Here is a 113751-nt window from a genome sequence, read left to right on the forward strand (position 1 = left end):
CGTCCCCACGGTCCTGCACCGACTGCTGGCCGTGCCAGGGAACGCGCCCCGGCTGCGGGTGGTGCTGAGCGGGTCCGCGCCGCTGCCGCCGGAACTGGCGACCGCGACCCGCGCGCGGCTGGGGGACGTGCTGTTCAATGCGTTCGGCAGTACGGAACTGGGCGTGCTGACCCTGGCGACCCCGGCTGACCTGCGCGCCGCGCCGGCGTCGGTGGGTCGGCCCCTGCCGGGCGTGTCCGTGCGGGTCGCGCCGGACGGGCGGGTGCTGGTGCGCGGGCTGCTGCGCCGGGGCTGGCACCCGACCGGTGATCTGGGCGTGCTGGACGCCTCGGGGCGATTGACGCTGCGGGGGCGGGCGGACGACCTGATGGTGATCGGTGGGGAGAACGTGTGGCCCGCTCAGCTGGAAGCGGCGCTGCTGGCCGTGCCGGGGATCGTCGCGTGCGCGGTCCTGCCGGTGCCGTGCGCCGAGTACGGGCAGCGGCCGGTGGCGTTCGTGGAGGGCAACGTGGACGAGGCGGCGCTGCACATCTTCGCGCAGTCGCGGTGGCCGCGTCGCCTGAGGCCTGTACGGTGGGTCCTGGGTCCGCTCCCGAGGACGCCTCTGGGCAAGGTGACGCGCGGTGATCTCCGTTCTCTCCACGGCTGATCCATGTTACGATGAATGCATTTATTAAGTGAATTGTTTCACGATTAATCCAACGCGTGAAGTTTTTGTCCCTTGATTTCAACTCCTGTGCGGTAAAATGCCAAAATGATCGCCTACAGCGAGGTCAGTGCCTTCACCGAGACGCCCGGACACGGCAACCGGGCGGGCGTGGTGCTGGACGCCGCGCACCTCTCCCGGCAGGACATGCAGGCGCTCGCCGAGCTGCTGGGCGCCCCCGAGACCGTGTTCATCACCCGCCGCGAGGGCAACATCGCGCGCGTCCGGTACTTCACGCCCACCCAGGAGGTGGACTTCTGCGGGCACGCCACCATAGCCCTGGGGTTCACGCTGGCGCAGGCCGGGCAGTGGCCCGACGGGCAGGACCTCCACCTCGACACGCTGGTGGGCCGCGTGCCGCTGCGCCTGCACAGCGAGGCGGGCGTACCGCGCCGCGTGTGGATGCGGCAGCCCTCCCCCACCTACCGCGCCGTGCCCGCCACGCTGCGCGCCGATCTGGCCGAGGCGCTCGGCATCGACCACCGCATGATCCACCGCGGCCTGCCGCTGGCCGCTGCCAGTACGGGCCTCTGGAGCGTGTTCGTGCCGCTGCTGGACGCCGTGATCCTGGACGGACTGGAGCCGGACCTGACGCGCGTCCACACGCTGAGCGACGCGCTGGGCGTGGGCAGCATCTACGCGTACGCGCCGATGGGCGTGAACCGCTTCGCCGCGCGGGACTTCGCGCCTGCCCTGGGCATCCCCGAGGACCCCGTGACCGGCAGCGCGGGCGGCGCCCTGATGGCGCTGCTGGCCAGTCAGGGCCGCCTGCCGGTGCGGGGCGAGCGCGCCTGCGGCCTCGTGTATCAGGGGCACGCGCTGGGCACGCCGGGCGAGGTCGAGGTCGAACTGGAACTCGACGGGCAGCGCGTCACGAAGGTGCATGTGGGCGGCTGCGCCACCGTGGAACGCGAGGGCATCTGGTCGCCCCCCACGCCCGCCACCCGCTGAAGGAAACCTGCACGACCCGGCGCCTCCCTGACAGGCGGGGCCTATCATGCCCGGATGCTTGGACTGATCTGTGTGGATGTGGACGGCACCCTGGTGGGCACCGGGAACCTCGTGCGGGACGACGTGTGGGCCGCGCTGGCGGACGCCCGCGCGCGCGGCGTGCGGATCGCGCTGTGCAGCGGCCGCCCCGCCATCGGTAACGCCCGCGCGTACGCCGAGCGGCTCGACCCGGACGGCTGGCACGTCTTCCAGAACGGCGCGAGCATCGTCAACGTGGGCAGCGGTGCCAGCCTGTCCGAAGCCATCCCCGAGGATGGATTAAAGCTGCTGATCGACCGCGCCGCGCACACGGACCGCCTTCTGGAGGTCTACACCGACCTGGAGTTCGCCATCACAAAACCCGGTGACCTAGCTGAGCGGCACGCGGCCCTGCTGGGCGTTCCCTACGAAGCGCGCACGCCGGAGAGCCTGGACGGCACGGTCGTCCGCGCGCAGTGGGTCGTGCCCCGCGCCGAGGAAGGCACGGTCGTCGCCGAACCCCACCCGGGCATGGACCTGCACCCGGCGGGCAGCCCGGTCATGCCGGACGCGATGTTCATCAGCGTCACGCGCGCCGGGGTCAGCAAGGGCACGGCCGTGCAGCGCGTCGCGGCGCAGTACGGCCTGAGCATGGACCGCGTCATGATGGTCGGCGACGGCGAAAACGACGTGACCGCCATGCGCGTCGTGGGCCACCCGGTCGCCATGGGGAACGCCGACGCGCCCGCCGTCGCCGCCAGCCGCTACCGCGTCGCGCACGTGGACGAGGGCGGCCTGCGCGAAGCGGTCGAGCTCGCCATGACCCTCTGACCGCATGACCTTCGACACGCTGGACCTGCGCTGGGACTCCTGGGAGGGCGACGAGGACACGGTGTTGGTCCTCATGAACGGAACGCCCCTCGTGGAACTCGTGCGCCGCTGGGAGGACGTGGCCGCACAGGCGACCGGTGAACGTTCCCTGGCGGGCAGTTACGCCGGACTGCCCGCCCGATTCGCAGCGGAGATTCAGACCGCGTGGCTGGGTGCCGATCAGGATGATGGCCGGCTGGGTGGCCCCGGTAAATGGGTCACCCTGCTGGGCTGCGAGTGCGGCGAACCCGGGTGCTGGCCACTGCTGGCCCGCATCGAGACGGATGGGCAGGCGGTTCGCTGGCTCGACTTCCAGCAGCCCTACCGGGCGAAGAAGGAGGCCGATCCCCTGAACCCGCAGCGCCCACCGACGCCATTCTGGTCGTATGAGGGGTTCGGGCCGTTCGTGTTCGAGCGGGCGGCGTACACGCGGGCGGTGCGGTCACTGGGGCGGGCGTCCACTGATTCTTGATCTCCCCCGCCGGGCCCGCACTGGGCGTGGCAGGCTGGGGGCATGCTGGAGCTGGTGAAGGGCTGGACGGAGATCGTGGCGACCGGGGTGGAGGTCGCGGCGGCCCTGATCATCGCGCTGGCGGCGCTGCTGGCGCTGATCCGGGCGCTGGTGGCGTTCGCGCGGCCCTCGGCGCAGCCGGACGCGCAGAAGGAGTCGCTGCGGCTGGAGTTGGGCCGCTGGCTGGCGGTGGCGCTAGAATTCACGCTGGCGGCGGACATACTGCGCACGGCAATTGCACCGTCGTGGGACGACATCGGGAAGCTGGCGGCCATCGCGGCGCTGCGGACACTGCTGAACTTCTTCCTCCAGCGCGAGATCGACGGGCACCGCGCGCGGGGGGCCGAGGCGGAAGCGGCCGCGCGGGATGGGGCGGTCAGCTCAGGAACAGCCGGGCGCTGACGAGCAGGACGATCAGGCCGTACATCCATTTCACGAAGGCGCTGCCGCGCAGCATCGCCATGCGCGCGCCGAGCGCGGCGCCCAGGGCGTTGGCGAGGCCCATGGGCAGCCCGATCCACCAGACCATCTGCCCGCCGATCAGGAAGAACAGGAACGCGCCGAGGTTCGTGGCGAAGTTCAGCGTGCGGGCATTCCCGCTGGCGCGCACGAGGTTGAAGCCCGCCAGGGCGAACAGGAACATGGCGAACGTGCCGGTGCCGGGGCCGAGGAAGCCGTCGTACATCCCGATGATGAACGTGCCGGGCAGGGTGAGCGCCAGCGTTCGGGCGGTGAGGCCGGGGTAGCGGTCCTCCAGCCCGAAGGATTTGTTGGCCAGCACGAGGGCGCCGACCCCCAAGATGACCACGCCGACCAGGGTGCGGAACGCGTCGGGGTTCACGAAGTGCACGAGGTACGCGCCGGTGGCGCTGCCCAGCAGGGCCAGGGGGATCAGGCGCACGACGAGGGCGCGGTCCACGTGGCCCTTGCGCCAGTACTGCACGGTGGCGCTGCCGGACCCGAAGATCGCCAGGAGTTTGTTCGTGGCGACGACCTGCGCGGGGCTCAGGCCCATGAAGAACAGCGTGGGGAGGGTGATGGTGCCGCCGCCCCCGGCGACCGCGTCGATGAAGCCCGCGAGGAAGGCGAGGGGGAGGCCGTACAGCAGGACTTCGGGACCGGGCACCGGCACAGCGTAGCGAACGCGCCTGTGGTTGCGTCCCCGTGCGGGGGACGTTAAGCAGGGTTCTGGGGGGGCGGGGAGGGGCGTGCTAGCCTCCGCGTCATGAGTGCCGCTTCACCGTCTGCCCCTGGCCCGCTGTTCGAGACCGCCGTGGTGGCGGGGGTGGGGCTGATCGGCGGGAGTGTTGCGCTGGGGCTGCGGCAGCGGCTGCTGGCGCGGCGCGTGATCGGCCTGGACGCCAGCCCCGAGGTGCTGCGCGAGGCCGAGGCGCTGGGCGTGGTGGACGAGGTCCGTGCTGCGCCCGGCGAGTGGCTGCGCGGCGCGGATCTGGTCGTCCTGGCCGCGCCGATGCGGGCCCTGGCGCCGCTGGCGCGCGAACTGGCGCCGTTCCTGAACCCGGCCGCGCTGGTGACGGACGTGGGCAGCGTGAAGGGCGGCATTGCCGCCGAGATGGAGAGGTTGGGCGTGCGGCACTTCGTGGCGGGGCACCCCATGGCGGGCAGTGAGCGGGGCGGCGTGACGCACGCGCGCGCGGCGCTGCTGGAGAACGCCGTGTGGGTGCTGACGCCCACCGACCATACGCCACTGACGGCCCTGAGTAAGGCCCGGACGCTGGTGGAGGAACTGGGGGCGGCGCCGGTCGTGATGCCGCCGGACGCGCACGACGCGCTGGTCGCCACGATCAGTCACCTCCCCTACCTCGCGAGTCTGGCCCTGACGCACATGGTCGCGCGGGACGAGCGGCTGAGCCTGCTCGCGGCGGGCGGCTTCCGGGACCTGACGCGCGTGGCAAGCGGCGACCCGCGCATGAGCCGCGACATGGTCGTGGAGAACAAGGGGGCCCTGCGCGAGGCCCTGACCCGCTTCCGGCGGCAGCTGGAACGCCTGGAAGCCGATCTGGACGAACCGGAGGAGCTGCTGGAGGCCGCGCGAGAGGGGAAACGCACACGCGACAGCCTGCCGATCGTGCGGCGCAGCCTGCTGCCGCAGCGGCACGATCTGGTGGTGGCCGTACCGGATAAACCGAATCAGATCGGGGCGGTGACGCAGGCGCTGGGCGAGGCGGGCGTGAACATCAAGGACATTGAGGTGCTGGCGATCCGCGAGGATGGCGGCGCGATCCGCCTGGGCCTGGAAACCCCGGAGGACGTGGCGCACGCGGCCGCCATCCTTCAGGCGGCGGGCTTCGAGGTGCGCGGGCGCGGCTGAACTGACCCGCCAGGCAGTCCGGGACGTCTGGGCCGCGTTCATCCCCGCTTTCCCCGCGCGGGGTAGGGTGAGGCGATTGTGACGGACGCTGACCCTGTTTCACCTGCCCCAGCGCCCCCGGCTGCGCCGCCGGGCAAGCTGACGGCCATCGACATGTTCCGGGGCCTGACGATTATCGAGGTGGTGGCGCACCACTCGACCGGGGTGATGCTCCGGTACCTGGATCCGGCCTCGACGGCGCACCTGTACACGCTGATCCTGAACCGCACACTGCACTTCGCGGTGCCCGCGTTCGTGTTCCTGTCGGCGGTGGTGCTGACCCGCAGCCTCCTGAAACGCTTCGAGCCGCGGCGGTACTTCTGGCGACGCCTGACGCGCGGCGGCTGGCCGTACCTGCTGTGGAGTGTCCTGTACGCCCTGTGGTACGTGTGGACGGATCAGCGTGTCCCGGAGTCCCTGACGGACCCGGCCCGCTGGCGGGACTGGCTGCTGTACGGAAAGGCCAGCTACCACCTGTATTTCCTGCTGGTCGCGCTGGAGGTGTACGTGGTGCTGCCCCTGATGCTGCCCCTAGCGCGCCGGAAGCCCAGCATCACGGGAGCGCTGCTGTTCGGGGCGGCGTTGCAGTTGGGCCTGTACCTGCTGAACCGCGAGGTGCTGCGCCTGCCGTTCCCGGCGAGCACGGTGCTGTGGTACATGCTGCCCATTACGCTGGGCGTGGCGGTCGGCGCGCGCCTGGACGAGTTCCCCGCGTGGTGGCGGCGGCGGCGCTGGGTGCTGCTGCCCGTCCTGACGCTGGCGTTCAGCCTGTACCTGCCCGAGGCGCTGGCGTACGCGCGGGGCGAGCGGGTCACGCCCATCGTGTACTCGGGGCTGTCGTGGGTGTACACCAGCCTGATGGCGCTGACGCTGCTGGGTCTGGCGTTCCGCGTGCAGCGCAGCGCGTCCACGGTGCGCCTGACCGTGGCGCTGCTGGGCACCGTGAGCCTGCAGGTGTACCTGATTCACCCGGCGCTGCTGCAGGCGCTGGAACGCTGGGACGCCCCGGACGGCCCGCCGTGGCAGGTGGCGCTGACGATGCTGGGGTACTTCCTGCTCGCGCTGGGTGTGCCTGCCCTGCTGGGCCGGGCGCTGCTGAACACGCGCCTGAGCACGCTGCTGTTCGGCCGGTGAGGGCCTTCTCAGCTGGCGCGGCGCGCGCCGCGCTACAGTGCCGCGCGGTGAAGGGGTTGATGGTGATGGCGCTGGCGGCTGGCCTGATGTGGTCTGGCGCGCAGGGGATGGTCGTGGGTCCGCAGGTGACCGGTCACGCGGGTACGCAGCCGCTGCACCGCGCGGCGGTGCCGGCTGGGGTGTGGGTGCCGGTGGGCACCGCCGAGGCGCTGTCGCTGCTGCGCGTGCCGAAGTCGTGCGCGCGGTCGTGCGCGCTGGTGGTCGTGTCCCATCCACGCGGGCAGACGGCCGAGCACCTGCGGGACAGCGCCAGCGTGGCGGTCCTGACGGCCGCACTGATTCACGCGGGGTTCGCGGTGCTGCTGTCCGGGGACGGCGGGGCGACCAGTTGGGGCAGCCCGGCGGGCCTGGCGGCGCTCGGGGCGGTGCACGCGCAGGCCACGGACCTCTTTCCCTGGTCGGGGCGGACGTACGCGCTGGGCCTGAGCATGGGCGGCCTGATGGCGCTGCGCTCGGCGCTGCCCGGCGCGCCGTACCCGGTCGAGGGCGTGGCCCTGATCGACGGCTGGGTGGACCTGCAGGTGGCGTGGGGTTCGGCCCTGTCGCGCCGCGAGGAGATCCAGGCGGCGTACGGGCTGGCCGACCCGCCCGAGGAGCTGAACCCGCTGTGGCTGGCGCGGTCCTGGGGGCCGCGGCCGCTGCTGGTGTTCGGCAGTCCCGATGACCGGACCGTCCCGTTCACGCGCAACGGGGAGACCCTGTGGGCCGAGGCGGGCGAGGCGGACGTGGGGGGCCTGGTGCACCTGAGTGGCGGTCACCTGGGTGGCAACCGGTTCACGCCGGTGGTCGCGCAGCAGCTGGTCGGGTTTTACCGCGCGCTGGAGGCGCGGCGGTGATGGCGGCGCAGGCCGGCCAGCGCGCAGAGTGTTCGCACCTGCCCATTCCAGGCGGGAGAATGTGAAAGACTTTACGCCAGTGAATGATGTGCCGGATCTGACCACCTCCAGTCCTTCTGTTGTAACGGACCGGCGACGGACCAGTGAGCGGGCCGGCGTGCGGTGCGAGTCCGCGACCTGGCAGGGGCGGCCCGTGTTTCTCAAGACGCTGGTCTTCGATGAGCCGGACACCCGCGCCCGCTTCGAGCATGAGGGGCGCGTGGCGTGTTCCGTGCAGCATGCATTAATCGTGTCACCCCTCGGGCGGCTGGATCAGACGCTGGTGTTTCCCTTCGTGCCCGGCGTGACCCTGCGCGAACGGCTGGAGGCCGGGCCCCTGGCGCCCGATGAGGCGACGCGGGTCGCAGGGGGCCTGGCGGCGGCGGTGGCGGCCCTGCACGCGTGCGGGGTCACGCACCACGACCTCAAACCCGAGAACGTGATCCTTGAAGGCAGCCGCGCCGAGTTTGACGCGGTTCGCGTCATTGATTTCGGCATGAGCCATGCCACGCGCCTGCCGCTGGACATTCACAGCGGCGCGCGCATGGGAACCCCGCACTTCATGGCCCCCGAGCAGTTCCTGGGCGTGCGGGGAGACCCACGCAGCGACGTGTACTCGGTGGGCGCCGTGCTGTTCGACTGCCTGGCGGGCGAGCCGCCCTTCCAGGACGCGCTGGGCTGGCTGTCCGGCCTGAATGACCGCCAGGTGCCGCTGCCCGGGCCGCGTGCACTGCATGGCGTGCTGGCGCGCTGCCTGTCCCGGGACCGCGCGCAGCGGCCGCCCAGCGCGGCGGCGCTCTACACGGAACTCAGCGCGGCGCGACGGGCGCTGGGCCTGACGCCCCTGCCGGACCTGAGCGACTGGAGGGGCCAGTGCCGCTGATCGCGTTCACCGGGCACCGCTTCCTGGCGGACGAGACCCTGCGCGACACCCTGACCACGCGGGGCCTGAACGCGCGGGACCTGCCCCGCGTGGCGGGTGAGGACGTGACGGCCGACGCGCTGGGCCCGCACCTGAGCCCCGGCCTGTTCGGGGACGGCGGGGTGATCGTGGACCTGGAGGGCGTGAAGCCCGACAAGGCCCTGCTGGAGCTGCTGGCCGGGGCGGCCGTGACGGTCGCGGTGCTGGACGAGGCGCCGCCCGCCACGCGCCTGAAGGTGTACGAGGGCCGGGGTGAGGTGGTCGCCTCGCCCGCGCCCAGCAAGACCGGGGACGTGGCCGGGTGGGTCACGCAGCGGGCGAAGAAGGCGAAGCTGCCGCTGGACCGGGACGCGAGTCTGTACCTTGCGGAGGTGTTCGGCGCGGACCTCGCCGGGATTGCCGGAGAGCTGAACAAACTGGCCCTGCTGGACGGGCCGTTCACGCGGGACGCCGTGCAGCGCGTCGTGGGCCGCGAGCCGCCCGGGGACAGTTTTGCCATGCTGGGTGCCGCCACGACCGGCCGCCCCGGCGAGGCCGTCACGCAGCTGCGGCGCCTGTTGGCGAGCGGCGAGGACCCCTTCAAGCTGATGGGCGCGGTCGTGTGGCAGTACTCGCTGGTGGCGCGCTGCGTGGCGCTTCAGCAGGAAGGTGGGCGCGTCACGGAGCAGGTGGCGGCGCAGCGGCTGGGCGTCAAACCATACCCGGCGAAGAAGGCGCTGGACGTCGCGCGGCGGCTGAATGAGGCGAAGATCCGCACGCACCTGGGCCGCATTCTGGACGCGGACCTGGCCATGAAGCGCGGCCTGGACGCGGGCGTAGCCCTGGAGCGCCTGATCGTGCAGCTCAGTGTGTAGCGCGCTGATCCGAGAGACCGAGTCGGGCCGCGTGCAGGGCCGGGCGCTGCGGGTGGGGCCGGACGTGGCGCTCGCGTGGCTGGGCCTGCCGTACGCGGCGCGGGCGGCAGGCCTGCTGCGCTTTGCGCCGCCCGCACCCCCGCCGACCTGGGCTGGCGTGCGGCCCGCCACGCGCTTCGCGCCGGACACGCTGCAACCCCTGGACCCGTCGGTGACCCTCCAGCCGTCCGTGGAGGGCAGCCTGGCGCTGAACGTGTGGGCGCCCAGCACGCCCGGCCCGCACCCGGTCCTGGTGTGGTTTCACGGCGGGGCGTTCCGGGCGGGCAGTGGGCGCCTGTACGATGGGCGGGTGTTCGCGGCGCGGCGGAACGTGGTGGTCGTGAGCGTCAATTCCCGGCTGGGGCCGCTGGGGTACGCGGACTTCGCGGGGCTGTTCGGCGACGAGCGGTTCGCGGTGAATGCCGGGTACCTGGATCAGCGGGCGGCGCTGGCGTGGGTGCACCGCAACGTCGCGGCGTTCGGCGGGGACCCGGGGCGGATCACGGTGGCCGGTGAGTCGGCGGGCGCAGTGACCGTAAACCTGCTCCTGCGGGACCCGGCGGCGCAGCCGCTGCTGGCGGGCGCAGCCGTGCAGAGTGGCGGCGTGAACCAGCTGTCGGACCGGGAGAACAGCGTGGACCTGGCGGCCGCCTACGCCCGGGCGCTGGGGGTCACAGCCGCCACCCGCGACCGCTTGTGGACCCTGCCGCCCGCGGCGTTCGTGCGCAGCCTGCACACGCTGGAACGCGTGCGGGCCCGGCGCCTGAACTCACGGCCCACCCTGGACGGGACGGTCCTGCCGGGCAGCGTGACCGACCTGCTGGCCCGCCCGGCGGCGGCCGTGCCGCTGCTGGTGGGCGCGAACCGGGAGGAGTACTCGCTGTTCGTGAAACTACCGGACCGCGTGTTCCCCCGGACGGACCGGGCGCTGCTGGCGGGGGTGCTGACGGACGCGGCGGGCGGCGGGCGGGCCGCTGCGGTCCTGGACGCGTACCCTGACTCGCCGGACGGGCTGGTGGCGCTGGGCACGGACCTGTTCTTTCACGCCCCGAACGACGCGCTGCTGCGCGCGCACCGCGCCGACTCGTTCCGGTACCGCTTCGACTGGGGCACGCGCCTGTTCGACCTGCGCGCGGCGCACGGCATGGAACTGCTGTTTCTGTGGCCCCGCCCGATGGGCCTGTCGTCCGGGGCGCTGCGTGGCCGCGGCCGGGCCGAGCAGGCGCACCTGGCCGAGCAGATGCAGGCGGCCTGGGCGTCGTTCGTGCGCGCGGGGCACCCTGGGGCGAACTGGGCGCCCTGGTCGGCAGCGCGGCCGCAGTTGACCCGCCTGGATCTGGACGGCCTGACCGTCACGGCGCAGGGCGAGGGCGCGCGCATGACGCGGTGGGCGGGCCTGCTGCCCCCCATGCCGTGACAGGCACCCCGGCCGCAGCGGCTAGAGTGACCGGGTGAAGCGCCGCACGCTGCTGCTCCCCGCCGCCCTGCTGACCGCCGCTGGCGTGTGGCGCTGGTCCGGCCTGGGCACCCTCAGACGGGCCCGGTCTGCCCAGCCGGGCCTGGGCCTGCTGTTCGAGGGGGGCCCGGACCCCCGGGTGACGCCCGCGCTGCTCGGGGCGCTGGAGGGCGCGGGCGTCCGCGCGACCTTCGCCCTGGACGCAGCGAGCGTCCGGGCATATCCGGACCTCGTCCGGAGGATTGCCGCTGCGGGGCATGACGTGGTGGGGTTTGTTCCGCCTGCTGCGGCGCGCTGGCCGTGGGAGGTGGCCAGCCGGGCGCGCGGCGTGGTGGCCGAACTGCGCGGGGTGCTGGAGCGCGGGCCACTGGGCGTAAGCGTGGGGGCGCGGCCGGGCTGGGCCGCGTGGCTGGGGGGGCAGGGGTCCGGTCTGACCGTCATCCGCGGGCAGGGGCAGCTGAGTGGCGCTTCAGGGTGGCGGGGCGTGCGGCCCGGTGCGGTCCTTCACGTGCCCGGCGTGGACAGCGGGGTGGCCGCCGCGCTGCCCGGGTGGCTCGGGGCGCTCCGGGACCGGGAGTTCGAGGTGCATCCGCTGAGCGGCCTGCGGGGCCTGCGGCGCGAGCGCGCGCGTGACCTGCCCGCCACGCTCCTTCAGGAGGTGGACGTCTGGTACGACCGTGTGGGGCGCATCCGGCGGGTGGGGGACCGCGCCAGCAGTCTGTTCCGGGCGGGCGTGGCCCCCTACCCGCTGGCGGATCAGCGCCTGCGGGACGGCGCTCAGGTCCGGCGGGGCGAGGCGCTGGTGGAATTTCACTTGGACAGCGCCCGCCTGACGGAACTGGCCGAGCGGCCGGTGGCGGGGCGGCGCATCGTGACGGCGTCCGTGCGGGACCTCGCGCGGGCGCTGCGGGATGACCCGGACCTGAATGGGTACCCGGCGGTGTTCAGCATCAGCATCTTCTCGGACGTGCTGGGCCTGTACGGGTTCACGGTGGTGGACCTGCCGCTCGCGCACCAGCGCCGCCTGACGTGGTGGTCCCGGGTGATCCGCCGGGCGTACGGCGTATCCGATCCGAGCAAGCAGCACGTGCCGAAACTGGCCGTCATGTCGCGCGAAGCGTTCGTTCAGCGGCACGCCCAGCCGGGCCGGGACCAGACCTGATGGGGCTTCCCGGGCTGAGCCCCAGCCGTGCGGGCGGGCTCAGTCGGGGCGGGGGGTGGCCACCTGATCCCAGCGCCACTCGCCCGCGCGGGCCATGGCGTGCAGGCGGGTCCGGAAGGCGGCGTGGGTGTGCAGGAACGCGTCGAATTCTGATTCGGGCTTCAGGACCAGACCGGCGTGACTCAGGGGCGTCAGGTCCGGGGGTGGGGGGACGTCACCGGCGCGCAGGGCCGGGTGGCGGGCCTGGGTGCGTTCGAAGGTGCGGCTCAGGCTGTCCACGCTGGCCAGGGCGCGCTTCAGGCCACGTGGCCCCTCGCCGCCCAGCGCGCCCTGGATGATCAGCAGGGCCTCTCCCAGCGCGGGGAGGTGCAGGTCCAGGGCGTCCTGCCGGTCGTGGTCGTGAAAGCGGTGCAGGTAGGGGGAGTTCAGGTGGGCCGCGTCCAGCCGGTTGAGGAGATGCTGGAGGTCGCCCGTCAGGCTCTGAAGGCCGCGTTCGTGGTCATGCACGGCATTCACGATCAGCTGCTGCGCGCCGGGACCGGCCCGGTGGAGCATCAGCGCCAGTTCACGCCGCTCGGACCGGGCCTGCGCGACGGGCACGACGAAGGTGATGGCGAAGGTCAGCAGGAAAAAGCCGTTGATGGCGGCCACGTCCGTCAGGATGCGCCAGAAGGGTTGCGGGGCGATGATCTCGCCCAGGCCGAGCGTGCTGAGGGTGTAGCCCACGAAGTACAGCGTGGCGACGAACGTGGCGGGCTGGCCGCTCTCCGCGCCGATCACCGCGCCGGGCTGCGACCAGAAGATCAGGGTCCAGCCCAGCCACGTCAGGATCGTCCACGCGGTGAGCACGCCGGTGATCAGCACCGGGGACGCCCAGGACAGCAGGGCGCGGCGCCCGGTCCAGCGGGTGAGGCGGCGCAGCAGGCTGTACAGGGGTCGGTGCACGGCGCGGCTCAGGCGGCCCTCACCGGTCTGGATGCACGTGACGATCAGGTCCAGCAGGACCGCCACGACGAGCAGCGCGCCGGGAAGCCACAGCAGGGTCCTGAGCATGCCTGGCATTCTCGCGGGCGGCGCCGGGCCCGGTCATGGCGGGCACCTAAAGGGGTCCACACGTTCAGGCGCGCGGTACAGTGACCGCGAGTTCAATTCCACTGTGTTCTGTGAGGTTCGCATGCCTGTTCACCGTTCCCTCCGCCTTGCTCTAGCCCTGTGCAGCCTCGTTGGGGGCGCGGCGGCGCAGTCCGCACCCGCCCCTGACCGCGAGCTTCTGGAAGCGTCGTCCGTCCTGTACGGCGCCGCTCAGGTGGGCGCCACCATCCGGGACTGGTGCCTGAACCGCGACCCGCAGGACCGCGCACTGATCGAGCAGGGGTTCACGGCGTGGCAGGTCGCGTTTGGCATTCCGCAGCTGGAGGCGTACCTGAAGGGCGCCGCGCCGGACCTCGTGCCGAAGCTCCGCGCGCTGGCCGAGAATCGCCGCGTGCAGACGGAGGCCGCGCTGGACGCCGGGAGCACCGACCCGCGGGCCGACTGCCGGGACATCCGCGCTCAGCTGGGCACCTATGCGAATCTCGCGCAGCTGTACCCCGCCGAGTACGCGCGGACGGCCACGGTCCGGCAGGGCACGCCAGCTGCCCCAAGTGCGAACGCGGCGCGCCCCGCACCCACCGCGCCAGCCGCGGATGGCGGGCCGTTCATTTCGGGCACGAACTTCACGCCATTCAACCGGTCGTACGTCCTGAAGCGTCTGGGGGCGGCGGCAGGTCAGGCGCCCTTCAAGGCGGGCGGGCCCCTGAAGCCCGGCGCGTACACCTGCGTGCGCGAGGACACCGATGAGGACAGCACCCTGATCTCGGAGTACCGGTACACCCTGAACCTGTACGCGGACGGGGGCGTGCGGGCGGTGAAGGCGCAGGTCAAGGGCCGCAGCGGCGGAACGACTACTCTGAAGGACCAGGAGGGACGGTTCACCTACGACCCGGCCAGCGGCACCTTCAGGGCCGACGCGGACCGCGGCAGTGACCTGCTGGAGGAACTGATCGTCGAGGCCGGCTCGTATGACAGCCTGCTCACGGACCCGACGCTGTTCAACTTCTTCCGGCTGGTCAGGGACCGCGCGGGGACACCGCTGCTGTACGGGCAGCAGTCATACGGGGCGCAGGCGGATACCACGCAGACCGTGTGTACCCTGTCTGGGCCCCCGACTGGCCTGTCCCCGGTCGAGGAGGTGCGGCGCCAGCAGGCCGAGGAGGAGCGGGTGTTCAACCTGTACCGCACCGCGCCGGGGCAGGGCCTGAAGGACACGCAGATTGAGGGCATCGTTCACCACTTCAGCAACCGGTACGAGGGCATCAACGTGATCGGCGTGGAGACGGTGGCGCTGCTCCTCAAGGACGGCCGGGCGTACTTCAACCTGCGATGGAGCCCGAACGAACTGAACTTGGCCGCGTCCGTGAAAGGCGAACCGAAGATGTGGGGGCAGTGGCAGCGGCGGGGTGCGGCGCTGGAGGTCAAGCGCGGCGCGGCCTGGGAGACGCTGCCGGGTTCACTGGCCGTGCCCGGCGCCCCGGCCGAGAAATTGAACGGAGCGTATGAGTACTTCTCGGCCTACACGTCAGGCACGTTGATGTTCGGGGCGACCGCCACGACCCGCGTGACGTACCGCTTCAAACCGGACGGGACGTATACGTTGACCGGCGGGAACATCGTGTACGGGAACTTCGACACGGGCGCCACCCAGACGATGGGCGCCGCGACGAGCAGCGACCCCACCCGCAGTGGCACCTACCGCTTCAGCGGGTACACGCTGGAACTGCGTGACCAGGCCGGGCACGTGAACCGCACCGTCGCGTTCTTCTGGGATAAGACCAGACAGCACCTGTACCTGGGGGACCGGACGTACACGCGCCAGTAAACCGTGGGGAGGGGTCAGGGCCGCGACACGTTCGGCCCCGGTCCCTCCACGGCCTCAGGTCAGCTCGTTGAACACGGCGCGGCTGATCACGAGCTGCTGGATCTCGCTGGTGCCCTCGTAGATTTCGGTGACCTTCGCGTCGCGGTACAGGCGCTCGACCGGGTACTCGCGGCTGTAGCCGTTCCCGCCGAAAATCTGGATGGCGTCACGGGTAACGTCCACGGCAGCCTCGCTGGCAAGGAGTTTGGCGATGCTGGCCTCCTTGCCGTAGGGGCGGCCCTGGTCCTTGAGCCACGCGGCTTTCAGCGCGACCAGCCGGGCGCTCTCGATGCGGGCGGCCATGCGCGCGATCTTGAAGGACACGCCCTCGAATTCCCGCAGGGGTTTGCCGAACTGCTCGCGCTCGGCGGCGTACCGCGTGGCGTGTTCCATGGCGGCGCGGGCAATGCCGAGGGCCTGCATGGCGATGCCGATGCGGCCGGCGTCTAGGCTGGCCAGCGCGATGATCAGGCCCTGGCCCTCATCGCCGACCATGTTCGCGTGCGGAACGCGTACCCCGTCGAAGGTCACGGTGGTGGTGTGGCTGGCGTGCAGGCCGAGTTTCTCCTCAGGTTTGCCGTAGCTCAGGCCCGGGGTGCCGTGCTCGACGATGAAGCAGGAGACGCCGCGCGCGCCGCTGCCGCCGGTGCGGGCCATGACAAGGTACGTGTCGGCCTGCCCGCCGCTGGTGATCCAGGCTTTCGTGCCGTTCAGGACCCAGTGGTCGCCGTCGCGGGTGGCCTGGAGGCGCAGGCTGGCGGCGTCGCTGCCCGCGCTGCTCTCGGTGAGGCAGAACGCGCCGATGTGCCGGCCCTCGGCCAGGGGGCGCAGGTACGCTTGGCGCTGCTCGTCAGTGCCGTAGCGGAGGATCATCTGCTCGGGCAGCCCGTTCTGCACGCTGACGATCACGGCGACGCTGGCGTCCGCGGCGGCAATTTCTTCCAGGCACAGGGCGTAGGTGACCGAGTCCAGGCCCGCGCCGCCCCACTGGTCGGGGACGGTGGCGCCCAGCAGGCCCAGGGTGGCCAGACCCTGAAGTTGCGTGCGGGGGTACTCGCCGCTCCGGTCATACTCGGCGGCGTGGGGGGCGATCTCGGCGCGGGCGTAGTCGCGGACGTGCTCGACGATCAGGCGCTGGTCGCTGCTGAGCGCGAAGGACATGCCCAGGTCGGTGTCAGTGGTCATGCCGTCAGGCTACCAAACGACCGTTAGGGAGCGTCCGGGCTGGTCAGCGCCTGGGCCAGTGCCTCCTCGATGCCGCGCCCCCGCCAGCCGGTCTCCACGGCCGCTGCCTCACCGTCATGCCAGCGCAGGTGCGCGCCGATCACGGCGCCCCCGGCAATGGCCAGCGCGGCGCCGGTCAGGGCGTCCAGTGGCGCCGCCGGACACAGGCGGGCCGCGGCCACCTTCAGGGCGGCGGCCAGCGGCAGGGGCGGACGGGTGACGCGGACGCGGGCGGGCAGATTCACGCCGGGCAGTGTACCCCCGCGGCGCCCTGGGTCACTTCACCGCGATCTGGCGCCGGGCCCTTACAATTCTCCGGATGTCCGCTCCTGCCACCCCGCCGCCTGCCCGTTCCGTGTCCTGGACCCGGGTTGCCCTGACGCTGCTGTGCGCGCTGCTGCTGCTGCTGGCTGTCGTTCTGGGCAGCCTCACGCTGGGCCTGTTCTCCTCGCTGGCATCGAACGGCCCGCTGTGGCTCCGGTCACTTGGGGCGGTGGCCTCCACCCTGGCCGGCGCGGCGGGCCTGGGCGGCCTAAGTGGGCTGACGCTGGCCTTCATCCTGATGGCCCTGACGAGTGGCCTCGCGGGCCTCGCCGCGTTCGTAAAACCGCGCCCCTGACCATGAGAAACCGTTTAGCTGGCCCTCATGGGCCATGCTACGATTGGGGAGTTTTGTACCGGAGGCGAGTGTGAGGCTGTCAGAAGACATCGGAATTGATCTTGGAACGGCCACGTTCCTGATTTACAGCAAGACCCGCGGCCTGGTGCTGCAGGAACCCAGCGTGATCGCCATGGCGCGCGACAGCAAGCAGGTGAAAGCGGTCGGTGAGGAAGCGTACCGCATGATCGGCCGCACCCCCGGCGGGATCGTCGCGGTCCGGCCCATCAAGGACGGCGTCATTGCGGACGAGGGCCTGACCGAAAAGATGATCAGCATGTTCCTGCAGAAGGTGCAGGGGGGCGCGGGGCGCCTGTTCGGCTTCAAGCCGCAGCTGATGGTCGGCGTGCCCAGCAACGTCAGTGACGTGGAAAAACGCGCCGTGCTGCGCGCCGCCATTGCTAGCAACGCCCGCCGCGCGTTCCTGATTGAGGAGCCGCTGGCCGCCGCGATCGGCGCGGGCCTGAAGATCGCCGAGCCGGTCGGCAGCATGGTCGTCGATATCGGCGGGGGGAGCACGGACGTGGCCGTCATCTCCCTGGGCGGCATCGTGGTCAGCGAGTCCATGCGGGTCGCCGGAAACGAATTCGACGAGAGCATCATCCGGTTCGTGCGCCGCAAGCACAACGTCCTGATCGGTGAACGCACCGCCGAGGAGATCAAGGTGAAGGTCGGCGCGGCCATGCTGCTCGACGACGCTGAGAACCTCACGGCTGAGGTGCGCGGACGCGACCTGATCAACGGCCTGCCCAAGACCATCAGCCTGGACTCCACCGACGTGGTCGAGGCGCTCTCGGAACCCGTCACGAAGATCGTGGAGGGCGTCAAGCGCGTCCTGGAGATCACGCCGCCCGAACTGGTCAGTGACATCATTGACCGCGGCATCGTGATGACCGGCGGCGGCAGCCTGCTGCGCAACTTCGACGAGTTGCTGCGCCAGACGACCGGCATTCCCGTGGCCGTGGCGGAAAACGCGATCGAGGCGGTCGCGGTCGGCACCGGCATGGCGCTGGAGATGATTCCGGTGCTGGGCGACTCGCTGGTCAGCAGCGACAACTACCTGCGCCGCTGAGCTCCGCTCACGCCGTATGGGAGGTGGCGCAGTCAGCCCCTCCCATCGCCATTTCAATCACGCTGCACCCGCGCCTCCGGAGGCCCGCCATGGAACCCATCCTGATTCAAGACGTCCTGAAGATCCTGCCCCACCGCTTCCCGTTCGTGCTGGTCGACCGCGTGCTGTCCGTGGAGGGCGGCGAGGTGCACGCCCTGAAGAACGTGACCGTGAACGAGCCGTTCTTCCCCGGTCACTTCCCGCAGGAGCCCGTCATGCCCGGCGTGCTGATCGTGGAGGCGCTGGCGCAGGCCAGCATGTTCTGCCTGCACGGCGAGATGGCGCCCGGCACGATCGGGTACCTGGCGGGCGTGGACGGCGCGCGGTTCAAGCGCAAGGTCATTCCCGGCGATCAGCTGCACCTGCATGCGAAGCTGGAATTCCTGCGCCGCGGTCTGGGCAAGACCACCTGCCGCGCCCTGGTGGACGGCGAACTGGCCGCCGAGGCCACGATCCTGTTCGCGATTGCCAAAGGGTGAATGAAGACCTGATGCCGCCCTCCCCCGGCGCGCCAGCGGGTACCCTGGCGCGGATGCCTGCCGTGGAGCCCTGTTGAGCCGCCTGACCCGCTACGTGACGCTGGAGCTGCTGCCGCCGCTGCTGGCCGGGGCGCTGCTGTTCACGGCGGTCCTCAGCTTCGGGTATTTCTTCATCTCCAGCCAGTGGCTTCAGGGCGTGCCCCTGGGGCTGGTGGCCCGCTGGATCGCGTATCAGATGCCGGACACGCTGGTGAAGGTGCTGCCCATGGCGGTCGTGCTGATGACGGTGGTGGCCTTCGGGCGCATGAGTACCGAGCGGGAACTCGTGGCCGCGCAGTCCGGCGGGATCAGCCTGGGCCGCCTGGCCCGGCCGGCCGCGGTCACGGCGCTGCTGGTCACGGCCCTGTCCGTGTGGCTGAGCCTGTGGGTGGCGCCCCGGCTGAACGTGGAGACGCGCGGCCTGTACTGGGACGTGCTGACCGGCGCGGGCCTGTCGCAGCTGAGCGGCCAGACGGTGGACCTGGGAGACGGGCTGACCCTCTTCATGCGCGGTTACGCCGCGGACCGGCGTGAGTTGCAAGGCGTGCGGCTGGAACGCTGGGAGCCGGGGAATGCCCGCTTGGGTACGCTGACCTTCGCGGAGCGCGCCACCTACGAGAACCGCGTCCTGACCCTGAAGGAGTACCGGGTGTTCCGCGTGGACTTCGGCGCGGCGGCCCGCCTGCCCGGCGCCGCGCAGAGCCCGCTGACGCTGCCGGGTACGGTCGCGCAGACCTTCCCCGCGATTCGTTCCGGGACCTCGCTGCGGGTGGACACCGGCCTGAGCCGCGCAGAGACCCTGGCGAAGTACGCGGACGCAGTGGGCGCCGACGCGCAGGGCTGGCCGCAGCTCATCACGGCACTGACCGCGCCGGGCGTGAAGGCCACCGAGCGGGCCGCTGCGCGCGTCACCCTGAACCGCAAGCTGGCGCTGCCGTTCGCGAACCTCGTGCTGGCCCTGGCAGCATTACCCTTCGCGCTGCGCTTCGGGCGTTCGCTGGGCGTGGCGCTGGGCGTGGCACTCGTGCTGGCCGTGGCGTACTACCTGCTGTTCTTCCTGGGCCTGACCCTGGCGCCGCTGCTGCCCGGCCTGCCGGAGGCCGGCGTGTGGCTGGCGAACGTGATCTTCGCGGCCCTGGGCCTGACGCTGCTGAGGCGCGCGTGACCGTGCCCAGTACGGGCGATCCGCTGCGGGCGCTGATCGTCTCGGCGTCGTTCGGCAGTGGGCACCATCAGGCGAACGGGGCGCTGGACGCCGCGCTGCGGGACCTGGGCGTGACGCTGGAGGCGCGTCACGCGGACCTCCTGAAGTACATGAGCACCCCGGAGCGGCTGATCACGGCGGGCATGTATGACCTGTGGCTGCGGCACGCGCCGGGCCTGTACAAGGCGTTCTACCAGCTGACCGACACGGACCGCGCCCCCACTGCGCAGGCATTCGGGTGGCTGGGGTATCCCGCCATGCGGCGCGACGTGCTGGACGTGCGGCCCGAGGTGGTGGTGAGCTCCTACCCCACCCCGGTCGCGCTGGCCCACAACGTCCGCCGCCGCACGGGACACAATTTCCTGAACGCGCTGGTCATCACCGATTACCGCGTGCATCAGCACTGGGCGCGGGCGGAGGCGGACCTGCTGATGGTCCCGAATGAAGAGGCCCGCGAGCAGCTGGCCCGCTGGCGCATCCCGGACGACCGGGTGGAGGTCACGGGCATCCCGATCGCGCGGGTGTACCGGGAGTTGATCGGCGCGGACCGCGCTGCGCTGCGCCTGAAGCACGGCCTGGACCCCGAACTGCCCCTGATCCTGATCTCGGGCGGGGGGACCGGCAGTTACCGCGCGCTGCCGCAGGTGCTGCGCGAACTGGGCAACCTGGGGCGGCCCGTGCAGGTGCTTGTCCTTGCAGGCGCGGACGGGCACGGCGTGGCCCGGGTGGGGGGCGCGACCCTGCACCGCCTGGGCTTCACCACGAACTTCCCGGAACTGCTGGCCGCGTCGGACCTGGTGGTGGGCAAGGCCGGGGGGCTGACGGTGTCCGAGGCCACCACGCTGGGCGTCCCCATGGTCGTGCACGCGCCCATTCCTGGTCAGGAGGAATTCAACGTGGATTACCTGGAGCGGCATGGCGCGGCCCTGTGGGCGCGGGCGCTGAGCGACGTGCGCCCCGCCGTGCTGCGCGCGCTGGACGCGGACGAACGGGCCCGGATGTCCTGCGCGGCGCACCGGGTGAGCCGCCCGGACGCGGCCGAACAGGTCGCGCGGGTGCTGCTGCGGCGCCTGGGCCGGCTGTGACATGCGCGTGGCGCTGGGCGGCCGGGCTCGCGGCGGGCCTGGCCCTGTATATCGGGCTGCCGTACCTGCTGGTGCAGCGCGGCGGCCTGGGCGTCATCCAGCGCGGGGACCCTCGGGGGAGGCAGGTGGCCCTGACCTTCGACGACGGCCCGGACCCGGAGAGTACCCCGGCCGTCCTGGACGCCCTGCGCGCGGCGGGCGTGCGGGCGTCGTTCTTCATCCTGCCCCAGCGGGCGCGGCGCCATCCGCTGCTGCTTCAGCGCCTGCTGGACGAGGGCCACGAGGTGCTGCCGCACGCACATCGACACCAGCACGCGTGGACACTGCTGCCCTGGGCCGCGTTCCGTGACCCGCTGCTGGCCACGCGGGACGTCAGCCGCCTGACCGGCACGGGCGTGCGGTTCCAGCGGCCCCCGCACGGGGCCTACACGCTGGCCACGCTGCTGGGTCAGCGCGCGGCAGGCGTGACCGGCGTGCACTGGACGGTCGAGGCGCGCGACTGGGCGGCGGACGCCACGCCGGAATCCGTCCGGGCCGAGGTGAGGCGCCAGGTGCAGCCCGGCGGGGTGATCGTGCTGCACGACGCCGGGCCCGGCGCCCGCACGACGCCGGCGGCCCTGCCCGCCATCCTGCGCGATCTGCACGACCGTGACTTTGAGGTCGTGCAGCTGCGGGACCTGCGGGGCGCGCGTCCCGGCACACTGCGGGACGTGTGGGCGAACCTCCGGGGCCGCTGAATCCCGTACCCTGGGGCGCGTGAACTACGACGAGTTTGCCGACCTGTACGACCACCAGTACGACGTGTACCGCGACGACCTGCACCACTACGCCCGCGTGGGCGAGCAGGCGCACGGGCCGGTGCTGGAGATCGGCTCCGGCACCGGCCGCGTCACCACGTTCCTCGCGCGGCGCGGCGTGGACATCACCGGTCTGGAACCCAGCGGGCGCATGATCGAACGCGCCCAGGAGCGGGCGGCGCGCGACGGCATGACCGTCAAGTACGTGCAGGGCGACGCCCGGACGTTCAAGCTTGAGGACCGCTTCGATACCGTCATCGCGCCGTTCAACGCCCTGATGCACCTCTACACGCCCAACGAGCAGCTTCAGGCCATGCAGACCATTCACGCGCACCTGAGGACCGGCGGGACCTTCACCTTCGACCTGTTCGTGCCCCGCTTCGGCAAGCCCCACACCGTACGCCATGAGGGCGAAACATTCCACGCGCCGGACGGCAGCCGCACCGACGTCTTCCTCGTACAGCGGCACGACAAGCCCCGCCAGCACATCACCACCGAGTACCACGTCGACACGACTGCGCCCGACGGCACCCTGAAACGCCGCCACTACACCCTCACGCAGCGGTACTACACCCGCTACGAAGTCGAGTGGCTGCTGCGCTTCGCGGGCTTCGAGAGCCCCCGCGTGACCGGCTCGTTCCAGGGCGGCCCGCTCGACGCTCACAGCGAGGTCATGGTCTTCAGCACCCGCGCCGTGTAACGGGTGAACGCCGAGCGGGAGAACCCTGTCTGGGCTCTCCCGGTACCGGCGGTCATGGCACAGTCCCTCTGCGGGACTGAAGTGGAGGGTCAGTCGTGTGCGGCGGCGAGTTCCTTGTGGCTGTGCCCGAACTGCTCGGCTTCGGTGCTGCCGGCCAGGGCGGTGGTGCTGCTCTGTCCGCCACCGGCGGCCTGGGCCACCAGGTCGAAGTACCCGGTGCCGACTTCACGCTGGTGCTTGACGGCGGTGAAGCCGCGGTCCTGGGCGGCGAATTCACGTTCCTGGAGTTCCACGAAGGCGCTCATCTGGTTGCGGGCGTAGCCGTAGGCGAGGTCGAACATGCTCATGTTCAGGCTGTGGAACCCGGCCAGGGTGATGAACTGGAACTTGTAGCCCATCTTGCCCAGTTCGACCTGGAACTTGGCGATGGTCTCGTCGTCGAGGTTCTTCTTCCAGTTGAAGCTGGGGGAGCAGTTGTACGCCAGCAGCTTGCCCGGGAACTGCGCGTGGACAGCTTCGGCGAACTTGCGGGCGTCTTCCAGGTTGGGCACGGAGGTCTCGCACCAGATGACGTCTGCGTACGGCGCGTAGGCCAGGGCGCGGCTGATCGCCTGGTCGATGCCGGGCTTGACGTAGTAGAAGCCTTCGGGGGTGCGTTCACCGGTGCAGAAGGGCTTGTCGTTGTCGTCGATGTCGCTGGTCAGGAGGTTCGCGGCGTCGGCGTCGGTCCGGGCGATCAGGACGGTGGGGACGCCGCTGACGTCGGCGGCGAGGCGCGCAGCGTTCAGGGTGCGGATGAACTGACTGGTGGGCACGAGCACCTTGCCGCCCAGGTGACCGCATTTCTTCTCGCTGGCCAGCTGGTCCTCGAAGTGCACGCCCGCGGCCCCCGCCTCGATCATGGCCTTCATCAGTTCGAAGGCGTTCAGGGGGCCGCCGAAGCCCGCTTCTGCGTCGGCAACGATGGGCACGAAGTAGTCGATGTCGGTCTTGCCCTCGCTGGTCTGGATCTGGTCGGCGCGGCGCAGGGTGTTGTTGATGCGCTTGACGACGTCCGGCACGCTGCTGGCGGGGTACAGGCTCTGGTCGGGGTACATCTGCCCGGCGTTGTTGGCGTCCCCGGCGACCTGCCAGCCGCTCAGGTAGATGGCTTTCAGCCCGGCCTTGACCTGCTGCATGGCCTGGTTGCCGGTCAGGGCGCCCAGGGCGTTCACGAAGGGCAGCTCCTTCATCTGACGCCAGAGTTTCTGCGAGCCGTGCTTGGCGAGGGTGTGCTCTATGGGGAGGCTGCCGCGCAGCTTGACGACCTCGTCGGCGCTGTAGTTGCGCCGGATGCCCTGCCAGCGTTCCTCGGTCTGCCAGGTTTTTTCGAGGATCTCGGCGGGCGTGCGGGGGTTGGTGGTCATGGTGGGGCCTCCGTGGGGTGTGAGGAGCGGTCCGCCGCGCCCACTGCGGGGCGAGGTGAGTCTGGGTGTGCGGTGTGCCCGGGGTGGGCGGTGCCTTTCGGTGAGGGCATTGTGCCGGGCCGCCGACCTGTGCAGAGGTGGTGTACCCATGACAGGTGGAAGTACACCACTCTTTCAGGTACACCACCTGATTGCCACCATGTAAATGAGGCGCCCGGCCTGCGCCGGACGCCCCCTCCCGATCAGCGGGACTCAGCCGCGCAGCCAGTCCGCCAGCGTCGCCTCGAACGCCCCATGCTGGTCGTGGTGGTACAGGATGCCGTGGAATCCAGCGGCATTTGCCGCGTCGATGTTCTCCTGCACGTCATCCACGAACGCCACCTGCGCGGCGGGGACGCCCATGGCCTGTTGCAGCGCCGCGAAGGATTCCGGCGAGGGCTTCTTGTGCCCCAGTTCGTTGCTGAACACCGGCTGGTGGAACCGGGCGAACCGCGGGTCGCGGCGCAGGTGATCGCTGACGACCGGGTAGTTGTTGCTCAGCAGCCCCACCCGGACCTCCGCGGGCAGCGCGGCCAGCGTGTCGTACATGGGCGCGTTGTCGTGGATGCTGCCCAGGTACAGCGGCTCGAAATCGGTGTACGGCATGGGAATCCCGGCCTCCTCCTGCATCACCGTCCAGAACTGCGGGAGCGTCCAGGCGCCCACCTCCAGCTGCCGCACATGCCGGAAGTACGACGCCCGCACGCGCTCCACCGGGACGCCGCTGCGGTCCGCGACGTTCTGGGTGCTGCGCCCGTCGAAGGTGCCCACTGTAAAGACGCCGCCCCAGTCGAACGCCACGTGCCGTTTCTGCTCACTCGTCATCCGCACGATCATGCCGCACGCACGGCTAGGACCGCCCGGCGCTGTGCAGACCAACCGGCCCTGGGGGGCGCATGTTTCACCCGGGGATGATTAGGTTCCGGCGGTCCCAGGCGGTCAGGTTCAGGGCGTGCATGGCCTGCCAGGGCCGCGTCCAGTCGCCGTCGGCGGGCAGCTTCTGTGCCCGGCCGTGCCGCAGCACGTGCCCCCGGTGGGCGCTGAGCAGGTCGGGCAGTGGGCAGTCCGGGTGCAGGTGCACGTCAATCTCTTCACTCAGGGACGGCGCGTACGGCTGGCGGGTGTTGCTGGTGAGCACGCACGCGGAGCCGCTGGCGCGGTCCCGCAGCCACGTCAGGAGTTGCACGAACGGCCAGCCGCTCCCCGCCGTTTCCGGCGTTTCACTCCAGCGCAGGCCCGCGGAGCAGTCCGGCTCAATCCGGTACGCCCGCAGGTGACGGACCTCGGACACGCCGGGCAGGTAGTACGTGCCCAGCGCCTGAGCCCCCGCCGCGAGGAGGTCCTGGTGCAGGGCGCTGATTGCCCGCGCCTGTTCGGGCGTGGCGCCCCAGGCGCGCTCGTCGAGGGCCTGCGGGGCCAGGTGGTCCGCTACGGCGGCGCCGGGCACGGTGCGCCCCTCGAGGCGCGCGAGGCTGAGGTCCGGGAGGAGGGTGACGGCGCGGTCCTGACCGACCAGCTGCTGAAGCTCGTCGTCTGTCAGTGCGGCCAGGTTCAGACGACGGGGCACGCTCCCCAGCATACGATCCCGCGTCCTACAGTTTCAGCACACGCAGTCAGTTTGAGTGTCGGCTGGCCGGACAAGGCGGGCACGCGGCCCGCAGCGGCACGCCCGGCAGCAGACCCCCTGGGGTGCGCCTGAGGCTGTGTGGCGCCCACCCAGAGCTGAACCTGCCGGGCGGCATCAGCCCCTATAGTTGCAGGCATGACTGACGCCGCCGTCCCCAATGCTGACCTTCACGCTGTCGCCCGGGCCCTGCTTGATCACGCCGGGCCCATCGTGATCCTGTCGCATGAAAATCCTGACGGGGACGCGCTGGGCAGCGTTCTGGGCCTGGCCCGCGCATTGCGGCAGCTGGGGCGGGAGGTAATCGCCCCCATGCACGTCCCGCGCTTCCTGGCCTTCATGCCGCGCGACGGAGAACTGAGCGGCCACCTGAGCGAGTGGCCCGCGGACGCCTTGGCGGCCGTGCTGGACGTGGACAACAATGACCCGGTGCGCGTGGCGGGCGCGGACCTGTCCACCTTCAGCGGGCCGGTCGTGAACGTGGATCATCACGGCACGAACGCCCGCCGGGCCGACGCGCTGGCCGTTGATCCCGCCCAGCCGGCGGCGGCTGCGATGATCGCCGAACTGGTGGACCTGCTGGGCGCCACCTGGACCGAGGAGATCGCCACGCCCCTGATGCTGGGTCTGATCACGGACACGGGATCGTTCCGGTTCGAGTCCGTGACGCCCGCCGCGTTCCAGACAGCCGCGACCCTCCGGGCGGCCGGCGCGCGGCTGGGGTGGATCAACGATCACCTGGGGCAGAATCCGCAGACGTACTACACGCTGCTGCGCGAGGTGTTGGGCACCCTACAGGTTCTGCATGACGGGCGCGTGGTGCTGGTCCGCGTGGACGGCGGGATGCTGGAGCGCACCGGAGCCGCGTGGGAGGACGTGGAGAACTACGTCGGGATGTTCCGCAACGTGGAAGGCTCGCAGCTGGCCGTGATGGTCAAGGATTTCGGGGAGCGCGTGAAGGTCTCCCTGCGGTCCCGCGCGGGCCTGAGCGCCCAGAACGTCGCGGTGGCCCTGGGCGGCGGCGGGCACGTCCCGGCGGCGGGCGCCAGCCTGAACCTCACGTGGCCAGAGGCGTTCCCGCTGCTGGACGCGGCCATTCAGGCCGAGCTGCGCCGCGTGGACGACCTGAACGGAACGCCACGGCCAAGCGGAAGCCCAGGCGCCCCCTGACCCGGCATGCCAGGGGACGATTCAGGGCGGGGTGGGCGCGCCCATGGAGGCGCGGTCACCGCCGAGCACCACCTTCAGGGCCGCATTGATCCACGCGAAGGCCCGGCGGGTGTTCGGCATGGTGTACGTCTGGTCCGCGCCGTGCTGCATGAACACGTACACGAGATGGCGCCCGTCCGTGGTCTCCACGTAGCCGCTGTAGGTCAGGAGCTGCCAGCCGTTGCCGCCCTTGGCCCCGACGTACTTCACGCGCTTCTGGTGCGTGAGGGTCAGCGCGGACCGGCCGAAGCCGGTGGCCATGACCTCGCGCTGCCAGCGGCGTGAACTGGCGGACAGGTCAGGCCGCAGGAATTCCTGCGCGACCAGCGTGCCGAACTCGTACGGTGTGCTGAGGTTGTACGCCTGAACGTCCAGGCTGTTGTCGGCGCGCTCGTCGAAGTACGCGTCAAGCCGGCGCTGCACATAATCCGCCCGGTACTGCTGGGCGTCGTGATCGATGAGGGCCGCCAGGCGGCGCTGCTCCTCGCCGCGCGCGTCGTTCCAGCGGGCCGTGCCGCTGAAGGTCGCGGACAGGCCCGACTGGGCGACCCACCAGTCCTTGGTGGGCAGGATCAGGCGCGTTCGGCACAGGCCCAGGCGGTCCGCGACGTCCTGCACGGCGCCCAGGCCGGCGCGGCGGTGCAGGATGTCGGTCGCGGTGTTGTCACTGTTGTGAATCATGCGGGCGGTCAGGGTGCGCACGTCCGAATGATCGAAGGGGTAACTGCCCAGCGACTGGTTCTGCCGGGTCACGTCGAACCGCTCGGTCGGCTGGACGCGTCCGGCGTCAATTTCGCGCAGCAGGGCCCACAGCACAGCCTGCTTGTACGTGCTCGCCAGCGGGAAGGAACTGTCAGGGTTGGTGGCGACCGCGCGAACGGGCCGCAACGTGACGGGATCCACCTCGGCTACCCACAGCCCCAGGCGGCCACTCAGGGCGTGCGGGGGCGCCGGGGCCTTCTGGACTGCGGGGGCGGCCCGCAGGCAGCCCCGCTCGTCCCGCAGTGGGTCGGCCTGCACGGCGTGCCGTTCCCGTTGCAGCGTCACGTGCCCCTCGCGCTGCGGCGCGGGCTGTGCACAGGCGATCAGAAGCGCGGGCCCGAGCAGAGCGGCCCGCCTGAGCAGCGTCACCACGTCAGACGGTGACGGGCTCCAGCGTGACGCCCACCGTGCCGGGACCGGCGTGGGTGGCGACCACGGCGCCAATCTGGTGGTCTCCCATGTCCTCGAAGGTCAGGCCCGCCAGTCCGGCGCGGACTTCCTGCACGTACGCCTCGCCGCCAGGGGTGCACATCACGGCCAGGCGGGCGCTGCCGTGCCGGGCCACGTACTTCTTCACGTGGTCCACGATGTCCGCCATGGCCTTCTTGTGCCCGCGGACGCGGCCGCCCGCCTCCACGCGGCCGTCCTTGACGACCAGGATGGGTTTGATGTTCAGCAGGCTGCCCAGTAGCGCCTGCGCGCCCCCAATGCGGCCGTTGATGCGCAGGAAATCCAGGGTGTCCACCGTGAAGCGGATGTCCGCCTGGGAACCCGCCGCTTCCAGCTTCTGCACGATCTGCGTCATGCTGAGGCCCTGGTGGGCCAGTTCAGCGGCGCGCAGCACGCGCAGGCCCAGGCCCATGCTGACCGAGCGGCTGTCCACGACCGTGACCTTCCCGGCGAATTCCTGCGCGGCCAGGCGGGCGCTGCCGACCGTGCCGGACATCTGCCCACTGATGTGAATGCTCAGCACCTCATCGGCCTGTTGCAGCGCGGCGTAGTACGCGGCGGCGAACTCGGCCGGGCTGGGCTGCGAGGTGCTGGGCGTCTTCTTCCCGGATTTCAGGCCCGTGAAGATGTCCTGCGGCGTGATCTCCAGGCCGTCTTTGTGCATCTTCCCGTCAAACAGCACGTACAGAGGCACGCTGGTCACGCCAATCTGAGCGAGCAGCTCTGGCGTCAGGTCACACGTGGAGTCCGTGACGATCGCAATGGTCATTCCCTGATACTAGCGTGACGCGGCCCACGGTGCCGACCGGGACAGGCCGACCACAACGAACAAACCGCCCCGGCTGGCCAGGGCGGTTCGTGCGGTCCGGGGTTCAGTCCGGCTTCTTCTTCGGCGGCCACTTCTTCCGGCCACCGGCGCCGGGTTCACTCGTCGCCTGCTGCCCTTCTTCGAGCAGGTTCTCCCCCACCTGATCCAGGTGCACGTGCTCTGTGATCGGGGGCGCCGCGATCGGCGCTTCGGCCTGCGCGGGCTCAGAGGTCGCCGGAGTAGTTGCCTCGGCGGCCTGCACCTTCGGAGCCCATTTCTTCCGCTCGCCGGCCGGGGCCGATGCGGTCGCCGGTTCGGAAGGTGTGATCACAGGTTCAGTGACCTGGGCAGCGGCTGCCGGGGCGGGCCCAGCAGCAGGGGCCGCGCTGACCGTTTGCGCTTTCGGGGCCCACTTCTTCCGCTCACCCTCTGAGGGTGCCGGAGCAGGGGCTGCGGCGACGGGCTCGACAGGTTCAGCTGGGGAAGGCGCCGGGGTGGTGTCGGCCTTCGCCTTAGGGGCCCAGGCCTTGCGGGCGGGCGCGTCAGCGCTGGGCGCCTCTGGGGTCGCCTCGGATGGCGCGGCCTCGGCCGCCGGGACGGGTGCGGGGTTCACGTCGTCCGTCTTGGCTTTCGGCGCCCATGCTTTGCGGGCGGGGGCCGCGGTGGGGCCCGGTTCGGTCGGAGTCGGAGTGGCCTCGCTGGCGGGCGTGGGTACGGGCGCGGCGCTCACATCATCCGCTGCTCTGGGCTTCCAGCTCTTGCGGGCCGGGGCGGCGTCCGGCGTGGATGCGGGCGCAGGGTCGGGAGCGGGCGCGGCAGCCTGCACATCATCCCCGCTTGGACCTGCCGGGCTCGCAGTTTTCGGCTTCCAGCTCTTGCGGGCGCTGGTTTCGGGGTGTGCCGCCTGCGCCTCGGGCTGGGTGCCCTGCATGGCATCGGGACTGCCGGGCTGGGCGTTGATGACGGCGGCGCTCGTCTCGCCGACCACAGCGGCGGGGGCACCGGCGCCGGGCTGCTCGCCGGTGCGGTCCATCGGGGTCTGCGCGTTGGGGGCGCTGACGACCTCAGGCTGCTCCAGCGGGGTAGCGTCCGCCACGGGACCGGTGGGAGCGGCCTGCTGCCACGTGCCGTCGGCGCGCTGCACGCTCTCAAGCATGAGTTCCGCGACGTCCTTGACGATGATGTCGTCGCGTTTCTGCTTCTCGGGCGTGGAGTTCAGCATGGCCTTGCAGAACGGGCAGCCCACGGCGACGACCTTGCCGGTCTGCACGAACTCGTCGCTGGCCGCCTTGGCGCCGTCCAGGCGGGCCTGGAGTTCACGGAAGCGGTTGTCGCTGACGCGCTCGCTGCCCTCCTCCTCTTCCTTCCAGAACTGCGCGCCGCCCGCGCCGCAGCAGAAGGAGTTCTCGCGGCTGCGTTCCAGGTCCAGCACCTCGCCCGCCATTTTCGTGATGAGGGTGCGGGGCGCGTCGTACACGCCGTTGTGGCGGCCCAGGTAGCAGGGGTCGTGGTACGTGACGTTCTCCGCGAGCCGGTCCATGGGGAGCTTCCCGGCGGCCACAAGGGTCTCGAGGTACTCGGTGTGGTGGATGGTGCGGTAGTCGCCGCCCAGCTGCCGGTACTCGTTGCCGATGGCGTTCATGCAGTGCGGGCAGGTCGCCACGATGAGTTTCGGCGCGACGGTGTTCAGGGTCTCGACGTTCTCGGCGGCGAGCTGCTGGTACAGGAATTCGTTGCCGGCGCGGCGGGCGCTGTCGCCGGTGCAGGCTTCCTTCTTGCCCAGCACGGCGTAGTTCACGCCGGCCTTGTCGAGCAGCTGCACGAAGCTGCGGGCGACCTTCTGCGCGCCTGGGTCGTAGCTGGCGGCGCAGCCCACCCAGTAGATGACGTCCGGGGTGGGGTTCTCGTCGATGGTGGGGACCTTGAGGCCCTCGGCCCATTCCATGCGCTTGTCGCGGCTGATGCCCCAGGGGTTGCTGGCGCGTTCCATGCCGCGGAAGGCGGTCTGCAGCTGCGGGGGGAACTCACCGGCGACCATGACCTGATGGCGGCGTATGTCAATAATATCGAGCATCTGCTCGTCCTGCACGGGGCAGACCTGCATGCAGGCGCCGCAGGTGGTGCAGGCCCACACGCTTTCCTCGTTGATAGCAAATTCCAGCAGAGGGTGCGCGGTGCTGGCCCCGGACTCGAAGGGCGCGGGTTTCAGCGTGAAGGGGCTGGGGTGCGCCGCGATCACGTTGAGTTCCATGCGTTTGTTGATCTCCAGCGCGGCGGGGCTCAGGGCCTTGCCGGTCGCATTGGCCGGGCAGACGTCCTGGCAGCGGTTGCACTGGATGCAGGAGTACGCGTCGAGCAGGCGCGGCCATTCCAGGTCTTCCAGCTTCTCCGCGCCCAGTTTGGGGTCCTCGGCCTCCATGGCCTCCTCCAGGCCCTTCATGGGGGGCAGGACGCCGCTACCGACGGGGCGTTTCAAGGCGTAGTTCAGGGGCGCCATGAAGATGTGGATGTGCTTGGTGAACGGGAAGTACGCCAGGAACGCCAGGACGCTGCCCAGCGCGCCCCAGTACCCGAAGATGCGCCAGCCCATCAGGGTCTGCTCGCTCAGGCCGCTGAAGAGGAGGTTACCCAGCGCGGTGCTGAACGGCTGGAAGGTGTCGCCGCCCTCCTGGGCCATCTTGGCGGCGTTGCCGAGGATGCGGCTGCCGACGTGGAAGGTGATGAAGGCGCTGACGATCAGGCTGTCACGCAGGATGTAGTTCGCCTTGAGCAGCGGGTGCAGCAGCGTCTTGTCGGTGAAGCGGAAGTCGCGTTTGCTGGGCAGGAACAGGCGGCGGATAACGAGGCTGAGGACGCCCACGAGGACGAGCAGGCTGAGGATGTCAGCCAGGACGTTGTACAGGGCCAGCAGGGGGCTGGCTTCGCTGTCGAGGTGGAAGTTCAGGTACCCTTCGAGGCCGTCGACGACGTTCACGAGCAGGTAGTACACGAAGCCGTAGAAGATGAAGGCGTGCAGGACACTGATGGCGGTGCGGCGGCGGAAGGTGCGTTCCTGGGTGAGGCTGACGCGCAGGGCGTACAGGGCGCGCGATACGGGGTTCCCGGCGCGGTCCTCGCTTGCGGGGGCGCCGCGCGCGACACGCCGGTAGAGGCGGACAAAGCCCCAGGCGCCGAAGCCGCCGGCGATCAGGGCGAAGACGAAGAACAGCAGTTTGTGAATCAGGGGCAGCAAGGGGCAACTCCTTCAGGCGGATGGGGTCTGGGGAGGGTCCGGGGACCGCAGCGAAAACTTGTACTCAGTCAAAGTATAGGGGATGGTCGGCTCGGAGCGGAACGCCCTCACCATACCCCCACCCCACCCCCTCCGGGCCCGACTGGCCGCGCGCTCACCGCGCCGGACAGCACCTTTGCGGTAGCCTCACCCCGTGAGCCTGACTGCTGCTGAACTTCAGACGTACCTGCACGCCCTCGTCCGCGGCGAACTGAAACTCGCCACGATGATCTGGGGCCCGCCCGGCGTGGGCAAGAGCAGCGTCGTGGCGCAGGTGGCCGCCGCGCACGGCCTGGACTTCGTGGACGTGCGCCTCTCCCAGCTGGCCCCCACGGACCTGCGCGGCCTGCCGGTCCCCGAGAGCGACGGGCAGGGGGGCGGCGTGAGCCGCTGGTACCCCCCGGAATTCCTGCCCAGGGACGGGCGCGGCATCCTGTTCCTGGACGAGGTGAACATGGCCCCGCCCACCATGCAGGGCATGGCGCAGCAGCTCATCCTGGACCGCCGGGTGGGCAGCTACGAACTGCCGGACGGCTGGTTCGTGTGGGCCGCCGGGAACCGCAAGGAGGACCGCGCCAGCGTGTTCGACATGCCCGCCCCCCTCGCCAACCGCTTCCTGCACCTGACGGTCCGCCCGGACTTCGACTCCTGGCGCAGCTACGCCCTGGGCCGGAGCCTCCACGAGCACGTTATCGCGTTCCTGACGTTCCGCCCGGAACTCCTGCACCGCCTCGACCCGCAGCAGCCGGCGTGGCCCAGCCCGCGCGCCTGGGAGATGGCGTCGCGTCTGCACCGCGCCGGACTGGACGCCACGCCCGCCATCGGCGAGGCCGCCGGGGCTGAATTCAGCGCGTTCGTGCGCCTGTACGAGCAGCTGCCTGACCTGGGCATCGTGCTGGAAGGCCGGGGCGCGGGCCTGCGCCTGCCCGACGAACCCAGCGTCCGCTACGCCGCCGTCGTGGGCCTCGCCGCGCGCGCCGCCACCGCCGACGAGGCCTACCACGCCTTCACGTGGCTGGCCGACAGCGCCGGACCCGAATGGCTCCAGCTGTACGTCGCCACCCTCGTCAGCAAGTTCCAGGCCATCGGGCAGCTCGCGGACCTCGCCGAACTCGTGGGCCGGGACGAACGCCTCGCGACGCTCGTGCAGACCACGCTGAGCCTCACGGAAAGCGCGTGAGGGGGGATGGTCGATGGTTGAAAGTTGCTGGAGAACACCTTTTTCCATCAACCATCCACCATCCACTTTCAACACCGGGCGCCTCATGACCCCGGTCCCGGTCACCCCTGAGTTCCAGCGCCTGATCTCCGGCTCCCGGTTGCGCCTGCGGGGGCGGTCGGCGTTCTTCGCGACGCTGCTGCTGCACGCGGAGTTCGTGCCGTCGCGGGAGGTCGCGGCGGCGGGTACGGACGGCGAGCGGGTGTACGTGAACCCGGAGGTCGCCGCGACGCTGGCGCCGGACGTGCTGGACGGTCTGCTGCTGCACGAGGTGCTGCACGCGGCGCTGTCGCACGTGGAACGCCGCGGTCCGCGTGAGAAGAAACGCTGGAACAAGGCGGCGGACCTGATCGTGAACGGCATGGTGTCGGCGGCGGGCCTGCCCACGCCGCCGCAGTCGCGGCGGGACGAGCACCTGGAACGCCTGAGTGTCGAGGAGGTGTACACGTCCATCGAGGCGGAAAGCCAGGGCGACGGCGAGGACGAGGGCGACGACCTGCTCGACGGGCCGCCCAGTGACGCGCCGCCGCGCGGGCAGAAACCGGGGCAGGCCGGGCAGACGCAGCGGCAGTGGCAGCAGGCGCTGGCTCAGGCGCGCAGCGTGGAGGCCATGAGCGGCAAGGGTGACGACCCGCTGGGCGAGCACCGCGAGTTGCAGCGCCTCGCCCCGGCGCGGCTGGACTGGCGCGCGCACCTGTGGCGCTTCCTGGCGCGCACCCCGGTGGATTTCGGGGGCTTCGACCGGCGGTTCGTGGGGCGCGGCCTGTACCTGGAGGCGCTGGACGACGAGTCCCTGACCGCACTGATCGCCGTGGACACGTCCGGCAGCGTGGACGACGACGCGGTGCGGGCCCTGGTGGGCGAGGTGCAGGGCGTGCTGGGCGCGTACCCGCACGTCCGCGCGACCCTCTACTACGCGGACACCGAGGCGTACGGCCCGCACGACCTGACGCCCGGCGGCGAGATCCCCCCACCGCAGGGGGGCGGCGGCACCGACTTCCGCCCGATCTTCAAGCTGCTGGACGAGCACGAACCGGACGTCCTGATCTACCTGACCGACGGGTACGGGGACTTCCCAGACGCCGCGCCGCGCCTGCCCACCCTCTGGGTCGTGCCGCCCGGCGGCCTGGAGGACGAGGGCTTCCCCTTCGGTGAGGTCCTGCGCCTGGAGGAACACACATGATTGCGACGAGTCGCCCTGACGGCTTTGAGGTTGCCCTGACGCTGACCCCGGATGCGGAGTCGGTGTGGTTCGTGTTCGACGGACCGAAACTCGTCCTGCGCACGGACGGCGCCCTGCCGACCGGGGAAGCCCCACTGCCCGCGGTGGACGTGACGCCGCTGGGCACCCTGGACGGCACGTCGTATCTGGCGGCGGGCCTGGACGGCGACCTGCCCGCCGGCTTCCAGGCTGTGCCGGTCCGTTCCGGCTTTGGCCGTCTGCCTGAGCACCACATGGGGCTGGCCGGGTACGCTGCGCAGGTCATCGAGTTCGCCCGCACGCACCGCTACTGCGGCCGCTGCGCCACGCCCCTCAGTGACGCCACGCATGAACGCTCGCGCCGCTGCCCGAACTGCGGCCTGACGGTGTACCCGCGCGTGGCCCCCGTCGCGATGGTGCTGATCCGGCGCGGTCAGAGCCGGGACACCGAACTGCTGCTGGCCCGCAGCCCGCACTTCCCGCCCGGCATGTACTCCGCGCTGGCGGGCTTCGTGGAACCCTCCGAGACGCTGGAAGCCGCTGCCCGGCGCGAGGTGCAGGAGGAGGTGGGCGTGCAGATCACGGACCTGCGGTACCAGTTCAGTCAGCCGTGGCCGTTCCCGCACTCGCTGATGCTGGGCTTCACCGCCGAGTACGCGGGCGGCGACATCACCCCGCAACCCGGCGAGATCGACGACGCCCGCTGGTTCCCGGTCACCGACCTGCCCACCCTGCCCGCCGCGTTCAGCATCGCTCGGGCGCTGATCGACGCGGCGGTGGCCGAGGCCCTGGCGTAACCACCGGACCCGCGTCCCCCCCTGCCCCCTCCCCTCGTGGCATCATCGCTGCGATGACTGGTGAGCTTGACCCGCGGACGCTGACGATCTTGGGTGTGGAGGGGGCGCTGGAGGCGGCGGGGGCGCCGCGCGCGACGGCGGATACGCTGTCGGGCCTGTCGGCGCATCCGGACGCGCGGGTGCGGGCGCGGGTGGCGCGGCATCCGAACACGCCGGTGGAGGTGCTGGGCGGACTGGCGGCGGCGTACCCGGCGGACGTGCTGGCGAATCCGGGGTTGCCGCTGATGCGCCTGGCGCGGCCGAACCTGCTGGGGGTGTTCCCGGCGGATGGGGTGATCGCGCTGCTGAACGCGCCGGGCGTGCCGGGCTGGGTGGTGGACTCGGCGCTGCGGCACGAGGATTACGCGGTGCGCACGGCGCTGGCGGGCCGGGCGGACCTGAGTGCCGAGCGGGTATCGGCGCTGGCGCAGGACGCCGGGTGGCAGATCCGCGAGGCAGTCGCGCGGCGAGACGCGCTGCCCGAGGGGCTGGTGCGGCAGCTGGCGGCGGACGACGATTACGACGTGCGCAAGGCCGTGGCGTCCCGCCCTGACCTGCCGGGGGACGTGCTGCGCGTACTGGTCGGGGACGCGCACGGCATGGTGCGGGCCGGGGTGGCGCGGCGGCTGGATCTGCCGCTGGACTGCATGATCCAGCTCGCGGCGGACGGCGACCCGGACGTGCTGGCGACCCTGGCGCGGCGGGTGGATCTGCCCCGGTCGGTGCGGGAGTGGCTGGCGACGAACGATCAGCCGCTGGTGCGCGCGGCGGCCCTGCAGGCGTGGACGGTTCCGGCGGAGTGGCTGGCGCGGGCCGAGGTGGACGCCGACCCGGACGTGCGCGCCGCGCTGGCCCGCCGCCCGGACGCCCCGGCGGAGGTGCTGACGCGACTGGCGGGCGACGAGTCCGAGACGGTGCGCCGCGCCGTGCTGGAGCGCAGCGACCTGCCGGAGGGCGCGGTGCTGGCGCTGGCCCACGCGCCGGAAGGCGATATCCGCCTGCACGTGGCGAGCGCGGAGGGGATTCCCGCGTCGGTGCTGGACGCCCTGCTGACCGACCCGGACGCCAGCGTGCGGACGGTGCTGGCGGTGCGACCCGACCTGGGCGCGGCGCAGCTGGAGGTGCTGGCGGGCGACCCGAACCCGGAGGTGCGCCGCGCCGTGGCGTACGCGACCGCCACCCCGGGCGGGACGCTGGCGGGGCTGGCCCGCGACCCGAATGCCGGGGTGCGCCGCGCGGCGGCCCTGCACCCGAACCTCCACCCCGAGGACCTGGGGGTCCTGTCCGGGGACCCGGACGAGGGCGTGCGGCTGGCCGTCGCCGGGCGCGCCGACCTCTCCCCCACCGTGCGGGACGCGCTGCTGGCCGATCCGGAGGCGAGCGTGCGTGAGGAGGCCGCGCGGGCCGGCGCGTGACCGACATCCGACTGCCTCTGGGGGGCGTGAAGTTCAGTGTGCGGGCCGTGCTCCTCTGCACGCGCGGGGACACGCTCCTGACGAACACCGAGCCTGGCATCAGCTTTCCCTACCTACCGGGGGGGCGCGGTCATGTCGGACGAGGATTCCGCGCAGGCCGCCGCGCGCGAATGGCACGAGGAGACCGGCCTGACCGCAGGCGAGCTGCTGCTAGTCGGGGTCGTCGAGAGCTTTTTCGGCCCGCCGGGTCGGCGCGAGCACGAGATCGGCTTCTCCTACCACCTGCCTGCCCCATCCAACCTGCCGGACGGGACGTTCACCGTGCACGACAACCCGGACGTGCAGTGCCAGTGGGTGCCCTTCGACCGGATCGAGGCGACCCCGGTGTACCCGCTGGTCGTCCGGGACCTGCTGCGCGTTCCGCCGGGCGAGGTGCGGCACATCCTCAATCGGGAAGCGTAGAACAAGCCTCCTCCACGTCTGCTGGAGGGGGCTTTCCGTGGGGCTGGGGTCAGATGGCGAGGCCCTGGGCGTGGGCGCTGACGTCCTTGCTCTCGTACTGGCCGGGCGGCAGGCCAATGCTGGGCGTGTTGGTCTCGAACTCGTCGCTCCAGCCGACTTCTTCCAGGGCTTTCTTCCACGCGCCGATGCTCTCGTTTCGGTAGATCTGGTAGGCGGCCATGCCGACCTCGGGGCCGCCGCGCGCGATGACCGATTCCACCCAGGCCCACTTGGCGGACACGTTGCGGAGTTCGGCGGTGGTGCGCAGTTCCTTCTGGATGCGTTTCATGCGCTTCTCGATGGTCTGCACGCCCGCGAAGGGGTCCGCGAAGTGCGGCGTGTGGCGTTTGGGCACGAAGGGGCTGATGCCCAGCGCGATGCGGTTGATCTTCGCGAGGTCCTTGGTGAACTCGATCAGTTCGGTGATGTCGTCGTCGTTCTCGGGGCCGAGGCCGATCATCATGTACACCTTGACGCCCTTGAAGCCCAGGTCGCGGCTGATGTGCGCGGTCTTGGTGAGGTCCTCGGTGGTGATGCCCTTTTTCAGCCAGCGGCGCAGGCGTTCGCTGGGGGCGTCGCTCGCGACGGTGAAGGTGCGCAGGCCGCCGGCCTTGAGGATCTCGGCCAGTTCGGCGTCGACGGTGTCGGCGCGGATGGAGCTGACGCCCAGCTTGATGCCGCGGTCGGTCAGGGTGCGGCCCACGTACTTGGTGTGTGGGAAGTCGCTGAGGGCCGCGCCGACCAGGCCGACCTTCTCCACCCAGTCGGGGATGGTGTCGAGCAGTTCCTGCGCCTGGTTGTTGCGGTTCGGGCCGTACATGGTCCGCGCGAGGCAGAAGGTGCAGGGGCGCGGGCAGCCGCGCTGCGCCTCGACCAGGAACATGTTGCTCAGTTCGCTGTGCGGCGTGACGATCTGGCTGTATGCGGGGAGCAGTTCCTTGGGCGCGGTGGCCCACTTGGGTTCGTGGGCGTGCCGGGCGGGCAGAAAGATGCCGGGCATCCCGTCGATCAGGTCGTAGAAGTCCTCGCGGCTCTCGGCTTCGCGCAGCGCCTCGCTGATGACGGGCACGATCTGCTCGCCGTCGCCGATCACGATGATGTCCGCAAAGGGTGTGAGCGGGTAGGGGTTGCTGCTCGTGAACGGCCCGCCGATCATGACCAGCGCGTCGCTGTCGTCGCGTTCCTCGCGCAGGGGACGCAGCCCCGCCACGTCCAGCGTGCGGATGATGTTCGTCAGGTCCAGCTCGAACGACACGCTCAGGGCGAACAGTTCGCAGTCCCCGGCGTCACGCCCGCTCTCCACGGTGGGCAGGGCCTGACCGGTGCGTTCGAAGGCGTCCACGTCGTCGGGCAGGAAGGCGCGTTCGCAGGCGACGCCCTCTTCCTGGTTGAACATGCGGTAGATGACCTGATAGCCCAGCGAGGCCATGCCCACCGAGTAGCGGTTCGGGAAGGCCAGGGTCACGCGGACGGGGGCCTGCTTGTAGATCGTGCCGGTCTCGTCGTCCAGCAGGGGTTTGATGGTCGTGCGCCAGTAGCTCAAGGGTCCTCCGGGGGCGCGCGGCTGGAGGGGGGTGTCCCTCCGGGCTCCTCACCGGGTCCGCCCGGGGGGCGGCGCGCGTCACAATCGGCGATTCTAGCGGACGCGGGGAGGTGCAAGTGGGGGGCGCGTCACGTGCCGGGGCCCACCGTGGGGGCATGAGAGACGCCCGGTGCGCGCGGGGTGCATGGCGTAGAATGCCGCGCATGAAGAGTGATCCCGTGGATCTGACCCTGTTCCTGGCGCAGAGCGTGGTGGACCAGCCGTCGCTGGTGCGCGTCTCGAAGCGCGGCCCGACCGTGATGGTCCGCGTCGGCCCCGGCGAGGAGGGCCGCCTGATCGGCCGTCAGGGCCGCGTGATCCAGGCGATCCGCACGCTGGTGCGCGCTGCCTCCGACCCGCGCGAACGGCTGAACGTCGACCTGGACGCGCCCAGAAAAGCGTGACGGGCGGGCAGGACCGGACGCGGCTCGGGTATTTCCTCGGGCCGCATGGCGTCAAGGGCGGCGTGAAGGTTTACGTACTGGGTGACCAGGAGCAGTTCCGCGCGCTGAAACGGGTGTTCGTGGAGGGCCGCGGCTGGCTGCGCGTGGCGCGGCTGGAGATGCTCGCGCCGGGCGTGGCCCTGCACCTGGCGGGCGTGACGTCGCGCGAGGCGGCCGAGGAACTGCGCGGCCTGAACGTGTTCGCGGCGGACGACGAGCTGCCCGAGCCCGAGGAGGGCGTGTACTACTACCACGAGCTGCGCGGCCTGACCCTGCACGGCGCCGGTGGCGAGGTGTTGGGTGAGGTCGTGGACGTGGAGGACGGCGGGCATCAGGACCTGCTGGTCGTGCGGCATGAGGGCGGCGAGTCGTTCGTGCCTCTTCAGGCGCCGTACGTGCTGGTGAACCTGAATGACCGCAGGCGTCCGGCGTCGCTGGCGCTCTCGGCGGATGCCCCGGCAGGGCTGCTGGAGGCGGATGCACCTGAGGTCGGCGGCGATGACGCCTGAGCCCACCCCGGACGGCCCGCTGACCTTCTCGTTCCTGACGCTGTTCCCCGAGTTGCTGGCACCATTCGCCTCCGAGGCGATCCTGGGGAAGGCCCGCGAGCGGGGGCTGGTGGACGTGCGGCTGGTGAACATGCGGGACTTCTCGCAGAACAAGCACCTGAAGGTGGACGACACGCCGTACGGGGGCGGAGCGGGCATGGTGATCCGCGTGGACGTCGCCGAGCGGGCGCTGGCCAGCCTGCCGCCCGCCGACGAGGTGATCCTGTTCAGTCCGGCCGGGCAGCCGTTCACGCAGGCGGTCGCGGAGGAACTGGCCGGGAAGGCACACCTCGTGTTCCTGTGCGGCCGCTACGAGGGCTTCGACGCCCGCGTGGAGGGGCTGGTCACGCGCGAATTGAGCGTTGGGGATTTCGTGATGATGGGCGGCGAGGCGGCGGCCGCGTGCGTGCTGGAGGCCGTGGCCCGGTTGCGGCCCGGCGTGCTGGGCGACGCGGACTCGCACCGGGCGGACTCGTTCAGTTCGGGCCTCCTGGATTATCCCGAGTACACGCGGCCCCTCGCGTGGCGGGAGCAGGCGGTGCCGGAGGTGCTGCGCGGCGGGAACCACGCGGCCATCGGGGCGTGGCGGCGCGAGCAGGCGCTGAAGCGCACGCTGGCCCGCCGCCCGGACCTGCTGGTCTCGGCCCCGCTGACGCCGCAGGACAGCGCCACGCTGCTGACCCTGGGCGCTACCCCGGACGACCTGAAGGGCTGGGGGGCGCCTCCACCACCGATACCGAGAGTGAAGCGCAAGAAGCGGCCTGCCGATCTCCCCCCTGGGACGTGAGAAAACCGCCGAAAATGGCGGTTTTCTGTGGGATGCACCCACATTGTGCGCGGCGGAACGCGCCAGCATGACAGGGTATGCGCGTTCCGCTGTTTCCCCTGCCGAACCTGGTGTTGTTTCCAGGCGTGGTGCTCCCACTGTACGTGTTCGAGCCCCGGTACCGTACGCTGCTGACTGACGTGCAGGCTGGCGGTGAGACGTTCGGGATCGTGCGCATCCTGGTGTCCTCGAAGGAGTCGGACCTGCCGTTTCAGGACCGCGTATCGCGCGTGGGCACGCTGGCGCACCTGCGGCACGCCGATCTGCACGAGGACGGCACGAGCACGATCATCATTGCGGGCGGTGAGCGGTTTCAGGTGCAGGAGTTCCACATGGATCACCCGTACCTGAGTTCGGACGTGACCCTCTGGCCCCTGGAGGCCGAGCCGGACCTGACGCCCACCGAGGCCGAGCAGGCCACGCTGGCTACGGCGCGCGAGTTGCTGGCGGCCCTGCTGCGGCTGAATCCGGACAACACCGAGGCGCTGCTGGCGGCCGCGCCTGAGGACCCCCTGCTGATTGCCAGTTTCGCTGCGAGTGTCCTGCCCCTCAGCGGGGAGGCCCGCGAGGACGCCCTGCGCGCCCGGACGGTGCTGGACCGTCTGGATGTCCTTCTGGCGCAGGTGCCCAGCGCCGCCAGGACGCTGAACTAGCCCCGCAGGAATCGGGACGTTCTCCGCTCTGGCAAAGCGGTTCAATTCTGCCTGGGACAGAATCCAGTCCGCTCTGATAGGCTGTCTGTCCGATGGCGACGGTGGCGGAATTACGGGACAAACTGCGGCGACCACTGGCAGCGGAACTGGCCTCCGGCTGCCAGAACCGCGTCGTGGCGGGCGGCGTGGAGAAACTGCTGGCCTCACCACTGGGCAACCCATTCCCGAAGGTCCGCGAGGCCTTGGCTGGGTACGCGGCGCTGGACGCAGCGGCACGGGACGCGGCCCTGCGCGCCGCCCTGGACCTGCTGACCGACACCCCCGCAAAGACCGCCGCTCCGAAGGCCGCGCCCGTCGCCAAGCGCGCCGCCGTCCCCACCGCCGCTCCGGGTGAGCGCCTGCCCCCGGACGCGCCCGTCGAGCGGCTCGACAGTGGACCCGGCGGCGCGCGCAAGCTGCACACGCTGGGCCTACACCTGCTGCGCGACGTGCTGCACGCCTACCCGCACCGTCACGAGGACCGCCGCGCCCTGCCGGACCTGTCCGAGGTCGAGGAGGGACAGAAGGTCACGGTGGAGGGCCGCGTCGTCGCCAAGTCCCGCCGCAGTCCCAAACCCGGCATGCAGATCCTGGACGTGACCCTGGAAACGCCGTCTGGCGGGCGCGTGAAAGCCACGTGGTTCAACCAGCCGTGGGTGGAAAAGCAGCTGCGCGAGGGCGCCCGGCTGGTCCTGACGGGTCGTGTGAAGCGCTTCGGGCGCAGCGTGCAGCTGGGCGTGGAGCACTTGGAGACGGTGGACGGCGCCCAGGATTCCCTTTCGACCGGGCGGATCGTGGGCGTGTACGACGCGAAGGACGGCATCTCGCAGGAGTTCCTGCGCCGCGCCGCGTTCCGCACGTTGCAGGCCGTCCCACTGGACGATTACCTACCCGCGCACTGGCGGCGGCAGTACGGTGTGACCGACCTCAGCGACGCGCTGTGGGGCATTCACTTCCCGGCCGACGAGGCTCACCTGAGCCGCGCGAACCACCGCCTGCGCTTCGACGAGTACCTGTTCCTCGAACTGCGCATGCTCCTCCAGGGTGAGGACGCCGTGCTGCAGGGCAAACGCTTCAACGCCAAGGGGGACGACATCCACACCTTCGAGGGCGCGCTGCCGTTCCGCTTCACGAACGCGCAGCGGCGCGTGCTGCTGGAGATCACGGACGACATGCGCAGCGACCGCCAGATGGCCCGCCTCGTGCAGGGGGATGTCGGGAGCGGCAAGACCGCCGTGGCCGCCTGCGCCCTGTACCTCGCCGTGCGGGACGGCTACCAGGGCGCGCTGATGGCCCCCACCGAGATCCTCGCGCGGCAGCACTACGCGAACCTCGTCGGGTACCTCGGGCAGCTCGACATCCGCGTGGGCCTCCTGATCGGCGCGATGACGCCCAAAGCGAAACTGGAGATGCAGACCCGCATCGCGGACGGGGACGTGGACGTCGTCGTGGGCACCCAGGCGCTCATTCAGGAGAACGTCCGCTTCGACAACCTCGGGCTGGCCGTCGTGGACGAGGAGCACCGCTTCGGTGTGCAGCAGCGCCGCAAACTCCTCGCGGGCCGCCCCGACGTGCTCGTCATGAGCGCCACCCCCATCCCCCGCTCGCTGGCGCTCACCGCCTACGGCGACCTGGAACTCTCGGTCATCGACGAACTCCCACCCGGCCGCACACCCATCGAAACCAAACTCATTCAGGACACCGCCCGGCAGCAGGCGTACGGGTTCGTCATGCGCCAGATCCGCGAGGGGCGGCAGGCGTTCGTCGTTACCGCCCTCATTGAGGAAAGCGAGAACCTCGAACTCCTTGCCGCCACGCAACTCGCCGACGACCTCAAGACCATCCTCCCCGAGGCGCGCATCGACCTGCTGCACGGCAAGATGAGCGCCGCCGAGAAGGACTTTGTCATGGACCGCTTCCGCGCGCACGACTTCGACATTCTCGTGTCCACCACCGTCATCGAGGTCGGCGTGGACGTCCCCAACGCCACCGTCATGGTCATCGAGAACGCCGAACGCTTCGGCCTCGCCCAGCTGCACCAGTTGCGCGGCCGCGTCGGCCGAGGCAGCGCCCAGAGCTACTGCGTCCTGATCGCCGGGGAGCACAGCAAGAAAACCCGGCAGCGCCTCAAGATCATCGAAGGCAGCACCGACGGCTTCGTCATCGCCGAAGCCGACCTGAAACTCCGCGGCCCCGGCGAGATACGAGGCACCCGCCAGAGCGGCATCCCGGACCTGCGCCTCGCCGACATTGCCAACGACACCCAGATCATCGAACAGGCCCGCGAACTCGCCAAGCACATCCTCGCGCACGACCCCAGGCTGGAACACCCCCGCCTCCAGTACCTCCGCAGCGAACTCCAGAACCGCAGCCAGAGCGTCGCCTACCGCGAGGTGATCTGATGTGGACTCCGATTGAATGGTTTGCAAAAACCGTTCAATCCGAGCGGATGCGAGAAGGAGCAAAGCGGGTTCCGGACGTGAAGCTGACGACCCGGTGCCGTTCCGGGTCGCCAACGAAACAGACGGAATCCGTATGATGACCCCTCCCCCGCTGGTCGTGTACGTGGATGTGGACGAGACGCTGGTGCGGAACGTGGGGCGGTCACGGGTGCCGATTCCGGGGGCGATCGCGCATGTGCGGGAGCTGGCGGCGCAGGGCGCGGAGCTGTACTGCTGGAGTTCCGGCGGGGCCGCCTACGCGAGGGACAGTGCGCGTGAGGTGGGCTTGGAGGCCGTGTTCACGGCGTTCCTGCCCAAGCCGCAGGTGCTGGTTGATGATCAGCGGGTGGAGTCGTGGCGGCGGCTGGTGCAGGTGCATCCGCTGTCGTGCCCGGGTGAGTCGGTGGCGTCGTACCGGGAGGCGCTGGACAGCACCCGCCGGTCAGAGCGCTAAGGCCCTGACCGGCGGGTGGGAACGGTTCTGTTGAACCGCTAGGGATTATTTGATGTTGCCGTTCAGGCCGTTGGGGTAGAAGCCGCCTTTGCTGGCGCCGGGGGCGAGGTAGACGATGTTCAGTACTTCGCGGGTGCTGCGGGGGAACGCGACGCCGTTCGTGTCGGCGGGCGCGATGACGGCCATGCCCTTGGCGTCGGTGAGGCCCTGGTCTTTCATGCCGCCGACCTTGCCGCGCAGGTTGCTGATGGCCTGCACGACCTGCCCGACGTACAGTCCGGCGGCGGCGCTGATCTGGCGCTGCTGGAAGAGCATGCTGCGGATTGCGCCACCGTGGTAGGCCTCAACGGCGAGGATGCCGGCGGCCGCCTGGAGGTAGGCGGGGTTGGTGATGAGGGTCGCGGCGCCGTTGTAGGCGGTGACGCCCACGTCCTCGAAGATGAACGCGCCGTGCAGGAAGAACAGGTCGTTCGCGTAGGGGTTGAAGCCGTCGATCTTCCCGCCGCTCGCGGCCTGTCCGGCGGCGCGGAAGGCGCCGTTCAGGTCGATGACGGGGCGGGGTGCGGCGGCCTTGCCGAGCGCGCCGTGCAGGAATTTCACGTGGGCGAGTTCGTCCTCGGCGATGTCGCGGGCGAGGGCCTGGACGTTACCGTCCTTGAACTGCATGCCGCGGTCCTGGTCGAGGCTGGCGGGCAGGCGGATGTCGGCGCCGCCGCCGATCTTGCGCAGTTCGTTCACGCGGCCCACGGCGGCCAGGTAGAAGGCCGCTTCTAGGTATTCGAGGTTCAGGGCGAAGTTCAGGACGTCGCCGTCGATGTTCTTAGCTGGGGCGGCGCTGGCGGTGCTGCCCGCGGCGAGGCCCATGGCGGCGGCGCCCAGGCCGAGCTTGCCGAGGAAGCCCATGGCGGCGCGGCGGTTCATGGCGGACTCGTTGGTGGCGCTGTCGATGATCTGCTGTTCGGTATCGTGGCTCATGGTGGTGCTCCTGGGTGTGGTCGCCCCTGGACGCCTCCTGTCGGGGGGTCCGGTGTGGGGGTGGGAAGGTTGGGGGAGTGAACCGCCGCCGGGTGGCGGGGTTCGTGCTTGACATCCAGCCATATGCGGCGGGGGATGGGGTTGGATCACCGAGGGGGTGAATGTGAACGCCACATAAAGATGCGTGGGGTCGGTAGAGTGGGCGGCATGAACGATCAGCCCACCCTGTTCGAGCGGATCATTGCGCGGGAACTCCCCAGCGACATCGTGTACGAGGATGAGCAGTACATCGCGATCTGGGATATTGCCCCGAAGGCCCCCATTCACCTTCTGGTGATCCCCAAGCGCATGACGCCCCGCGTGGACGCCATCACGGACGCTGCGGAGATGGGTGAACTGTGGCTGACGGCGGTGAAGGTGGCGCGGCAGCACGCCGACGATTACCGACTCGTGGTGAACTGCGGCACGGGCGGCGGACAGGTGGTGTTCCACACGCATATTCACGTGCTGGCCGGCTGGGAGCACGGTCCGGACAGCGACACCTGATGCCGACATTTGATGGGGTGCTGTTCGATCTGGACGGCGTGCTGATCGACAGTGAGCATCTGGCCGAGGGTGTCTGGGTACGCACCCTGGCGGAGCATGGCCTGCCGATTCCCGCGAATGAGTTCTCGCACCTGGCGGTCGGGCAGACGTTCCCGAACGTGCTGCTCAGGTTGCAGGAGTTGCACGGTTGGACGGCCACGGACGCGTTCCTGCCGGTGCTGGAGGAACGGTTCAATGAGGCGTTCGACACGGTCCCGGCCATTGAAGGGGCGCGGGAGACGCTGCTCGCGCTGCGTGCAGCGGGCGTTCCGTTTGCGGTGGCCAGCAACAGCGAGCGGGGGCGGCTGCACCTGAAGTTGCGCGCGTCGGGACTAACTGAGCTGGTGGGTGAGCACGCATACGATCCGTCCTGGGTGGGCGGGCGGGGCAAACCCAACCCGGACCTGTACGTGTTTGCGGCGGCGCAGCTGGACGTGGACGTGGCCCGCTGCGTGGTCGTGGAGGATTCCGTTCCAGGTGGGACGGCCGGCGTGCGGGCTGGCGCGACGCTGTTTGCGCTGCTCGCGGCCGGGCACATTCATCCGGACAGCGCGGCGCAGATGCAGACCATCGGGGCCGCGCGGGTCCTGTATTCGCACCGGGAGCTACAGGGGGCGCTGGGACTGACGGTCAGCAGCTGATGTGCGGGCGGGGTGATGGATCACCCCGCTTTCGCTTGACTTGAAACTCTACATATGTTGTTAATAGGACATGCCCCGATCCCCCAACAGCAGCCCCCACACCAAAGCCGTCCTGCACGCCCTCCAGCAGACCTACCCCGCCCACACCTACGGCTATGACCTCAGCAAGAGCACCGGACTGAAAAGCGGCACCCTCTATCCCATCCTCCAGCGCCTCCACGAACAGGGCCACCTGGACGCCCAGTGGGAGCAGTCCCCCCACCCTGGCAAGCCCCCCCGCCACATCTACCGCCTCACCCAGAGCGGCCTCCAACTGGCCCGCGAACGCCACGATACCCAGCCCGCCGCCGCCCACAGCAAAGGAGCCCTCACGTGAAGCCCGACGACTGGACTGATGCCCTCGACACCGAACGGCACCACGCCGACCCGCGCTGGGCTCGCGACGCCCACCACACTGTCCTGTGGCGCCGCGCCACCCGTGACCTCACCACCCTCCTCGGGGGTCGCACGCTCGCTGAACTGGTGGCCATCAGCGCCCTTCCGGCCACCGGCTTCCTGCTCGTTCAGGTGCCCATGCCCAGCCACATCTTCCGGTGGGCGCATCCTGCCGCCGAGTTCCTCTGGACCAGTGGAATCGGACTCCTGCTGACCGTCGTATGGATGACCCGCCACATCCTCCGCGGCGCCGCGCCCTGGCCCCTGGCGTTCCTGGCGGCCAGCCTCTCCACGCTGCCCACCCTTCTGCTCGTCAGTACAGGACTCCGCGAAGCGTCAGACGTGTTCACGCTGAGCACCGTCACCGCGCTCCTGCCCCTGATCGTCAAGTTGTGTCCGGGCGCCCTGTTCACATTTGGCCTTCTGCTCACCTTCGGATGGGGCCTCTCGACCCTCGTTCGACCCCACAGGAGCATTGCATCATGACCCACGACGACTGGCAGACCGGCATGCAGAACGAGGCGAACAGCGTCGATGACCCCGCCTGGGCCAGTGACGCCCGCCTCAGTCTGCGCCACCAGCAGCTGGCCCGCACCGCCCTCACCGCTCTGCTCGCCACCGCCGGCACCGTGACGACCACCGCTGCCCTGACCCTCACCACCCAGTGGAGCGTCATGACCCGCGAGGCGGCCCGCAACGGCGTGGACAGCCTGACGTTCCTGAAATGGAACCTCCTGGGCAACCCCCAGCCCGTCACCACCATCACCAGCAGCCACGACCCGCAACTGCCCCTCATAGGTCTGATCCTGACCGTCTTCATGCTCGCCGCCGTTGCCACCCACCTGCGCGTTCCCCACTGGATCACGCTGCTGTGCGCCGCGCTGGGCACCCTGACCACTGCCACCCTCAGCAACCTGATCAACGCGGACTTCGCCGGATTCCCTGCCTACCCCATGAGCGTCGCCCTGGGCGTCGCCGCCCTCGGGATCGTTCTCGGCCTCCCCTTCCGCCGCCAGCAGCACCATGCCCGGAGCCTCGCGTGACCCCCGACGAGTGGAACGACGGTATCCGCAACGAGGTAGACAGCGTTCAGGACACCGACTGGAGCCGGGAGACCCGCCGCCATCTGCGCCGGAGGGCGTGGCTGACCGCTACGGCCATCACGCTGGGGTTCACGATCATCACCCTTTCGTTGATGGCCGTGGTCAACGCCGCGCTGGTGGGCGCCCTGGCTCCCGTACCACCCGGTGCCATGAACATGATCATCAGCCCGTTCAATCCAGAATGGCTGCTGATTGCTGGTCTGGGGTACCTCCTCACCCGCAGGGGATTCACACCTCTTCAGGCGGCATCGTCACTCCTGACCGCCATGCTGCTGTACTCGATCACGGCGCGCCTCGTCACGCTGAACGTCCAGTCGAACTTCCCGGACGACGTGAGCTTCACGGTTGACATCCTGCCCGCTCCACAGGACGCCCTCAGTGGCCCAGTGCTGATGGCCCTGATCCTCAACATCGTCGCCCTCAGCGCAGGCATCGGACTCGCCCGCGTCAGACTCCACAAGACGAGAACGGCATGAACCGCAACGAGTGGACCGTCGGCATGAAGAATGAGGCGGACAGTGTCAGCGACGCCCTGTGGGCGCAGGCCACGCGCAGGGCGTACTGGGCAAGACTTCTGTTGCCTCTTCTCCTGATGATCGTGGTGGTGAGCGCGCTGGAAATGACCCGGCAGGTTGCTTTCAGTTCAGGGTCCACGAGTCGCTCTTTTGACCCTGCCCGGTTGCAACTGGACAGCATGATTTATCCGCTGAGGCACGTTCTGGCCGCGTGGTGGCTGAGTCGCCGGGGCCTCCCTGTGCTCATGATTCTGACGCTGCCTGCCCTGAGCACCCTGACTGGTCTGCTGGTGGGTCAGCTGGTCTATCTGCCGCTGGAAGTGACGCCGCCGTCGGGAGGTATTCCTGGCGCCTATTCGGACAGTTTGCCCGGCTTTGAAACACTTGGCGCCCTTTTCCGTGAACCTGTGGGGCTGCTTTCCACCTCGTTTCATACGCTGCTGGCACTTCTGGCGGGGATCGGTTTGAGTCACGTGAGCGTGGTCAGGCGAAAGCAAGTGATCGCATGACGCCCGACGAGTGGGTGGCGGGGATGCACAACGAAGCCTCTAGCGTGAACGACAGGGAGTGGGCGATGGAGACGACAATGGCAGCGGGACGGTTCGAGTGGCGTGGTGCATTTGTGGCGGCGGCCGTGTTCGCCGGGCTGGGCGTGAGCGTCGTCCTGTTGACGCAATTCTTCTGGCAGCATGACACCCCGGCTCAGTTGTGGTTGAGCGTGATGCTCCTGTCGGGCGTTGTCGGAGTTCTGCTGGGCTCGCGGCGCGTGGCAGCGCTGGAAGCCGGGGCGGGTGCACTGGCGTTCCTGCCGGGCGCGTGGCTGGCCGTGGTGACGTTACAGGCCCTGCTGGGCGACGCGGCCCCGATCACGCCCATCACCGGTATGCCGGATGAGGCTGTCGCGACGCTGGCCGTGATTGCCGCTTTCGCGGCGGGGCTGGTCCGGGTATCCGCTACGCGCCTGCCGCTGGTGCGCCTGTGACTCCGGACGAGTGGGAGAACGGCATGGTGCATGAGGCGCGGACCATCGGATCGCAGGACGGGGCCTGGGCACGGGACACCCTCGCCTCGGCACGAAGCCTCCCTCACCGACCCGTGTTGGTGGACATCCTGATGAGCATGACCGGAGTGGGAGTCGCGGCGTTCCCCTTGAGCGGTCTGGCGGAGATCATCACGAGAGCCGTCGTGACTCAGGAGCCGGGATTGAGCCTGCTGGCGGGGCTGAACCTCACCACGGTGGGCGTGCTGCTGCTGCTGGGTTTGGGAGTGGGCGCAGCCCGAGTTCGCGCGTGGATCGTCGTGGTGGCGTTCATGACCTACCCGCTTGCCTGGGTCTGGGCCCAGAGCGCCCTGGGGAACATGGTGAGCTGGGCCGCTCCGGTGGGCGGGTTGTTGGTGGCCGTGGGCGCGACTATCCTGACCGTCCTGGCAGGTGCAGTGGCTGGCCGTACGGTCAGGGCTCGTAGAGTGCGCCGGACCTGATCCGCAACGCGAGCGGGCCGACCCCGGTACATGAGGGTCGGCCCGCTCCGTTCAGTTACGCCAGGGGCAGTTCGATCATGCCGCCCGGTCCCTCGCCGTCCTTCTTTCCTTCCATGCGGGCGGTGACGGCGAGACCTGTGGGCGTCTGGGCGAGGCCACCGTCGGCGGTTTCGCGCAGGGCGGCGGGCATCATGCGGCCCACGCTGGCCATGGCGCCCAGCACCTCGTCCGGGGGGATGAAGGATTCCAGTTGCGCCAGGGCGAGTTGCGCGGCGCTGACGGCGTGCACGGCGTAGAAGGCGTTGCGGCTCACGCAGGGCACCTCGACGTACCCGCCGACGGGGTCGCACACGAGACCGATGGTGTTCATCAGGGCGAGGGACGCGGCGTGCACGGCGGCGCGGGGGGTGCCGCCCATGAGTTCCACGATGGCGGCGGCGGCCATGGCGGCGCTGGAGCCGATCTCGGCCTGACAGCCGCCCGCTGCGCCGCTGATGAACATACGCTTGCTGATGGCCTTGCCGATCCCGGCGGCGAGTATCATGGGGTTCACGAGGCGCTCGTCGGGCAGTCCGAGGTGGTCGGCCACGCCGATCAGCGCGCCGGGAATGGTGCCCGCACTGCCGGCGGTTGGTGCGGCGACGATGCGGCCCATGCGGGCGTTTTCCTCGTTCACGGCCATCGCGTACGCCTGCACGCGCTTCAGGAGGGGCGCGCCGAGGACGTCGGGGGCGTCCCAGAGGCCCTTGGCGTTCCAGCCAACCATGCCCGTGATGCTCTTTGCGTCGCTGCTGAGGCCGCGTTCGATGCTGGCGCGCATCTCGCGGATGCGGCGGAGCATCTCGGTGCGAATGTCGTCAGGGTCAAGGCCGGTCTCCTGGCAGTCCTGCGTGAGGATCCATTCGGAGGCGGGGGCGGGGGCGTTCAGGATGTCGTCGAGGGTCGTCATGGCGTCCTTGGGGCGTGCGCGGCGCACGGCATGGGAATGGGCGGGAACAGCGGAGAAAGTGGTTCCCATGGTACGCCCCGGCCTGTCTAGCTGAATCAGCGCGCGGTGAGGGCGTCCGGGGCGCATGGACACGCTACGGTGCGGGCGTGAAGCTCCTGCTGATCCGCCACGCCCAGTCCGAGAACAACGTGATTGAGGATCGACCGGACTACGCGCAGGGTCGGCAGCCCGACCCGCCCCTCAGCGGGCACGGACACGACAGAGCCCAGCGGTTCGCGCAGGACGCGGACCTGAGCGGCGTCACGCACCTGTACACCAGCCTGATGCTGCGAGCCGTGCAGACCGCCGCCCCCATCGCTGCCCGCCTGCGGCTCCCCGTGCACGGCCTGGAACTCGCGTTCGAGTACGGCGGCCTGACGACCGGTCCCGCAGGAGGCTTCACCCCTGCCATGGGGAGCGACCACGCCCGCCTGAGCGAACACTGCCCCGCGCTGATCTGGCCCGCGCACCTGCACGGCCACCCGTGGGACGGAGGCGCGGAAGCCTGGGAGGAACCCGTCTTCCACGCCCGCGCCGCCCGCCTGCTGCACAACCTCCGCACCCGGCATGCCGGTCAGGACACCGCCGCGCTGGTCACGCACCACGACTTCGCCGGAGCGATCATCCGGACCGCGCTCGGCTGGCGCGTCACGGACGCACCGCCGACCTTTCACCTCGCTCACCTCGGCACGGCGCTGCTCGACCTGCCAGACGATGGCGGCGCAGGTGGCCTGATGTGGCTCAACAGAAAGCCGAGGGGGATGGAGGTCTGAGGGCCTGGCCTCTTCTGCCCCCAGCCCCCTCGACGTTCAGACTCGCTGTCGCGCCACGTGCAGCAGTTCGCCGCTGCGGACCATCTCCACGATCTTCAGGAGGTCCGGGCGGTAGTAGCGGTCGCGGGTCATGTTCGGAATGTGCGCCCGGATGTGCTCCCAGGCGGCCTGCGCGCCACGTCCGGCGTGGAGTTTCTGGAAGTCCAGGGCCTGCGCGGCGCACAGCAGCTCAATCCCGATGACGTTCTGCACGTTCTCCAGAATCGCGCGCAGCTGCCGCGCGCCGTGGGCGCCCATGCTGACGTGATCCTCCTGGTTGGCGCTGGTGGGGATGGTGTCCACGCTGGCGGGGTGCGCGAGCACCTTGTTCTCGCTGACGAGCGCCGCCGCCGTGTACTGCGCGATCATGAAGCCGCTGTTCAGGCCACCCTGCGGCGTAAGGAAGCCCGGCAGGCCCGACAGGGACGGGTTCAGGAGCTGCTCGCAGCGGCGCTCGCTGATGCTGCCCAGTTCCGCCACGGCGACCTTCAGCGCGTCAATGGTCACCGCAAGCGGCTGCCCGTGGAAGTTCCCGCCGCTCACCACGTCCCCACTGTCGGGGAAGATCAGGGGGTTGTCCGTCACGGACGCGAACTCAACGGCCAGGACCCGCTCGGCGTGCGCCAGGGCGTCCAGGCTCGCGCCGTGCACCTGCGGCGCCGCGCGCAGCGAGTACGCGTCCTGCACCTTCCCGTCCCCCACCAAGTGCGACGGCGCGATTTCCGAGTCACGCAGGAAGAATCGCAACTCCTCCGCGACCGCCACCGCACCCGGATGGGGCCGCAGACCCACCACGTCCGGCTGGAACGGCCGGTGCGAGCCGTACATCGCCTCGACCGTCATGGCCGCCGCAAGATTCGCCGTCCCCAGCAGTGTCCGCGCGTCCGCGACCGCCAGGGCCAGCAGGCTGCCCATCAGCTGCGTGCCGTTGATCAGCGCCAGCCCCTCCTTCGCCTGCAACGTCAGCGGACTCAGGCCCAGTTCCGCCAGCACGTCCGCGCCGGGCCGTACCTCACCGCGGTACTCGATCTCGCCGTGCCCGATGAGGGCCAGCGCCAGGTGCGCCAGCGGCGCCAGGTCACCCGACGCGCCCACACTGCCCTGCGCCGGAATCACGGGGTGCGCCCCCGCGTTCAGCAATGCCAGCAGCAGCTCCACCACCTCGGGCCGCACGCCGGAATGCCCCAGCGCCAGCGACTGTGCGCGCAGCAGCAGCATGCCACGCACCACCTCGGTCGGCAGGGCCTCCCCCACCCCGATCGCGTGCGACAGGATCAGGTTCAGCTGCAACTCCTCCAGCCCCTCACGCGGCACCTGCACCGACGCGAACTTCCCGAAGCCCGTATTCACGCCGTACACGGCCGCCTGACCGTCCACGATCCGCTCGATCACCGCCCGCGCCCGCAGGATGCGCTCCCGCGCCGCCTCCGACAACTGGACGGCCTCGCCGCCACGCACGACAGACAGAAAATCAGACAGGGACAGGTGTTGATCGAGAATCACAGGGGCTCCTTCGGAGGGTTGATGGGTGGTGGGGGACAGTTGATTGAGACGACTCAGACGAGCGTGCCGCCGACGAACACAGCGCTCACTGGGCTGGCTCCGAGCGTGTAGGGCAGGTCGCGCCAGTCGGCGCTGTGCAGGGTGAGGAAGTCGGCGCGCTGGCCCGGGGCGAGAGCGCCGCGCCCTTGCAGGCCGAGGGCCGCAGCGGCATTCACGGTGCTGGCGGTCAGCGCCTCGGCGGGCGTGAGGTGGCACAGGCGCACCGCGAGCGCCAGCGCCAGCTGCGTGCTGAATACGGGTGAGGAGCCGGGGTTCAGATCGGTCCCCACGGCGACAGCGGCGCCCGCGTCGATCAGCGCGCGGCCGGGCGCGGCGGGCAGACCCAGGTGCAGGGTCACGCCCGGGAGGATGGTCGCGACGGTGTTCGATGCGGCCAGCGCGGCGATCTGCGCGGGGCCACTGGCTTCCAGGTGATCCACGCTCAGGGCACCCAGCTCGCAGGCGAGTTCCGTTCCGCCTATGGCGTGGAACTGATCAGCGTGCAGCTTGATCTGGAGGCCGTTGGCTTTCGCGGCCTGGAGGATGGCACGGGTCTCCTCGACCGTGAACGCCTCGCGCTCGGTGAAGACATCTGCGGCGGTGGCCAGTCCTTCGCGGGCCACCGTGGGGATGAGGTCGTGACACACGGCCTGCACGTACGCGGCGCGGCCCTCGGTAGGCGGCACGTGAATGAGGAGGGTCGGCGCGAGCTGGAACTCGCCCTGAAGGGCGCGTGCGGCGCGGAGCATGCGCAGTTCGGCGTGGAAGTCCAGGCCGTACCCGCTCTTGACCTCGGTGGTGGTCGCTCCAGAGGCGCGCAGGGCCTTCAGGCGGGGTCGGGCCAGCGTCACGAGGTCCTCGACGCTGGCAGCGCCGGTGGCGCGCATGCTGCTGCGGATGCCGCCGCCGCGCGCCAGGATCTCCTCGTACGGCACGCCGGAAATCCGCGCCTCGAAGTCCGCGAGGCGGTCCCCGGCCCACACGGCGTGCGTGTGCGGGTCGATCAGGCCGGGCACGACGGCCACGCCGCCCAGGTCATGCTCCTGCGCGCTGGCTGGCGCGTCGGCGCGCGGGCCGACCCAGCGGATCACGCCGCCCGACACGAGGATCGCCGCGTCGGGGATGACCGTCAGGTCGCGCATGGCCGCGCCCCGCTGCACGCCCACGCCCGGCGTGACGAGCTGGCTGATATTCGTGAACAGCGTCTCAGTCATGGCGCGTCTCCAGTCCGACCTCGCACAGCGTCTCCATGATCAGCCGCGCCATGAGAAGTTCGCTGCGGCCGGTGGGGTCGAGGTTCGGGGCGAGTTCCACCACGTCCAGGCCAACGATGGTGTTGTGGCGGGCCGTTTCGGCCAGGAGGCGCATGCCCTGCGCGTAGGTGAGGCCGTCCGGTTCGGGGCTGCTGGTGCCGGGGATGACGCTGGGGTCAAAGCCGTCCACGTCCACGCTGAGGTACACGTTCTTTCCACGCGGTAACCGCTCCAGCACGGCGGGCAGGTCGGCGGTCACGTCCGTCATGGGAATCAGGGTGTGCCCCCGCGCGCGGGCCGCGGCGACCGCTTCCGGGTCGAAACGCAGACCTCGCAGGCCGATGGTCGTGATGTGCACGAGGTTCTCCATTTCCTCGCACGCGCGGCGGAACGGACTGCTGTTGCTGTAGCGCGTGTCGTTGCGGCTGTCCGTGAAGTCCAAGTGCGCGTCGAGCTGCACCACATGCAGGTCAGGCACGGCCGCGAAGGCCCGCAGGATCGGGTACGTGACGCTATGATCCCCACCCAGAAAGACCGGGACGCTGCAACGATTCCGCACGGACTCCGCCGCCGCGCTGATCCGCTGCCGCGCCAGTTCCGGCTCCAGGCTGGGCAGAACGACATCCCCGGCGTCTGCGAAGGTCACGCCTGCCAGCCTCGTCACGCCGTCCAGTCCCATGAAGGGCGGCACGCTGCGCAGGCTCGCTTCCCGCAGCGCACGTGGGGCGAAGCGGGCGCCGGGCCGGAAGCCCAGCGCGATGTCGAAGGGAACGCCGAGCACCGCCACGTCCGCCGTCCAGTCTCCCTCCGGCTGGACCATCGGCGCGCGAGCGAAGGTGGGAATCCCGCCGTAGGGCAGGTGGGTGGGCTGGGTCACTGCCCGCCCTTGGTGTGGTCGGTGATGCCGAGGCTGGGGAGGTCGAGGCCGCGGTCGCGGGCGACGTTCAGGGCGTGGTCGTAGCCGGCGTCGGCGTGGCGGATGACGCCCATGCCGGGGTCGTTGGTGAGGGCGCGGCTGAGTTTCTGCGCGGCTTCCGGGGTGCCGTCGGCAACGATGACGAGGCCGCTGTGCTGGCTGAAGCCGAGGCCGACGCCGCCGCCGTGGTGGAAGCTCATCCAGCTGGCGCCCGACGCGATGCCGAGGCCGAAGTTCAGGAGGGGCCAGTCGCTGACGGCGTCGCTGCCGTCGAGCATGGCTTCGGTTTCGCGGTAGGGGCTGGCGACGCTGCCCGCGTCGAGGTGGTCGCGGCCGATGACGATGGGGGCTTTCAGGCGGCCGTCAGCGACCATCTCGTTGAAGAGGCGGGCGGCCTGGTCGCGTTCCTTGTAGCCGAGCCAGCAGATGCGGGCGGGGAGACCCTGGAAGGCGATCTGGTCGGCGGCGTACGTGAGCCAGCTTTGCAGGCGTTCGTCTTGGGGGAAGAGGTCGAGGAGGGCCTGGTCGGTGGCGCGGATGTCCTCGGGGTCGCCGCTGAGGGCCACCCAGCGGAAGGGGCCGCGGCCCTCGCAGAAGGAGTCGCGGATGAAGGCGGGGACGAAGCCGGGGTAGTCGAAGGCGTTGTGCACGCCGGCTTCCTGGGCGCGGTGGCGGAGGTTGTTGCCGTAGTCGAAGGCGACGGCGCCGCGGTTCTGGAGTTCAAGGATGGCGCGGACGTGGGCGGCCATGGCGTCGTAGGCGCGGCGCTTGTATTCTTCGGGGTGGTCGGCGCGCAGGCGGCTGGCGTCCTCGTCGGGCGTGACGGGTGGGATGTAGCCCCACATGGGGTCGTGGGCGCTGGTCTGGTCGGTGATGAGGTCCGGGGTCCAGTTCATCTGGACGAGTTGCGGGACGAGGTCGGCGGCGTTGCCCTGCACGCCGATGGACCGGGCGACGCCCTCGGCCTTGTATTTCTCGGCGCGGGCGATGGCGTCCTCCAGACTCGTGGCGACCTCGTCAAGGTAGCGGGTGTCGAGGCGTTTCTGGATGCGGGTGGGGTCGATCTCGATGTTGATACTGACGCCCCCGGCGAGTTTCACGGCGAGCGGTTGCGCCCCGCCCATGCCGCCCAGGCCGGCGGTAACGGTGATGGTGCCTTTCAGGCTGCCGCCGAAGTGTTTTCGGGCCGCGCCGGCGAAGGTTTCGTAGGTGCCCTGGAGGATGCCCTGCGTGCCGATGTAGATCCAGCTGCCGGCGGTCATCTGGCCGTACATCATCAGGCCCGCCTGGTCGAGCTTGTCGAAGGTCTCCCAGTTCGCCCAGTGGGGCACGAGGTTGCTGTTGGCGAGCAGCACGCGTGGCGCCCATTCGTGGGTGCGCAGCACGGCGACGGGCTTGCCGGACTGGATGAGCAGCGTCTCGTCGTTTTCCAGACGGTCGAGGGTCTCGACGATCTTGTGGAAGGCGTCCCAGGTGCGGGCGGCCTTGCCGCGGCCGCCGTAAACGACGAGGGTGTCTGGGTGCTCGGCGACCTCGGGGTCGAGGTTGTTCATGAGCATGCGTTTGGCGGCTTCCTGGATCCAGCCTTTGGCGGTTTTGTTCGGGCCGCGGGGGGCGCGGATGACGGGGGCGGGTTCGGCGGTCTGGGTCATGGTGGGTCCTCCGGGGGTGGCAGTGTGGGGCCGCCGCAGCGGGCTGGGGCGAGGGATACCTGGGTGTGTTGGCGTCATCTTCCCTCTGGTCGGTGTGGGCCGCAATCGATCTTTCCGGCCTGACCGGAAACGTTTAAAAGGACTTGCTTTCCTGCTCAATCAGATCGATTATGAATGAGTGAGCGCTCACTCGGAGAAACAACTATCTGTTCGGCGAACCTCGCCACGACCAGCGGACGACCCGGAGCGGCGCGCGACCATCCTCCAGGCCGCGCAGGTCTGCTTCGCGCAGGACGGCTTCCACCGCACCACCATGCGGGCGGTAGCGCGGCAGGCCGGGCTGGCCGAGGGCACCCTCTACCATCACTTCCGCAGCAAGGATGACCTGCTGCTGGGGCTTTTCAGCGCGCTGGGCGAGCAGGCCCAGGCGTCGCTCGACCCGGCGGACCTGGACGGCCTTAATCTGCGCGACTTCCTGAGGGCGTTCCTGGCCGCGCCGCTGGTGGCCCTGGCGCAGGACGACGCGGCGCTCCTGCGCGTGATCCTGTCCGAGGGCCTGATCCGCCGGGAGCTGGGGCAGGCGTTCGCGGCGGGCCTCGCGCAGACCGCCGGGCTGGGGGCCGCTGCCCTGGCGGCGCGGCCCGACCTGCGCGGCGTGGACACGGCTGAACTGATCCGGGTGGGCCTCGCGCTGGTGCTGGGCTTCACGCTGGAAGGCGCCCTGAATCACGCCGGGCCGCCCGACGCGGAGTCCACAGCGGCGCTCATCGCGGACGTGCTGCTCGCGCGGGTGCATGGAGGCCGCGCGTGAAGGTCACGATCATGGCGCTGGGTACGCGCGGGGACGTGCAGCCGTACGTGGCGCTGGGCGCGGGTCTGCGCGCCGCCGGTCACGCGGTGCGCCTCGCGTCGCATGACACGTTCCGGGAGCTGGTCACGGGGGCGGGACTGGACTTCGCGCCCATGCGGGGCAACGTGCAGGAGGTGGTGCACAGCTCCGAGATGCGCGCCGCCCTGGCGCGGGGCAACATGCTGGAGATCAACCGCGTGTCGGCGCGGGCCACACTGGCGGCGGCGCTGCACTGGGCGCAGGACGGCCTGAATGCCGCGCGGGACGCGGATCTGCTGCTGGCAGGCATCGGCGGGATGAACGTCGCGCAGGCGCTCTCGGAGAAGCTGCGCGTGCCGCTCATGGAGGCGCATGTGGTGCCGTTCCACCCCACGCGGGCGTTCCCGGGCGCGATCTTTCCGCCGGGCGTGGCGCGGCTGGGCGGCTGGGCGAACCGGCTGTCGCACGTCCTGACGCGGCAGGTGATGTGGCAGATGTTCCGCGCTGCCGACACCCGCGCGCGGCGTGAGGTGCTGGACCTCCCCGCGGCGCCCCTGCTGGGTCCGCGTCCGCTGCGGCGCCTGCCGACCCTGCACGGCATCAGCCCGTCCGTGCTGCCCCGCCCGGCCGACTGGGACGCGGGGCAGCACCTGACCGGGTACTGGTTCCTGCCGCAGGAGGACTGGACGCCCCTACCGGCGCTGGAGGCGTTCCTGAGCGCGGGGCCCAGACCGGTGGCCATTGGGTTTGGCAGCATGACCACGCCGGACCCGCAGGCCACCACGAGCAGCATTCTGGGCGCGCTGGAACGCAGTGGGCAGCGGGCGGTGCTGCTGAGTGGCTGGGGCGGCCTGAGTGCTCAGGACGTGCCGGACACGGTGTTCGTGACGGACAGCGTGCCGCACGACTGGCTGTTCCCACGCGTGGCGGCCGCCGTGCATCACGGTGGGGCGGGCACCACGGCGGCGGGGCTGGCGGCGGGCGTGCCGAACGTCATCGTGCCGTTCTTCGGGGATCAGCCGTTCTGGGGTGAGCGGGTGCGGCAGCTGGGGGTGGGCCCCGCGCCAGTTCCGCGCCGAGCGTTACACGCGCAGACGCTGGCCGCCGCGATCACGCGGGCCGTGACCGACCCGGGCCTTCAGGAACGGGCCGCGCACCTGGGGGCCCGCATTCGGGCCGAGAACGGCGTGGCCCGCGCGGCCGAGGTCGTCGGGACCCTGACGGACTTTCCGGCCTGACCGGAAGGGCAGGCGTGTCAGACTGCAGGCATGCCCTCCCCTTCCCTGCTGTCCGGCGCGGTGGATGTCCTGACCGCCTTTGACGCGGACCACACCGACTGGCGCCTCTCGGACCTGTCCCGGCACCTGGGCGTGCCGACCAGCACCCTGCACGAGCAGCTGCTGGCCCTGTGCGGCACGGGCCTGCTGCTGCGGGCCGGGCGGGGCCGGTACCGGCTGGGGTGGCGCCTGCTGAAGCTCTCCAGCGCGCTGTACGGCAGCCTCCCCTGGTACGGTCCGGCCCACTCGGCCATGGAGCGCGTGGCCCGCGCCGGGCACGCGCTGTCGTTCCTGAGTGTCCTGGACGCTGCGTCGGGGCGGGTGCTGTGCATTGCGCGCAGCGTGCAGGGCCGCGACGGGCCGCCCGTGGCGGGCGAACTGGATTTCGAGCTGCCCGGGCACGCGTCGGCCAGCGGGAAGCTGCTGCTGGCCCTATCCGGCGCGCCCCTCCCGGACACGCACGCCGCGCTCACCGGGAATACCGTCACGGATCCGGCCACGTGGCTGCGGCAGGCGGCCCGCATCCGCGCCCAGGACGCGGCGGTCACGCGGGATGAGTGGGCGGCGGGCACGTCCGGACTGGCGGTGCCGGTGCGCGACGGAACGGGCCAGGTGCTCGCGGCGCTCGGCGTGAGCCTACCCACTGCCCGCCTGCGCGATCAGGAGGGCCTGCTGCGGGTGCTGCGGGACGAGGCGGACGCCGTCAGCTGGAGTCTGGGCTGGCGTCCGGGATGAGCTGCGCGGCCACCTCGGGCGGCAGCGGCCGGGCGAACAGGTAGCCCTGCACGTGATCGCAGCCCAGGGCCAGCAGGCTGTCGAGCTGCGCGGGCTCCTCGACGCCCTCGACGGTCACGGTCATGTTCAGCGTGTGGGCCAGCTGGATCATGGCGGCCATCAGGGCCGTCACGCGCGGCCGGTCCGTGCCGAGGTTCCGCGTGAAGGAGCGGTCCACCTTCAACTGATCGAACGGGAGGGCCTCCAGCAGGCTCAGGCTGCTGTACCCGGTGCCGAAGTCGTCCATGGCGACCTGCACGCCCAGGTCCCGCAGTTCCCGGATGTGACTCTGCGCGCGTTCCAGGTCCCGCAGGACCAGCGTCTCGGTGATCTCCAGGATCAGGTTGCGGGGCGGGAGTCCGCTGCTGTGCAGGGCGTCCCGCACGGTCTCCAGGAACGTGGGCCGGTCGAATTGCAGCGGCGAGACGTTCACGGAAATGCATAGGCCCGACGCAGGAAATCCCCACTGCACCGCCTGACGGCAGGCCTCCGTGAGGACCCACGCGCCGATGGGCAGGATCAGTCGGGTGTCCTCGGCCAGGGGGATGAACGTGGCGGGCGGAATCAGGCCCCGCTCGGGGTGCTGCCAGCGCAGCAGCGTCTCGAATCCCACCAGCCGCTCGCGCCGCAGTTCGTAGCAGCCCTGGTAGTGCAGGATCAGTTCGCCGCGTTCCAGGGCGCCGCGCAGGTCGCGTTCCAGCAGCTGTTCCGTGCCGGGTTCACCCATGGCCGAGTCGAAGCGCAGCAGGCCGTTGCCGCCGCTGCGTTTCACGCGGTACATGGCGAGGTCCGCGTGCTGCTGGAGGGTGTCGCCCCTCAGGCCGTCCTGCGGGGCGACCGCGCAGCCCACACTGGCGGTGATGGTGATCTGGTGGCCGCCCAGGGTGAAGGGGGGACTCAGGGCGTCCACGATCTTCCGGGCGACCAGCGTCACGTCCGAACGTACCCCGATGCGGCGTAGCAGCACGATGAACTCGTCCCCGCCGATTCGGCCCACAACGTCCGTGTTGCGCACGGTCTGCTGGAGGCGCCGCGCGACCTCCTGAAGCAGCGCGTCCCCGGCGGGGTGGCCCAGGGAATCGTTGACCCACTTGAAGCGGTCCAGGTCAATGAAGACCAGGGCGGCCAGTTCGCCCGGCGTGAGGGCGTGCAGGGTGTCCTCCATGACCTGATTGAAGTGCGCGCGGTTGGCGACGCCCGTGAGGGGATCGTGCGTGGCGCGGTACAGCAGGTCGGCCTGCGTGTCGCGTAGCTGCTGGTTGGCTTCGGCCAGTTCGACGTTGCGCAGGCGCTCGATCTCGGATTCGCGGTTCAGGAGTTCCAGGCGGATCTGCGCGGTCAGGAGTTGTGAGCGGGCGTCCACCTCCTTCTGGTGCACCTCGCGTTCCAGGGCGTGGTGCTCGCGGGCGTAACGCAGCGCCTCCCGATCGTCGCCCGCCTGCTCGTGCAGCGCGGAGAGGCCACTCAGGGCCAGCACCTGGATGGGGCGGCTGCCCAGCTGCTGGCTGAGGCGCAGGCTGTCTTGCAGCAGGGTCGCGGCCGCCCCGAGCCGCCCGATGGTCATGAGGGCCTGCGCGGCGGCGCAGCCGAGCCGGCTGACGCCCTCTTCATCCTGCCGGCTGCGGGCCTGCTCGAGTTCCTCCAGGGCCACCTGCGCGGCCTCGTCAGCGCGGCCCGTCTGGAGCAGGGCGCGACTGACGCATTCCAGGACCGTGCTGACCCAGCGGGGTGGGCCGACCTCACCGATCAGGGTCAGGTGCTCGGCGGCGAGGTCCAGCACCTGCTGCGTGTCGCCTTGGCGGGAGTGAATCACGATCAGGTGGGTCATGGCGGCGGCGCGCAGGATGGGCGAGCGGGTGTCCTCCGCCAGGTGCAGGGACTGCTCGTGGAATAGCCGGGCCTGCGCGAGGTTGCCGGTATCGGCGTGCAGGCTGGCGAGGTTGTTTAGGGCGCGGAAACTGCCGGTGGTGTCGCCGCTGGCCTGCGTGTGGCGCAGGCTGTCCAGAAAGGCCTGGAGGGCGCGGTCGTACTCGCCTGCTCGGTCGTGGTACAGGCCCAGGCCGTTGAGGCTCCGGGCGATGAGGCGCTGGTCGCTGGTGCCGCGCGCCAGGTTCAGGGCCGCGTCCAGTTCGGCGTGCGCGGCTGGCAGCTGCCCGGTGTACAGGGCGCAGCCGCCGAGCATCAGGTGCGCGGTCGCCCGGGCGCGCAGGTCCCCCTGTTCTTCGGCGCGGCGCATCAGGCTGCGAATCTGATCCCCGGTCCGTTCCGGCGTGTTGTACATCGCGGCTTCAAGCGCCTGGAGTTCCAGTTCCAGGGCGCTGGGGGACGGCTGGGGGGTGGCCTGCTGCGTCAAGCGGGAACTCCTGGGGCGCGGCGCGTCGGTTGCGGTGATCGTGGTGGCGCGGGCTGCGGGCCGGGGCTCAGCCGTCCATCAGCTTGGGCAGCATGCGCAGCCAGTTCACGTCCGCCCAGCTGTCCAGGAACGCCTGCCCCTGCGCGCTGAGCGGCTGGTCGAGTTCCACCGCGAGCAGCGCCTGCCCGCCGCGGGTCTCGCGGGTGCAGGTGAGGGTGGCGATGTTCACGCCGTCCGCAGCGATGGTCGTGGCCACGCGGGCGATCATGCCGACCGCGTCGGTGTACCGCACGATCAGGGTGGGGCTGGCGCCGCTGAAGTTCACGCCGAGGCCCTGCACATGCGTGACGAGAATCACGCCGCCGCCCGTGCTGCTGCCCTGCACGGTCACGCGCCCGCCGTCGCCGCTGACGTCTAGGAAGGCCGTGTTGGGGTGCACGTCACCCAGGTCGGCGTCGTAGAACTCGAAGCTCAGGCCGCGCGCCTTCGCGACCTCAAAGGCGTCTGGGAGCTGCTGATCGTCGGGGCGCAGGCCCAGCAGGCCCGCGATTAGGGCCAGGTGCGTGCCGTGCCCGCGTCCCGTCTTCGCGAAACTGGCGTGCAGGCCAATCCGGGCCGTGCGGGGCGCGCTACCCAGCAGGTGGTGCGCGACCAGACCCAGTCGGCAGGCCCCGGCGGTGTGGCTGCTGCTGGGTCCAATCATCACGGGACCGATCATGTCAAGCAGGGACATACGCCGAGTATACCGGCGAGCCCGGCCCGTCCGGGTGCAGGCTCGCGCCTCAGGACTCGGTGAGTGGGCGCAGGTTCTCGCGCAGTTCGTCCACGCGCTCCTCAAGGTTCACGTTGGGGTCGAGGCCGTTGGCGTCGGCGGAGCCAGTGGCGCCCTGCATGCCGTCGGTGACGGGGGCGGTCTGGTCGAGGTCCTCGTGCTGGCGGACGGCGCGGTCGGTATCGGTACGGTCAGTCATGCTTCCAGCCTGAGGGACGGGTGTGCAGCGCGGATGGGCGGAGACTGTAGGGGCGTTCATGGCGGCCAGCAGGGCGCGGGCACTCACGGCCGGGTCAGCCAGGGCGGCGCGGGCCAGGGGCAGGCGAGCGCGGGTAGGCAGGTGCGCGAAGAGGCGCAGCATGGTGCGCGCCAGGGGCCCGGGCGGCGTCGAGGGGTCCAGGAAGGCGCGCCACGCGGCGGGCGGCAGGGCGAAGAACGCCTGAAAGAACGGGGCCAGCTGCTCGCCGGGCAGGTTCAGGAGGGCCCGCACGCCCAGCAGGTGCACGTCCCGCGCGGCGCGCCGTTCGGGGGGCCACAGGGCGGCCCAGGCCGCCACGTGCGGGTCCTGCCCGCAGCGGAGTGCGGCCGCCACGGCGCGCGCGACCAGGGGGGCGGCGTGCAGGGCCTGCGCCACCTGGAAGCCGCTGATGGGATGCACCAGGCCGCCCGCCGCACCGAACGCGAGCGGCCCGGCCGGGCCGGGTACGGCGACGTTCATGGGGAACGCCACCCACTCCTCGTGAAGGATGGCCGCGGCTGGCGTGCCCTGGGCGGCCAGCCGGGCGTGCAGGCGCGCGCGCAGCTGGGCGCGCGTGGGCGCCGGGCGGGCGATCAGGCTGGTCTCCTCCACGAAGTACGTGTCGCCGCCCAGGTGCATGGCGTACAGGAAGGTGGGTTCGCCCGGCCCATGCGGAGTGCGGTAGTCCATCCAGACGGCGGCGCCGGGCGGGCTGGGGGGACGATCAAACCGGGCGGTCAGGCCGTACGCGGTCTGAAGGGCAGGGCCGCCGGGGTGGTGCGAACGGGTGACGCTGCCCGCATGCCCGGCGGCGTCCACGATGAAGCGGGCGTGCAGGGTGTCGCCCCCGCGCGTGTGAACGGCCCACCCGCCGGTCACCTGTTCGGCGTGGTGGGCGGTGCCCTGGGTCCTGGGCGCGCCCCGCGTGCGGCGGTGCAGGGTGCTGGCCAGGCGCTCGTTGTCCAGCAGCGCGTAGGGCCGCAGCAGGGGCGTGGCGTGCGGGCCGGTGTACACGCGCACGTCCGTCCATACCTGCGCGGCGCAGGCCTGCGCCCAGGCGGGCAGGTCGTCCAGCCACGCGCCGTACGTGGCGGGGAACGGCTGCGGGGGGTGCGGGTCGAGCAGGCGCACGCTCAGGCCCGCCCCGACCAGTTCACCGGCCAGGGCGAGCCCGGCGGGACCAGCGCCGATTACGAGGGCGTCGAGCGGCTGGGAGCGGGCGTTCATGTCCGGGCAGGCTAGCGTGGCGGGGCGGGGGCGTCTGTGGCGATTCCTGAAGTTGAGCGGGGCGGGGGGCCGGGTCGCCGGTCCGCTTCGTCCAGTTCACTCTTGGACTGTGTCACAGCGCCCCGCCGGTCCGGGCCGCACTTCATAGTCTGGGGTCATGTCCGTCCCTCACTTCTCGAAGTCCCGCGCGGCGCGCGGCGCAGTTCTCGGGCTTGGCGCTGCGGGCCTGCTGCTCACCCTGAATGCCTGCTCGCGTGACGGCGCGCAGGGCACCCTGAACCGGGTCGTGTCCACCGCCGGCCTGAAGGTCACCCGCGACGTCCGGTACGGTCCGGACGCCCGGAACGTCATGGACGTCTACGCGCCTGAACGCGCGGCGGGCGCGCCCGTGGTGCTGTTCATTCACGGGGGATCGTGGGTGAACGGCGACAAGGACGGCCACAAGTTCGTCGGGGAGTCCCTGGCGCGCGCGGGGTACGTCACGGGCGTCATGAGTTACCGCCTCGCGCCGGCGAACGTCTATCCGTCGTACGTGCAGGACGCTGCTCAGGCGCTCAAGGTGCTGCGGGAGCAGGCGCCGGCGCTGGGGGGCAGCCCCCAGAACCTGTTCGTGATGGGCCACTCGGCCGGGGCGTTCAACGCGGTGGAACTCGTGGATAACGCCCGCTGGCTGTCCGAGGCGGGCGTGCCGGTCAGCGCGGTGCGCGGCGTGATCGGCGTGGCCGGGCCGTACTCGTACGATTTCCGGCAGTTCAGCAGCGCGAATGCCTTCCCGCCGGGCGCCACGCCCGACGAGGTCATGCCGGACCGGCACGTGCGGCGCGACGCGCCGCCCCAGCTGCTGCTGGTCGCCGCGAACGACGACACGGTCGCCCCTCAGAACGCCCTGAATATGGAAGCCGCCCTGAAGCGGGCGGGGGTACCCGTGACGCGCACGGTCCTGCCGGGGCTGAATCACATCACGATCATTGCGGCCATGGCGCGCCCCCTGACGTTCCTGGGCGGCACGCGGCAGGCCGTGATCGACTTCATCGAGGCGCACCAGCTGCGCTGAGCAGCCAGCAGGGCCTGTCCACTTCCGGACCGGGGGTGGTTCTCACCGGCGCGGGTAGCATGAGGGCATGAGGCGTTCCCTGCTGGTGCTTGCGCTGCTGTGCCCCGCCCTGGGCAGCTGCCGTTACAATTTCGTGCCGCTCATTCCCGGTCAGATTGAGCCGGACCTCCCGGCCCGCGTGACGGGCGCCGCCCTGACCCGCGACGGGGAACGCCTCGTGCTGCGCGCGCAGGTGGACGGCCGGTTCACGCCCGGCTACCTCAGCGTGGCGTGGTTCAACGGGAGTGAGCAGATCGGCACGGACAGCGTGTACCTGGACGGCGCGCAGCGGACCGCGGAGTTCACGCTGCCCGCGCCTGCCCCCGGCTCGTACCGGGCGACGCTGTCGTTCGGGGGGACGGTGCTGCGTCAGGTGGAGCTGTACGAGGTCAAGCCGTGAGGGCCTGGCGCGGCGTGATCGAGTGGACGGCCGGGCAGCGCGACCGCTTCGTGTGGCGCGGCGGTCACCTCGAGCCGCTGCGCGTGGAGTCCAGGCCCGCGCCGGTGAATTACGGCTGTCTGCCCGGCACCCTCAATCCTGCCGACGGGGCCGAGGTGGACGCCGTCTGGCTGGGTGAGCCGTGTCCGGTCGGGACGGTCCGGGAGGCGGTGCCTGCCGGACTGCTGCACCTGCTGGACGGGGATCACAAGGTGATCTTCAGTGAGACTCCCCTGACTGACGCGGCGCTGGAGGGGCTGCTGGCGTGGTTCCCGCCGGAGCGGGACGCGCAGGTGCGGGGGCCCAGCGACGCGCAGGGCTGGCTCAGTGACCTGACGTGAAGGCCGCCCGCTCCGGCGCGGGCTGGGGGTTTGTCAGGTGCGGGGCGCCGCGGGTGCGCTCTGCCACTCGCGGGTCAGGTCGCGCAGCTGCCCGGCCACCCAGTTCAGGGCGTCACTCTCCGGGTACGTGATGGCGCTGTGGTCCTCGCGGGCCGACACGAAGCGGGTGAGGCCGCGGGCGCTGCCGTCCAGCCTCACGTTGCGTTCCAGTTCAAACAGGTAGTTCACGGCGTACCCGTTGGCCGCGCCGCGCTGCGGGAGGCGTTTGCTCTGCACCTCGATGCCGCGGGCGACGTTCGGCCAGATGACGTCCTTGCTGTTCACGCGCTGCCCGGCGACGATCATGGGGTCGCAGGCGGACAGGGGCGAGAACGGGTCGTCACTGTGGATCAGGGCGGAGAAGTCGGATTTCCAGCCCAGGCAGATGCCGTCCAGATCGATCTGCGCGGCGAACGGCACGTCCGCGCGGTCGCGGGTCAGCTGGTGCAGCCACACGACGCCCTGCGAGTGCCCCAGCAGCACGATTTTCGGCGGGTGACCGGACCACGCGCGGCGCAGGTCGTCCACGTCCGAGAGGAGGGCCGCGTACCCACGCTGCTCGGTGCCGGTCCGGGTGGACGTGAACTGCGCCAGGGGGCTGCTGGCGTAACTGGCGGCCTGCACGGTCAGCCCAGCCTGCTCGAACGCCCGGGCGACGCGGTCCACGGTGCCGCGCGATCCCAGGTACGCCCAGTTGTCGCGCGGGGCGACGCAGGGCACGCCGCAGCGCCCGGCCATACTGAGGATCACCACGTCCGGCGCGGGCCCGCTGAGGGTCAGGGACGCGGTCCGGGTGGGCTGCTGAATGAGGGTGGGGGCGCAGGCAGTGATCAGCAGGGACAGGAGCAGGAGCGCGGGACGCATCGGGTGTTCAGTGTACGTGGCGCCTGTGGGCGCGGCGGTGTGAGGGTCACGTTCCAGCGGGGCGGGCCCGGTACAGTTTCACGGGCCGGCCGGCATTCCCGTACTGGTGTTCCAGGGTGGCCTGCTCGGTCCGCACGAGGTGTTCCAGGTAGCGCCACGCGGTGACGCGGCTCAGGCCGACCTGCTCGCCGATGTCCTCGGCGGTCACGGCGTGCGGCGCCTGGGTCAGCGCCTGCACCACGCGCTCCAGGGTGTTCGGGTCGATGCCGCGGGGCAGCGCGGCGGGTTGCGCCGCGCCGTGCCCGAGCAGGCGGTCCAGGCGGCCCTGATCAAGCCGGGCCGCGCCGGGGCTGGGCAGGCGCCGGGCACGGTGCCGCGCCAGCAGGTCCTGGAGGCGGGCGCCCGTGAACGGCTTGATGAGGTAATCGAACGCGCCGTGCGCGAGGGCCAGCCGGACGCTGGGTTCATCGTCGGCGGCGGTGATCAGGGCGACGTCGGTGGTCAGGCCGTGCGCGCGCCAGTGGCGCAGCAGGCCCAGGCCGCTGCCGTCGGGCAGGTGCACGTCGAGCAGGATCAGGTCGGGTTTCAGGGCCTGGGCGAGGGCGTCACCCTGCGCGCAGGTGGCGGCGCTGCCGACCACGTGCACGTCCGGGTCGCGTTCGAGCAGGTCACGGTTGATGCGGGCGACGCGCAGGTCATCCTCGACCAGCAGGACCCGGATCCGAGAGTTCATGCGTTCACCTCTGACGGGTGGAGGGCGGGGCGGTGGGGGCTGGGCTGCGGCAGGCTGAGCTGGAACACGGTGAGCGGGCCACGCCGCGTGTGACGCAGCGTACCGCCCAGGCCCTGCACGCGGGCGGCAACGCCGTGCAGGCCGTAGCCGCGCCCCTCGCCCTTGCTGCTCGCGCCGCGTTCGAACAGCGTGGCGTGCAGGGCCGCCGGTACGCCGGGGCCGCTGTCTTCCACCTCGACCTGCATGCCGTCCGGGTCCTCGCCGATGGTGACGGTCACCAGGCCAGGCTGTCCGGCCAGGGCCTCGAAGGCGTTCTCGGTGAAGTTCCCCACGGCGCTGACCAGCGTGTCCGCGTGGCGTTCCCAGTGGGGGCCCAGGTGGCTGCCCTCGGTGATCTGGAAGTCAATGCCGAGTTCCTGCGCGCGCTCCCGTTTGCCCGCCAGGAGCGCAACCAGCCGGGGCACTTGCACGTCGCGCAGTAGCTGGCGGAACTGCGCGTCGGCGTGGATCTCGGCATTCAGGACGCGCAGGGCCTCCTCGCCCCGCCCAAGTTGCAGCAGGCCGGACAGGACGTGCAGGCGATTCTGGTACTCGTGCGTCTGGGCGCGCAGGACGTCCACGAAGCCGCGCGCGTGCGTGAGTTCCTCGGCCAGCGCCAGCGCCTCGGCCCGGTCGCGGAAACCCGCGACGAAGCCGCCGCCCTCCAGAGGTTCAAGGTTCACGAGGACCGGCTGGCCCCGCATGGTCAGTTCCAGGTTCTGCGCGCGCGGGACTGGGCCACTGCCCGTTAGGAGGGCCAGTTCCGGCCACAGGGTCGCCAGGGGTGCCGGGGCGCTCTGGCCGCCCAGCAGGGTCACGGCGCGGTCGCTGCTCAGCGTGACCAGCCCGCCCCCGTCCACGGCCAGGACCCCCTCGCGCAGGGCGGCCAGCACCGCCCGCTGCTGCCGGGCCAGCGCCGCGATCTGTTCGGGTTCCAGGTTCAGGATCTCGGCCCGCAGGCGCCGCGCGGCCCACACGGCGCCCACCGTGCCCAGCGCCAGGGCCAGCACAAACCACGGCAGCAGGCTGATCAGCGCGCTGGTCACGAGGTGCCACACCTGCGGCATCAGGTACCCGGTGCTGACCACCCCGACCACGCGCGAGCCGGGCAGGCCGCCCTCCCAGATGGGGACCTTGCCGCGCACACTCAGGCCCAGGCTGCCGCGCGCGACGGACACGACCTCCTGCCCGGCCAGCGGCTGCTCGTTGTCACCGCCCTCCATGGGTTTACCCAGCCGTTCCGGAACGGGATGCGCCAGGCGGATGCCCTGGCGGTTGCCCACCACGATGAAATCAGCGCCGGCCTCCTGCCGCAGGACGTTCACCTGCGCGTTCAGGGCGGCGTTCTGGGCGCCCTGCTCGGCGCCCCCGATGACGATGGGCAGTTTGGCCACGATGCGGCTGGCCGTCAGGGCCCGCTCGCCCAGGCGCTCGCGGGCCTCGCCGTACAGCTGCGCGGTCTGCACGCCGACCAGCAGAGCGGTCATGGCGCACAGCACGAGCAGGTGCAGTCGCACCAGTCGGCCCTGGAGGTTCGGACGACGTCGGATCATGGGCGTACCGATGATTGTAGTGAACGACGCGCCCGGTCAGGCGTTGCGTGCATTGCGTTCACGCCTGTGCATTGAGTGCATGAAAATCACGCTAAGCACGCAAAAAATCCCTTGCCGGAGCTGCCCGGTGCGCGTAGTGTACAGAGGACACCACAACCCACCCCTCACCGGAGGAATCATGAAAAAAACTGCTCTTCTGGCTGCGTCGGCCCTGCTGACGCTCGCCACGCCCGCCACCGCCCAGAACGTCAGCAACCTGCGCATCATGGCCCCCGCCAGCCCCGGCGGCGGCTGGGACCAGACCAGCCGCGCCATCCAGACCGTGCTGCAGAACCAGGGCATCGCCAAGCCCGTGCAGGTGTTCAACGTGCCCGGCGCGGGCGGCACCATCGGCCTGGCGCAGCTGTACAACAGCAAGGGTGACGGCAGCCTGCTGATGACCATGGGCCTCGTGATGGTCGGCGCCATCCAGACGAACAGCTCCAAGGTGGACCTCAGCCGCGTTACCCCCATTGCCCGCCTGACCGGCGAGTACGAGGTGCTCGTGGTGCCCGCCAGCAGCCCCTACAAGAACCTGGGTGACCTGGTCACGGCCTGGAAGGCCAACCCCAGCCTGCCGTTCGCGGGCGGCAGCGCCGGCGGCACCGACCACATGCTGGTCGGACTGCTCGCCAAGGCGGGCGGCATTGACCCCAAGAAGATGAACTACGTGCCCTTCAGCGGCGGCGGCGAGACCCTCGCGGCTGTGCTGGGCAACCAGGTGACGGCCGCCGTCGCCGGGTACGGCGAGTTCGAGGCGCAGATCAAGGCTGGCAAGCTCCGCGCCCTGGGCATCAGCGCGCCCAAGGCCCAGCCGGGCATTCCGGTCCCCACCATGAAGTCCCAGGGCTTCAACGTGGACCTCGCCAACTGGCGCGGCATCGTGGCCGCCCCGGGCCTGAGCAGCAGTGAGAAGGCCGCGCTGGTGTCCGTGATGGACAAGCTGCACGCCAGCAAAGAATGGAAGGACACCATCAAGACCCGCAACTGGACGGACCTGTACATGAGCGGCAGCAAGTTCGACGTGTTCCTGAAGCTGGAAGCCAACCGGACCCGCGACATCCTCAAGGACATCGGGCTCGTCAAGTAAGTCCGTCGAGTGGACGGACAGCTCCGGGCGGCGGCGAACTTCCTTCGCGCCGCCCGGCCCCACGTTCCCGCCTTCGCCGCCCCCGGCCTTCCCTGCCCAGAGGTTCCATTCATGTCTGACCCTGCCCCCTCCTCCACCCTCCCGGCGCGGCCCGCGCTGAGCGTCCCGGACCTCCTGGTCGCGCTGGGCGTCCTGATCGTCGGGGCGCTGCTCCTGATTGGCACGCTGAAGATCCCGTTCGGCATCAACGCGTACGTGGGGCCGCGCGTATTCCCCATGATCGTCTCGGTCGGCACGCTGCTGCTGGGCACCCTGCTGCTGGTCGCCACGCTGCGCGGGTACCGCGCCGAACCGGCCGCGGAAGAAGACAGCGACCCGGACGCGCAGCCGGACCTGCGCCAGCCGGGCATCATCCTGGGCGGCTTCCTGCTGGGCGCGCTGATCCTGACGCCGCTGGGCTTCGTGCTCGGCACGGCCGTCATGTACTTCAGCGTGGCCTTCGCCTTCGGTGAGCGCCGCCTGGGCCTGATGGCCGGCGTGTCGCTGATCGTGGCGCTCGTCACGTACGTCGCGTTCACGCGTGGCCTGGGCCTGAGCCTGCCGGCCGGCATTCTGAACGGGGTGCTGTGATGGACGCCGTTCACTCCCTGTTCGCGGGCTTCGAGACGGCCCTGACCCCCCTGAATCTGCTGTGGGCGCTGATCGGCGTGACGCTGGGCACCCTGGTGGGCGTGCTGCCCGGCATCGGCCCGGCCCTGACGGTGGCGCTGCTGCTGCCCGTCACGGCGAAACTGCCGCCCGTGAGTGCGTTCATCATGTTCGCCGGGATCTACTACGGCGGGATGTTCGGCGGCAGCACGACCAGCATCCTGCTGAACACCCCGGGCGAGTCGAGCAGCATCATCACGGCGCTGGAGGGCAACAAGATGGCCCGCCGGGGCCGCGCCGCCGCCGCCCTGGCCACCGCCGCGATCGGGTCGTTCGTGGCGGGCACCATCGGCACCATGCTGCTGACGTTCGCAGCGCCCGCCATCGCGGAGGTCGCGGTGCAGATCCCGCCCAGCGCGAAGTTCGCGCTGATCATGCTGGCGTTCGTGACGATCAGCGCCACATTCGGCGGCTCACCGCTGCGCGGCCTGATCAGCTTGTTCCTGGGCCTGGCGATCGGCCTGATCGGCACGGACCTTCAGAGTGGCCAGGCGCGTTTCACGCTGGGCTATCCCGAGCTGCTGGACGGCATTGATTTCGTGACGGTCGTGATCGGCCTGTTCGCCGTCGGGGAGACGCTCTTTGTCGCCAGCCGTCTGCGTAAGGACAAGGCCAGCGTGATCAAACTGGAAGGCAACGCCAGCATGACCCGCGACGACTGGCGGCGCTCGTGGAAGCCGTGGCTGCGCGGCACGGCGCTGGGCTTCCCGTTCGGCGCGATTCCGGCGGGCGGCGCGGAAATCCCCACGTTCCTGTCCTACACGCTGGAGAAGAAACTCAGCAAGCACTCCGAGGAATTCGGCAAGGGCGCCATCGAGGGCGTGGCCGGGCCGGAAGCGGCGAACAACGCGTCGGCGGCGGGCGTGCTGGTGCCCCTGCTCACGCTGGGTCTGCCCACCAGCGCCACGGCGGCGATCCTGCTGGCCGCGTTCCAGCAGTACGGGCTGCAACCCGGGCCGCTGCTGTTCGTGACCAGCCCGGACCTCGTGTGGGGATTGATTGCCAGCCTGTACATCGGGAACGTGATGCTGCTGGCCCTGAACCTGCCACTCGCGCCGATCTGGGCGAAACTGCTGCTCATCCCGCGCCCCTTCCTGTACGCCGGGATTCTGGTGTTCAGCACGGTGGGCGTGTACTCCCTGAACAACAGCGTGTTCGACCTGATCCTGCTGGCCATCTTCGGCCTGATCGGGTACGGCATGCGCCGCTTCGACTTCCCCGTGACGCCCGCGATCATCGGCGTGATCCTGGGGCCGGTCTCGGAAAGCCAGTTCCGCACCGCCATGCAGCAGAGCGGCGGGGACGTGAGCGTGTTCGTGCGCCAGCCGCTGTCGCTGTTCATCCTGCTGATCGTGCTGGCCGCGCTGGTGGTGCCGCAGGTGCTGAAAGTGCGTGCCGCCCGGGCCGCGAAGGGCGATTCCCTGAGCGCCTGACCGTCACGGCAGAACGGAGGGAGGCCCGGCACCTGCACGCCGGGCCTCCCTCCTTCTTGTGTCTTCAGCGGAGGCCGCGGCCGTCCAGCAGCAGCCACAGGTGGCGCAGGAGTTCATCCACGTCCCGGAAGGTGCGTCGCTCGCCGGGTTGACCCTGCGGTTCGAGACTCACGGTGGGCCGGGCGCCGGGTGAGGGGTGAGGGGCGGGCAGTTCAATGCGGATCAGGTACTCAGTGGGTGGGGGGGTCACAGTCACTCCTTGGGGGCAGTGTGGCCTGGGGGGTGTTGCGCGGGCGTTGCGCGCGTACACTGGGGCATTCATGAACACCGGGTCAGTGCTGGTCCTGCGGACACTGGGCGTCCCGCGCGCCGCCGTGCACGGCGCGGCACTGGACGTGACGGGCAAGAGTCTGGCGCTGCTCATGTTCCTGGGCGTCGAGGGTGAGACGCCGCGGGAGGTGCTGGCGGACCTGCTGTGGTCCGAGCAGGGTGAGGACGCGGCGCGGCGCAACCTGCGCGTGCAGCTGCACCGCATGAAAGCGGCGGGACTGACCGAGTGGCTGGAGGTGGGCCCAGGCGCGGTGGCGCTGCGGGGGCCGGTGGAGGTGGACCTGCACCAGCTGCGCGCGGCGCTGGCGTCCGGGGACGCGCCGGGCGCGGCGGGCTTCGCGCGCGGGCGTTTTCTGGATCACCTGAGCGTGCCGGGCGCCGCCCAGTTCGAGGTGTGGCTGGACCGGGTGGCGGATCAGGCGCTGGAGGATCAGCTGCGGGCGCTGGACGCCCTGGCTGCGCACGAGGCGGCGCGGGGGGCGTGGCCGGGCGTGCTGGCCGCGCACGCGCAGGCGCTCACGCTGGACCCGCTGCGGGAGCGGAGCGTGCGGGGCCAGATGGATACGCTGGCGGTGCTGGGCCAGCGGGAGGCGGCGCTGGACGTCTACCGCGCGCTGTGCCGGAGGCTGCGCGAGGAACTGGGCGCCGAGCCCCTTCCGGCGACGCGCCTGCTGGCCGAGCAGCTGAGGGAGCAGCCGAAGGCGGCGCCCTCCCCGTCTGGTCCGCTGGTGGGCCGTGACGCGGAGGTGGCAGCGGTCCGCTCGGCCCGGACGGTGCTGCTGCTGGGCGAGGCCGGGATCGGCAAGTCGCGGCTGCTGCGCGAGGTGGCGCCGGACGCTCTGGTGCTGCGCGGCGTGCCGGAGTTGACGCCCCTGCCGTTTGGCGCGGTGCTGGACGCCCTGCGGGCCGACGATGGAGCGCTGGAGCGCTGCCCGGCGGCGTTGCGGCCCGCGCTGGCCGCGGCCCTGAGCGCGCCGGGCGGCGCCGCCGCCGCGGACCGGGGCGCGACACTGGACGTGCTGGCTGGCGCCCTGCTGGCCGCCGCGGGCGGACGGAGCGTGGTGGTGGAAGACCTGCACTGGCTGGACGCCGGGTCGCTGGAGGCGGCGTTCCTGGCGCTGCACCGCGGCGCGCGGCACCTGTGGCTGTCCGCGCGGCCAGAGGAGCTGGATGGCCGCGCGGACCTGCGGACGGTTCTGGCGCGCGTGAATCCGCCGCACCTGAAGCTCTCGGAGTTATCGCTCCCAGCGGTGCAGCAGCTGATTGCCGGGCTGGCCGGTGGTGACGCGCCCCTGTTTACGGCGCGTCTGTTCGAGGCGACTGCCGGGCACCCCCTGTTCCTGATGGAGACCCTGCGGGACCTGCGCGAGCGGGGCCTGCTGTCCGAGCGGGGTGGCCGCTGGCATACGCCCTTTGACGCCTTCACGGTGGATTACGCGGAGGTGCCGGTCCCGCCGTCCGTGACGCAGGCCATCCGGGGCCGCGTGGAACGGCTGGGCCGCGTCACCCGTCAGCTGCTTCAGGCGGGCGCGCTGTGGGGCGAGGCGTTCCCTCCCGCGCTGGTGGCCGGCTGCGTGAGCGTGCCGGTCGGGGACGCGCTGGACGAACTGGAGCGGGCGCAGGACGCGCGGCTGGTCACGCCGGACGGCGCGGGCTTCCGGTTCGGGCATGACCTTCACCGCCGCGCCCTGCTGGACGGCCTGAGCGGCGCGCGGCGCCAGCACCTGCACGCCCAGCTGGCCGCGCTTGCTCCGGCGGGGACGCCCGCGGGGACGACCGCGCAGCATTTCGAGGCGGGCGGGCAGCCGGAGCGGGCCTGGCCCCTGTGGACGCGGGCCGCGCAGGAGGCCGCGGGCCTGTTCGCGCATGCGGACGCGTTCGCGCTGTACGGGCGGGCGCTGGCGTGCCAGCCGCCCCCACGTGAGATGTTCGCGGTCCGCGTGGCCCGCAGTGAACTGTGCCGGCACCTTGATGACGAACCGTCCCGCGAGGCCGAGCTGGACGCCCTGGCGGACCTGGCGGCCGAGCTGAACGAGCCGGCCTGCTGGGCTGACCTGGCTGCCCGCCGGGCGAAGTACCACACGGAGCGGGACGAGTACACGCAGGCGGTGGCAGTGGTGCAGGCCGCGCTGGCGCGGCACCGGGCGAGCCTGGGGGCCGACGAGCACTCGGCGTTGCTGCTGGAGGGCGGCGCGGCGCTGGCGTGCCTGGAGGACTGGACCGCGTCCGAGGCTCTGCTGCGCGAGGCACTGACCCTGACCGCTGACGTGCTGCCGGTCCGCGCGTCGAACGTCCTGTACTGGCTCGGGTACGGCGCGTACCGGACCAGACAGTTCGCGCGGGCAGCCGAGGCGTACCGGCAGTCAGTGGAAGTGCTGCCGCCGGACACCCTGTCGCGCGGCCGGGTGCTGAGCCTGTGGAAGGTGGGCGCGTGCCTGCGCCGACTGGGACAGTGGTGCGACGCGGCAGCCACGCTGAGCGAGGCTGATGACAGCGCCCGCACGCTGAACGCCGGGTCCATCCGCGGCCTGATCGTGGCGGAGCAGGCGGCGCTCGCGTTCGATCAGGGCGAGCGGGCGGTAGCGGCCGCACTGGCAGCGGAAGCGCAGGCCCTCCTGACACCGGGCGGCGATGAAGGCTGGGACGTCCTGACGCCCCTGCTGCGCAGCCTGCAGATGCAGGAAGCGTCACAGGCGAAGTAGAGGCCGTCAGTCATCACTTGCTGTTCGAGGGAGCCTGAACAGTGGCCGCGCTGAGAATCCTTACCAGCGCCCCATGGCCCGAGCAGAAAAATTGAGGAGGGGCATTCTACTGGCCCCCCCGCTTGGTCCCTGGCGTCTTTAGGCCACGTCGATCTCTTCAAGCACCGTCACCTCGGGCGTGGCGGCGAACCAGTCACCGGCCTTGCCGCGGTACGCCTGGTAGTGCTCGCTGTCGCGGTGGGCCTGGGTGGCGGCGCGGTCGCGGTAGCGTTCCTGCACGTGGAAGCGGACGGTGCCGTCCTTTTCCTCGCGCAGCAGGTCGTAGCGGAGGTTGCCGGGTTCCTGGCGGCTGGCGCGGACCATGTTCAGCATCTCGGTCTGCACGTCGTTCACGTGCTCGGGTTTCGGGGTGATGATGGCGTGGACGGCGATGACGCTCATGCGGTCACCGTCTCGCCCTTCAGGGCGCCCAGCAGGGCGGTCACGAACTCCTCGTCGCTCATGGGGTTCTGCCCGGTGATGAGTTCACGGTCGCGCACGACGTGGCTCTGGTACTTGCCGCCGTTCTGCACGTCCATGCCGGCGGCGCGCAGGGCGTCGGCGGGGTAGTACTGCATGGGGGCCTCGAAGGTCTTCTCGGCGTCCTGTTCCTCGGGGGTGCTGAACACGGTGGCCTTGTAGCCGTCGTACAGGAAGCCCTGCGCGGCGGGTGTCTCGCCGTTCTGGAGGGCCGTCTGGTAGGTGGCGGCGTCCTGCTGAGCGGCGAGCAGCGCGACGGGCGCGTGGCAGATCAGCGCGGTGGGCTGGCCCTTCTCGTGGAAGTGGCGCAGCACCTTGCCCAGGTCGGCGTCGCGCATGAGTTCGATCATGGGGGCGTGCCCGCCGGGCAGGAACACCGCGTCGAACTGGTCGAGGTTCGCGGCGGTGTCGCTCAGCTTGTGGATGGGTCCGCTGAGGGTCTGCTCGACGAAGGCCTTGATCTGCTGGTGTTCGGCCTCGTCCTTGAAGAAGTCCTTGCTGTCGCTGCCGTGGTCCATGGGGGGGCGGTTCCCCTTGGGGGTGGCGATGGTCAGCGTGTAGCCTTCCTGGCTGAGGCGGTGGGCGGGCACGCCGAATTCGTTGAGGTAGAAGCCGGTGGCGTGCGTCTGGCCGCCTTTGAGGGGCAGCTGGCCTTCGCTGGACATGACGACGAGGATGTTCTTGGTCATGGGCGTCACCTTAGGCGCCGGGGCGGAGCTGGACTGTCGAACCCCTTACTTTGCTTTTCAAAGCATTCAGGTTGGATGAAGGTGAGGCGTCTCCTGCCCTGTCCATGCACCTCAGCGGTGAGCCGTCGCGGGGCGCGGTATTCTGCCGGGAACCGCGCCTGCTGGGCGTGGTCATCCAGAATCGCCGGAGGGGATTTCCTGCCCTGGGATGGCGTGGCAACCGGCCCTCATTGCGGCACCGGTGCCTTCAGGAGAGGCCCGCGTGGGTGCGCTGACGATGGCGCGAGCGGGAACGATGGCCCAGAGGCGGCGCCGCACAGCGCACACATCAGATGACCCAGGCCCACACCCGTGGGACCTGCACCCCGAGGTACACCGTGAGCATCAACGCAGACATCCGCGCCGAGGCGCGCAAGAGAATCCTGATCCTGGACGGCGCGTGGGGCACCCAGCTCCAGGGGGCCGGACTGACCGAAGCTGACTTCCGCTGGCCTGAAGCCGACCCGCTGAGGATGTACCGCGGGAACTTCGACCTGCTGCAACTGACCAGGCCGGACGTCATCCGCGCCGTGCACCGCGCGTACTTCGAGGCCGGCGCGGACATCGCCAGCACGAACACCTTCAACTCCACGACGATCAGTCAGGCGGACTACGGCACGGAAGCCCTGGCGCGCGAGATGAACGTGCAGGGCGCCCGGCTGGCCCGCGAGGTGGCCGACGAGTTCACCGCCCGTGACGGGAAACCGCGCTGGGTGGCGGGGAGTATAGGCCCGACGAACCGCACGGCGACCCTCTCGCCGGACGTGGAACGCCCGGAGTTCCGCAACGTAACGTACGACGATCTGGTGGCAGCGTACACCGAGGCCGCCGAGGGTCTGATTGAGGGCGGGGCGGACCTGCTGCTGCTGGAGACGGTGTTCGACACCCTGAACGCCAAGGCGGCGCTGTTCGCCTGCGAGGAGGCTTTCGCCCGCACCGGAAAAACGCTGCCGGTCATGCTGTCGGGCACGATCACCGACGCGTCGGGGCGCACGCTGAGCGGGCAGACGCCGGAAGCGTTTGCGATCAGCACCTCGCACGCGAACCTGTTCAGCCTGGGCCTGAACTGCGCGCTGGGCGCGGACCTCCTGCGCCCGCACCTGCGCGAGATCGCCGCGAACACAGACGCGCTGGTGTCGGTGCACCCGAATGCGGGCCTCCCGAACGCCTTCGGGGAGTACGACGAGACGCCCGATCACACCGCGAGCGTGCTGGCCGACTTCGCCCGCGAGGGCCTCGTAAATATCGTGGGCGGCTGTTGCGGCACCACACCCGAGCACATCCGCGCGATTGCCGAAGCCGTGCGCGAGATCACGCCACGCGTGGCCCCAGAGCAGCCCGCCGTGCTGCGCCTGAGCGGCCTGGAGCCGCTGAACGTCACGCCGGAACTGAACTTCGTGAACGTCGGTGAGCGCACCAACGTGACCGGCAGTCCGAAGTTCGCCAAGGCGATCCTGGCGGGCGATTTCGACGCGGGCCTGAAGATCGCGCGGCAGCAGGTGGAGAACGGCGCGCAGATCGTGGACGTGAACTTCGACGAGGGCATGCTCGACGGCGAGGCCGCCATGGTGAAGTTCCTGAACCTGCTGGCCGGGGAACCCGACATCAGCCGCGTGCCGCTGATGCTGGACAGCTCCAAGTGGGAGATCCTGGAGGCGGGCCTCAAGCGCGTGCAGGGCAAGGCGGTCGTGAACTCGATCAGCCTCAAGGACGGCGAGGCGAAGTTCCTGGAACGCGCCCGTCTCCTGCGCCGCTACGGGGCGGCGGCGGTCGTCATGGCCTTCGACGAGCAGGGGCAGGCGGACAATCTGGAGCGGCGCAAGGAGATCACGGCCCGCGCGTACCGGCTGCTGACCGAACAGGTGGGCTTCCCGGCGCAGGACATCATCTTCGACCCGAACGTGCTGACGGTCGCGACCGGCATCGAGGAGCATGACCGCTACGCCATCGATTTCATCGAGGCGACCCGCTGGATCAAGGCGAACCTGCCGGGCGCGCTCGTATCAGGCGGGATCAGCAACGTGTCGTTCTCGTTCCGGGGGAACAACCACGTGCGCGAGGCGATGCACGCCGTGTTCCTGTACCACGCGATTCGCGCGGGGCTGGACATGGGCATCGTGAACGCCGGGATGCTCGCCGTGTACGAGGACATCGAACCCGAGTTGCGCGACGCGGTGGAGGATGTGATACTGGCCCGCCGAAGTGACGCGACCGAGCGGCTGCTGGAGCTCGCCGACCGTTACAAGGGTGTAAAGCGCGAGGTCGGCGCGGGCAGCCCCTGGCGTGACCTGCCGGTGCAGGAGCGCCTCAGGCACGCGCTCGTGCAGGGCATCGCGGATTTCGTGGAGGCGGACGCCGAGGAGGCATACCGGGAACTCGGCTCGCCGCTGAAGGTCATCGAGGGGCCACTGATGGACGGCATGAACGTCGTCGGGGACCTCTTCGGCGCCGGGAAAATGTTCCTGCCGCAGGTCGTGAAGTCCGCCCGCGTGATGAAACGAGCCGTGGCGTACCTCACGCCGTACATGGAGGCCGAGAAGCAGGAGGCGGGCGGCAAGGGAAAGGTGCTGCTGGCGACCGTGAAGGGCGACGTGCACGACATCGGCAAGAACATCGTCGGGGTGGTGCTGGCCTGCAACGGCTATCAGGTCACCGACCTGGGCGTGATGGTCCCCACCGAAAAGATTCTCGACGAGGCCGAGCGGATCGGAGCGGACGTCATCGGCCTGAGCGGCCTGATCACCCCCAGCCTGGACGAGATGGTCACCGTGGCCCGCGAGATGACCCGCCGCGGCCTGAACCTGCCCCTGCTGATCGGCGGGGCGACCACCAGCCGCGCGCACACCGCCGTAAAGATCGACCCCGCGTACCCCGGCCCCGTGGTGCACGTGCTGGACGCCAGCCGCGCCGTGACGACCACCGCCGACCTGCTGGCCGACCCGGCGGGCGTGCAGGACCGGATCCGCACCGAGTACGACGCGCTGCGCGAACGGCACGGCGAGCGGCAGGTGCGCCTCATCCCCATCGATGAAGCCCGTGCCCGCGCGCCGCAGGTCTCCCCCACCCCCGCGCCCGCCCCGCGCGAACCTGGCCGACAGATAATCGAGCAGCCCATAGCGGAGCTGCTGGACTTCATCGACTGGACGCCGTTCTTCATCGCCTGGGAGATGAAGGGCATCTACCCGAACATCCTCACCGACCCCCTGCGCGGCGAGGAAGCCCGCAAGCTGTTCGCCGACGCGCAGGCCCTCCTGCGCCGGGTAATTGACGAGAAGCTCCTGACCGCACGGGGCGTGATCGGCCTGTGGCCCGCCACGCGCGACGGCGATGACATCGCCGTGCAGGTCACCCCCGACGTGACCCTCGGCGATACCCTTGACCACCACACGCACGAACTGGCCGCCGGACGCGAGGAACTGCCCGGCGTGGTGCACCTCCACACCCTGCGCCAGCAGCGCGACCAGACCACGCCGAACGCGGCGCTGGCGGACTTCATCCTGCCGGACGGCGATCACATCGGGGCGTTCGCGGTGGCGATTCACGGCGCAGAAGAACTCGCGGCGAAGTTCGAGGCGCAGCACGACGACTACAACGCCATTCTGGTCAAGGCGATCGCGGACCGGCTGGCCGAGGCCTTCGCGGAGAAACTCCACCGGGACGTCCGCGTGCGGCACTGGGGTTACGCGCCCGGGGAAACGCTCGGGAACGACGACCTGATCCGCGAGCGCTACCAGGGCATCCGCCCCGCGCCCGGCTACCCAGCGCAACCCGACCACACCGAGAAACGCACGCTGTTCACCCTGCTGAATGCCGAGGAAGTCGGCCTGCGCCTGACCGAGTCGTGCGCCATGACGCCCGCCGCCGCCGTGTCCGGGCTGTACTTCGCGCACCCGGAAGCCCGCTACCTCGCCGTGGGCCGCATCGGCCGCGACCAGATCGAGGACTACGCCCGCCGCAAGGGCCAGAGCGTCGAGGACATCGAACGCTGGCTGGGGCCGATCCTCGCATACGATCCCGCCACCGTGCCTACCCTGGCCGGGGTGCAGGCATGACCCGCATCTCTGTCGAGCTGGTGCCCCGGTCCCGTTCTGGCCTACGCGCGGAGATCGCGGAGGTCGCGGGCGCACTGAGCGGCGTGGATACCGTGAACGTGCCGGACCTGACGCGATACTCGCTGCGCTCCTGGGTGGGGTGTGGGTTTGCCCGCCCCGGTTTCGCGGCGATTCCGCACCTGCGCGCCGTGGATTTCAACCCGCGTGAGCCGCTGCCGTTCCTGCCGCTGCTGGAGGAGCACGGCCTCCGTGAGGTGCTCGTCGTGACCGGGGACGCACCGATCGACATGAGCGCGAAGGTGTACGACCAGGACGCCGTGGACCTGATCCGCCGCCTGAACCGCGACGCGCCGCACCTGCGCGTGTACGCGGGCCTGGACCCCTACCGGCAGTCGTTCGTCCGCGAACGCGACTACCTGGAGCGCAAGCTGGACGCGGGCGCAAGCGGGTTCTTCACGCAGCCGTTCTTCGACCTGCGCCTGCTGGACACCTGGGCCGACCTCCTGCCGGACGGCACGGACGTGTGGTGGGGCGCGACGAGCATCCTCACGGAGGCCAGCTTCAACTACTGGCGGGCCCGCAACCACGCGGTGTTCCCCCGCACGTTCACCCCCACCCTGGACTGCAACCGCGCGTTCGCCTATGACCTCCTGACCTTCGCCCGCGAACGGGAGCAGCACGCGTACTTCATGCCGGTGAAGGTGAACGTGCTGGAGTACCTGGGCGGCATTCTCTGAGCGAGTGAGCTATGCGCTCTGGCTATGCGCAACCACTGACCACCCCAGACTTCCGCTGAAACAAAAAGTCGATCAGCTGAGCGAAGCGTCCCACCGCACACCTGACCGCCGACGGCCACCGGCCGTCGTGCGCGCAGCGCGCGGGCCTTGCGGGGGGCGGCAGGATGGCGTCGAGGCCGGACCCGTCACCGCCCGACACCAACACGCCGCGCAAGTCGAAACTCTTGCCCAGTGCAACGCTGCTCCCCCTGCCCCCCTGGGGTAGGGGGCTGGGGGGTGGGGCGACGAACGAAATGAGCCCCCCAGGAAATCCCGAGAGGCCCACATCCGGCTGAAGCTTCAGCTGTTGTCGATCACGACGGTGAAGCTCTTGCTGACCTTGCCCTTGGCGGGCACGTCGACTTTCAGGTTCGCGGTGCCCTGGTTTTTGACGGGGGCGCTGGTGTCGATGATTATGATGCGGCCGCCGATGCGTTCGGTGATTTCGGCGCGGATGGCGCGGTCTTTGCTGCTTTCGAAGGCGTAGGTGACGCGGTAGGTGGTTTTGGTGATGTTGCCCTTGGTGTCTTTGGTCTGGGCGGTCTGCTGGACGGTGCGGGTGTAGTTCAGGTCGGGGTCTTCGCCGAGGTTGAAGTCGACGGTGCCGCCCTGGCGGGTGTCGGGGATGCTGGTCTGGCCGACGATGCGGCCGTCTTCGCGGACGGTGATGGGGCCGGCGGGGAGGCGCTGGTCGGCTGTGAGGCGGTAGGAGCGGTTGAGGTTGCCGTCGCGGGTGCCGGTGTCGAAGTACGTCTGGAGGCCGGCGTAGCGTTCGAAGGTGCTGAGTTTGGGGGTGATGAAGGGGAGGGTGGTGACGCTGTTGGCGGGCAGCTGGAAGGGGGTGGTGAGGGCGTAGCGGTAGAGGCCGCGGAGTTCGCCCTGACTTTCGATTTTGGGGGCGGGGGCGGCGGTGGGCATGGCGACGTCCATGGCGGCGCCGCGCATCATGTATTGGGCTTCCTGCTGGTTCTGGATGTTGACGTCTCCGGCGTAGAGTTCGGTGTTCTGGACGTTGTAGGCCTGTTCGGTGGTGTTGCGGATGTCGGCGAGGGCGCTGAGTTGCGCGCCGCCGCTGCTGGCTTTGAGGGTGTAGCGGGGCGTCCAGGTGACGGCGCGGGTGAGGTAGCTGAGGGTGCCCTTGCCGGGTTGCGCGAGGGTGTAGGTGACGCTCTGGGTGGGGGCCTGGGGGTTGGCGGGTGGCGCGGCGTCGAACTGGAGGTCTTCGTAGCGGGCGGTGAAGTAGCGGCCTTGGGCGTCCTTGACGAGCAGGTCGCGGGCGCGGATGAGGGTGACGGGTTCGGTTTTGCCGTCGCGGCGCAGGTAGATGGTCTGGCCTTCGAGGCTGCTGAGCCAGTTGGCTTCCTGTTTCTGGATGGCCTGCGTGAAGCTGAGGCCTTCGAGGTCGAGGCTGCCGCTGAGGATGTTCTGCCACGTGTCGAGGGGCAGGTTCAGGCGGAGGGTGCCTGAGTCGGCGGTGACAGGTTCACGGACCTCGCTGAAGCTGGGGTAGATGCGCAGGTCGGCGGCGCTGGCGGTGCTGAGGGCGAGTGTGGTGGCGAGGGCGACGTGGACCGCGTTTTTCATATCTGGATGGTGACTTGCCGCTCAATATGAGATGTGAGAGCGTGCGTCAGGAACGCGACAGAAAACCCGCCGCCCTGGATTCGGGGCGGCGGGCTGTTCATGTCTTCCGGACGGCTTAGAGGATGTCGTCGCGGATGCAGGCTTTGAAGTGGCCGGGGCTGACTTCGCGCAGTTCCGGGATGATGTTCGCGCAGTCCGCAATCGCGTACCGGCAGCGGGTGCGGAACACGCAACCCGACGGCGGGTTGATCGGGCTGGGAATGTCGCCTTCCAGGATGATGCGCTGGCGCTTCACCGTGGGATCGGGCACGGGCGCAGCCGAGAGGAGCGCTTCCGTGTAGGGATGTTTGGGGTTGCGGTTCAGCTGACGGCTGGGCGCAATCTCCATGACGCGGCCCAGGTACATCACGATGATGCGGTCGCAGATGTACTCGACGACCGCGAGGTCGTGCGCGATGAACAGCACGGTCAGGCCCAGTTCTTCCTGCAGGTCCTGCAGCAGGTTCACGACCTGCGCCTGGATGCTCACGTCCAGCGCGGAGACGGGCTCGTCGGCGACGATGAACGCGGGGTCCACGGCCAGGGCGCGGGCGATCCCGATGCGCTGGCGCTGACCGCCGGAGAACTCGTGCGGGTAGCGGCGCATGTGCTCGGGGCGCAGGCCGACCTTCTGCAGCAGTTCGGCGATGCGGTCGACACGCTGCTTGCCGGGGTGCAGGTTATGGATCTGCATGGCTTCGCCGATGATGTCGCTGACGGTCATGCGGGGGTTCAGGCTCGCGAAGGGATCCTGGAAGATGATCTGCATCTCGCGGCGGTAGTCCCGCATCTGCCCTTTGGACAGCTTGGTGATGTCGGTGCCGTTGAAGAGCACCTGGCCGCCGGTGGGTTCGATCAGGCGCAGGATGGCGCGCCCGGCGGTGGTCTTCCCGGAGCCGGATTCACCGACCAGGCCCACCACTTCGCCGCGGCCGATCTTGAAGGATACGTCGTTGACGGCCTTGACGTTCCCGACGACGCGGGAGAGCAGGCCCCCGCGGATCGGGAAGTATTTTTCGAGGTTCTGGACGTCCAGCAGCGTGTCGCCCGTGGTGGGCATGCTGCGGCGGGCTTCTACTGCGGTCATGCGGTCACCTCGCGCTGCGCCTGCGCGAATTCGCGCCAGCGGATGCAGCGGGACATGTGGCCGTGTCCGGTGTCTTCCAGGGCGGGCACGGCTTTAGAGCAGTCGGGAACGGCGAACTTGCACCTTGGCTCGAAGGCGCAGCCGGGGGGCAGGTTCAGCGGGTTGGGCACGTTCCCGGGAATAGCTTCCAGGCGGCCTTTGGGCTGCCCGGGGACATGCTCATACTCACCGGGGCGGGGAATGGAGTTCAGCAGACCCATGGTGTACGGGTGGCGAGGCGCCTGGAAGATGTCCACGACGTCACCTTCCTCCACCACGCGCCCGCCGTACATCACGACGACGCGGTCGGCCATTTCCGCCACGACCCCGAGGTTGTGCGTGATGAACAGGATGCTCATCCCGACTTCCTTCTGCAGGTTGCGCATCAAGTCCAGAATCTGCGCCTGAATCGTCACGTCGAGCGCCGTGGTGGGCTCGTCGGCGATCAGCAGGGCCGGCTTGCAGCTCAGGGCCATGGCGATCATGACGCGCTGACGCATCCCGCCGGACATCTGGTGCGGGTACTCGTTCACGCGTTTTTCGGGGGCGGGGATGCCCACGAAGCGCAGCATGTCGGTGGCGACGCCCATGGCGTCTTTCTTGTTCTTGCCCTGGTGCAGCATGACCGCTTCAGCAATCTGATCCCCGACGGTGTAGACGGGGTTGAGGCTGGTCATGGGCTCCTGGAAGATCATGGAGATGTCATTCCCGCGGATCTTGCGCATGTCCGCTTCGCTGAGCTTGACGATGTTCTTCTGAACGCCGTCTTTGCCGGTGAAGAGGATCTCGCCTTCGACGATCTTGCCGGGCGGCGTGGGAATGAGGCGCATGACCGACAGACTGGTGACGCTCTTGCCGGAGCCGCTTTCGCCCACGACGGCGAGTGTCTCGCCTTTCTTGATGTGGAAGGTCACGCCGTCCACGCTCTTGACGACGCCGTCGTCGGTACTGAAGTAAGTTTTCAGGCCGTTCACGGCCAACAGGACTTCACCCTGGTGGGTCATTGTTCCTCCGTTTTCAACACGTTGTGCATCATACAACCGTTAGGGATTCGTGGGGCTGTCGTGGCGCGCGGCGCGGCCCTCTTTGCTGGCCGCGCCGCGCGCTCTTCAGGTCAGGAGCGTTTGCGCGGGTCGAAAGCGTCGCGCAGACCGTCACCGAGCAGCTGGAAGCACATGACGGTGAACACGATGAAGAAGCCTGGGATCAGCACCCAGGGTCGGGTGTTCAGACTGCTCAGGCCGCCGTCCTGCGCGGCTTTCAGCAGGCTGCCCCATGAGGCGTACGGCTCGACTGCTCCGATCCCCAGGAAGCTCAGGCCGGACTCCAGCAGGATGAAGCTGGGAATGGCGAGGGAGGTCGTGACGATCACGTAGGTGGTAAGGGTGGGCAGCATGTGCCGCCACATGATGCGGTTATCGCTGGCGCCTAAGCTCTTGGCGGCGGACACGAAGTCCTGTTCCCGCACGCTGAGCAGCTGCCCACGCGTGACACGCGCCAGGCCGCCCCAGCCGATAAAGGCCAGGATGCCCAGAATCACGTACAGGGCCAGGATCGGGTTGATGTCGCGGGGGAACACGCTGCGCAGCAGCAGCAGCAGGAACAGATAGGGAATTGCCGCGAGCACCTCCACCAGGCGCATGATCAGCGTATCGACGATGCCACCAAAGTAGGCGGACACAGCGCCCATCATTAGGCCGATCAGGGTGGTGATCAGCACTGCACCGAGGCCGATGGTCAGGCTGATCTGCGAGGCGTACAGGGTGCGGGTGAACAGGTCGCGGCCCAGGTCCTCACCGCCAAACAGGTACACGCTGCAGTCTTCTTTGTTCGTACCGAACAGGTGCAGGTCGCCGGGAATGAAGCCCAGGATCTTGTAGCTGGCGCCGCGCACACCGAAGTACAGCGGGCAGCGCTCTGCGCTGGGCTTGAATTCGTTCACGAAGGTATCCATGTTCAGCTGCTGGGTGTATTTGAACACGTAGGGCCGCGTGAATCCGCCGGTGTCAGGATCACGGAACTGGATGGGTGTGGGCGGGTGGAAGCGGGTGATGTTGCTGGTTGAGTAGGACGACAGCGCGTCAGGCGCAATGAATGGCGCGAAGATGGCCATGACGTACAGCAGGATCAGCATCAGGCCGCCGGCCTGAGCGAGACGGTTTTTCCGGAACTGCTGCCAGGCGACGGAGAACTGGGACTGACCGAGCGGTTTGGTCTTCTTCTGGGTCGTGGCGGGTGTGGTGGTGGTCATATCAGCCGACCTTGATGCGCGGATCAACGACCGCGAGGAGAATGTCGCCCAGAGCGTTGCCGATCACCAGCAGGACGGTGGTAATCACGGTGAAGCCCGCGATGAGGTACAGGTCCTGGGCGTTCAGGGCATCGAGGATCATGGGGGTGATGCCGGGGTAGGCGAACACGACCTCAATGAAGCCGGCGCCAGCAACCGCTCCGGGCAGCAGACCACCAATGTTGGCCACGATCGGCAGGATGGCGTTGCGGAAGGTGTGCTTCCAGATGGCGGTGCGTTCACTGACGCCCTTGGCGCGCGCGGTGCGAATGTAGTCCGAGCGCATCACTTCAAGCATCTGTCCGCGGATTACGCGCGTCAGGCCAGCAGCGTCGCTCACCGCGAGGATGATGGCGGGGATGATGAGGTGCTTGGTGACGTCGAAGAACTTCTGGACGGCCGTCATGCTGTCAAAGTCGTTGCTGGTCATGCCGTTGATCGGGATGTCCAGGCCAGTCTTGGCGCGCACCTGCAGGATGAAGTAGATAACGATCAGCGCCAGGAAGAAGCTGGGGAACCCGAGCAGGAAGTACAGGAAGACGTTGACCGCCTTGTCACCCAGGGAATTTTGCCGCACGGCGCCGAACACCCCGAGGGGGATCGCGATCAGATAAAAGAGCACGGTGTACAGCAGCACGAGGTACAACGAATTGGCGATCCGGGGTTTAATGACGTCCAGCACGGGCTGCTGGTACGAGAATGACAAGCCCAGGTCGAAGTGGAACAGCATGTTGCGCATCCACAGGAAGTACTGCTCGATGGGATGGCGGTCCAGACCGAAGTTGCGTTGGAGCGCTGCGAGCGCTTCTGGGCTGATGTTCGGGTTGAGTTTTGCGGGCGTCAGGAAGTCGCCCGGGGCCAGCTGAATCACGAAGAAGATCAGGATGCTGGCCAGCAGCAGGGTGGGAATGGACTGCACCAGTCGGCGCAGGAGGAATGGGATCATGCGGGCTCTCCGGGGGGCGTCATGGGTGTGGGGGGCAGTCCGCGCGGGCGGACCACCCCCCGTGGGAGCAGGGTGCTGCTCTGGTCGCTTACTTGATGAAGGTCAGGGGGTTGGCGCGCTGGCCGTAGTAGGCGTTCATCAGGTTGGCGGGGTACTCGCCGCCTAGGCGCTCGTTGAAGGCCACGTGGTAGTTGCCGCCGACGAGGTAAATGACGGGCTGCAGTTCGCCTTCGGCCTTCATCAGCTGGCCGCCGATGGCGCGGCGCTTGGCGTCGTTGAGTTCGGAGTCACCTTGGTAGTACAGCTTGGTCATCAGCTGTTCCTGGCTGGTGGCGCACTTGCCGTCGGTGGGGTTGTTGTAGGAGTGCAGGTTGGTGCCGCAGGGCACGACGTTGCTGCCGAAGCTCCAGATGTTGCTGCCGCCGGAGAGACCCAGCAGGATGGCGTCGAAGGGACGGTTCTCGCCCTTGGAGGTGAGCTGGCCGACCAGGGTGTTGAAGTCGATGGGGGTGAAGTTGACCTTCACGCCGACCTTCTTCGCCTCGTCAGCGAAGATGCGGCCCAGCTGCTCGCGGACGGTGTTGCCCGCGTTGGTGCTCAGGTTGAATTCCAGCACCTTGCCGCTCTTGTCGACCAGGTAGCCCTGGGCGTTCTTCTTGGTGTAGCCGATCTGCCCGAGCAGCTTGCTGGCCTGGGCCAGGTCGTACTTGTACTGCGGGGCGCCGGCGGAGAGGCCTGCGTCGAGCTGCTGCTTGAAGATCGGGTAGGTGCTGAAGTACGTCTCACTGCCCAGGCCGCCCAGGGCGAGCTGAACCATGGCCTGGCGGTTGGCGATGTGGCTCATGGCGCGGCGGAAGCGCACGTCACGGAAGAGTTTCTGCTTGGCGGGGTCGCTGGCTTTGTTCCAGTTGAAGGTGATCCACTGGCTGGTGGCCTGGGGGCTGACGTTGGCCTTCAGGAAGGCTTTCAGGTTGCCGGAGTCGATGGCTTTCTTGGTCTGCGCCAGGTCATCGGCGTTGCGCATGCCGACGGTGTCGATCTGACCGGCGAGGAAGGCGGCCAGCGACGCGTTGGCGTCCGCGACGATCCGGACGGACATGGTGTTCAGGTAGGGCAGTTCTTGGCCGCGGCTGTCCTTGTTCCAGTCGCCCCAGTTGGCGTTCTTCTTGAACACCGTGCGTTCGCCGGCGCGGTAGGACTCCACGACCCAGGCGCCGGGGCTGACGATCTGGCTGGCGGGCGTGGCGAGACCCCACAGCTTCTTGACGGCGTCGGCGCCGCCTTCGCGGTACGCCTTGCCGAACACGTGGTCAGGCCAGGGGGAGTAACTCATGATGCTCAGGGCGCTGGCGCTGGGCTGGGGGAAGTCGAACTGGAGGGTGTAGTTGTCGAGCTTCTTGACCGTGATGGGCTTGCCCACTAGGAAGAAGGTGTCATAGCTGTTGCTGCCGACCTTGTCGTCCGTGTGGATCTTCCAGGTGCTGACGAAGTCGTCGGCCGTGATGGCCTGACCGTCACTGAACTTCATGCCCTGGCGGATCTTGACCACGAAGCGCTTGTTGTTGTTGCTGACCACGGGTGCGCTGGCGGCCATGTAGGGGATGAACTCGTCGTTGCGGGGGTCCTGCGTAAACAGACCCGAGCCTTCGGACATGCGGTCAGGAATGCTGTCCGCTTCAGAGCTCGTGAAGGGGTTCATGGTCTTGAAGTCGCTGATGGCGGACAGACGCAGTTCGCCGCCGCGTTTGTTGGCGGTGTTCTGATCGGCAGTCCAGGCTGCGGGCCACACGAAGGTGGACTGCTGGGCGGCGGCGGTGCCGAGGGTCAGCGCCAGGGCCAGGGTTAGGGCTTTTTTCATGGGGGTCCTCCAGGTCTGGTGAATGGAAATACGACAATCTCCGGCGTGCAGCCGGGTTGCTCGGGTCCTGCTTTCGTTTTCCAGCGAGCTAAATATATTGGCCTAGGTGACCAGGGTCAAGGACCGAATGAACGAATGCCCCTGTTGGAGACGGCGCCGAGCGAATTTTCATGAAGTTCTGGGGCAGTTTCGGCGCTCAGTTGAGTAGAAGAGATGATTGAAAAGTGAATGAATCTACAGTTAAAGTTCATGCAAAAACTGTGCGGGCCCCCATGAGGACCCGCACCAGTCAGTGGGTGAACGTGTTATCTAGACACGAGGTTGATCAGCAGGGCCAGCAGCATGAAAAAGCCGCCAAGCACGCTGGTAATTCTCACCAGGCCACCCTCGACGCCGCGGCCACCGAGGAGTGATCCGCCGGACGCCATACTGGCAGAGAGGCCCGCCTGCTTGGGCACCTGCAACAGCACGAAGAAGATGAGGCCAGCACACACGAGAGCGAAGAGCACAATGAACAGGGTCAGAATCATGGAAACCTCTTGGGCCCAACCGTCCATCTGGTGCGAACGGGTCGAGCGGCCAAACACGGCGGCGTGGTTCCGCGCGTCTGTACAGCCGGCAGTTTAGCGCAGGTCCCGTCCCTCATCTTCCCCGCACCCTGCGGTACCCCTTGCGCAGCCCATGATCGGGCCGCACCCCGTCGGCGATCAGATGTAGCCACTGGCTCAGGTAGTACCCGAGGAGCAGCGGCGCCACCACCTTGACGCTGATGGGCTGGGGAATGGTGGGCACCTGCAGATCAGGAGCAACGAACCGCAGGAGGCCGAAGATCAGGGCCAGGATCAGCGCCACGTACAGGAGTCGCGTGAGCGGCCCGATCACCCAGCTGTGCGACCACCCCCGGTGACTGAAGAGCATGCCGTACGGCACCCACAGGGCGCCCAGGACACCCCAGTGCCTTTTGCTGTCCACTCGCCCTTCAGCCAGATCCAGGTCCGGGGACAGCAGGAAGGTGCCCGCCGCATACGCCAGTGTGAAATTCAGGGCCTGAGCAGGGGTGATGACGACCAGCTCCTGCCGGGCAGCGTAGAGCGCGGCGGCCGCCAGGACGCTGTACGCGCCGATGTTGATGAGGTTGTGAACGCGACCGCTGGGCACGGGCGCCATTGTGCCACTGTGAGAAGCGTTCATGTCCCATCAGCTTGCGTGCGGCATGCTGTGCGGTACATGACCCACGTTCAACGTATGGCAGGGCTGCTGGCGGCAGCACTCGCGCTGTCCGCCTGTGATCAGCTGAAACCGGACGCCCAGAAGCTTCAGGACCGCACGGTCAGCCTGGGCTTCAAGACGCAGGAGGCCGTCACGGTGCCCTTCAGTGGCAACTGGCGCGTCACGGACGCCCCGAGCTGGATTCATGTGTCGTCCCAGGCCGGCCAGGGCCCTGTGACCGTGACGTTCACGGCGGACCGTCAGGAGGCCACGCCGGTCAAGGCGGATCAGCCCAGCCTGAGCGGCAAGGTGAAGATCAGCTGGACCAGCGGCACTGGTGGACAGGCGGTGAACGGCACAGCGATCTGGACAGTCACGGCACAGCAGTACGCACTGACCGGTCGCCTCACACAGCCCGCGCAGGTCACCGGTGCGGACGTGGTCACGGGTGTCCAGGCGCCAGCGAAAACCGACTTGGCGCCCCGCGGCGTGATCGTGAAGTACCGCGCGTCCGGCCTGCTCTCTGCTCAGTCGACCACGCTGCGCCCCGCCGCCCTGGGCCGCGAGCAGTTGCAGACTGCGGGTATTCAGGTTGCCCGTCAGGTCAGCCTGAGCGCCCAGAGTGCCGCGCTGGACGTCAAGGACGTGCAGGGCGCCCTGCGGGTGTTGCGCAGCGATCCACGCGTGGAGTACGCCGTGCCGAACGCCACCTTGCGCGCCCAGGCGGCAGCCGAGCCCGTCGTCCCCACGGATCAGTTCGCGCCGCTCCAGTGGGCGTATCCCCTCATGGGCTACGGCGCGGTGTGGCGCGATATGGAGGGTGGCGCCTACAGCCGCGCGGTGACGGTGGCCGTGGTGGATACCGGGGTCCGCTTTGATCACCCTGATCTGACCGGTCAGCTGTGGCTGCCCGGGGAGGGGGCCATGGACGTGATTGCCGACACGACGAACGGTGATGGGGACGGCGCGGACACGGATCCCACGGACCCGGCCACGCCTGGACGCACGGCGGGCAGTCACGGCACGCACGTCACGGGCATCATCGCGGCGCGCTGGGGCACGAACAGCGGCGCGTGCAGCGGGTGCAGCCCCAGCGGCGTGGTTGGCGCGACCTACAAAGCGAACGTGAAGGTTCTGCCGGTGCGCGTGATTGACGCGAGCGGCAATGCCTCGGAGGCGGACGTCACGCTCGGCATCCGGTACGCTGCGGGTCTGCCCGTCACGATTGACGGCGTGACGTTCAAGACGCCCCACCCGGCGCAGGTGATCAACCTGAGCCTCGGGGGCGCGATCAGCACCGAGGACGCCCGGCCCATGTGCGAGGCCATTGCCGAGGCCCGCGCCGCTGGCTCGCTGGTCATCGCGGCAGCCGGCAACGGGTACGGCACCGTCCCGTACTACCCGGCCGCGTGTGACGGCGCGGTATCCGTCGCGAGCGTCACCCTGTCGGGCGCGAGTGCGCCCATGCACTCCCCGTTCAGCAACGCGTACCCGCAGGTTCAGCTGGCCGCTCCGGGCGGCGCGGACCCGTACAGCGGCGCGACCTTCAACGGCGGCACCTTCAACGGCGCGGCCTTCCCGGACATGATTCTCTCCACCAGCTGGGACTACGCGAAGAACGCTCCGAACTACGAGGCGGAGGTGGGCACCAGTCAGGCCAGCCCTCAGGTTACCGCGCTGGCCGCGCTGCTGCTCAGCAAGGGCGTCACCACCGGGCCGGATGACACCCTCCAGCGACTGCGGGACACAGCCACGGACCTTGGTGAGGCCGGTCGGGACGACCAGTTCGGGTTCGGGATGGTGAACGCCGCGGCGGCCCTGAACGCCCCTCAGGTGAGCAGCGGCCTGGGCATCCGAGTGCAGAGCGCCCAGGGTCTGAGCTTCCAACCTCCTCTGGACAGCACCGGCGCCTTCCGCGCCTACCTGGGTGACGGCACCTACCGCGTGACCGGCGGAACGGACGTCAATGGCAACGGCGTCTACGGCGAGTCCGGCGAGGCCAGGGACGAACGTACGGCCACGCTCTCGGAGGCGGCGCCGCAGGTGACACTGGGAGATCTGACGCCCCGCTAACACGCACGGACGAGGGACCGTCGGATTCAGCCCCGCCGGTCCCTCGCTTTTTGCACTTTCTGAACCCTTCCCAGGACACCTGAGGCACGGCGACGCCGCACATACTCGGGTTAAACGGCGCACCCTGGAACCGGACCAGTCCAGTAACACCCCTTGACCAGTCTCTCCGCCCCGGACCGCGCCAGACCGGGTCCCCACAGCCCTCTATGCCGGGTTCAGCTGATTTCGATCACGGTGCGTCCCCGGACGCGTCCGGCCAGAATCTCCTCCGCCAGCGCTGGGACGTCCTCCAGTGAGGCGGTGTGCGTCATGGCAGCAAGCTGAGGTGCGGGCAGGTCGCGGGACAGGCGAGTCCACGCGGCCTCGCGCCGCTGCACTGGGCAGGTGACGGAGTCAATGCCGAGCAGGCTCACGCCGCGCAGAATCAGGGGGAACACGGTGGCGTGCAGTTCATGCCCACCGGCCAGGCCGCACACGGCGAGGCTCCCGTGCGTGCGGGTGGAGGCGTACGCACCGGCGAGGGTGGCGCCGCCCACCGTGTCCACGACGCCCGCCCAGCGTTCCTTTTCCAGCGGGCGGGTCAAGCCGGGTAGCTCCTCCCGCCCGATGACGCGGCTGGCCCCCAGGGACCGCAGGTACGCGTCTTCGTGCGGGCGGCCCGTGCTGGCCACGACGGTGTGACCGGCCCGGGCGAGCAGCGCCACGGCGGCGCTGCCCACGCCGCCCGCCGCGCCGGTCACGAGAACCTCGCCGCTGCCCGGGGTCAGGCCTTGGTCTTCCAGGGCCATGACGGCCAGCATGGCCGTGAATCCGGCGGTGCCGACGCTCATGGCCCAGTGGGCGTCCGTGCCGCCGGGCTGCGCGACCAGCCACTCGGGCCGGGCCCGGGCCAGGGTGGCGTAACCGCCGTCCTGGCGTTCGCCGATGCCCCAGCCGGTCAGGATGACCGGCGTGCCGGGCTGCCACCGTCCGGTCGCGTCGTCCAGCACGGTGCCGGCCAGGTCAATGCCGGGCGTCATGGGATGGGTGCGCAGCACACCGGGCCGCCCAGTGACGGCCAGGCCGTCTTTGTAGTTCAGGCTGGAGTGTGTGACGCGGATCAGCACGTCACCGTCCGGCAGGGCCGTGAGGGGCAGGGTCTGAAGTTCAGCGCGCGTGCCCTGATCGTCTTTCAGGACGCGCAGGGCGCGGTAGGTGTCGGGCAGGGGCTGGGTCACGTGGGGGTCCTCCTGTATGGGGGGTCGTGGGTGGGGGTACTGGGCGCAGCGTACCGCACGGGGCGGCTGCTCCCGCGGCCGTGACACATGGCGGGCAGGACAGGCGTCCCGGCGTGGGGGCGGGTGTGTTATCCTTCGCACTGCTATGGAGCCTCCCAGTTCTGGCTCTCGTACCGCGCCCGGAGAACACCGCCAGGGGGCGGCTGTTTTGCCTTGGCACCCCACCATCTCCGGTCACCGACGCGCCCACCTGACTTCCGGTGGGGCGGGCAGCTTGCGCCTTGCGGATGACCATGACGCGACTCTGGAGCGCGTCCCTACATGAATGATTACATCGGTATCGCCGCCCTGTTCGTGCTGGTGCTTCTGAACGGGTACTTTGTCGCGGTGGAGTACGCGCTGGTCAGCGTCCGCCGCACCCGAATCGACCAGTTGGCCGAGGAGGGCAATGCCACGGCCCGCATCGTGCAGCGTGTCCTGGGCCGACTGGACCTGTACATCGCGGCCGTGCAGCTGGGCGTGTCCATGATGAGCCTGCTGATCGGTTTCGTGGCCGAACCGGCCATCGAGCACCTGTCCGAGCCGCTGTTCCTGCGTGCGGGTCTGCCTGAGCAGTACCTGAAGCCCGTGGCGTTCGCGCTGGCGTTCATTCTGAGCACCACCTTCCACATCGTGCTGGGGGAACTGGTGCCCAAGAGCGCCGCGCTGCAGAAGAGTGAGCAGCTGAGCATGGCGATGGTGCGGCCCCTGGTGGCGTTCACGGCGGTGTTCCGCCCGGTGATTCTGGGCCTGAACGCGCTGGGCGGCGTCGTGCTGCGCCTGCTGGGACTGAAGGCCGTGGCCGGGCATCACACGGCGTACAGCGAGGAGGAGATCCGCATGATCGTCAGCGCGTCCAGCCAGGAGGGCGTGCTGGAGGACGACGAGAAGGAACTCGTGTACAACGTGTTCGATCTGTCGGACACGACCGTACGGGAGATCATGACGCCCCGGATTGACATGGTCGTGGTGGACGGCGCCTCGCCGCTGCGTCGCCTGCTGGAACTGAAGGGCGAGCATGGATACTCGCGCGTGCCAGTCTTCCAGGACACGCCGGACAACATTGTGGGCATCGTGCACACCGGGGACGTGCTGCTGCACCTGGACGCACTGGATCACACCCTGATCGCGGACGTGATGCGCCCGGTGTTCTTCGTGCCGGAAGGCATGAAGATCAAGGACCTGCTGGCCAAGATGCGGGACAAGAAGAGCCACCTCAGTATCGTCGTGGATGAGTTCGGCGGCACCTCCGGCCTCGTGACGCTGGAAGACGCGCTGGAGGAGATCGTCGGGGAGATCTACGACGAGACGGACGAGGAAGAGGTCCCGATGATCGAGGTGATCAGCGAGGGCGTGTACCTGATGGACGCCAGCCTGACAGTCGGTGAGGTCGAGGAGCGCCTGAACGCGAACATCGAGGATGGTGAGGGCGAATTTGATACCCTGAGCGGCTTCATGACCAGCCACTTCGGGGACATCCCGGAGGTGGGGCAGAACTTCACCCACAACGGCTGGGCCTTCACCGTGGAGGACGCCGACCAGCGCCGCGTGAACCGCGTGCGGGTGGAACGCGCCCCGCAGGTGAATGAACTGGAGACCGAGGACACCCATGAGTAATGCCAATGCCCTGAACCTGACCCCTGATCCCCAGCTGCTGGAGGGCGCGAAAGCCGCGTTCAAGCAGGCGTACGCGCCGTACAGCAAGTTCCACGTCGGCTCGGCCCTGCGCACCCGCGACGGCCGCGTGTTCTTCGGCGCGAACGTCGAAAATGCCAGTTACGGCCTGGGCCGCTGCGCGGAGCAGAGCGCCGTGCAGGCCATGGCCACCGCCGGAGAGCGCGAATTCACCGACATCGTCGTGTACTCCGAGGCGACACCGCCCGCCAGTCCGTGCGGCGCGTGCCGTCAGGTGCTGTACGAGTTCGCGCCGGACGCGCGCGTGGTGTGCGTGAATCAGCACGGCGACATTGTCAGCGGGTACGTCCGGGACTTCCTGCCCCACGGGTTCCGGCTGGAGCAGCGAGACGACGGGCACGACGTCGGCACGGAATAAGGCCGGGCAGGGGCGGCGCGCCAGGGGCATGGAGGTCCCGGCGCGCCGCTTCCCTCTGTGTTCGTGCCGGGATCAGTGACCCGCCTCTCCCCTGCCGCTTACCAGGCCGCGATGTGCCCGTCAGTGCGGGTTTCAGTACCGCCCTCCAGCACGCCAGTCACGGGGTCGCGGCGGATCATCTGCCCGCGCCCGAACGCCCCGGGATCGAGTTGCACGCTGACCGCGTGGCCCATCCCCGCGAGCTCGCGGGCCAGGGTGCCGCCCAGGGCATGTTCGACCTCCACCCGGGTGCCGTCCAGCCACTGCCAGCGCGGGGCGTCCAGCGCCTGCTGCGGGTTCATGCCGTAGTAGGCGGTGTTCAGCACGACCTGGAGGTGCCCCTGCGGCTGCATGAAGCCGCCCATCACGCCGAACGGTCCGACCGGGGTGCCGTCCGTGCGACCCAGGAAGCCGGGGATGATGGTGTGGTACGGACGCTTGCCGGGCGCCACGGCGTTGGGGTGGGCAGGGTCGGTGTTGAAGTTGTGTCCGCGGTTGTGCAGGGCGATGCCGGTCCCGGGCACGACGATGCCACTGCCGAAGCCCATGTAGTTGCTCTGGATCAGGCTGACCATCTGCCCCTGATCATCGGCAGCCGCGAGATACACGGTGCCGCCCGTGCTGGGTGCGTGGGTGCGGGGGTCGTGGGCCCGCGGGCCCAGGTGCGCGCGGTGCGCGGTGGCGTTCGCCGCCGAGAGCAGTTGCGCGACATCCACCGGGGTGTGCCGCGGGTCGGCCACGAAGGCGTGCGCGTCGTGGAAGCCGCGCTTCATGGCTTCGATTTGCACGTGCAGGCCCTGCGGGTTGTCGCGCCGTTCGGGCAGCGTGACGTCACGCAGGACGTTCAGCGCGATCAGGGCGGCGATGCCCTGACCGTTCGGTGGGATCTCGTACACGCGGTGCCCGTGAAGATCGGTGTGGATGGGCGTCACCCATTCACTGGCGTGCGCGGCGAGGTCCGCGCCGGTGAGCAGGCCACCCTGCGCGCGGGCGTGCGCGTCGATCTGCCCGGCCAGTTCGCCGGAGTAGAACGTCTCGCCGTGCGTGGCGGCGATCTGTTCCAGGGTGCGGGCGTGCCCCTCGCTGCGCCACAGTGCGCCGGGCGCGGGCGTGAAGCCGTCCGGGGCGAAGGTGCGGAACCACTCGTCCATCTCGGGCAGGTTCAGGCGGCGGTAGATGCCGGTGGCCCGCGCCCAGTTCGCGGCGAGGACCGGGGAGAGCGGGTAGCCGTCCCGTGCATACGCAATGGCCGGGGCGAGCACCTGCGCGAAGTCCAGCCGCCCGAAACGGGCGTGCAGGTCCGCCCAGCCGCGCACCGCTCCGGGCACGGTCACGGGCGTCCAGCCGTGGCGGGGCATCTCGCCCGCGTGCCGGTCCCGCAGGGCGTCCAGGCTCAGGGCGGCGGGTGCGGCGCCGCTGGCGTTCAAACCGTGCAGCTGGCCGCCTGCCCAGACAAGCGCGAACAGGTCCCCACCGATACCGTTGCTGGTGGGTTCCACGACCGTCAGGGCGGCGGCCGTGGCTATGGCGGCGTCCACGGCGTTCCCGCCCTGCTGGAGGACACTCAGGCCCGCCTGCGCGGCGAGGGGCTGGCTGGTGGCGACCATGCCGCGCCGGGCGTACACGGGCCGGCGGACACTCGGGTATTCAGGCTGGAAGGTCACCCCCGCAGCCTACCGCGCCCCTGGCGGACGGTGCCGGGTGCAGGGTCAGCTGCGCGGCCAGCTCAGCTGAACAGGGGGCCCAGGTCGGTCAGTCGTCCGGTCGGCTGCGCGAGCCCGAAGGAGTAGCTGCTGAACACACTGAGGAAGTCTCTGTGCGTGAGGTCGCGGGTCTGCCCGCTGGGGCCTGTCGCCTGCACCGTCTCGCCGCGCGCGGTGAGCCAGTACTCGCCGAGTTCGCGCACGCTGGCCTTGCGGCCCCGCCCGGTGGCGAGCAGGGCCGTGACGCGGTACTCGCGTCCGCCGCGTTCGTTGAGGAAGGTCAGGAGATCGGCGGGCGACAGCATGAGCGGGTCAGCATAGCGCAGCCGGAGGTGAGGCCGGGGCAGTCTCCTGTCCGCGCGGGCTTCAGGAGACGACGGTGCCCTGGCCGTTCAGGGCCGCGCTGACCGGCTCGCCGTTGCGCGCGTCACCGAAGATGACGCGCCTCACGCCGCCCTGCACAGCCTCAGCCGCGCCGAGCACCTTCTTCTTCATGCGGTCCTGCGCGAATTCCAGGTAGTGTTCCACGTCTGCGGCGGGAATCTCGCGGATCAGGCTGGTCTCGTCGGGGTAGGCGCGCAGCAGGCCCGGCACGTTGGACAGCAGCAGCAGCGCGTCCGCCTTCAGCGCGACCGCCAGGGCGGCGGCGGCGCGGTCACCATCCACGTTGATCGCCACGCCGTCGTACGAGCTGGCGGGCGGCGTGAGGACCGGCAGGTACCCGCCAGCGAGCAGCAGGTCGATCAGGTGGGTGTTCACGCGTTCGACCGTGCCGGTGTGGTCGCCGCGCAGCACCTTGACCTTGCCGTTCTCGACGGCGCGCACCGAGTCCTTGTGTTTCCCCTCTAAGATGCGCCCGTCCAGGCCGCTGAGGCCGACGGCGTTCACGCCGAGTCGCTGGAGGCGTTCGACGATGCCCTTGTTCATCTTGCCGCAGTACACCATCTCGAAGATTTCCAGGGTCTGGCGGTCCGTGAAGCGGGAGGTGTACCCGCTGGGGCTGGTGACGAACTTCGGGGGATGCCCGAGGGCCTCAGCGACGCGGTTGGTCTCGCCGCTGCCGCCGTGGACGAGGATCAGGCGTTCCCCGGTCTTCCAGCGGGCGGCGATGTCGGCGCAGACGGCGTCGTAGTCGATTCCGGCGCTTCCGCCGACCTTCACAACAATCATGCGGGGCATCCTACCGCATGATAGGAAGAATGGTCAAAGGCTTATCAATTGAAAATGATGGGAATCAGGATCAACCCGGCCACGATCAGCACATCGGCCAGCGCCCAGGCCAACGCGATCCGGCGGAAGACCCCCTGGTACGCGACCTTGCGGGTCTTGTGCCGGAACCCCCGCTGCGCCAGCAACGAGCCCAGCCAGCCGCCCCGCGCCTCCAGAGCGTGCAACTGCCGCTCGGGAATCCGCGTGCGGCCCGCTTCAGACGCCAGCCCCTTGTCGCGCGCCATCGCCACGAAGGCGACCAGACCCCACACCACCTGCCACGCCAGAATCAGGCGCAGCAGCAGCGCCACTACGCCCTCCAGGGTGGACGGCACTTACTGCATGGTGCGCGGCAGCGCCTGGGTGGGCAGGATCTTGCGCGGCTCGCGGAACTCGATGTTCTCCCACTCACCCTCCTCAACGACCTCCAGGGCCGGGTTCAGCGCGCGGAAGTGCGCCACGACTTCCTGCACCAGATCGTCCGGGGTGCTCGCCGCGCTCGTGATGCCCACCGAGCGCACCACCGTCAGATCCACGCCCGCAAGGTCCGCCGCCGTCTCCAGCCGCACCGAACGGCCGCACTCAGCTGCGGCGAGTTCCAGCAGGCGCATCCCGTTGCTGCTGTGCGCACTGGTCAGGACCAGGAACAGGTCCACGTGCGGCGCGATCGCTTTCACGGCGTCCTGGCGGTTCTTCGTGGCGTAGCACAGGTCCTCGCTGGGCGGCACCACCAGCGCCGGGAAGCGCCCCTTGAGAATCTCGATGGTCCGCCGGGTGTCGTCCACGCTCAGGGTCGTCTGGGTGAGCACCACCAGCCGCTCCGGGTCCGGCACCTGCACTGTGTGCGGGTCGGCCAGTCCCTCGCCGGTCTTGCCCAGCACACCGACCACGATGGTCGCGTCGGGCGCCTCGCCGCGCGTCCCGATGACCTCCTGATGCCGGGCGCTGTCGCCGATCAGCAGGATCGCATAGCCCTCACGGGCGTACTTCTTCGCCTCGGTGTGCACCTTCGTGACCAGTGGGCAGGTCGCGTCGATCGTCGCCAAGCCCAGCGCGCGCGCCCGCTCGCGCACGGCGGGGCTGATGCCGTGCGCGCTGAACACCACGGTCTCTCCGCCCTGCGGCAGGGCGTCCACGCTGTCCAGGTCCTCCACGAAATGCACGCCGTACCCGGCTTCCAGGCGGTCCACGACCGTGTGGTTGTGCACGATGGAGTGGTACACCGTCACCGGTTTCTCTTCGGTCTGCGCGGCCTTCTCAACGGCCTGAATGGCCATCACGACGCCCGCGCAGAACCCGCGGGGTTTGGCCAGATGAATCCGCTCAATCATGGCACCCAGTGTAGAGTGCGGCCCACGCGCCAACCGTGCCCCCGCGTCCGCAGTGCACCCATTCGGCCAACTATCAGGTGACTGTCAGACAGTCAAGCCTATCTGTCCCTTAACGGGGGCAGTCTGCCCCACTTACGTGAAAAAACGCATCGGAATCCGGTGGGTCCTGCTCTTACACTGACCGTCAAGTTATGACTGTCGCGGCCTTCGTGCACCCCTTCAACACCACCCAGTCGGTGTTGGTCTGCCGAGGCACGCACCTCGCCCCGGCCATGCAGGTCAAACTCATGACGCTGGCCGCCCGGGACGGCTACCAGATCGTGCTGGTCGGGCAGTGCACCCCGGAGGTGCAGCGGGCCCTGGGCCTGCCGACACCGGCGTTCACGCCTGAAGCCATGCGCGCCGACGTGGTTGCCGTCCCCAGTCCGCAGCACGCGCTGGCGCACGTGAGGTCCTCACCGCGCAACACCTTCCTGCTGCACGCGGTGGGCGAGGTCATCGGCGCGTACGCCGCGGTGCTCGAACGGCCGGGCGCCGCGGTCAGTGCGTCCCCCATGCCCGAGCGCCCGGTCATCCCGAATGCACCAGGCCGCCGGGTAGGCCTAGGCCGCCACGCCTCGACCTGACGGCCGCCAGGTCACGGGGACGTCCGGGTGACCCGGGACAGCCAGCGCTCCTGCGGGACGGGCACACTGCCCGTCGTCCACGCCTGCTGAAAACTGCGGTCCTGCTCGGCGACGGCGGCCGCGTTCCCGGTCGCTAGGGCTGCCTCGGCCAGCCCGGCGCTGCCCCAGGCGCTGAAGTGGAAGTTCATGCTGCCCACCACGACCAGCATGTGATCCACGGTCATGACCTTGCTGTGCATCTTGAAGGTGGTGTACCGCGCCTCAAAGCGGTCCTCCAGGCCCCGGCGGCGCAGCTCACGGCGCAGCAGGGCCACGCCGGTGCGGTTGGCGGGCCGGCCGAACCCGTAGTCCACGACCAGCAGCCGCACGTGAACGCCGCGCTCTGTCGCGGCGAGTAAAGCCGGGAAGTACACGGGCAGGCGCTCCAGCGGGCAGGAGTCCGGGTTCAGGTACCCGAACCAGCAGTCCAGCCCCGGGCTGAAGTCCGCCTGCATCAGGTCAATGCTGCGCTGCGCCGCGCCGATCAGGGCCAGGTGCGCGCGGTCCGCGAAGTCCTCCCCGGCCGTGCGGCGGTACAGCACGAACGCGTGGTCAGCACCGGCCGTCACGGCGCGGGCGGCCAGCCCAGGATGAGAGGGCGCCGGCGCCGGTCCCAGCACACACTCGCGGCTCACGGCGTCCGGCAGCACGTCTGGCGGGCAGTGCAGTTCATCACTGTGCCGCCACAGGTCATCGAAGGCCGCCACGCCCTCCTGAGCGGCCGGGCCCCGCAGGCGCAGGCCCGTGTCGTGCAGGGCCAGTCCGCCCGGCTCGCCCAGCGGCAGGTGCCACGCAGTGAAGTTGTAGCCACTCACGGTCAGGTCCTGCCCATCAATGACGTGCAGCTTCACGTGACTGTGCGGCAGGTACGCGTAGTTCAGCAGGGTCAGCGTCCAGCGGGCGCCCGGATCGTTCAGGGGCACGCCGGCCCCGCGCAGCGCCCGTGCCAGCCCCAGAATCTGCGACGTGCCGTCCGGGTCGTCCAGCTGCGGGTAATTGCCCAGCAGCACGCGGATCGTCATGCCCTGCGGGTACGCGGCTGGGTCTGCCTGCACGCGCGCGTACAGGTCGCGGGCGGCCTGCACGAACGTCGCCCCGGGCCGCCCGGGTTCACTCTCCCATTCCATGCTGGTCAGCAGCACCTCGGCCCGGGCGCCCTGCATCTCCTGCGCCAGGATCTCGAAGGCGTCCTGCGGGGCGTCCAGGTCGCGGGGCGTCCTCACGAAGCCCAGCACCTGATTGCCGCAGGACAGGTCCGGCCCACCCCGCGCGCGGTCCAGGTCCCACAAGGCGCGCTCCAGCGGGGCAGCCGGAGCGTCGCAGGGCTGAGGGGCGGGCGTGGCCGGCAGCGCCGCCGGGCCTAGGAACAGGGGGAGGCGCGCGGCGTGTGCCCCGGCCGTGAACAGCAGGGCGAGGAGCAGGGCGGGGACACGCATCTGTCCGGCAGGCTAATGCGGCAGCACGCCGTCATTTACCGGTTCTGCGTGAGAGTTCTGAACCGACCCTTGAGACAGCGGGCTCCGCGGGGGGCAACGGCAGAAGGGGGCACCAGCCGACCGGCCCGCGCCCCCCTCCTCCCAGTGGTCCTGGAGTGCAGGGTCAGTCCACGACCTGGAAGCCCAGCTGCTCTGCCTGCTCGACAAAGAAATTGATGTTCTCCGTGAGGGTCTGCGGGCCCAGGCTCTTGCGGTGGTGTTCACCGGTTGCGGCGATGATCAGCGTCTCCGCGAGGCAGGCGGGCACCTGCCCCTCGCCGAATTGCAGGTCGATGTTGCTGGTCATGCCGCCGGGCGGCCGCACCACGCCCCCCGGAATGACCCGCACGCCGGGCAGGGCCAGGACGCTGTCGTCCACGTCGGCGGGTCGGCCCTCGTCGAAGATCCACGCGCCGGGCTTGACGTGCTGCGGGAAGATCACGGGGTTCGGGTCGCTGGTCGCCGTGAAGATCAGGTCAGCGTCCCGCAGCGTGTCGTAGCTGGTGGTGCAGATGATCTCGGTGTCCTTCGCGGCGCGGCGCAGGGTGGCGGCGCTGCGCTCGAGGCGCTCGGCGTCCCGGCCGATCATGATGAGTTTGGCCACCTGCGGCGCAATGGTCCGCGCGATACCGAACGCCACGACGCCGTTCGCGCCGACCACCGCGGCGGTCGCGTGCTTCAGGTCACGGCTCTCCGCCGCGAAGTGCTCCAGGATGCCGGGGATGGCCGCCTTGATCGTGCCGGACGTGTACGCCCCGCCGTTCGTGATGGTCAGTTCCGGCACGGCGGCCTGAACGTCAACGCCCTTGTTCCCCACCACGGACCAGAACGCGCCTAGCCCGAACACCTCCGCCCCGAGTTCCTGCGCGAGGCGCGCGCCCTCGATGGCGCGGCGGGTGGCGAGCTCCGGGTTGTCCCGGAACACGTCGGGCAGCAGGGGGCTGGACAGCAGGTAGCAGCGGATGCTCTTGCCGTCCACCGTGCGGATGCCGTGCAGTTCACCGATCTTCATGGGCCGCAGGCTCTCGGCCATCTGCCGGACGCCTCGCTCGGAGACGAGGCCCTTCTCGACCAGCGGGCGCAGCCACGCAAACCGCCGGGCGCTCCAGAAGTTCTCGACGGTCATGGGGTGAATCATGAATGCGGCGACGACCTCGTCACTGCGGCGGCCCGCGAGCGGGACAGCCTCGCCCAGGCGGGGTTCGGTGCCGTCCAGCATGCGCCCGATGTTCTCCTTGAAGCGCCACGCGGCGGCGACCATCAGGGCCAGCGCGGCCAGCTTAGCGGCCGTGCCGAGCGGCTGTGTGGCCACCGCCAGCGTGAAGGCCGTGAGGCCCGCCAGGGTTGCCGCGCTCACGTACCCCCAGAAGCCCGCCACGCCCGCGTACACCAGGACGGGCAGGGCGCACACCCACAGGGGCAGCGTGCCCGTCACGGCCAGTCCGGCCAGCACGCCCAGCAGCACGAGGTTGCCCCGCCCGCGCGGTGGCGTCTCGCCGTACAGGAACCTGGGGGGGTTCAGGTGCCCCAGGTACGCCGCGAACGCCGCCATCACGGTCACCTCGCTGAGGTTCAGGCTGGCGGCCATGAGGACCGCCAGGAAGCCCTTGGCCGCGTCAAGCAGGGCGGTCAGGGCGGCCAGTTGCGGCCCGACGCGGTACAGGACATTCTCCACGCCCAGGTTGTGTGGGTTGTTGACGCGGACGTTCACGCCCGCGCGGGACAGGACGGCGTGCCCGAGGGGCGCGCTACCCGTGAGGAACGCCACGAGCAGCAGCAGGGCCGAGAGAAACAGCATGCCGCGCATTCTACGGCACGGCGGCGCGACCGCCCTGCCCCGCAGGTCAGGTGCCGGAGCGGATCAGGCGCGGATCGGATCAGGCGGGCGGCAGGTGCCGGTGTTCCCAGACCAGGTCCCGCATGACCCAGCCGCTCCCGGCGAAGCGCAGACCCAGCCGCAGTTCTCCCAGCAGGTACTCGCGCACGTCCTTCAGGCTGCTGCCCGCATCGACCGCGTCGGCCAGCGTGCGGTTGCCGTCCAGCAGGCGCGCCACCGGGTGCAGCGCGGCCCGCTGCCCGGCCGGTTGCAGTTTCAGCCGGGCCCACTCGTAGCGGCCAGTCGGACTGAGTTTGCCCTCTCGGACGGCCTGCGCGACCGTCTGCGCCACCTCGAACAGGGGCAGTTCCACGTCACGGGCCACGGCGCGGATGGACCGGCCGGTTGGGTCGTCGAACATGGGCACGCGGCCCTGGAACACCTGGCTGGGGCTGCCGATCACGGCGCACATCTGGTCCCACTCATCACTGATGCGCGCCCAGTCGGTCGAGAAGTGCCCGTACGGCGCCAGGGGCGCGCCCGTCACGGGTCTGGCCTCGAAGCGGAAGGTGCCGGATTCAGCCAGGATCGGGCTGGCGTGGATGGCTTCCGTACCCAGCCAGTCCAGGATCCCGCCGGAGATGACCTCGCCGTTCATGAAGGCCACGGTGAAGGGCACGTCGGATTGAACGTCGAGCACGCCCGTCTGACGGCTGGTGTGAATCAGTTCCAGGACGCCCATCAGGGGCACATCGCTGAGCAGACCTTGCATGAATGTCTGCACGCTATCACCTCGGCGTCAGGCGCCGTTGGGACGAGGTCATACACCCGGCAGGTGAGCTGACCCGCCCCGCAGGTCCATCCAGGCCCGCCCGAGTTCCCCGGCGACGTCCGTGGCACCCAGACCGTACGCGAACTGTTCCGCGGCCCGCTCGCCGGCGCGGGCATGCAGGCGAACGCCCACCCGCGCGGCGTCCCAGGTGCTCAGCCCCTGCCCCAGCAGGGCCGCCAGAACGCCGCTGAGCGTGTCGCCCATTCCGGCACTGGCCATGCCCGGGTGCCCGCCGCGCGACACGCTCAGTTCCCCCGCCCGCGCCACGACGCTCGGGCCGCCCTTCAGGATGACCACGCCGCCCAGCCGCTCCTGCAGGGCGCGCGCGGCACCGATCGGATCGCGGGTGATGTCGGGCGTGGGCAGGCCCAGCAGCCGGGCGGCCTCGCCGGGATGGGGGGTCCACAGGCAGGCCGCGTGGCCGTGACCGCTCAGTTCCGGCTGGAGGGCGTCGGCGTCCAGCACGGTGGGCACCTGCCAGCGCAGCACCTCGCGGGCCAGGCTGGCTGCGTCCGGGCCGAGTCCCATGCCCAGCGCCAGCGCGTCCGGCCGCCGGTCCGGTGCCGTTCCGGCCAGGAAGGCCGGGAGGTCCGCGTGCCGGTGAATCATCAGTTCCGGCGTGACCAGGGGCAGGTCCACCGCGGCGTGCAGCGTCACGAGGCCCGCACCTGCCCGCAGCGCGCCCAGGCCGGCCAGGGCCGGGGCGCCCACCGTACCCGCGTGCCCCCCCACGATCCACACCCGGCCCGCCACGCCCTTGTGCGCCCCGGCGGAGCGGACCGGCAACAGGGGCGCCAGGTCAGCGTCGTCTGGCTGCGCCGCGACCTCCAGGTCACTCAGCCAGTCGGGCGGCACGGTCAGCGGGGCCAGCACCACCTGACCGCAGCGCGCCGCGGCCTCCCAGAACAGCAGGGCCGGTTTCAGGGCAGCGAACGTGACAGTGACGTCCGCCTGCACGCTCGGGCCAGGTGGGTCCGCGCGCGTGGCGTCTAGGCCACTGGGCAGATCAATGGCCAGCACGGGCACGCCACGGGCCCGGGCGGCCGAGACCGCCTCCAGTACCGCCGCCAGCGTGTCGCGGACCGGTGGGCGGAACCCGGTGCCAAGCAAGCCATCAACCAGCACCGTATCCCTGGCCGCGCGGGACAGGGCGGCGGCACTCAGGGGCCGGGTGTCGCCCCCCACGGCCTGCCAGCGCCGGCGGTTCAGCCGGGTCAACGGGTGCGTGGAGGGCCGGGCCAGCACGCGGGCGGCCCGCCCCTGGGTCAGCAGGTGCCGCGCCGCGACGAAGGCGTCCCCCCCGTTGGCGCCGCCCCCGGCGAGCAGCAGTACCTGACCCTGCGGCCAGTGGCGCTGCACTTCGGCCGCCACGGCGCGCCCCGCGTCCTCCATGGCCAGGTCCAGCAGGCGCGCCCGCTCCAGCCGGGCATCAAGTTGGCGAACCCCGTCTGGCGTCAGGATGGGCGTCATGCGGACCCGCCGCCCGTCACGGGGCGGGCTGGGTGCCCCGCTGGGCCGGTCACGCCCGACCTGGCATTCAGGTGCCGGGGCCGCGCAGGGCCAGGAACACGATCAGGAGGAGCGCGGCGATCACGACCACCCGCGCGTACTTCAGGACGGGCCGCCGGGCGAACTGTTCCTTGACCTCGGCCTGCGTGTCCTCGCGCGAGCGTTTCATGGCCAGCCGCTGCGCCTGCCGGATGGACCGGACGCCCTCGGCCACTCGGCCCTGGCGGCGCACCGAGACGCCCAGGTTGTGGTGGCCGCCGTCGTACTCGGGCGCCATCTGGATCACCTCGCGGTACGTCTGTTCCGCCTGGGCGAAGTGGCCGGCTTCCATGTCCAGGTTGCCCAGGTTCGTCAGCGCGCGGTAGTGGCCGGGATCGGCTTCGCGGGCGGCGCTGAAGACCTCGCGGGCCTGCGCCTCGTGGCCCAGCATGGCCTGAAGGACGCCCTGCGCGTTCAGTGCCTCTGCCCGCGTCAGCGGCTGCGCGAGCGCCCCGGCGAGCCGATTGGCCAGGGCGTCCGGGTCGGATTCGCGCTGACTGCCTTCCAGGGCGTGCAGCGCCTCGATCAGGGCGTCCGGCTGCACGTACAGGCGCAGTTCCGCGCCCACGTCACCGGGCAGGCTGGCGGCCACCTCCCGGTATGCCTGCAGCCGGTTGCGGGCGGCCACGTACCGCCGGGCGCGGATGTCGTCCTGCACGGCGTGAATGGTCTGCAGGGCGTCAATGACGTCCACGTCGGCCCCCTGCGCGTTGGCGGTGGCGGCGGCGCGGCGCCACTCTCCGGCGCGGACGAGGTCCAGCAGCAGAGGGGGGGCCGGCGCGGCGGGCGCGTCCAGCGTCACGGGCGTCCCCGCACGGGGAGGGGCGGCAGGTGCAGCGCGAAGCGGAAACTCACGCCCCGAGTATACTGACGTGTTCCCGGCGCGCCCGCAGCGGCGCTCACCGTTGCCGCGCAGGTCCCCGGACCTCAGCCTCCATTCCCCGACACCCGGCCCCGGAGGGCCGCTGCCGCATGTCCCGAAACGCCAGTCGACCCCGCCGAGCCACCCCCCGCCGCACCGATCCGGGCCGCCCCCAGCCGGGCCGCGCCGGCACCACGTCCCAGGAGCCCGAACGGGACCTGAGCGCCGCGCCGCTGTACTCCCCGGCGCGCGTGCGGGACCTGCTGGACCGCCACGGCCTGAAGCCCACCAAGAGCCTGGGGCAGAACTTCCTGATTGACGGGAACATCCTGCGCGCCATTGCCGAGGCGGGCGGCGCCGCGCCCGGCGTGCCCGTCCTGGAGATCGGCCCCGGGCTGGGCGTCCTGACCCGCGAGATCGCCTCGCGCGGCGCGCAGGTCACGACGCTGGAAAAAGATGAGCGGCTGCGGCCCGTGCTGGCCGAGACGCTCGACGGCCTGGACGTGCAGGTCGTGTGGGGCGACGCGCTGGACTTCGAGTACGCCACGCTGCCGCAGGGCACGCGGGTGATCGCGAACCTGCCGTACTACATCACGGGTCTGCTGCTGTCGCGCTTCATGCGCGCGCCCGGCATCGTGTCCGCGACCGTGCTGGTGCAGAAGGAGGTGGGGCAGCGCCTCGCCGCGCGGCCCGGCGAGGAGAACTACGGCTTCCTGAGCGCCATTGCCGCGCTGTACGGCAGCGTGCAGCACGTGCGGGACGTGCCCAAGGGCGCGTTCCTGCCCGCCCCGGACGTGACGAGCGCCGTGATCCGGCTGGATTTCGACCGCTCCCGCGCGGCCCCGGAACCCGAGTTCCTGGCGTTCGTGGAGAGCGCCCTGCACCACCGCCGCAAGACGCTGCGCAACAACCTGCGCCTGACGGGTATGGACGGCGACGCCATTGACGCCGCGCTGAGCGCCGTGAACCTGCGCCCGGACGTGCGGGCCGAGGACGTGTCCCTGGGTGACCTGCGTGACATGGCCGTCAAACTGGGCGTGATACGGTAACCGCAGTTAGGATCACCCCTTCTCACCGCCATTCAGGGCCGCCGCACCCGGCACCCCGGAGGACCCATCTGTGAAGTTCTACATCATCGGTGACGTGACCGTCGATCACCTCTACCACCTCGAACGCCTACCCGAGCCGGGTGAGGAAGTCACGCCGCAGCAGGCCAGCATGAAACCCGGCGGGGCCGGCGGCACCATGAGTGTCACCCTGGCCCGCCTGGGTCACGCTGTGACCCTCGCCGCGCGCGTCGGCGACGACCCGTTCGCCGAGTACGCCCTGAGCCGCGTGCGCGAGTGCGGCGTCAACGAGAGCGCCATCCAGCGCGATCCCAGCCGCATCACCAGCACCATCACGGTCATGCAGACCAGCGGCGGGGAGCGCGCCATGATCAGCGACGGCGCCGCCAACCGCCAGCTGGACCCGGCCACCCTGAAGAAAAAGGACGTCGAGGCCGCCGACGCGCTCATCATCAACGCCTACGCCCTGATCGAGGGTCCGCAGCGGGACTACAGCCTCGCGGCCATCGAGGCGGCGCGCGGCGCGAAAACACCCGTCCCGGTCTTCATCGACCTGGGGACGGGCGCGGTCAACAAGGCCGGCACGACCCTGCTGGGCGACGTGATCGGCGCGGACTACCTGATGCTCAACCAGCACGAGTTGCAGGCCCTGACGGGGACCAGTTCCATCAGCGCGGCGCTGGCGCAGCTGGGCCAGGCGGGCGCGCAGCGGGTCGTGGTGAAGGTCGGCAAGATGGGCTCGATCACCTGGACGCCCGACGATACTGAACTGGTCGACGCGTACCGGCCTGCCGGGAAGGTCGTGGATTCCACGGGCGCGGGGGATACCTTCACGGCCGTGTTCGCGCACGCCATTCTGGCCGGGGCCAGCATGGGCGGCGCCGCCCGCGCCGCGAACGCCGCCGGGGCGCTGGCCGCCACGGGCGTCGGCGCGCAGGAACGGTCCATCACGCATGAGGACCTCGCGGCGATCGTGCCGGAACTTGCGGCGGCCGCGCCCACTCCGGCCCCCGCGCCGAAAACCACCCGCAGCCGCAAGACGCCCGCCAGCTGATCCCGCGGCCCGCCTGAGCAGCGGACAGGAAACGGTGCGCCTCTGGATAATCAGAGGCGCACCGTTCTGCCGTGGTCCTGTCCGCCGCGTCAGCGGTCCGCAGCGGGCGCGGCGCCGCCGGACACGCCCCGGTACAGCGGACTGCGCAGCCAGTAGCGGTTCGTCCAGCGTTTGAGCAGGACCGCGCACGGAATGGCGAGGATGGCGCCCATCGCGCCGCCCAGCGCCAGTCCGGCCAGAATGGCGATCAGAATGCTGGCCGGGCCGATGCTGGTGCTGCGGCCCATGACCATCGGGCCGATCACGTTCCCGAGCAGCTGGTTGATGATGAAGTACAGCGCCGCGACCTCCAGCACCGTGGTGGTGCCCTGCGGGATGGCGAGCAGCATGGGTGGAATGGACGCCACGACGATCCCCACGTACGGGATGAGGTTCACAAACGCGCTCAGGATGCCCAGGGCCAGCGCGTTGGGGACCTTCAGGATCAGCAGGCCGGTCGTGGCGAGCGCCGCGCAGGCGAGGGCTGTGATGACCGTGCCGCGCAGGTACATGCCGAAGCTGTCACTGACGTCCTCGGCCAGTTGCAGCACGGTCGGCTGCCACGTGCGCGGGAAGAGTTTCAGCAGGCCCGCGCCGAAGGTGTTGTACTCGAACATGAAGTACATCGCGAGCGTCAGCAGCAGTCCCAGCTGTCCCAGCCAGCCGACCAGGCTGGACAGCGTGTCGAGCACGTCCGGGCCGGAGTTCACGAGCCGTTCGAGCAGTGGCCCGGCGCCGTCGGTGAGGTTCCCGGTCTGCTTGTCGATGTACGCCGTGACGCTGGCCTTCAGGCCCGTCGTGCCTGGAATGCTGTCCAGGCGGTCCAGCAGCGAGTTGATGATCACCTTGAGGTTATGCGCGAGGTACGGCAGGCCGTCCACGAGGCCCCGGATCTGCGAGCTGACCGCGAACCACAGGAAGGTGAGCACCGCGGCCAGCAGCACGATGAGCAGCAGCACGCCCACGGCGCGCCCCACCCGGTGGCGTTCCAGCCAGGACAGGATCGGGTTCACCAGGAAGGCCAGCGCGTACGCGCCCAGGACGGTCACGACCACGCTGGCCAGGTGACTGAGGAGCCAGCCGCCCACCCGCAGCGCCGTGATGCCGACCAGAACGAAGATGACCAGCCGGAAGGCCGCGTACTGCCACAGGGTGCGCAGGAAGTCCTGAATGGACCCCGTGAATCGCCACGGGGCGGGCCGCTCGGGCGGCTGGGACGACTCGGTTAAGCTCACGGCCCTATCGTGACAGGTTCCAGATGGTGTGCGCCTCTACAGAAATCTTGGGATTTACGCCCCCAGGCGGATTCAGGCGGGACTGAGGTTCGCGAACTTCACGAGCAGCTTCTTGGTGCCTGCGGACGGGAAGTGCACGGTGACCTCCTGCCGGTCGCCGACGCCTGCCACGGCCAGCACCTGACCGTCGCCGAACTTGGGGTGCCTGACCTTCTCGCCGCCCCGGAAGGCCATCCCGGCGGTCATGGGGCTGGTGTTCTTCACGGCGCTGGGGGCGGGTACGGTCGGGCGGTACTGTTTCCAGGTCTTGGCGCGGTACTCAACGACCTGCCCGTACGGGTCGATGGTGTCGAAGTGGCCCTCGATCTCCTCCAGGAAGCGGCTGTCCTCGGCGGCGTTCGTCTTGCCGAACTGCATGCGGTTCTGCGCGGCCGTCAGGAACAGGCGTTCCATGGCGCGGGTGATGCCCACGTAGAACAGTCGGCGCTCCTCCTCGATGCCGCCCGCCTCGACCAGGGCGCCCTTGCTGGGCAGCAGGCCCTCTTCCGCCCCCACGATGAACACCACGGGGAATTCCAGGCCCTTGGCGTTGTGCATGGTCATCAGCGTGACGGCGTCCTCCGGGGCGCCCTTGTTCTCGGTCTTCGTGCGCATGTCGTCCACGCTGGACAGCAGCGCCGCGTCGTCCAGGAAGTCCGCGATGGTGCCCTCGTGCTCCTGTGCCCATTCCTGCGCGGCGTTGATGAGTTCGTCCAGGTTCTCCATGCGCACCTGGCCCTCCTGCCCCTCCTGGCGCAGCAGGTCGAGGTAACCGCTCGTCTCGATCACGAAGCGCAGGAACGGCGCAGGCTCGTAGTTCTCGGCGGCGTCCGCCATGGCCTCCATCAGGGCGGCGAACTCCACGGGCCGCGCCGCGCCGCGGTCGAGGATGCGGGACTGCTCGGCGTTCGCGCAGGCGGTTAGGAGGCTGGTGCCGTTCGCGCGGGCCCAGTCCATCAGTTTCACCAGGGCCGTGTCGCCGATGCCGCGTTTGGGCCGCCCGATGATGCGGCGCAGCGCCACGTCGTCACTCGGGTTGATGGCCAGCCGCGCGTACGCGAGGATGTCCTTGATCTCCCGGCGGTCGTAGAAGCCCACGCCGCCCACGATCTTCGCGGGGATCTGCACGCGCCGCAGTGATTCCTCCAGCACGCGCGACTGCGCGTTCGTGCGGTACAGGATTGCCATCTCGCTGAAGCGGCGGCCCTCCAGCGTGTGCAGGCGCGTGATCCACTCCGCGACGAAATCCCCCTCGGCGCGGTGGTCGGTCGCGCGGTGGAACACGACCGGGTGCCCGTCCTCCTTGACGGCCTTGAGGGTCTTGTCGAGGCGCTCGGCGTTGTTCTCGATCAGCTTGTTCGCGATGGTGAGCACGCGCGCGCTGGAGCGGTAGTTGTGTTCCAGCAGGTACACCTTCGCGTCGCGGTAGTCCTTCTGGAAATCCAGGATGTTCTGAATGTCCGCGCCGCGGAACTTGTAGATCGACTGGTCGGGGTCGCCCACGACGAGCAGGTTGCGGTCGCGGCTGGCAAGGAGGCGGGTCAGTTCGTACTGGGCCTTGTTGGTGTCCTGATACTCGTCCACGTGGATGAACTTCGCGCGGTTCTGCACGGCGTTCAGAACGGCAGGCACCTCCCGGAAGAGGCGGACGGTCTCGGTGATCAGGTCGCCGAAGTCGATGGCGTTCTGGCTCTTCTTACGCTGCTCGTAGCGGCGGTAGACCTCGCCGGCGGCCTCGCGGGGCACGCCGCTGATGTAGGGCTCGCCGCTGCGGGAGAGGTCTTCGGGGGTCAGGAGGTTGCTCTTGGCGCGGTCGAGGATGCCGCGCAGCACGCGGGGATTGGTGTCCGGGCCGATGCCAGGCACGCTGCCCATGACTTCCTTGAGAATGTCGAGCTGGTCGTCGTCGTCGTAGATGACGAAGCCGCGCCGCAGACCGATGTGTTCGCCGTAGGCGCGCAGGATGCGCACGCCGGCACTGTGGAAGGTACTCATCCAGAGTTTGTCGGCCCCGTCAATGAGGTGGCTGGCGCGTTCACGCATCTCGGCGGCGGCCTTATTGGTGAAGGTCACGGCGAGGATCTCGCCGGGCTGCACGCCGTAGTGGCCGATCAGGTGGGCGATGCGGTAGATGAGGGTGCGGGTCTTGCCGCTGCCGGCGCCCGCGATGACCAGGGCCGGGCCGGTGTAGTGGTCAGCGGCCTGGGCCTGGGTGGGGTTGAGCTGGGCAAGGAGGTCGGGCGCGGTCACCGAACGATTGTATCAGGACACGTTCTGCACAGGACAGAATCGGGGCATCCGGGGCTGTCCCTGGGTGGGGCACGGTGTTCGGCGCACCTAACCCTGCTACGCTCCGCCAGTGACCGTTCCCTCCGCCTCCCAGCAGTCCTCCCAGCGCGCCTCCAGGCTGGCGCTGGGGAGCATTCTCGTGGCCGTGGTGGTGCTGGGCCTGAAGTTCCTGGCCTACGTCCTGACCGGCAGCGTGGCGCTGTACTCGGACGCGCTGGAGAGCATCATCAACGTGGCCGCGGCCGTCGCGGCGTTCATCGCGCTGCGCGTCGCGGCCCGCCCGGCGGACGCCAACCACCCCTACGGTCACACGAAGGCCGAGTACTTCAGCGCGGTCGCCGAGGGGGTCCTGATCGTG

The 113751-nt window shown here is 69.9% G+C and carries 108 protein-coding genes (2 of these 108 running past the window's edge); 61 read left to right on the forward strand and 47 right to left on the reverse strand.

Going from position 1 to position 113751, the window contains the following annotated elements; genetic code table 11:
- The 5 genes from IEY63_RS01915 to IEY63_RS01935 form a co-directional block, all read left to right on the forward strand.
- Nucleotides 1–649, forward strand: the final stretch of a protein-coding gene (locus tag IEY63_RS01915) for a class I adenylate-forming enzyme family protein (RefSeq protein ID WP_189067271.1). The gene continues 719 nt to the left of window position 1, outside the view; only the last 649 of its 1368 coding nucleotides appear in the window; its start codon lies beyond the left edge, outside the window; its stop codon occupies nt 647–649.
- Between the two features lie 105 nt (nt 650–754).
- Nucleotides 755–1657 carry a PhzF family phenazine biosynthesis isomerase gene (locus IEY63_RS01920; protein ID WP_189067272.1) on the forward strand — a complete coding sequence of 301 codons (903 nt, stop codon included), beginning with the start codon at nt 755–757 and terminating at the stop codon, nt 1655–1657.
- A 54-nt stretch (nt 1658–1711) separates the two neighbouring features.
- Nucleotides 1712–2506, forward strand: coding sequence for a Cof-type HAD-IIB family hydrolase (locus IEY63_RS01925; protein WP_189067273.1), 795 nt, complete (start codon nt 1712–1714; stop codon nt 2504–2506).
- Nucleotides 2507–2510: 4 nt separating this feature from the next.
- Nucleotides 2511–3017 (forward strand): hypothetical protein, encoded by a 507-nt coding sequence (locus IEY63_RS01930; protein ID WP_189067274.1) that lies wholly within the window; start codon nt 2511–2513, stop codon nt 3015–3017.
- Nucleotides 3018–3059: 42 nt separating this feature from the next.
- The gene (locus IEY63_RS01935) at nt 3060–3458 is read left to right on the forward strand and encodes a DUF1622 domain-containing protein (RefSeq protein WP_189067275.1); all 399 of its coding nucleotides are present in this window, start codon (nt 3060–3062) and stop codon (nt 3456–3458) included.
- On the opposite strand, the gene IEY63_RS01940 is transcribed toward IEY63_RS01935, so the two are convergent.
- Nucleotides 3433–4182, reverse strand: a complete 750-nt coding sequence (locus tag IEY63_RS01940) for a TSUP family transporter (RefSeq protein WP_189067276.1) — start codon at nt 4180–4182, stop codon at nt 3433–3435. The two genes, IEY63_RS01935 and IEY63_RS01940, sit on opposite strands and share 26 nt — an antisense overlap.
- Nucleotides 4183–4281: 99 nt before the next feature.
- On the opposite strand from IEY63_RS01940, the gene IEY63_RS01945 reads away from it, so the two are divergent.
- The 7 genes from IEY63_RS01945 to IEY63_RS01975 all read left to right on the forward strand — a co-directional run bounded on the left by IEY63_RS01945 (nt 4282) and on the right by IEY63_RS01975 (nt 11929).
- Entirely contained in the window at nt 4282–5388 is a 1107-nt protein-coding gene (locus IEY63_RS01945; RefSeq protein ID WP_189067277.1) for a prephenate dehydrogenase, read from the forward strand.
- A 78-nt stretch (nt 5389–5466) separates the two neighbouring features.
- Nucleotides 5467–6561, forward strand: a complete 1095-nt coding sequence (locus tag IEY63_RS01950) for an acyltransferase (RefSeq protein ID WP_373290874.1) — start codon at nt 5467–5469, stop codon at nt 6559–6561.
- 47 nt (nt 6562–6608) lie between these two features.
- The gene (locus tag IEY63_RS01955) at nt 6609–7457 is read left to right on the forward strand and encodes an alpha/beta hydrolase family protein (RefSeq protein WP_229784417.1); all 849 of its coding nucleotides are present in this window, start codon (nt 6609–6611) and stop codon (nt 7455–7457) included.
- A gap of 193 nt (nt 7458–7650) precedes the next feature.
- Complete coding sequence (locus tag IEY63_RS01960; protein ID WP_229784418.1) at nt 7651–8379, forward strand: serine/threonine-protein kinase; 729 nt, start codon at nt 7651–7653, stop codon at nt 8377–8379.
- The gene (holA, locus tag IEY63_RS01965) at nt 8370–9272 is read left to right on the forward strand and encodes a DNA polymerase III subunit delta (RefSeq protein ID WP_189067279.1); all 903 of its coding nucleotides are present in this window, start codon (nt 8370–8372) and stop codon (nt 9270–9272) included. Before IEY63_RS01960 ends, holA begins: the two co-directional genes overlap by 10 nt.
- On the forward strand, nt 9265–10728 hold the full coding sequence (locus IEY63_RS01970; protein ID WP_189067280.1) for a carboxylesterase family protein: 1464 nt from the start codon (nt 9265–9267) through the stop codon (nt 10726–10728). Before holA ends, IEY63_RS01970 begins: the two co-directional genes overlap by 8 nt.
- A 34-nt stretch (nt 10729–10762) precedes the next feature.
- Entirely contained in the window at nt 10763–11929 is a 1167-nt protein-coding gene (locus tag IEY63_RS01975) for a YkoP family protein (RefSeq protein ID WP_189067281.1), read from the forward strand.
- Nucleotides 11930–11968: 39 nt separating this feature from the next.
- Here the strand turns inward: IEY63_RS01975 and IEY63_RS01980 are convergent, their stop codons facing one another.
- Nucleotides 11969–12982: a potassium channel family protein gene (locus IEY63_RS01980; protein WP_189067282.1), complete on the reverse strand. Its 1014-nt coding sequence runs from the start codon at nt 12980–12982 to the stop codon at nt 11969–11971.
- A gap of 121 nt (nt 12983–13103) precedes the next feature.
- On the opposite strand from IEY63_RS01980, the gene IEY63_RS01985 reads away from it, so the two are divergent.
- The gene (locus IEY63_RS01985; RefSeq protein ID WP_189067283.1) at nt 13104–14846 is read left to right on the forward strand and encodes a hypothetical protein; all 1743 of its coding nucleotides are present in this window, start codon (nt 13104–13106) and stop codon (nt 14844–14846) included.
- A 54-nt stretch (nt 14847–14900) separates the two neighbouring features.
- Here the strand turns inward: IEY63_RS01985 and IEY63_RS01990 are convergent, their stop codons facing one another.
- Both IEY63_RS01990 and IEY63_RS01995 read right to left on the reverse strand, forming a co-directional pair.
- Nucleotides 14901–16070: an acyl-CoA dehydrogenase gene (locus tag IEY63_RS01990; protein WP_308425083.1), complete on the reverse strand. Its 1170-nt coding sequence runs from the start codon at nt 16068–16070 to the stop codon at nt 14901–14903.
- Between the two features lie 23 nt (nt 16071–16093).
- Nucleotides 16094–16354 (reverse strand): hypothetical protein, encoded by a 261-nt coding sequence (locus IEY63_RS01995; protein ID WP_189067284.1) that lies wholly within the window; start codon nt 16352–16354, stop codon nt 16094–16096.
- A 74-nt stretch (nt 16355–16428) separates the two neighbouring features.
- On the opposite strand from IEY63_RS01995, the gene IEY63_RS02000 reads away from it, so the two are divergent.
- The 7 genes from IEY63_RS02000 to IEY63_RS02030 all read left to right on the forward strand — a co-directional run bounded on the left by IEY63_RS02000 (nt 16429) and on the right by IEY63_RS02030 (nt 22182).
- Nucleotides 16429–16728, forward strand: coding sequence for a hypothetical protein (locus tag IEY63_RS02000; protein ID WP_229784419.1), 300 nt, complete (start codon nt 16429–16431; stop codon nt 16726–16728).
- Nucleotides 16729–16798: 70 nt separating this feature from the next.
- Nucleotides 16799–17839: a rod shape-determining protein gene (locus IEY63_RS02005; protein WP_444542375.1), complete on the forward strand. Its 1041-nt coding sequence runs from the start codon at nt 16799–16801 to the stop codon at nt 17837–17839.
- Nucleotides 17840–17928: 89 nt separating this feature from the next.
- Entirely contained in the window at nt 17929–18357 is a 429-nt protein-coding gene (gene fabZ, locus IEY63_RS02010; protein ID WP_189067286.1) for a 3-hydroxyacyl-ACP dehydratase FabZ, read from the forward strand.
- A 73-nt stretch (nt 18358–18430) separates the two neighbouring features.
- Nucleotides 18431–19561: an LptF/LptG family permease gene (locus IEY63_RS02015; RefSeq protein ID WP_189067287.1), complete on the forward strand. Its 1131-nt coding sequence runs from the start codon at nt 18431–18433 to the stop codon at nt 19559–19561.
- Nucleotides 19558–20685, forward strand: a complete 1128-nt coding sequence (locus tag IEY63_RS02020) for an MGDG synthase family glycosyltransferase (RefSeq protein ID WP_229784420.1) — start codon at nt 19558–19560, stop codon at nt 20683–20685. The genes IEY63_RS02015 and IEY63_RS02020 overlap by 4 nt, the downstream gene beginning before the upstream one ends.
- Nucleotides 20682–21422, forward strand: a complete 741-nt coding sequence (locus IEY63_RS02025) for a polysaccharide deacetylase family protein (RefSeq protein WP_229784421.1) — start codon at nt 20682–20684, stop codon at nt 21420–21422. The genes IEY63_RS02020 and IEY63_RS02025 overlap by 4 nt, the downstream gene beginning before the upstream one ends.
- A 19-nt stretch (nt 21423–21441) precedes the next feature.
- Entirely contained in the window at nt 21442–22182 is a 741-nt protein-coding gene (locus IEY63_RS02030) for a class I SAM-dependent methyltransferase (protein ID WP_189067288.1), read from the forward strand.
- Nucleotides 22183–22271: 89 nt separating this feature from the next.
- Here the strand turns inward: IEY63_RS02030 and aceA are convergent, their stop codons facing one another.
- From aceA to IEY63_RS02045, 3 genes are all read right to left on the reverse strand, one after another.
- The gene (aceA, locus tag IEY63_RS02035) at nt 22272–23588 is read right to left on the reverse strand and encodes an isocitrate lyase (protein WP_189067289.1); all 1317 of its coding nucleotides are present in this window, start codon (nt 23586–23588) and stop codon (nt 22272–22274) included.
- A 252-nt stretch (nt 23589–23840) separates the two neighbouring features.
- Nucleotides 23841–24452, reverse strand: coding sequence for an HAD family hydrolase (locus IEY63_RS02040; RefSeq protein WP_189067290.1), 612 nt, complete (start codon nt 24450–24452; stop codon nt 23841–23843).
- A 76-nt stretch (nt 24453–24528) separates the two neighbouring features.
- A complete protein-coding gene (locus IEY63_RS02045) occupies nt 24529–25194 on the reverse strand; it encodes a hypothetical protein (RefSeq protein ID WP_229784422.1) in 666 nt (221 codons plus the stop codon).
- A gap of 195 nt (nt 25195–25389) precedes the next feature.
- Between IEY63_RS02045 and IEY63_RS02050 the strand changes: the two genes are divergently transcribed.
- Nucleotides 25390–26421 (forward strand): DHH family phosphoesterase, encoded by a 1032-nt coding sequence (locus IEY63_RS02050; protein WP_189067292.1) that lies wholly within the window; start codon nt 25390–25392, stop codon nt 26419–26421.
- A gap of 21 nt (nt 26422–26442) precedes the next feature.
- On the opposite strand, the gene IEY63_RS02055 is transcribed toward IEY63_RS02050, so the two are convergent.
- From IEY63_RS02055 to IEY63_RS02065, 3 genes are all read right to left on the reverse strand, one after another.
- Entirely contained in the window at nt 26443–27591 is a 1149-nt protein-coding gene (locus tag IEY63_RS02055) for a serine hydrolase (protein WP_373290876.1), read from the reverse strand.
- Between the two features lie 4 nt (nt 27592–27595).
- Entirely contained in the window at nt 27596–28441 is an 846-nt protein-coding gene (gene fakB, locus IEY63_RS02060; RefSeq protein WP_189067294.1) for a DegV family protein, read from the reverse strand.
- Between the two features lie 103 nt (nt 28442–28544).
- Nucleotides 28545–31712, reverse strand: a complete 3168-nt coding sequence (locus tag IEY63_RS02065) for a heterodisulfide reductase-related iron-sulfur binding cluster (protein ID WP_189067295.1) — start codon at nt 31710–31712, stop codon at nt 28545–28547.
- A 193-nt stretch (nt 31713–31905) separates the two neighbouring features.
- On the opposite strand from IEY63_RS02065, the gene IEY63_RS02070 reads away from it, so the two are divergent.
- The 5 genes from IEY63_RS02070 (at nt 31906) to IEY63_RS02090 (ending at nt 36884) form a co-directional block, all read left to right on the forward strand.
- Entirely contained in the window at nt 31906–32931 is a 1026-nt protein-coding gene (locus IEY63_RS02070) for an ATP-binding protein (RefSeq protein WP_189067296.1), read from the forward strand.
- An 85-nt stretch (nt 32932–33016) separates the two neighbouring features.
- Nucleotides 33017–34153 (forward strand): vWA domain-containing protein, encoded by a 1137-nt coding sequence (locus IEY63_RS02075; protein ID WP_189067297.1) that lies wholly within the window; start codon nt 33017–33019, stop codon nt 34151–34153.
- Entirely contained in the window at nt 34150–34968 is an 819-nt protein-coding gene (gene nudC, locus IEY63_RS02080) for an NAD(+) diphosphatase (RefSeq protein ID WP_189067298.1), read from the forward strand. Before IEY63_RS02075 ends, nudC begins: the two co-directional genes overlap by 4 nt.
- Nucleotides 34969–35021: 53 nt before the next feature.
- Nucleotides 35022–36422, forward strand: a complete 1401-nt coding sequence (locus IEY63_RS02085) for a hypothetical protein (protein WP_189067299.1) — start codon at nt 35022–35024, stop codon at nt 36420–36422.
- A gap of 132 nt (nt 36423–36554) precedes the next feature.
- Entirely contained in the window at nt 36555–36884 is a 330-nt protein-coding gene (locus tag IEY63_RS02090; RefSeq protein WP_229784423.1) for an NUDIX domain-containing protein, read from the forward strand.
- A 49-nt stretch (nt 36885–36933) separates the two neighbouring features.
- Here IEY63_RS02090 and IEY63_RS02095 read toward each other — a convergent pair whose 3' ends face one another.
- A complete protein-coding gene (locus IEY63_RS02095; RefSeq protein WP_189067300.1) occupies nt 36934–38466 on the reverse strand; it encodes a B12-binding domain-containing radical SAM protein in 1533 nt (510 codons plus the stop codon).
- Between the two features lie 203 nt (nt 38467–38669).
- Here IEY63_RS02095 and IEY63_RS02100 point away from each other — a divergent pair, with 203 nt between their 5' ends.
- From IEY63_RS02100 to IEY63_RS02125, 6 genes are all read left to right on the forward strand, one after another.
- The gene (locus IEY63_RS02100) at nt 38670–38909 is read left to right on the forward strand and encodes a KH domain-containing protein (protein WP_058976649.1); all 240 of its coding nucleotides are present in this window, start codon (nt 38670–38672) and stop codon (nt 38907–38909) included.
- Nucleotides 38906–39457: a ribosome maturation factor RimM gene (rimM, locus tag IEY63_RS02105; protein WP_119674294.1), complete on the forward strand. Its 552-nt coding sequence runs from the start codon at nt 38906–38908 to the stop codon at nt 39455–39457. Before IEY63_RS02100 ends, rimM begins: the two co-directional genes overlap by 4 nt.
- Nucleotides 39447–40283 carry a tRNA (guanosine(37)-N1)-methyltransferase TrmD gene (gene trmD / locus IEY63_RS02110; protein WP_189067301.1) on the forward strand — a complete coding sequence of 279 codons (837 nt, stop codon included), beginning with the start codon at nt 39447–39449 and terminating at the stop codon, nt 40281–40283. Before rimM ends, trmD begins: the two co-directional genes overlap by 11 nt.
- 77 nt (nt 40284–40360) lie before the next feature.
- On the forward strand, nt 40361–40975 hold the full coding sequence (locus IEY63_RS02115) for an LON peptidase substrate-binding domain-containing protein (protein ID WP_189067302.1): 615 nt from the start codon (nt 40361–40363) through the stop codon (nt 40973–40975).
- 92 nt (nt 40976–41067) lie between these two features.
- Entirely contained in the window at nt 41068–43416 is a 2349-nt protein-coding gene (gene recG, locus IEY63_RS02120; RefSeq protein WP_189067303.1) for an ATP-dependent DNA helicase RecG, read from the forward strand.
- Nucleotides 43417–43549: 133 nt separating this feature from the next.
- The gene (locus tag IEY63_RS02125; RefSeq protein WP_229784424.1) at nt 43550–43909 is read left to right on the forward strand and encodes a DUF705 domain-containing protein; all 360 of its coding nucleotides are present in this window, start codon (nt 43550–43552) and stop codon (nt 43907–43909) included.
- A gap of 45 nt (nt 43910–43954) precedes the next feature.
- Here the strand turns inward: IEY63_RS02125 and IEY63_RS02130 are convergent, their stop codons facing one another.
- Nucleotides 43955–44884 carry a ferritin-like domain-containing protein gene (locus IEY63_RS02130; protein ID WP_189067304.1) on the reverse strand — a complete coding sequence of 310 codons (930 nt, stop codon included), beginning with the start codon at nt 44882–44884 and terminating at the stop codon, nt 43955–43957.
- Nucleotides 44885–45091: 207 nt separating this feature from the next.
- On the opposite strand from IEY63_RS02130, the gene IEY63_RS02135 reads away from it, so the two are divergent.
- From IEY63_RS02135 to IEY63_RS02175, 9 genes are all read left to right on the forward strand, one after another.
- Nucleotides 45092–45430 (forward strand): histidine triad nucleotide-binding protein, encoded by a 339-nt coding sequence (locus IEY63_RS02135; protein ID WP_189067305.1) that lies wholly within the window; start codon nt 45092–45094, stop codon nt 45428–45430.
- Complete coding sequence (locus IEY63_RS02140) at nt 45430–46110, forward strand: HAD family hydrolase (RefSeq protein ID WP_189067306.1); 681 nt, start codon at nt 45430–45432, stop codon at nt 46108–46110. Before IEY63_RS02135 ends, IEY63_RS02140 begins: the two co-directional genes overlap by 1 nt.
- Nucleotides 46111–46180: 70 nt before the next feature.
- Nucleotides 46181–46486, forward strand: coding sequence for a PadR family transcriptional regulator (locus IEY63_RS02145; RefSeq protein ID WP_189067307.1), 306 nt, complete (start codon nt 46181–46183; stop codon nt 46484–46486).
- Nucleotides 46483–47031, forward strand: a complete 549-nt coding sequence (locus IEY63_RS02150; protein WP_189067308.1) for a hypothetical protein — start codon at nt 46483–46485, stop codon at nt 47029–47031. The genes IEY63_RS02145 and IEY63_RS02150 overlap by 4 nt, the downstream gene beginning before the upstream one ends.
- Nucleotides 47028–47588, forward strand: a complete 561-nt coding sequence (locus IEY63_RS02155) for a hypothetical protein (RefSeq protein ID WP_189067309.1) — start codon at nt 47028–47030, stop codon at nt 47586–47588. Before IEY63_RS02150 ends, IEY63_RS02155 begins: the two co-directional genes overlap by 4 nt.
- The gene (locus IEY63_RS02160) at nt 47585–48124 is read left to right on the forward strand and encodes a hypothetical protein (RefSeq protein ID WP_189067310.1); all 540 of its coding nucleotides are present in this window, start codon (nt 47585–47587) and stop codon (nt 48122–48124) included. The genes IEY63_RS02155 and IEY63_RS02160 overlap by 4 nt, the downstream gene beginning before the upstream one ends.
- Nucleotides 48121–48672, forward strand: coding sequence for a hypothetical protein (locus IEY63_RS02165; protein WP_189067311.1), 552 nt, complete (start codon nt 48121–48123; stop codon nt 48670–48672). Before IEY63_RS02160 ends, IEY63_RS02165 begins: the two co-directional genes overlap by 4 nt.
- Entirely contained in the window at nt 48669–49145 is a 477-nt protein-coding gene (locus tag IEY63_RS02170; protein ID WP_189067312.1) for a hypothetical protein, read from the forward strand. The genes IEY63_RS02165 and IEY63_RS02170 overlap by 4 nt, the downstream gene beginning before the upstream one ends.
- A 113-nt stretch (nt 49146–49258) precedes the next feature.
- Entirely contained in the window at nt 49259–49645 is a 387-nt protein-coding gene (locus tag IEY63_RS02175; protein WP_189067313.1) for a hypothetical protein, read from the forward strand.
- Nucleotides 49646–49700: 55 nt separating this feature from the next.
- Here IEY63_RS02175 and sdaAA read toward each other — a convergent pair whose 3' ends face one another.
- On the reverse strand, nt 49701–50594 hold the full coding sequence (sdaAA, locus tag IEY63_RS02180) for an L-serine ammonia-lyase, iron-sulfur-dependent, subunit alpha (protein WP_189067314.1): 894 nt from the start codon (nt 50592–50594) through the stop codon (nt 49701–49703).
- A gap of 146 nt (nt 50595–50740) precedes the next feature.
- On the opposite strand from sdaAA, the gene IEY63_RS02185 reads away from it, so the two are divergent.
- Entirely contained in the window at nt 50741–51406 is a 666-nt protein-coding gene (locus IEY63_RS02185) for a histidine phosphatase family protein (RefSeq protein WP_189067315.1), read from the forward strand.
- A gap of 36 nt (nt 51407–51442) precedes the next feature.
- Here the strand turns inward: IEY63_RS02185 and hutH are convergent, their stop codons facing one another.
- Genes hutH through hutU form a run of 4 tightly spaced genes read right to left on the reverse strand, consistent with a single transcriptional unit; the run spans nt 51443 to nt 56808 of the window.
- Complete coding sequence (hutH, locus tag IEY63_RS02190) at nt 51443–52948, reverse strand: histidine ammonia-lyase (protein ID WP_189067316.1); 1506 nt, start codon at nt 52946–52948, stop codon at nt 51443–51445.
- Between the two features lie 53 nt (nt 52949–53001).
- The gene (hutI, locus tag IEY63_RS02195; protein ID WP_189067317.1) at nt 53002–54201 is read right to left on the reverse strand and encodes an imidazolonepropionase; all 1200 of its coding nucleotides are present in this window, start codon (nt 54199–54201) and stop codon (nt 53002–53004) included.
- On the reverse strand, nt 54194–55117 hold the full coding sequence (locus IEY63_RS02200) for an arginase family protein (protein WP_189067318.1): 924 nt from the start codon (nt 55115–55117) through the stop codon (nt 54194–54196). The genes hutI and IEY63_RS02200 overlap by 8 nt, the downstream gene beginning before the upstream one ends.
- Entirely contained in the window at nt 55114–56808 is a 1695-nt protein-coding gene (gene hutU / locus IEY63_RS02205) for a urocanate hydratase (protein ID WP_189067319.1), read from the reverse strand. The genes IEY63_RS02200 and hutU overlap by 4 nt, the downstream gene beginning before the upstream one ends.
- A 178-nt stretch (nt 56809–56986) precedes the next feature.
- On the opposite strand from hutU, the gene IEY63_RS02210 reads away from it, so the two are divergent.
- From IEY63_RS02210 to IEY63_RS02220, 3 genes are read left to right on the forward strand one after another with little or no spacing between them, the layout of a single operon-like run.
- The gene (locus IEY63_RS02210) at nt 56987–57619 is read left to right on the forward strand and encodes a TetR/AcrR family transcriptional regulator (RefSeq protein ID WP_189067320.1); all 633 of its coding nucleotides are present in this window, start codon (nt 56987–56989) and stop codon (nt 57617–57619) included.
- The gene (locus IEY63_RS02215) at nt 57616–58875 is read left to right on the forward strand and encodes a glycosyltransferase (RefSeq protein WP_189067321.1); all 1260 of its coding nucleotides are present in this window, start codon (nt 57616–57618) and stop codon (nt 58873–58875) included. The genes IEY63_RS02210 and IEY63_RS02215 overlap by 4 nt, the downstream gene beginning before the upstream one ends.
- A gap of 30 nt (nt 58876–58905) precedes the next feature.
- The gene (locus IEY63_RS02220; RefSeq protein ID WP_189067322.1) at nt 58906–59649 is read left to right on the forward strand and encodes an IclR family transcriptional regulator; all 744 of its coding nucleotides are present in this window, start codon (nt 58906–58908) and stop codon (nt 59647–59649) included.
- Here IEY63_RS02220 and IEY63_RS02225 read toward each other — a convergent pair.
- From IEY63_RS02225 to IEY63_RS02235, 3 genes are all read right to left on the reverse strand, one after another.
- Nucleotides 59618–62041 (reverse strand): EAL domain-containing protein, encoded by a 2424-nt coding sequence (locus IEY63_RS02225; protein ID WP_189067323.1) that lies wholly within the window; start codon nt 62039–62041, stop codon nt 59618–59620. The two genes, IEY63_RS02220 and IEY63_RS02225, sit on opposite strands and share 32 nt — an antisense overlap.
- A gap of 67 nt (nt 62042–62108) precedes the next feature.
- Nucleotides 62109–62774, reverse strand: a complete 666-nt coding sequence (gene sdaAB, locus IEY63_RS02230; RefSeq protein ID WP_189067324.1) for an L-serine ammonia-lyase, iron-sulfur-dependent subunit beta — start codon at nt 62772–62774, stop codon at nt 62109–62111.
- Nucleotides 62775–62823: 49 nt separating this feature from the next.
- Nucleotides 62824–64278, reverse strand: a complete 1455-nt coding sequence (locus IEY63_RS02235) for a lycopene cyclase family protein (protein ID WP_189067325.1) — start codon at nt 64276–64278, stop codon at nt 62824–62826.
- 157 nt (nt 64279–64435) lie between these two features.
- Between IEY63_RS02235 and IEY63_RS02240 the strand changes: the two genes are divergently transcribed.
- From IEY63_RS02240 to IEY63_RS02250, 3 genes are all read left to right on the forward strand, one after another.
- Nucleotides 64436–65332 (forward strand): alpha/beta hydrolase, encoded by an 897-nt coding sequence (locus IEY63_RS02240; RefSeq protein WP_189067326.1) that lies wholly within the window; start codon nt 64436–64438, stop codon nt 65330–65332.
- Nucleotides 65333–65399: 67 nt separating this feature from the next.
- The gene (locus IEY63_RS02245) at nt 65400–65771 is read left to right on the forward strand and encodes a hypothetical protein (protein WP_189067327.1); all 372 of its coding nucleotides are present in this window, start codon (nt 65400–65402) and stop codon (nt 65769–65771) included.
- Nucleotides 65768–66151 carry an inorganic diphosphatase gene (locus IEY63_RS02250; RefSeq protein ID WP_189067328.1) on the forward strand — a complete coding sequence of 128 codons (384 nt, stop codon included), beginning with the start codon at nt 65768–65770 and terminating at the stop codon, nt 66149–66151. Before IEY63_RS02245 ends, IEY63_RS02250 begins: the two co-directional genes overlap by 4 nt.
- A 33-nt stretch (nt 66152–66184) precedes the next feature.
- Here the strand turns inward: IEY63_RS02250 and IEY63_RS02255 are convergent, their stop codons facing one another.
- From IEY63_RS02255 to IEY63_RS02265, 3 genes are read right to left on the reverse strand one after another with little or no spacing between them, the layout of a single operon-like run.
- Nucleotides 66185–67054, reverse strand: a complete 870-nt coding sequence (locus IEY63_RS02255; protein WP_189067329.1) for a lipase family protein — start codon at nt 67052–67054, stop codon at nt 66185–66187.
- A 46-nt stretch (nt 67055–67100) separates the two neighbouring features.
- Nucleotides 67101–67787: a response regulator gene (locus IEY63_RS02260; protein ID WP_189067330.1), complete on the reverse strand. Its 687-nt coding sequence runs from the start codon at nt 67785–67787 to the stop codon at nt 67101–67103.
- Entirely contained in the window at nt 67784–69379 is a 1596-nt protein-coding gene (locus tag IEY63_RS02265; protein ID WP_189067331.1) for an ATP-binding protein, read from the reverse strand. Before IEY63_RS02265 ends, IEY63_RS02260 begins: the two co-directional genes overlap by 4 nt.
- A gap of 178 nt (nt 69380–69557) precedes the next feature.
- On the opposite strand from IEY63_RS02265, the gene IEY63_RS02270 reads away from it, so the two are divergent.
- From IEY63_RS02270 to IEY63_RS02280, 3 genes are all read left to right on the forward strand, one after another.
- Nucleotides 69558–70508 carry a Bug family tripartite tricarboxylate transporter substrate binding protein gene (locus IEY63_RS02270; protein WP_189067332.1) on the forward strand — a complete coding sequence of 317 codons (951 nt, stop codon included), beginning with the start codon at nt 69558–69560 and terminating at the stop codon, nt 70506–70508.
- Between the two features lie 111 nt (nt 70509–70619).
- A complete protein-coding gene (locus IEY63_RS02275) occupies nt 70620–71138 on the forward strand; it encodes a tripartite tricarboxylate transporter TctB family protein (protein WP_189067333.1) in 519 nt (172 codons plus the stop codon).
- On the forward strand, nt 71138–72649 hold the full coding sequence (locus IEY63_RS02280; RefSeq protein ID WP_189067334.1) for a tripartite tricarboxylate transporter permease: 1512 nt from the start codon (nt 71138–71140) through the stop codon (nt 72647–72649). Before IEY63_RS02275 ends, IEY63_RS02280 begins: the two co-directional genes overlap by 1 nt.
- A gap of 64 nt (nt 72650–72713) precedes the next feature.
- On the opposite strand, the gene IEY63_RS02285 is transcribed toward IEY63_RS02280, so the two are convergent.
- A complete protein-coding gene (locus IEY63_RS02285; protein WP_189067335.1) occupies nt 72714–72899 on the reverse strand; it encodes a hypothetical protein in 186 nt (61 codons plus the stop codon).
- Nucleotides 72900–72969: 70 nt separating this feature from the next.
- Between IEY63_RS02285 and IEY63_RS02290 the strand changes: the two genes are divergently transcribed.
- Nucleotides 72970–75681, forward strand: a complete 2712-nt coding sequence (locus tag IEY63_RS02290) for an ATP-binding protein (RefSeq protein WP_189067336.1) — start codon at nt 72970–72972, stop codon at nt 75679–75681.
- A 138-nt stretch (nt 75682–75819) separates the two neighbouring features.
- Here the strand turns inward: IEY63_RS02290 and IEY63_RS02295 are convergent, their stop codons facing one another.
- Both IEY63_RS02295 and IEY63_RS02300 read right to left on the reverse strand, forming a co-directional pair.
- Nucleotides 75820–76122 (reverse strand): putative quinol monooxygenase, encoded by a 303-nt coding sequence (locus IEY63_RS02295; protein WP_189067337.1) that lies wholly within the window; start codon nt 76120–76122, stop codon nt 75820–75822.
- Nucleotides 76119–76889: a type 1 glutamine amidotransferase domain-containing protein gene (locus tag IEY63_RS02300; RefSeq protein WP_189067338.1), complete on the reverse strand. Its 771-nt coding sequence runs from the start codon at nt 76887–76889 to the stop codon at nt 76119–76121. The genes IEY63_RS02295 and IEY63_RS02300 overlap by 4 nt, the downstream gene beginning before the upstream one ends.
- A 377-nt stretch (nt 76890–77266) precedes the next feature.
- Here IEY63_RS02300 and metH point away from each other — a divergent pair, with 377 nt between their 5' ends.
- Both metH and IEY63_RS02310 read left to right on the forward strand, forming a co-directional pair.
- The gene (gene metH, locus IEY63_RS02305; protein WP_229784425.1) at nt 77267–80980 is read left to right on the forward strand and encodes a methionine synthase; all 3714 of its coding nucleotides are present in this window, start codon (nt 77267–77269) and stop codon (nt 80978–80980) included.
- Nucleotides 80977–81717 (forward strand): methylenetetrahydrofolate reductase, encoded by a 741-nt coding sequence (locus IEY63_RS02310; RefSeq protein ID WP_189067340.1) that lies wholly within the window; start codon nt 80977–80979, stop codon nt 81715–81717. The genes metH and IEY63_RS02310 overlap by 4 nt, the downstream gene beginning before the upstream one ends.
- A gap of 339 nt (nt 81718–82056) precedes the next feature.
- On the opposite strand, the gene IEY63_RS02315 is transcribed toward IEY63_RS02310, so the two are convergent.
- From IEY63_RS02315 to IEY63_RS02350, 8 genes are all read right to left on the reverse strand, one after another.
- Entirely contained in the window at nt 82057–83340 is a 1284-nt protein-coding gene (locus tag IEY63_RS02315; protein WP_189067341.1) for a DUF4139 domain-containing protein, read from the reverse strand.
- 115 nt (nt 83341–83455) lie between these two features.
- Nucleotides 83456–84466: an ABC transporter ATP-binding protein gene (locus IEY63_RS02320; RefSeq protein ID WP_308425084.1), complete on the reverse strand. Its 1011-nt coding sequence runs from the start codon at nt 84464–84466 to the stop codon at nt 83456–83458.
- Nucleotides 84463–85509 (reverse strand): ABC transporter ATP-binding protein, encoded by a 1047-nt coding sequence (locus IEY63_RS02325; protein ID WP_189067342.1) that lies wholly within the window; start codon nt 85507–85509, stop codon nt 84463–84465. Before IEY63_RS02325 ends, IEY63_RS02320 begins: the two co-directional genes overlap by 4 nt.
- 110 nt (nt 85510–85619) lie before the next feature.
- A complete protein-coding gene (locus IEY63_RS02330; protein ID WP_189067343.1) occupies nt 85620–86756 on the reverse strand; it encodes an ABC transporter permease in 1137 nt (378 codons plus the stop codon).
- A gap of 1 nt (nt 86757) precedes the next feature.
- Nucleotides 86758–87741, reverse strand: a complete 984-nt coding sequence (locus tag IEY63_RS02335) for an ABC transporter permease (RefSeq protein ID WP_189067344.1) — start codon at nt 87739–87741, stop codon at nt 86758–86760.
- Nucleotides 87742–87829: 88 nt separating this feature from the next.
- The gene (locus tag IEY63_RS02340; RefSeq protein WP_189067345.1) at nt 87830–89599 is read right to left on the reverse strand and encodes an ABC transporter substrate-binding protein; all 1770 of its coding nucleotides are present in this window, start codon (nt 89597–89599) and stop codon (nt 87830–87832) included.
- 305 nt (nt 89600–89904) lie between these two features.
- Nucleotides 89905–90129, reverse strand: coding sequence for a preprotein translocase subunit SecG (secG, locus tag IEY63_RS02345; RefSeq protein WP_189067346.1), 225 nt, complete (start codon nt 90127–90129; stop codon nt 89905–89907).
- A 112-nt stretch (nt 90130–90241) separates the two neighbouring features.
- A complete protein-coding gene (locus IEY63_RS02350; RefSeq protein ID WP_189067347.1) occupies nt 90242–90757 on the reverse strand; it encodes a metal-binding protein in 516 nt (171 codons plus the stop codon).
- Nucleotides 90758–90826: 69 nt separating this feature from the next.
- Here IEY63_RS02350 and IEY63_RS02355 point away from each other — a divergent pair, with 69 nt between their 5' ends.
- The gene (locus IEY63_RS02355) at nt 90827–92881 is read left to right on the forward strand and encodes a S8 family serine peptidase (RefSeq protein ID WP_189067348.1); all 2055 of its coding nucleotides are present in this window, start codon (nt 90827–90829) and stop codon (nt 92879–92881) included.
- Between the two features lie 215 nt (nt 92882–93096).
- Here IEY63_RS02355 and IEY63_RS02360 read toward each other — a convergent pair whose 3' ends face one another.
- Nucleotides 93097–94098 (reverse strand): MDR family oxidoreductase, encoded by a 1002-nt coding sequence (locus IEY63_RS02360; protein ID WP_229784426.1) that lies wholly within the window; start codon nt 94096–94098, stop codon nt 93097–93099.
- Between the two features lie 321 nt (nt 94099–94419).
- Here IEY63_RS02360 and IEY63_RS02365 point away from each other — a divergent pair, with 321 nt between their 5' ends.
- Both IEY63_RS02365 and cdd read left to right on the forward strand, forming a co-directional pair.
- Nucleotides 94420–95754 carry a hemolysin family protein gene (locus tag IEY63_RS02365; protein ID WP_189067350.1) on the forward strand — a complete coding sequence of 445 codons (1335 nt, stop codon included), beginning with the start codon at nt 94420–94422 and terminating at the stop codon, nt 95752–95754.
- On the forward strand, nt 95747–96190 hold the full coding sequence (cdd, locus tag IEY63_RS02370) for a cytidine deaminase (protein WP_189067351.1): 444 nt from the start codon (nt 95747–95749) through the stop codon (nt 96188–96190). Before IEY63_RS02365 ends, cdd begins: the two co-directional genes overlap by 8 nt.
- A 98-nt stretch (nt 96191–96288) precedes the next feature.
- Here the strand turns inward: cdd and IEY63_RS02375 are convergent, their stop codons facing one another.
- The 5 genes from IEY63_RS02375 to ispH all read right to left on the reverse strand — a co-directional run bounded on the left by IEY63_RS02375 (nt 96289) and on the right by ispH (nt 100472).
- Entirely contained in the window at nt 96289–97836 is a 1548-nt protein-coding gene (locus IEY63_RS02375; protein ID WP_189068022.1) for a gamma-glutamyltransferase family protein, read from the reverse strand.
- A gap of 119 nt (nt 97837–97955) precedes the next feature.
- Nucleotides 97956–98237, reverse strand: a complete 282-nt coding sequence (locus IEY63_RS02380; RefSeq protein WP_189067352.1) for a hypothetical protein — start codon at nt 98235–98237, stop codon at nt 97956–97958.
- A gap of 61 nt (nt 98238–98298) precedes the next feature.
- Entirely contained in the window at nt 98299–99102 is an 804-nt protein-coding gene (locus IEY63_RS02385) for a [LysW]-aminoadipate kinase (RefSeq protein ID WP_189067353.1), read from the reverse strand.
- Nucleotides 99103–99146: 44 nt separating this feature from the next.
- Complete coding sequence (locus IEY63_RS02390; RefSeq protein WP_229784427.1) at nt 99147–99476, reverse strand: DUF1294 domain-containing protein; 330 nt, start codon at nt 99474–99476, stop codon at nt 99147–99149.
- Nucleotides 99477–100472 carry a 4-hydroxy-3-methylbut-2-enyl diphosphate reductase gene (ispH, locus tag IEY63_RS02395; RefSeq protein ID WP_189067354.1) on the reverse strand — a complete coding sequence of 332 codons (996 nt, stop codon included), beginning with the start codon at nt 100470–100472 and terminating at the stop codon, nt 99477–99479.
- Nucleotides 100473–100663: 191 nt separating this feature from the next.
- On the opposite strand from ispH, the gene IEY63_RS02400 reads away from it, so the two are divergent.
- The gene (locus IEY63_RS02400) at nt 100664–101098 is read left to right on the forward strand and encodes a hypothetical protein (protein WP_189067355.1); all 435 of its coding nucleotides are present in this window, start codon (nt 100664–100666) and stop codon (nt 101096–101098) included.
- A gap of 11 nt (nt 101099–101109) precedes the next feature.
- On the opposite strand, the gene IEY63_RS02405 is transcribed toward IEY63_RS02400, so the two are convergent.
- The 5 genes from IEY63_RS02405 to IEY63_RS02425 all read right to left on the reverse strand — a co-directional run bounded on the left by IEY63_RS02405 (nt 101110) and on the right by IEY63_RS02425 (nt 107610).
- Complete coding sequence (locus tag IEY63_RS02405; RefSeq protein WP_189067356.1) at nt 101110–102573, reverse strand: phospholipase D-like domain-containing protein; 1464 nt, start codon at nt 102571–102573, stop codon at nt 101110–101112.
- A 163-nt stretch (nt 102574–102736) separates the two neighbouring features.
- The gene (locus tag IEY63_RS02410; RefSeq protein WP_189067357.1) at nt 102737–104410 is read right to left on the reverse strand and encodes a glycerol-3-phosphate acyltransferase; all 1674 of its coding nucleotides are present in this window, start codon (nt 104408–104410) and stop codon (nt 102737–102739) included.
- A 79-nt stretch (nt 104411–104489) separates the two neighbouring features.
- On the reverse strand, nt 104490–105212 hold the full coding sequence (locus IEY63_RS02415; RefSeq protein WP_229784428.1) for a DUF4388 domain-containing protein: 723 nt from the start codon (nt 105210–105212) through the stop codon (nt 104490–104492).
- A 36-nt stretch (nt 105213–105248) separates the two neighbouring features.
- Complete coding sequence (locus tag IEY63_RS02420; RefSeq protein ID WP_229784429.1) at nt 105249–106730, reverse strand: NAD(P)H-hydrate dehydratase; 1482 nt, start codon at nt 106728–106730, stop codon at nt 105249–105251.
- Between the two features lie 67 nt (nt 106731–106797).
- Nucleotides 106798–107610 (reverse strand): tetratricopeptide repeat protein, encoded by an 813-nt coding sequence (locus tag IEY63_RS02425; protein ID WP_189067358.1) that lies wholly within the window; start codon nt 107608–107610, stop codon nt 106798–106800.
- A 170-nt stretch (nt 107611–107780) separates the two neighbouring features.
- Between IEY63_RS02425 and rsmA the strand changes: the two genes are divergently transcribed.
- A complete protein-coding gene (gene rsmA, locus IEY63_RS02430; RefSeq protein ID WP_189067359.1) occupies nt 107781–108719 on the forward strand; it encodes a 16S rRNA (adenine(1518)-N(6)/adenine(1519)-N(6))-dimethyltransferase RsmA in 939 nt (312 codons plus the stop codon).
- 70 nt (nt 108720–108789) lie between these two features.
- Nucleotides 108790–109791 (forward strand): carbohydrate kinase family protein, encoded by a 1002-nt coding sequence (locus IEY63_RS02435; protein WP_189067360.1) that lies wholly within the window; start codon nt 108790–108792, stop codon nt 109789–109791.
- An 89-nt stretch (nt 109792–109880) separates the two neighbouring features.
- Here IEY63_RS02435 and IEY63_RS02440 read toward each other — a convergent pair whose 3' ends face one another.
- Together IEY63_RS02440 and IEY63_RS02445 are read right to left on the reverse strand one after the other, a co-directional pair.
- Entirely contained in the window at nt 109881–111065 is a 1185-nt protein-coding gene (locus tag IEY63_RS02440; RefSeq protein ID WP_189067361.1) for an AI-2E family transporter, read from the reverse strand.
- A gap of 72 nt (nt 111066–111137) precedes the next feature.
- Entirely contained in the window at nt 111138–113354 is a 2217-nt protein-coding gene (locus tag IEY63_RS02445; RefSeq protein ID WP_189067362.1) for an ATP-dependent helicase, read from the reverse strand.
- Between the two features lie 109 nt (nt 113355–113463).
- Between IEY63_RS02445 and mntE the strand changes: the two genes are divergently transcribed.
- Nucleotides 113464–113751, forward strand: partial view of a manganese efflux transporter MntE gene (gene mntE, locus IEY63_RS02450; RefSeq protein ID WP_189067363.1) — the 5' portion only. The gene runs 636 nt beyond the window's last position; 288 of the gene's 924 nt are visible here — the first part of the coding sequence; its start codon is at nt 113464–113466; its stop codon lies off the right edge, out of view.

The organism is Deinococcus radiotolerans, from assembly GCF_014647435.1.
Classification (GTDB): domain Bacteria; phylum Deinococcota; class Deinococci; order Deinococcales; family Deinococcaceae; genus Deinococcus; species Deinococcus radiotolerans.

What these genes read in the sequence shown, in the direction of transcription:
- IEY63_RS02385 (WP_189067353.1), bottom strand. Translation starts at nt 99,102, where the DNA reads ATGATTGTTGTGAAGGTCGGCGGAAGCGCCGGAATCGACTACGACGCC.
- IEY63_RS01945 (WP_189067277.1), top strand. Translation starts at nt 4,282, where the DNA reads ATGAGTGCCGCTTCACCGTCTGCCCCTGGCCCGCTGTTCGAGACCGCC.
- IEY63_RS01935 (WP_189067275.1), top strand. Translation starts at nt 3,060, where the DNA reads ATGCTGGAGCTGGTGAAGGGCTGGACGGAGATCGTGGCGACCGGGGTG.
- IEY63_RS01985 (WP_189067283.1), top strand. Translation starts at nt 13,104, where the DNA reads ATGCCTGTTCACCGTTCCCTCCGCCTTGCTCTAGCCCTGTGCAGCCTC.
- IEY63_RS02405 (WP_189067356.1), bottom strand. Translation starts at nt 102,573, where the DNA reads ATGCGTGTCCCCGCCCTGCTCCTCGCCCTGCTGTTCACGGCCGGGGCA.
- IEY63_RS02090 (WP_229784423.1), top strand. Translation starts at nt 36,555, where the DNA reads ATGTCGGACGAGGATTCCGCGCAGGCCGCCGCGCGCGAATGGCACGAG.
- aceA (WP_189067289.1), bottom strand. Translation starts at nt 23,588, where the DNA reads ATGACCACCAACCCCCGCACGCCCGCCGAGATCCTCGAAAAAACCTGG.
- nudC (WP_189067298.1), top strand. Translation starts at nt 34,150, where the DNA reads ATGATTGCGACGAGTCGCCCTGACGGCTTTGAGGTTGCCCTGACGCTG.
- fabZ (WP_189067286.1), top strand. Translation starts at nt 17,929, where the DNA reads ATGGAACCCATCCTGATTCAAGACGTCCTGAAGATCCTGCCCCACCGC.
- IEY63_RS02270 (WP_189067332.1), top strand. Translation starts at nt 69,558, where the DNA reads ATGAAAAAAACTGCTCTTCTGGCTGCGTCGGCCCTGCTGACGCTCGCC.
- IEY63_RS02115 (WP_189067302.1), top strand. Translation starts at nt 40,361, where the DNA reads ATGCGCGTTCCGCTGTTTCCCCTGCCGAACCTGGTGTTGTTTCCAGGC.
- IEY63_RS02380 (WP_189067352.1), bottom strand. Translation starts at nt 98,237, where the DNA reads ATGCTGTCGCCCGCCGATCTCCTGACCTTCCTCAACGAACGCGGCGGA.
- IEY63_RS02420 (WP_229784429.1), bottom strand. Translation starts at nt 106,730, where the DNA reads ATGACGCCCATCCTGACGCCAGACGGGGTTCGCCAACTTGATGCCCGG.
- IEY63_RS02135 (WP_189067305.1), top strand. Translation starts at nt 45,092, where the DNA reads ATGAACGATCAGCCCACCCTGTTCGAGCGGATCATTGCGCGGGAACTC.
- IEY63_RS02260 (WP_189067330.1), bottom strand. Translation starts at nt 67,787, where the DNA reads ATGAACTCTCGGATCCGGGTCCTGCTGGTCGAGGATGACCTGCGCGTC.
- IEY63_RS02340 (WP_189067345.1), bottom strand. Translation starts at nt 89,599, where the DNA reads ATGAAAAAAGCCCTAACCCTGGCCCTGGCGCTGACCCTCGGCACCGCC.
- IEY63_RS02050 (WP_189067292.1), top strand. Translation starts at nt 25,390, where the DNA reads ATGACTGACGCCGCCGTCCCCAATGCTGACCTTCACGCTGTCGCCCGG.
- secG (WP_189067346.1), bottom strand. Translation starts at nt 90,129, where the DNA reads ATGATTCTGACCCTGTTCATTGTGCTCTTCGCTCTCGTGTGTGCTGGC.
- IEY63_RS02325 (WP_189067342.1), bottom strand. Translation starts at nt 85,509, where the DNA reads ATGACCCACCAGGGTGAAGTCCTGTTGGCCGTGAACGGCCTGAAAACT.
- IEY63_RS02265 (WP_189067331.1), bottom strand. Translation starts at nt 69,379, where the DNA reads ATGATCCGACGTCGTCCGAACCTCCAGGGCCGACTGGTGCGACTGCAC.
- IEY63_RS02100 (WP_058976649.1), top strand. Translation starts at nt 38,670, where the DNA reads ATGAAGAGTGATCCCGTGGATCTGACCCTGTTCCTGGCGCAGAGCGTG.
- IEY63_RS02235 (WP_189067325.1), bottom strand. Translation starts at nt 64,278, where the DNA reads ATGAACGCCCGCTCCCAGCCGCTCGACGCCCTCGTAATCGGCGCTGGT.
- IEY63_RS02300 (WP_189067338.1), bottom strand. Translation starts at nt 76,889, where the DNA reads ATGACCAAGAACATCCTCGTCGTCATGTCCAGCGAAGGCCAGCTGCCC.
- fakB (WP_189067294.1), bottom strand. Translation starts at nt 28,441, where the DNA reads ATGACCATTGCGATCGTCACGGACTCCACGTGTGACCTGACGCCAGAG.
- IEY63_RS02145 (WP_189067307.1), top strand. Translation starts at nt 46,181, where the DNA reads ATGCCCCGATCCCCCAACAGCAGCCCCCACACCAAAGCCGTCCTGCAC.
- sdaAA (WP_189067314.1), bottom strand. Translation starts at nt 50,594, where the DNA reads ATGACGACCCTCGACGACATCCTGAACGCCCCCGCCCCCGCCTCCGAA.
- IEY63_RS02155 (WP_189067309.1), top strand. Translation starts at nt 47,028, where the DNA reads ATGACCCACGACGACTGGCAGACCGGCATGCAGAACGAGGCGAACAGC.
- hutU (WP_189067319.1), bottom strand. Translation starts at nt 56,808, where the DNA reads ATGACCCAGACCGCCGAACCCGCCCCCGTCATCCGCGCCCCCCGCGGC.
- IEY63_RS02245 (WP_189067327.1), top strand. Translation starts at nt 65,400, where the DNA reads ATGAGGCGTTCCCTGCTGGTGCTTGCGCTGCTGTGCCCCGCCCTGGGC.
- IEY63_RS02075 (WP_189067297.1), top strand. Translation starts at nt 33,017, where the DNA reads ATGACCCCGGTCCCGGTCACCCCTGAGTTCCAGCGCCTGATCTCCGGC.
- IEY63_RS02040 (WP_189067290.1), bottom strand. Translation starts at nt 24,452, where the DNA reads ATGACGAGTGAGCAGAAACGGCACGTGGCGTTCGACTGGGGCGGCGTC.
- IEY63_RS02255 (WP_189067329.1), bottom strand. Translation starts at nt 67,054, where the DNA reads ATGCGTCCCGCGCTCCTGCTCCTGTCCCTGCTGATCACTGCCTGCGCC.
- IEY63_RS02280 (WP_189067334.1), top strand. Translation starts at nt 71,138, where the DNA reads ATGGACGCCGTTCACTCCCTGTTCGCGGGCTTCGAGACGGCCCTGACC.
- IEY63_RS02000 (WP_229784419.1), top strand. Translation starts at nt 16,429, where the DNA reads ATGTCCGCTCCTGCCACCCCGCCGCCTGCCCGTTCCGTGTCCTGGACC.
- IEY63_RS02220 (WP_189067322.1), top strand. Translation starts at nt 58,906, where the DNA reads ATGCCCTCCCCTTCCCTGCTGTCCGGCGCGGTGGATGTCCTGACCGCC.
- IEY63_RS02170 (WP_189067312.1), top strand. Translation starts at nt 48,669, where the DNA reads ATGACGCCCGACGAGTGGGTGGCGGGGATGCACAACGAAGCCTCTAGC.
- IEY63_RS02315 (WP_189067341.1), bottom strand. Translation starts at nt 83,340, where the DNA reads ATGAAAAACGCGGTCCACGTCGCCCTCGCCACCACACTCGCCCTCAGC.
- IEY63_RS02130 (WP_189067304.1), bottom strand. Translation starts at nt 44,884, where the DNA reads ATGAGCCACGATACCGAACAGCAGATCATCGACAGCGCCACCAACGAG.
- sdaAB (WP_189067324.1), bottom strand. Translation starts at nt 62,774, where the DNA reads ATGTCCCTGCTTGACATGATCGGTCCCGTGATGATTGGACCCAGCAGC.
- IEY63_RS02140 (WP_189067306.1), top strand. Translation starts at nt 45,430, where the DNA reads ATGCCGACATTTGATGGGGTGCTGTTCGATCTGGACGGCGTGCTGATC.
- IEY63_RS02310 (WP_189067340.1), top strand. Translation starts at nt 80,977, where the DNA reads ATGACCCGCATCTCTGTCGAGCTGGTGCCCCGGTCCCGTTCTGGCCTA.
- IEY63_RS01925 (WP_189067273.1), top strand. Translation starts at nt 1,712, where the DNA reads ATGCTTGGACTGATCTGTGTGGATGTGGACGGCACCCTGGTGGGCACC.
- hutI (WP_189067317.1), bottom strand. Translation starts at nt 54,201, where the DNA reads ATGACTGAGACGCTGTTCACGAATATCAGCCAGCTCGTCACGCCGGGC.
- IEY63_RS02295 (WP_189067337.1), bottom strand. Translation starts at nt 76,122, where the DNA reads ATGAGCGTCATCGCCGTCCACGCCATCATCACCCCGAAACCCGAGCAC.
- IEY63_RS01980 (WP_189067282.1), bottom strand. Translation starts at nt 12,982, where the DNA reads ATGCTCAGGACCCTGCTGTGGCTTCCCGGCGCGCTGCTCGTCGTGGCG.
- IEY63_RS02375 (WP_189068022.1), bottom strand. Translation starts at nt 97,836, where the DNA reads ATGGTCGCCACCAGCCAGCCCCTCGCCGCGCAGGCGGGCCTGAGTGTC.
- IEY63_RS02240 (WP_189067326.1), top strand. Translation starts at nt 64,436, where the DNA reads ATGTCCGTCCCTCACTTCTCGAAGTCCCGCGCGGCGCGCGGCGCAGTT.
- IEY63_RS02400 (WP_189067355.1), top strand. Translation starts at nt 100,664, where the DNA reads ATGACTGTCGCGGCCTTCGTGCACCCCTTCAACACCACCCAGTCGGTG.
- IEY63_RS01990 (WP_308425083.1), bottom strand. Translation starts at nt 16,070, where the DNA reads ATGACCACTGACACCGACCTGGGCATGTCCTTCGCGCTCAGCAGCGAC.
- IEY63_RS02290 (WP_189067336.1), top strand. Translation starts at nt 72,970, where the DNA reads ATGAACACCGGGTCAGTGCTGGTCCTGCGGACACTGGGCGTCCCGCGC.
- IEY63_RS02085 (WP_189067299.1), top strand. Translation starts at nt 35,022, where the DNA reads ATGACTGGTGAGCTTGACCCGCGGACGCTGACGATCTTGGGTGTGGAG.
- IEY63_RS02320 (WP_308425084.1), bottom strand. Translation starts at nt 84,466, where the DNA reads ATGACCGCAGTAGAAGCCCGCCGCAGCATGCCCACCACGGGCGACACG.
- IEY63_RS02335 (WP_189067344.1), bottom strand. Translation starts at nt 87,741, where the DNA reads ATGATCCCATTCCTCCTGCGCCGACTGGTGCAGTCCATTCCCACCCTG.
- ispH (WP_189067354.1), bottom strand. Translation starts at nt 100,472, where the DNA reads ATGATTGAGCGGATTCATCTGGCCAAACCCCGCGGGTTCTGCGCGGGC.
- IEY63_RS02365 (WP_189067350.1), top strand. Translation starts at nt 94,420, where the DNA reads ATGAATGATTACATCGGTATCGCCGCCCTGTTCGTGCTGGTGCTTCTG.
- IEY63_RS02275 (WP_189067333.1), top strand. Translation starts at nt 70,620, where the DNA reads ATGTCTGACCCTGCCCCCTCCTCCACCCTCCCGGCGCGGCCCGCGCTG.
- recG (WP_189067303.1), top strand. Translation starts at nt 41,068, where the DNA reads ATGGCGACGGTGGCGGAATTACGGGACAAACTGCGGCGACCACTGGCA.
- rsmA (WP_189067359.1), top strand. Translation starts at nt 107,781, where the DNA reads ATGTCCCGAAACGCCAGTCGACCCCGCCGAGCCACCCCCCGCCGCACC.
- IEY63_RS02355 (WP_189067348.1), top strand. Translation starts at nt 90,827, where the DNA reads ATGACCCACGTTCAACGTATGGCAGGGCTGCTGGCGGCAGCACTCGCG.
- IEY63_RS02125 (WP_229784424.1), top strand. Translation starts at nt 43,550, where the DNA reads ATGATGACCCCTCCCCCGCTGGTCGTGTACGTGGATGTGGACGAGACG.
- IEY63_RS02330 (WP_189067343.1), bottom strand. Translation starts at nt 86,756, where the DNA reads ATGACCACCACCACACCCGCCACGACCCAGAAGAAGACCAAACCGCTC.
- IEY63_RS02410 (WP_189067357.1), bottom strand. Translation starts at nt 104,410, where the DNA reads ATGCTGTTTCTCTCGGCCCTGCTGCTGCTCGTGGCGTTCCTCACGGGT.
- cdd (WP_189067351.1), top strand. Translation starts at nt 95,747, where the DNA reads ATGAGTAATGCCAATGCCCTGAACCTGACCCCTGATCCCCAGCTGCTG.
- IEY63_RS01930 (WP_189067274.1), top strand. Translation starts at nt 2,511, where the DNA reads ATGACCTTCGACACGCTGGACCTGCGCTGGGACTCCTGGGAGGGCGAC.
- IEY63_RS02165 (WP_189067311.1), top strand. Translation starts at nt 48,121, where the DNA reads ATGAACCGCAACGAGTGGACCGTCGGCATGAAGAATGAGGCGGACAGT.
- trmD (WP_189067301.1), top strand. Translation starts at nt 39,447, where the DNA reads ATGACGCCTGAGCCCACCCCGGACGGCCCGCTGACCTTCTCGTTCCTG.
- IEY63_RS01920 (WP_189067272.1), top strand. Translation starts at nt 755, where the DNA reads ATGATCGCCTACAGCGAGGTCAGTGCCTTCACCGAGACGCCCGGACAC.